Here is a 115,343-nt window from a genome sequence, read left to right as displayed (position 1 = left end):
TTGGGATCCTACGTCCTTGATGCGGTGAATAGTCGCGACATGATTACCGTCCAAAGCTGCGTCATGATGCTGGTCACCATCACGCTCACCGTCACGCTGGCTGCCGACGCCGTAGCGGCGCTGATTGACCCCAGAATGTCGAGGTCACGCCTTGTCTAACGCACGCACACAAGTACCACGTTCCGAGAGACCGAATCCAGTGATGGCAGGGAAGAATCGACGGTTAACGGCGGTGACCCGCGCCAACCACCGCGTCATGTTCATGGTTGGGGCAGCCGTGGTGAGCCTGGTCGTCCTTGTCGCGCTGATATCGCTGGTCTGGACACCGTATGGGCCGCAAGAGGCTAACCCGGCGTCGGCACTGCAGCCACCGAGTTGGGACCACTGGATGGGAACCGACCGATACGGCCGGGATACGTTATCGCGGATCATGGTCGGATCCCAGATCTCACTCGAAGTGAGCGTTCTTGCGGTTGCGATTGGTGCCGGCGTCGGAGTTACGCTCGGGATACTTTCCGCAGTCCGCGGAGGGTGGCTCGATTCCTTCATCATGCGGCTGTCGGATTTAGCGCTGGCATTCCCGGCACTCCTGTTGGCGATCATCGCCGGATCGGTCGTCGGTGTCGGCACGTCGTCAGAGATGATGGCCATTGGGATTGCGTTTATCCCCAGCTTTGCTCGCGTATCCCGCGCGGGCACCCGCCAAGTCCTCAGCCAGGACTACATTTTGGCCGCGCGAAGTGCGGGAATGAGGTGGTTTTCCATTGCAACGAGGCATATCGTTCGTGGAATTATTGGTCTCATCATTGTCCAGGCGACGGTCTCGGTGGCGCTCGCCATTCTGGCTGAGGCAGGGTTGTCATTCCTAGGCCTGGGGACAACGCCGCCGCAGGCCTCCTGGGGGCGGATGCTCCAGGACTCTCAGGTTTTCCTCGATTCACACGCGGAGCTGGCTCTATGGCCGGGGCTCGCTATCGCCCTCACGGTGCTGGGGTTCAATCTTCTTGGCGACGGGCTCCGCGACATCCTCGATCCGTTCTCCCACCGGGCAATGTACGACGCTCCAACCACGATCACGGCTCATGGGGAGCCTGAGCAGGGGCCGAAATCAGAGGAGTCGCCGCGAGAAACAGCGCTGGAGTCGCCGCTAAATTCGTCGGCTGATCCAGCGGTGGACGAATCGTCGTCGGCAATTTTGCAGGTGAGAGACCTGTCATTGACCACCCCGCGTTCTGCAGATACTGCCACGAACGGGCGTCGATTAGTTGATTCCCTGAGCTTCAGTCTCGAGCCCGGTGACCGACTCGGGCTCATCGGCGAATCCGGATCGGGGAAGTCACTAACGGCACTGGCGATCATGGGACTTTTGCCCGACGATGTGCGCCCGTCCGGATCGATCATGTTTGCCGGCAACGAAATTGTGGGCGCTGCTGATAGCATCCTCAGCCAGTTCCGGAGCGTGCGCATGTCGATGGTTTTCCAGGAGCCAATGACCGCTCTGAATCCGCTCATGACCGTGGGCAAACAAATCGAACGCGCATGTCGGGCCGGCGCACGAGAGGACAAGCGTGCTGGCCGGAACCGACGTTCGTCTGGTTACAGCCGACGAGAGCGTGACGCTAAAGTCCGTGAGCTTCTTGAGTCAGTCGGGCTCCCCGAGCGCGCTTACTATTCGTATCCGTTTGAGCTCTCCGGGGGCCAACGCCAGCGAGTTCTCATCGCGATGGCGTTTGCGAATGACCCTGAGCTTCTCATTTGCGACGAGCCAACAACGGCCTTGGATGTCACAGTTCAGCGGTCTATTTTGATGCTGATCAACCGGCTTGTTCGCGAAAACAACACCGCGCTGCTGTTCATCACGCATGATCTGTCGGTCGTTGCTAACATGTGTGACAACATTCTGGTCTTGAAGGATGGGGTTCCGCGCGAATACGGGCCGACAGAGCGCATCTTGCGGCATCCCCAAGATCCATACACGACGATGCTGGTTCAGAATGCACACGTTCATGACATTTGCGACGAACACGATGCACAGGGTCACGATACGTCCGCCGAACATGATGCACGCGACGAGATTTCGTCGACGCCGTCGTCAACCGATCCTCTCATCCAGATCCGCCATGTGAGCCAGGTGTTCGACCAACGTCAGAACCGCTTCGGGCTGTCGTCGGCAATCACTGCTGTTGACGATGTGACATTAGACATCCGCCGGGGCGAACGCCTTGGCATCGTCGGCGAATCTGGATCGGGCAAAACTACCCTGTTGAAGATTATGGCGGGACTCAGCCGGCCGACATCCGGCGATGTCCGTGTCGACGGGCACGCCATTACCAATCCGCACGATATGAGCCCCTACGGCCAGGTTGTTTTCCAGGATCCACGTGGTTCTTTGGATCCCACAATGACTATTGGCGATTCGCTCGCCGAACCACTCCGCGTGCAACCACAACCCCTCCCCCGAGACGAGCAGCGCGAACGCATAGCCACCGTGCTCAAGCAAGTGGGGCTGGATCCGTCGGCAATAGATCGGTTCCCTCACCATTTCAGCGGTGGCCAACGGCAGCGGATTTCACTTGCCCGTACGCTGACTACCCACCCTCAGATTCTTCTTGCCGACGAGCCCGTCTCGGCGTTGGACGTCACCGTGCGGAACCGCGTCATTGCGCTTCTCGACGAACTTGCCGAAGACTATGACCTGACAATGGTGTTCTTATCGCACGATCTTGACGTTGTGCGGCACATTTGCGACACGGTTGCTGTGATGAAGAACGGGCGGATCGTCGAAAAGGGAACAAGCGATCAGATTTATCGCAATCCTCAGCATGAGTACACGAAGGAACTGATTAGCGCTGCCCGCCAACCGGTCCCGCCGACATAAGATTCAACATAAATCTCAACCGGCCGTGACAGAGCGGCTGGTAAGCTCGCCGGCATGAAAGCTAAGTACCATTTTGATCCTGAGGGGGACGATTCCATCACGAATACCAATGAGCATTACAACTTTTATGAGCAGCTCAACCTGGATCCGTCGTTAGCGCCGGAAGAGCTTGTTGATATCTGCACGTCCCGGCTGCGTGAGCTGGAGGATAACGGTGTTCCTGAAACCGACGCGCGCGTGCAAGAGCTTTTAGCTGCGCGGACGATTTTCCACAATGACCGGGCGAAGACCACCTACGACGATGCGCTGCAGCGGACTGATATCCCGGCTATGACTGTTCCTGCCCTGCGTCATCTTGCCCGTACAGGCACATTGCCGGATGAGTATGCCAGTGCCTCAGCTTCCGGCACACATGGTGATGAGGTGGCCGCACACTGGGGTGAGGAGAACGCGGTTGCTGGTCAATCCTCGGAAGAGGACTTGGGCCCATCTGCTGACTCTGAGGACGATGCCCGGTCCTCCGCCAAGGCCCTTTCGCCGTTTAGCGCTGCTCCCACACCAATCAAGATCAGCGTGACGTTGATCGGTCTCATGGGAATCATTGCGGCGATTGCCGTCATATGGTCCCGGTTCTCCGACGATGTTCAAGTTATTCGGTACAACCCCATGACTGGCGCTGTGATGTATAACCACCCGACGTTCACAGTCAACGAATCGTGGGCAATGCTCACGATGGGGGCCGGCATCCTTATTCCTGCCCTCCTGATGCCCCAGCTTCGACGCTTTATGCGCGTACCCGTGCTTGCCTACGCGTTAACGGGTCTGATGCTGTCAGCGTTTCCGTATAAGTCCGTGATCGTTGGTGAAGGCGACAAAATCGTGACCATCATCACCGCACTAGCATCGGCTGCGCTGATCGCCCTCGCCATGATGATGACCACTCGTACCCGCACAACCAACGCATCTGCGCAGGATGGTTTCACTACCCCGGATTCTGATGCCTCTTCCTTTGGCGCACAGAACCCGGATGCTGAGACCACGATGAGCACACAGAACGCAGCAGATGCTGAGACGGCCGCGGCTTCGCAGGCCGCAACCAGTGCAGAGGCTGCCAACCAGCCCACTGCCCCGGCCGGCAAGCAGACTAACGAATAGGTTTGCCTTTCTCGTCGTACGTGTAAAAGCCTCGGCCGGTCTTCTTTCCTAGCCGACCGGCTTGCACCATACGACGCAGCAGGGGCGGGCAGGCGTATGTCGGGTCGCCGTATTCGTCGACCATGACATCGGCAATCGAGGCCACAGTGTCCAGCCCCACCATGTCAGAGAGTGCAATAGGCCCCATGGGATGTGCTGCACCATTGCGCATACCAGCGTCGATGTCTTCCTTCGTTGCCACGCCATTTTCGAGCATTCGGATCGCAGAGAGCAGGTAGGGCACTAACAAGAAGTTGACGATAAACCCGGAGCGATCCTTCGCCTTGATCACCGTTTTCTTCAACACTTCACTGGCCCACTCTTCGGCCCGATCCGCGACGGCGTCCGTCGTATCCAAGGTTCGGACGTGCTCAACTAGGGGAAGAACCGGGACAGGATTGAAGAAGTGCAGCCCCATCACGCGACCTGGGTTCGACGTTGCCGACGCAATCTGCTGAATCGGCAACGACGATGTGTTAGAACACAAAGGCGTATCGGGATCCGAGACAATCTTGTCGAGCTTCCCGAAAATATCGGCTTTGACCTCGGGGTTTTCAACAATCGCTTCGCAGACCAGTTGACGGTCTGCAAATTCCTCCAAGTCAGTGGTGATGCGGATACGCCCGAGCGCAGCGTCTTTGTCTTCCTCAGACAGCTTGCCTCGTGATACACCGCGCTCCAATGACTTGGTGATCCTCTCGAGGCCTTTGTCGGCGAACTCCGGGGTAGCTTCCCACGCTACGACGTCGGAACCATGACGAGCAGCAACCTCGATAATGCCTGACCCCATCTGACCAGCACCGACGACACCTACGCGCAACGCTGAGATGTCAACCGAGTCCGATGACTTGTCGTTGTTTTTCTGATCTACCATGAGTATGTTGTCCCCTCTGTTGCTTTTCGTCGCTGCGATCAGCGCTTCATTGGCGATTTCCCTTATCGGTGGTTTCCCTCATCGTAAAAACATCACTGACTTTTCGTCGGAAAATACGAAAGAAAGTGACAGTAGCACTCGCCCGGTGCCCATCCTCGTACTAGTCCCCCGTGCCAGTGTGAGGGCTTTTACCAGGTCTTATATTGCTTATCGTTGACGAAAAAGCCGTGTCCTTCAGCGCTGGTACACGTCATTCCGCTTGCCTTCGATGTGCATGTGTAGGTGGTTGTGTAGTTCCCCTGGACTTGGATAGTTTTCGATTGACCATAAGGCAGCACAGGTCCTGTCCGTGGGAATTCTCCCTGCAAGAGCCAGTGGCACGGTTCCGCGTCGGGACCTCGGCGGAAACCAATCATGGTGTCATTTCTCGCTTCGACGCCCAGATATGGGCACCGGTTTTCGTCGCCCCACCGGGGGTGCTGATGGACATCGCAGCCATCGTCATCCATCCCGCGGAACTGGCACACGATGTTGCCGCTGGGGCTCTGAAATACCGTCCGGCCTGGTGGGGTCGTGGTTGTGGCCCCACTTGCTGCGCCACTGCCGGTCCTGGGAGTTGCCGTCCCATTCTTAGCGGTTCGTGGCGTTGCTGCGCGGTTCCCCTGAGCACCGCCCTGTTGTTGCTGGGCAGTTCTATTCGTCGCACCGCGCTGCGTGCCAGTATGACGGCTCGTCGTCGTCGAATTGAGGCTGGGATGTGGGTTGTCTTGCGGGGCCTCTGTCGCCGGCTGCGGTGCACGCGCGTTCGAGGTGGAATGAGTCTGCGACTGAGTTGCCGACGCTACCGACGTGTGATCATGGGCAGAATTCGCAACATCATCGCTGCTGCTACACCCAGCTAAGCCACCGCCGACGACAATCCCGACGGCCACCGCGATGCTCGCGCCGCGTCGTGTGGTCTGCATGATCCGTCGACAACCGGCACGCCCAAAAAGGCCACGAGACTGGGACACCTCGTGGGGTCCCGTTAACTCGGGTTGGCGACGTCGACCATGGGGAGCATTCATATCACCGACAATACGTGACAACGCCGGGATAGGACACCCCCATTTCGCGCCACGAGATAGGTATGAGGTACGAAGGAAAACTCACTACAGAGGCCATCGGGGCAAGGGTGCTCACTGTGAATAACGGCCACACCCGACGTGTTATCCGTAGTTTCCCCACGTCACCCCTATCCGAACTCGAGTTCGAATTTTGTGTGTATGATGTCCCTCATGCGAACGACGCGAGCACATTGTTCCAGCCATCATGGACCACTGTTTTCCCACTATTCACTCTCAGCACTGGTGGGCATTGTTCTCAGCCTCGGCCTTGTGATGCCCCTTGCAGGCTGCGGCGATATCGCTACACAGGGCAACAATGGTTCATCTTCGGCAAGCTCGCCGGCTAACAATGATGCCGCTCCCGCAAACGACGGCACTGCACCAAAGGACAATGGCTCAGCCGACGATGGCTCGTCACCCGCAGATTCTCCTGATCAAGGCGCTAATGAACCACCCGCAACGGATGCTGCTTTCCCCGGTTCCCCACGTGCTGAGCACATCGGCCAGCTGAGCAAACAAGAAAGCGCCGACGCACTCACAGCCCTGAATGTCCCCTTCCCCACCGGCGACATTCACGCACTTCTGGCCGCACTACCTGAATCCCCACGTCGTGGTGGCGCGGAGAGGTACCAGCGCAAGAATTTCGGCCCGTCATGGGCGGATGTGGACCGCAACGGCTGCGACACCCGCAATGACATCCTCCACCGAGACCTCACGGACATCACGACGAAGCCGCCACAGGGATGCGTCGTTCTCACAGGGGAATTACATGACCCCTACACAGGCAACACCATCGATTTCCACCGAGGGAAGAAAACCTCGCAGGCGGTACAAATCGACCACGTCGTCGCGCTATCCAATGCCTGGGCCAGTGGCGCCTATGCCCTGCCGTATGCCGCGCGCACTGCACTCGCCAACGATCCGCTCAACTTGCTCGCCGTGGACGGCCCCACCAACAACGCCAAATCTGACAAGGACGCTGCCGAGTGGATGCCGCCGAACACCGCCTACCAGTGCGGATACGCCGACCGCCAAGTCCGCGTGAAGTCGAAATACCATCTACGGGTTACACGACAGGAAAAGGAGGCGCTCACCGCCGTGCTTAATCAGTGCGCGGCGTAGCGCCCCCCACAGCCCGGCGCGGCCTACTTCTTTCCCTCGTCCGTCGACAAGGCCGCAACGAAGGCTTCCTGAGGAACCGACACAGAACCGATACTCTTCATGCGCTTCTTACCGGCCTTCTGCTTCTCCAAGAGCTTGCGCTTACGTGAAATATCGCCGCCGTAGCACTTAGCCAACACGTCCTTGCGGACAGCGCGGACATTCTCGCGAGCAATGATTTTCGACCCGATCGCAGCCTGAATCGGTACCTCAAACTGCTGACGTGGAATAAGCTCCTTGAGTTTCGTCGTCATCTTATTGCCGTACCACTGCGCATTGTCCCGGTGCACGATGGCAGAGAACGCATCCACCGGATCGCCCTGCAAAAGAATGTCGACTTTCACGAGGTCAGCGATCTGCTCGCCAGCGTCCTCATAGTTCAAGGATGCGTAGCCCTTGGTGCGGGACTTCAACATGTCAAAGAAGTCGAAGATGATCTCTCCCAGCGGCATGGTGTACCGCAGCTCGACGCGGTCCTCTGACAGATAATCCATGCCACCCATCTGGCCGCGCTTGGACTGGCATAGTTCCATCGTCGGACCCAAAAACTCCGCCGGAACGATCACCGTCATCTTCACGATGGGTTCGTAGATCTCCCGCGGTTTTCCATCCGGCCAATCCGAGGGATTACGCACCTTGATCTCTTCGCCCGCCTCCGTCACCACGCGATAGACCACCGAGGGAGCCGTCGAAATCAAATCCAAGTTGAACTCGCGCTCCAGCCGAGCACGGGTAATTTCCATATGGAGCAAGCCCAAGAACCCGCACCGAAAACCGAAGCCCAGCGCCACGGACGACTCCGGCTCATAGGTCAACGCGGCGTCGTTGAGCTGCAGTTTCTCCAAGGCGTCGCGCAAATCCGGGTACTGATCCGCCGAAATCGGGAACAACCCCGAATACACCATCGGCTTCGGCTCTTCATAACCCTTCAACGGTTCGGTGGCGGGGTCATTCACCACGGTCACGGTGTCGCCTACCTTCGACTGGCGCACATCCTTCACACCCGTGATGAGGTACCCCACTTCGCCGACACCCAAACCGTCGGTCTTCTTCGGCTGTGGCGAAACAACACCGATCTCCAGCGTCTCGTGCGTGGCCCCCGTCGACATCATCTGAATCTTCTCGCGGGCCTTCAGCCGACCATCCATCACGCGCACATAAGTCACGACACCGCGATAGGTGTCATACACCGAATCGAAAATCAGCGCGCGGGCGGGCGCATCCGCGTCGCCGGTCGGCGCAGGAACAACATCACACAACTTGTCTAACAGTTCGGGGACGCCGTCGCCCGTCTTCGCCGAGACCCGCAACACTTCTTCCGGTTCACACCCGATGATCAGCGCCAGCTCGTCGGCAAACTTGTCGGGATCCGCCGCGGGAAGATCAATTTTGTTCAAGACCGGAATAATTTCCAGGTCATTCTCCATCGCGAGATATAAATTCGCGAGTGTCTGCGCCTCAATACCCTGAGCTGCGTCGACAAGAAGGATGGCACCCTCACACGCCTCGAGCGCACGCGAGACTTCATAAGTGAAGTCGACGTGACCGGGGGTGTCGATGAGATGGAGCACAATCTGCTCACCCGCATGATCCCCAGTCTTGGGGACCCACGGCAGGCGCACGTTCTGGGCCTTAATCGTGATGCCCCGTTCGCGCTCAATATCCATGTTGTCCAGATACTGGTCGCGCATGTCACGATCACCGACCACCCCGGTGAGCTGCAGAATTCGATCCGCCAAGGTCGATTTCCCGTGGTCGATGTGTGCGATGATGCAGAAGTTCCGGATACGCTCCGGGTCGGTGAACGTTGTTTCCGCGTAGTTGGTGGCCATAAAAGAGCTGTGATCCTCTCCGTCAGTACTCGGTGATCACAGTACTAGACGTTGGATTGCACCACTTTTCACACCGAATTATTGTGGGGACATGTTCGTACCGCGAGGAAATTCGGGCCCATTTTCATACGACTCTGAGCCCGAACGCCACACGCAGCGGTCTTCCCTGATCCGTCACATCACCGGCTTTCTTTCCCACAAGCGGGCAACCACGAGTGACGACGACTTCGAACTCCCTGACGCAGCCGCGAGGTCGCATTCACCACGCCGATCTCGTCGCGTGCCGACGTCATTCTCGCGGCCATTCCACCACGAGGGTGCTCTGGATCAAGGCCTTGCTTCACTACAGCAGGGGCTAGGCATGACGGACTCCAACGTATCGACGTTTAACAACGAAGATGAGCCGGTTCTCGCCCGGCCCACTGGTGCCTGCGCCTCTACCCTCATTTATGCGCCCGATATGGATGGACAAGCCGATCCTGGCGAGGTGGTGTGGGTTCATTCCCCGAACAAGCAATCGGATGGCCGGGAACGAGCAATCGTTATTCTTGGCCACCACGAGCGATACATCCGCGGGCTTCTTATTTCGACGAATGACGAGCACTCGACGGATAACAACTGGCTTGAAATCGGCGCCGGGGGCTGGGACATGCAAGGCCGGCCCGCATGGGTTCGGTTGGACAAGATCATTGAGGTTCCTGACCACATGATTCGTCGGAAAGGGACGGTGTTGCCGCGGCGGCGGTTTGAACGCATCGCCAGCCGGCTGCGGACGGATTACAACTGGCGTTAATAGTAGGCTGCGTAGGCGCCAGTCACCGTTAACCGAGTTTAGCTTGGGTTGGTAGCGCTGATATTGGACGCAATTCTTGAAGCACTGTAAAGTGTCCTGGAGTTCTACCACACATGTGGACGATGAGCCGGAACAAGCAGGACCTTGGGTTTGTTCTTGAAGGTCGCTCATTCACGGGCTGATTTCACGGGCCGATGCCCTTGTACCGCCCTCCACATGCTCTTCACATGAGAAATGACATGAAGAGTTGTGGTAGATCGCGTCGTGCGCACCCAGTGCATGACAAGCGTAGAGAAAGAGGTAATTCCCGTGGCAAACATTAAGTCCAAGAAGAAGCGCATCAAGACAAACGAAAAGGCCCGTCAGCGCAACAAGGCCATCCGTTCTCGCTTGCACACCGAGAACCGCAAGTTCCGTGAGCTCGTCGCTGCTGGTGACAAGGCTGGTGCCGAGGCTCAGCTTCGCCTGGCATCCCGCGAGTACGACAAAGCCGTTACTAAGGGCACTCTTCACCGCAACAACGCTGCGAACAAGAAGTCTGCGATGGCTAAGTTGTTCAACTCGATGGACTAATTTTCCTACGAGCCCGCTGGTTCGTGTGGGCCACACGACCGCGTGATCTCCCGGTCACCCGTCTTTAAGCCCACTGACCAGGGTGTTCCCCGCTCCGCCCGGAGCGGGGTTTTTCATTGCGTCCGCGATGATTGGATTCGCGGCTATTTCATTCGGGCAAGCTCCGCCAAGCGCCGCACACCTAGCTCAACAGCACTGTCTTGATCACCCGCGGCACCTTTAATCCCCGCTTCCATCTGCGCGGCAACCTGCACAGCCTCGGCTATCGCAGCTTGCGACCATCTCTGAGCTATCGGCGCTGTCCGTTTCAGTTTCCACGGTGGCATTCCCAACCGCGACGCATCACGATAGGGATCAATACGCCTACTCCCACTAAGCCGAGCGACCTCGCTGATCCCACGACACACCGCCGTTGATATCGCCATATGAGCCACTCCCAACTGGAGAGCCCGACGCACTTTTGCCACCGACTGGTCCACATTGCCCGCGATAACGTCGTCGGCAATGGAAAAACTGCTGACCTCCGCGGTGCCGGTGTAGTACCGTCTCACGGCTTCGAGGTCGACTTTTCCATCATTATCGGCGACCAGCTGGCTCACTGCCGACGCTAATTCGCGCACATTGGAACCGACGCTCTCGATGAGGGCAGAGACAACGTCCGGGCTCACCCGCACGCGGAATCGGTGGAACTCTGACTGCACAAAAGTGGGCAATTCACGGACCGGAATGGCGTCAGCTCGGTGTTCTTCCCCCAGCTTGAGAAGCTTGGACACCATGGCTTTCGTCCGCCCCTCACCCGAATGTTGAATGATCAGGGTGATGCCCGGCGCGGGGTCTTTCGCAGCGGCAAGAACGAGCGACGCTGGCTCTTTACCTGCATCATTCATGTTGGTAATGACGACGATGCGATCTTCGCCAAAGAGGCTGGGGCTCAGTAGCTCGGTGAGCTCAGGGGCCGTGATATCTCCCGCGCGGACTGTGGTGACGGTGAGTTCATCGCCGGTGGGCGAGTTCTCACGAACACGTTTGACGATGGCATGGCGGTGGCGATCGGCGAGGAAATCTTCTGTTCCGACGATGATATGGACGGGTGCGGGCGCGCCGGATCCCTCCGCAGGGTCGAATGTGGTGCGTGACCTCCGTGATGGTGCCATGCCCGTCAGTCTACTGACCGCTGGGGACATAACGCGGCTCATGGGCAGAACCTCCATGAACAGGTTTTTCCGTTGCTGAGTAGGACAACAATGCCTTCGTCGACAAGCGTGGTGACCGGTGTTCCATTGGCCAGTTGTGTCAGGCGAAAAGATTGATTGCCCGTGCCCGAATGTGACGAGGGCGATGGTGACGTCGGCTTGGTGATGATGAACCACCGTACAGACGAGGACTCTGGATCGATCTGTTTTTTATCGCCGACGAATGCGACGGATTCCCCGTGCTCGCGGTGTGAACCGTCGTCGGCAACAAGGTTCCGAGACGATATCTTCAACTCGCGGGCGCAATCTTTAATACGTCGCTCCAGCTGCAAAGCCACTTCAGGGGCCACATCATCCGCGGGTACAAGTGGCTGCTTGTCGACGGTGACCAAGGCGTAGTGACTGTCTGGCCACATCACCACCGAGATCGACGACGAAAACGGACATACTGCAGCGGCCCACTGAGCCGGAGGGAACGATGGGGACCTCACGAGGTGGGTGATGGTCCACAGGTGGTCGAAGGCGTCGCGTGGTGGACGCAACGCGTACTCCGATGCTTGATTGCTCGATCCACCGCCCGTCGCTCCCACTCCCGCGGAGAACTCTCCTGAGCGATCGCGCTCGCCGGCAGTCGCACCGTCAGTTGCTGCTAGACACGTCGACACGGCGACCACAACGACTCCGACGCTCCCTAGTGCTTTACTCCACCAGCTCGTCGCCCACGTGCTCGTCATCCACCGTCGGAGCCGACGTTGCGTGGAACCGGCTCTCGAGCTAGGAGGCTTGGACACCAGCCGTGAGAGAAAACCACCTGTCCACAACGTCGACAAGAGAATGTATGATCCGACCACGACTGCGATAACGATGATTGCTGAACCTGGTGATCCGACAACCAATTGGGCGGCCTCGCACTTGGCTATCGCGTGCCCGACCCAGCGAATCCACCACAAAACCGGTGTGCATGCAGCCATGCCTACCGACGCCAGCCAAGTGGCTCCACGACACAACGAATCGCTGAGCCATTGAACAGTGTCACAGACCAGCCCGGCACGTGCCCCCAAGGGATGAACCACAGCGCTCAGTGCGCACAGAACCAGCGCGATGGTCCCGATGACGGTGACGGGTGCGACGACGAATCCGACTAAGGAATTGGCCACGATCGAGAGAGCAGAAGTCCGGCCAACAACGAGCAAAATAATCGGTTGAGTTACCACATCTGCAGCTACGCATACGGCGCACCCGGTGATAACTGCCCGCGTGCGCCGCGATACCTCACCGGACTTCCCGCACGCAGTCAATACACGCACCACCACCTTCTCGATGGCATCGGACAAAGGTGGCGCAAGACAAATAATGCCGGCCGTCGCAGCGCACGATAAGGCAAAACCCAAGGACACGGCCATATCCGGGTTCCACACCACGAGCCCGATGATCCCAGCACACAAGGCGGGCAACGCTTGCCGTCGCCTCCCCGCCATCGTGGCAAGAAGCCCCACCGTCCCCGCGACAGCCGCCCGCAACACGGACGCGTCCAATCCGATGAGAAGAACAAACCCCACCAATGAGCATCCCGCGCAAAGATAACGAACACGCGGACGCTCGGTGGAGACAATCGCGGCCACCACTCCGAGGACGATCGCAACATTCGCCCCGGAGACCGCAGACAGGTGGCTGAGGCCGGAGGTGACAAAAGCTGCTTTATCGTCGTCAGATTGTAACGAGGTATCACCGATCACCATCCCCTGAGCCAAACCCTGCAGATCCTCGGGCACATAGCGGCGCGAGGCCTCAAGGAACTCCCGATGGACAGCAGACATCGCATGGCACACGACATTCCAAAACCGGGTGACACTCCACCCCATCGGCCACAATGGAGGCTCCTGCACGACATGTAAGCCCTGGCCTGATCCACTGTGTCCCGCTGACGACAATGCGACTGGTGCGGTTCCCGGCTGGAATGCCTCTTTGACCGACACGAGCCCTTCAAGCCGCTGACCAGGATTAACAGCGCGAAGTTCGGGGCCGCCTGAGACGAAAATATCCGACGGCATTCCCTTGAGCGACACCGAAACGCCATACCGCTCCTGCCCCGGCGCGAAGGGAGATTCGGGAAGCCGACGTGGGTAGGACGTCGCGGTGCAGTCCATCGAGTGGTCGATAAGCAGATGGCTGCCCTGCTTGTGGGCTAACCAATGGCTCGACGAGCGACGGATGGCATAGAGCGACCTGATACCTCCGATGATGGCGCCGACAGCCACCATGAGAAGCTGCAACACCCATGAGCGGCACAAGCCGACCGCGATTCTCTCGCCGTAACTACGTCGACGGCGATTCATATAGCAGCGTGCAGCGATCACCGTCGCTGCTGCTAGTGCAGTACATACCGCCACGGCGGATACGGGGTGGTCGAGCCACCAGGCAATAAAGCCACCATCAGGGTGAAAACTATCCGTTTCTGGTGTTCCCCATCGGAACCACACCACGAGTCCGCTCGCTGCCCATACACCGGCGGCGCAGGGCAGTAACCGGCCATCCAGCGGAACCCGTTCTTTTATTCCTTCACGCTTCGGGCGTCCGGACTGGCTGTCCCCCACAGCAGGCGGGTTGTCAGATCGTGACGGCATCGCGCATCGCGGCCAGTTTTGCGGGGCCTATCCCCTTAACTTCCGCCAATTGGTCGATACTTCGGAACGGCCCGTTCTGCTCGCGGTAGGCAATAATTGCCGACGCCGTTTTGGGCCCGACTCCAGGTATGGCGGTCAGCTCTGCCTCGCCTGCCGTATTGATATTCGTCCCGCCACCCGACTTCGCTGGCGGTCCCTGGCCCGGCGCGGATCCACCGCCCGGGCCTCCCGGCGGCGCCCCCGGTGGGGAACCCGCGTTCCCGGATGGTTCACCGCCGATAATGGTGCCCTCTTTCCCTTCTTCTCCGACGCATATTTGTTGCCCATCAACTAGCTTTTGCGCACGATTAAGGCCGTCCCACCTGCCACGATCAGTCAACCCGCCGGCCGCATTGACGGCGTCATCAACCCGGGCTTGGGCATCCAAGGAGACTAATCCAGGATGAACGACATTGCAGACAACCGCGACCGTAATCGGCTGCGACGCCGCCTCGTGACCACCATGCGATCCCTCCTGGGCCCCGGCCTCTTTTTTATTCGGTGACGCACCTGTTGAACCATGGTCCGACGATTCTGCGTCGGATTTCTCCCTGGCCTCCCCGCGGTGGGTCTCTGCGTCGGCTGACACCACCTGCGCCGCTTTAGACACTGGGCGCTGACTATTGTCGTCCCCCATCAACGCGAAGCCGATCACAGTGGACACCGCGAGTACAGCAAGGACAACTATTCCGACGCACGCCCGCGGTGACATCCCCTGGAGAAACCGGATACCGCGCCGGGCATGTCCATCACGAGAGAAGTCATAAAGGGCAACGTTGCTATCCCCCTCGGCGCGTTCGGCGTCGAACATCCTGATTCGATCGCGAACCGCGCTGTTCACCGGTCTATTCGAAGTATGGACAGGTGAGGACAAGGTGGTGTCCTGTGGTCTCGACCGTGGCACAAAGTCACTTGGGATATAGCCGTCCGGGCCACGCTCAAGTACATCGGTCTCATTGGCGACGTCCGCCCGCATCATCCCCACACTGCCGCTGCTACTCATGAGCCGGAGAGTAGAGAACTCGGCCCATCATCGTTGGGTACATCAGCCATCAGGACGGCCATGTTGTGGATAAACAAAGTTATCCACAGATATGGACAGTGCCCGCTATTGCCCCGCTAGCCCAGATTGCAGCAGTGCCCACTACGACTCAGCAGCGTCGCGCGTATTGATCACCGAGACCGCAATCGCGCCGGCACCGGTATGCACCGCCAAAGCCGGGGAGAGTTCAGTCTGCGTCAGCACCACGTCCGCAGGCGGGGGCTCTTCTATCCCCCATCGTTTACCCAGGTCAAGGAACACATTATCCGCTTCCAACGCCTTCTTCAGCCCCGCGCCAACAAGGCGTGCACGGTCATCGGCACCCGAGTGATGAATGCAGATACGCACCGGTTCCAGATCAGCATCCGAACTGCGGGAAACAGTCGAGCCAGCGTCCGCACCGGAATCCCCACTGGAGTCATCCTCATCGTCGGCACTGGTGGTCACGGTTGCAGCATCAACCACCATGTTGACAAGTCGCGTAAAGGCTTTCGCTTGCGTCCGCGTCCGGGCAACAACACCAAAACTGCCATCGTGCAGGGAAAACAACGACTTCACGGGCAGCGCAGATGACATCAACGATGACATCGTGCTCATCCGCCCCGAACGTCGCAAACCGTCGGTACGCTCAAGGTAGAGGAACAATTGCGAATGGCCAGTGATCATCGACGCACGTCTCGCGCATTCCTCCAGGTCCCCACCATCCTTCGCCGCACGAGCAGCGGCCATGGCAGCTTCCCCCACCGGCATCCCGATCGAATCGGTTTCAATAACGCGGACTTTTCCTTCAAACACCGCGGAGGCTGCCACCGCCGCTGACCAGGTACTACTGAGCTTTTGTCCAAGATGAACAGCGACAACACCGTCGTCATCAGACCGTTCCATCTCCCGGCCATAAGCTGCGGCTAGTTCCAACGCCGTCAGTCCCGACGTCGAACTCGCGTCGTCGGAAGACACGACGTGCAGCGGGAGGACGGTAATCCCCCATTCCCGCGCGCTCTCGACGGGCAAGCACGATGAGGAATCAGTGACGACGCGGACAGTCACTGCAGCCCCTCGATCGACGTCCTGGTATAGGTCACGCCGACGCCCTCACTACCTGGTTGAGCAGGCGCAAAGGGAATACCCAGCGCGGACGCATTCCAGGCGTCCAGATGCCACTGCGCATCGTCGATAGTCGATTCAGAGAACGTCGCCACCGGGGTCGTATCCAACGCTGGATCCGCCGGTCGGTCACCGGAATTGTCGACGGTCGAGTGGTCGTAGTGGAAACGTGGGCGCGCCGTCAGCTGAGCCCAACTCGTATTCCCCAACCCCGAAAATGACGAGTAGTTGTCCGTCGGCAATCCCAACAATGAGCAGGTCAAGCCGGCGATCGTTCCTCCGTGGGCCACGCACACGACCGTGCCGCCTTCCCACTCGGGGAACGAGTGCATGAGCTCATCAACAAGGCTGCGGGCACGGGCAGCGACCTCAAGACGGGTCTCACCACCCGGCGGGGCCCAATGAGGGTTATGCCGCCACATCGCGCGCTGACCAGGGTGAGCAGCATCAATCTCCTCATGCGAACGGGCCTGCCACGCCCCCAAATGGGTCTCACGCAAGCGCTCATCGAGCACGGGGGTGAGCCCATGAGGGGCCGCAATCAGCCCTGCAGTTTCCGCTGCTCGCGACAGGTCAGAGGTCACCACTCGTCGGATATCCCACCGACTGAGTTCGTCAGCCGTCCGCTGGGCTTGCTGTCGCCCCAGATCGCTGAGGTGCGTATCCATCTGGCCCTGCATGCGGCCAGTGGCGTTGTAATCCGTCTGGCCGTGTCGAAGAAGAATAAGGCGGCGAGCCATCGGTACTACCTAGATTTCGTCCGCGTCGGGTTCACGGCCGGCCAGTGGTATGTCATCAATCACATCGGCCCGGTGCGCCGCGTCGCTGGTATCAGAGAACCCACCGCGCTGGGATGGTTCGATGCCTTCGATCTCGATCACGGGGCAGTCTTTCCACAGGCTATCGAGCCCATAAAAATCGCGCTCCGGCTCGCGCTGGACATGTACCACAATGTCGTTGTAATCCAACAGCACCCAGCGCGCTTCACGGCTGCCCTCGCGTCGGACCGGCTTGTGGCCCGCTTCGGCGAGTTTGTCTTCGATTTCATCGGCAATAGACATGACATGGCGTTCGTTATCGCCACTACATACGACGAAACAGTCGGTGATCACCAGCTGGCCTGACACGTCCAAGACAACGATGTCCGACGCTATTTTGTCCGATGCGGCACGCGCGGCAATCTGCGCCATGCTCACTGATTCTTCTGATGCAGCCATAAAATCCTTCGTTGTTGTTTTCGTTATTGTTGTTCAGTCTTGTCGGCGGGGAAGCAAAGTCTCATTGTGACACGGGACCCCGCTTACCGCATAAGGCCTACCACATACTCGACGCCCCGACTTGTCCTGAGGGCAGGTACAGCTTTTCCTTCGCAATGTATTGCACCACACCATCGGGCACGAGATACCAAATAGGCCGATTCGCCCTTGCACGCGCGCGAATATTCGTCGACGAAATCGCCATAGCCGGCACCTCAACCATCGTGACACTATCCCCCAACGGGCCTAGCTCGGTTTTCTCCAACGAATACCCGGGCCGCGTGACGGCGACGAACGTCGCCAATGACATCATCTCGGTGCAATCGCGCCACGTTGCCATCCTCGCCACAGCGTCGGCACCGGTGATGAAGAACAATTCGGCGTGTGGGTATCGCTGGTGCAAATCATGGAGCGTATCGACGGTATATGTGGGGCCGCCGCGGTCGATATCCACCCTCGACACACTAAACCGAGGATTCGACGCCGTCGCAATCGTGGTCATGAGATAGCGGTCTTCGGCCGGCGTCACGGTGCGGTTCTTCTTCTGCCACGGCTGCCCCGTCGGAACGAACAGTACGCGATCCAAAGAAAAAAGATCCGCGACCTCGGAGGCGGCCACCAAGTGCCCATGATGAATGGGATCAAAGGTGCCGCCCATAATTCCAAGGCGCGGATAGTTCGTTGACGTCTGCATCACAGAATAAACTCTACGGGCGAGTGTGTCCCTCTCCGTAAATGACCCACTTCGTGGAGGTCAATTCCGGCAACCCCATAGGGCCACGCGCGTGCAGTTTTTGCGTCGAAATGCCGATTTCTGCACCGAAGCCGAACTGCTCACCATCGGTGTACGCCGTCGATGCGTTGACGTACACAGCCGCGGCGTCCACAGCAGCTTCAAATTCCTTCGCCGCCGACCAGTCCTGTGTGGCAATGGCCTCCGAGTGGCCCGTCGAATAGGTGCGGATCCAGTCAACGGCGCCCTGTTCGTCGGGAACAATCGCTGCGGCGATATCCATGGACAAGTACTCCGACGTCCAGTCCTTTTCCTCGGCTTCCACCACATTGTCGACGCCCAGGTCACGCAGTTCCTGGCGTCCGTGGATGGTCACGCCCGCGTCCTGGAGGGCCTTGAGCACAGCGACTTTGTCCTCATCGGGCAGGCGCCCGTCGAGAAGAACCGTTTCGGTCGCGTTGCACACAGAGCAGCGTCGGGTCTTGCCATTGATCACCATCGCGATGGCGTCGGCAAGGTCGGCGTCTTTGTGCACGTAGAAGTGGCAATTTCCGGTGCCCGTTTCGATTGTTGGCACCGTTGCGCCGGTGACGACGGCGTTGATCAGGCCGGCACCGCCGCGGGGGATCACGATGTCCACCAGGCCACGAGCCGTAATCAGATCCTGGACGCTGTCGTGCGTGGTGCAGGGCAAAAGCTGCACGGCGTCCTCGGGCACGTCCTGGTCCGCGCAGGCCTGCCGGAGTACATCGACCAGCGCGCTATTGGAATGAACGGCGGACTTTGATCCGCGAAGCAGCGCAACATTCCCCGACTTCAGCGCCAAGCCGAAGGCATCAACTGTCACGTTCGGACGGGCCTCATAAACCATGCCCATCACGCCGAGCGGGACGCGCACCTGCTTGAGCTCCAAACCATTCGGCAAGGTCGAGCCGCGAACGATATCGCCCACGGGGTCGGGCAGCGCAGCCACCTGGCGCAGGCCATCGGCGATTCCCTCGATGCGATCCTCGTCGAGAACCAGACGGTCGATGAGGGCCTCGGACATCCCCCGCTCACGGCCAGCTGCAACATCTTTGTCATTCGCCTCAATAATTGCCGACGCTGACTTCACTAATGCATCAGCGGCGTGATGGAGCAGCTCATTCTTTTGAACAGTTGTTAAACGAAGCGTGTGGGCAACGTCATGCGCACGCTGAGCCTTATCGAGGACCTCAGCGCGCTCCTGTGCACGCTCGTCTTCGAGCTTTGTGTTCTGGTCGGTCGTCTTGGGGTCGGTCTGGGGATTCTGGCTAGGTGTTGTCATGAAGCCTTTCTTCATTGTGGTTGTCAATCACGGCGCAGTAATCAACGTGTATCAATCGCCGCCGTGATGTCCTCACGATGCTTTTAACCTACTGCCCCACCTAGGCGCGGGAAGCGAAATTCGACAAATAATCGCGGTGTACCACGGGACGGTGGAGGTATTCGGGCAGCTCCTCCGAGGAACGCCCAATCATGTCTGCCAATGTCGAGGAGTCGTAATTAACCTCGCCACGGCCAATGACCTGCCCCTTCGGGCCCACAATATCGACGATGTCACCCGCGGTGAAGTCCCCATCGGCACGACGAATACCAACAGCAAGAAGCGACGAGTGCTTTTCCGTCACGGCTTTCATCGCGCCGGCATCAAGGCGCAACGTGCCGCTGGCGTCGGCGGCATACAGCGCCCAGAATTTCCATGCTGACAAGCGCTCTTCGCGTGGCCAGAACGCCGTTCCGACGTCCGCATCATTCAGCGCCGGGCCGATGTTAGCCGTGGAGGTTAACAGCACCGGAACGCCAGCGCGCGAGGCCAACCGAGCAGCCGAAAGCTTTGAGGCCATGCCACCTGTCCCCAGTTTGCCGCCATCACCGGCGGCGACTTCCTTCAAATCGTTGCCGCTCTTGACCTCAGGGACAAAGCGCGCCCCCGGCGAGGACGGGTTGCGGTCGTACAAACCATCCACATCGGACAGCAACACCAACGCATCCGCAGAGACCAGGTGTGCGACCAGCGCGGCCAGGCGGTCGTTGTCGCCGAAGCGCATTTCCGAGGTCGCCACTGCATCGTTCTCGTTAACAATGGGAACGACGTGCATTCGGCGAAGGCGATCAATCGTGCGCTGTGCGTTGCGAGCACGGTCACGACGCCCCGCGTCGGACTGTGTTAACAAAACCTGAGCGATGGGCCTGCCGTAGCGGGCGAACGTCCGCCCCCACTCTTGCGCCAACAGCACCTGGCCGACGGCGGCAGCTGCCTGTTTCGTCGCTAAGTCGGTGGGTTTCGTCGGCAAGTTCAGTGGTTTCATGCCGCAGGCCACCGCGCCCGATGACACAACAATCACGTCACTGCCACGGGCCATGCGAGCCTCGAGCGCATCGCAAATGCGGTCCATGGCCTCCGGGTACACGGCCCCGTTGTCATCCGTCAACGAGGAGGACCCAATCTTGACGACGATTTTCTTAGCGTCGGCGATACGCTCACGAACGGTGGATTCGTGGCCAGCGGCACGATCATCTATGCCCTGGTCGGGGTCCGGGAATTGGAATTCTTTGGCCGGAACAACCGGGCCTGGCATATGTACGTGCACATCGTCACGCATGGGTACTCCCTCAGGGGCAGGTGCGTCTGACTGGAAGTTCGAAGGGAGTTCGGCGCCGGGCTGGTGACCCGACGCTTCCTGGTCAGACGGTTGTGGATGGTCGGGTGCGACGTCGCTATCGGCGTTCGTGTGATCTGTCGGGTTATTAGTCGTTTGTTCAGGGGTCAGTGTCTGGGTAGAAGAAGGCATCGATCCTGATACATCAGATTGAGAACAGAAAAGTGATGAAGAGATGAGGGCATACGTCCTCTGCCGCTCATCAAGCACGCTATCCAGTATTAGCAAGAAAAGGAGGAACTGTCATATTCCATCCGACCGTTTTCGACGGTCTGCAGTGTCTTTTTCCTTGCATTTTGGCGGAAGATGTTGAGCGCGTCACAGCGCGCGGATCGGCCAATTCCCTTCCTCTACTCTTCGGTGTTTAGCCTTCCCACCGCTCGCGTGACGCTTCTTGTCCCAGGTCGTATTCATCAATAAGTCCACGACGAACCTGCGACGCCCGCTTACGATCTTCCGCGGTAGCACGATGGTTCTGTGACAAGCGCGCATCCGAACCACGACTATCCGGTGTGCGGTCGATACCCGCCGAGGTTGTCGGCTCCCACTCAAACGTGATGTCGCCAATAGTCACATCGCAGCCTGGCTCGGCGCCAGCATCAAAGAGAGCATCCTCCACACCGATTCGGGCCAGGCGATCAGCCAAGTACCCCACCGCTTCATCGTTCTCGAAGTCGGTCTGACGAATCCAGCGGTCGAGTTTCTTACCTTCGACGATAAAGCCGCCGAGCTCATTGTCCGTGCCATTATCCGTGTGAACGACGAAATCCTCACCGGCGTTTTTCGCTCCGCTCTTGCGGCCCAGTTTTCCTCGACGCTTGTCAACAGGCTCGGGCCGAAGAACCGCCACGGGCTCCTCGTCGACCGGATGCTCAGACCGATACTTCTTCACGATCTCCCATAAACCGAAACGAAGCTCGTCCAAGCCCTCGTGGGCGACCGACGAAATCGTGAAAATGGGCCACCCGAACTGTTCGAGAGACTCCTTCTCCAGCTCAGCCATATCACGTGCGTCAGGAACATCCATCTTCGTCAGAACAATGACACGCGGACGCTCACGCAAATCCCCCAGCCCCGTGTCGTGATCCAACGCTGTTTGATACGCAGCTAACTCTTCTTCCAGCGCACGAATGTCATCGACCGGGTTGCGGTCAGCTTCCAGAGCCGCCGGATCAACCACATGGGCGATCACCGCACATCGTTCAATATGGCGCAGGAAATCCAACCCCAGGCCACGCCCTTCAGAAGCACCGGGGATCAAACCGGGGACATCCGCGATCGTGAAAGCGTCATTATCCACCATGACGACCCCGAGATTCGGCGTCAGCGTCGTGAAGGGATAATCCGCAATCTTCGGCTTCGCAGCCGAGAGCACGCTGATCAGTGACGACTTCCCCGCCGAGGGGTAGCCCACCAGTCCAACGTCGGCAATGGACTTGAGTTCAAGGACGACGTCTTTTTCTTCACCTGGCTCGCCGAGGAGGGCAAAACCCGGCGCCCGGCGCGCCTTTGAAACAAGGGCAGCGTTCCCCAGTCCCCCGTAGCCGCCCTCTGCGATGGTGAACCGCGTGCCGACGCCCATCAAATCCGCGACCACGGTGCCGTCGGGTTCCGTAACGACGGTGCCATCGGGAACGGGGAGGACCAGGTCTTCGCCCCGAGCTCCATTGCGGTTGTCACCAGCCCCATTGCCGCCACGGGTTGCCTTGATATGCGGGTGGAAGTGGAAGTCGACGAGCGTGTGAACCTGGTTGCTGACCTCCAGAATAACGTCACCGCCGTGGCCGCCATTGCCCCCATCGGGGCCGCCCAGGGGGACGAATTTCTCGCGGTGAATGGATGCGCACCCATGGCCGCCATCGCCAGCGCGGACATGCAGCACAACGCGGTCAACAAACTGAGGCATGAATTCCAATCCTTCCGTGAAACGGCTCGGGTGAGCCGGATCAAGCGCTGCCGATCTTACATCTGATGATGCCGGCTAATGTCGACATCGTCGAGGGGAACCATATGGGAGCGGGTGGAGAGCTTGTGCCCCACCCACAACGCAATGAACAGCGGTAGGCCGATATATGAGGACAGAATGGTAGAGAAACTAGACCAATCAAAGAGGGCTTGGTAATTCTGCCCGATAATCACCACTGCGCACATCACCAGCGCAACAATCGGCCCAGCGGGGAACCAGCGAGCACGATAGGGCAGATCAGCGGGGTCATTCCCTTGAGCGATATAGGCGCGTCGGAAACGATAATGGCTCCACGCAATCGACATCCACGCTAAGAAACCGGCTAGACCCGACGCGTTAACCAGCCACTCGTATGCTGCGCCTTCCCCAATCAACGAGGTGAGGAAACACAGCAATCCCACCGCCGTGGTGGCAAAGAGTGCCGGCCGGGGCACACCGCGTTTCGATGTTTTTGCGAAGATGCGCGGTGCGACCCCATCCTTCGCCATCGCATACAGCATTCGTGTCGACGCGTACAGGCCGGAGTTTCCCGCCGACAAAATCGAGGTCAAGATGACCGCGTTCATGATGGTCGCAGCGGCAAGAACACCCGCATTTTGGAACACCAAGGTGAAGGGTGAAACCGAAATATTGTCGACGTCGGACCGAAGGAGGTTGGGGTTGGTGTACGGGATGAGGAACCCAATGACCGCAATCGCGCCGATGTAGAAAAGCATGATTCGGATGAACACGCTGCGGATAGCGCGGGGAATGTCTTTATCCGGGTTTCGTGATTCACCGGCCGCGACCCCGACGAGCTCCGTGCCTTGGAATGAGAATCCGGCGATCATGAAGACGTTGAGGATGCCTAGGAATCCGGCTTTGAATGGTGCTTCGCCGTGGGTCCAGTTGGAGAATCCTGGGGATTTTCCACCCAAGATCCCGGCGATCATGAGCACGCCTATGCCCAGGAATACGATCACCGCAACAACTTTGATGAGCGCGAACCAGAATTCGCCTTCCCCATATCCCTTGACGGAGGCGATATTCAGCGAAAAGAGGAGCGCGAGGAATATCGCGGACCACACCCAACCCGGCGTCGAGGGAAACCAAAATTTCATGACCAGGGCTGCCGCTACTAGCTCTGCCGCTACAGTGATCGCCCAGTTGAACCAGTAGTTCCAGCCTGTGGCGAAACCGAAGGACGGAGACACGTAGGTGCGGGCATAGTGCGCGAAGGCCCCCGACACCGGTGAATATGTCGCCATTTCCCCCAGTGACTGCATCAGCAGGAACACCATGAGGCCGATAGCACCGTAGGCGACGAGGGCACCGCCGGGGCCGGCGTCGGCAATGGTGGCACCCGAAGCGACGAAGAGCCCGGTACCGATGGCGCCGCCGATGGCGATCATGTTCATGTGCCGCGATTCCAACCCGCGATCCAGAGATTCGCTGTGAGGGGTTGTGGTGCTAGTCCGGCTGTGGTGGCTCACGAGTTCTCCCTCAACATCGTTGGGGTTGGGGTGGGGTGGGAATGCTTGGCATACCTGCCAGGTCATTATTCCACATATAAAAAGAACTCCCCCGGGCGATAAGACGCCGGAGGAGCTGCGGAGACGGCGAACTAGGCCTTGGCGGGCTCAGCTTCGACGTTCTCGACGATATTGACGGTGCGACGGTTACGCTTGCGAGCGAACTGAACTGCACCTGCTTTCAGGGCGAAGAGCGTGTCGTCGCCACCACGGCCGACGTTTTCGCCGGGGTGGAATGAGGTACCACGCTGGCGAACAAGAATCTCGCCCGCCTTGACCTGCTGGCCACCGAAGCGCTTCACGCCGAGGCGCTTTGACTCTGAATCGCGACCGTTGTTTGAGCTGGCCGCACCTTTCTTGTGTGCCATTGGTTGATTTCCCTCCTTGGAAAAACTCGGGCACGTGGCAGCTGTGGGTGATGAACCCGCAGCGGCCGCGAGACTTACTTGATGCCGGTGATCTTCACAACGGTCAACGGCTGGCGATGCCCGTGGCGACGCTTGTATCCGGTCTTGTTCCTGTAATGCATGTTGCGGATCTTCGGGCCCTTGGTGTGCTCGACGATCTCGGCGTTCACTGCCACTGAGGACAGATCATCACCTGAGGTGATTGAGGCACCGTCGACGAGCAAAACCGGGGAGAGAGCCACGGACGAACCCGGCTCACCCTCGATCTTCTCGACCTTGACGAGGTCACCTTCAGCAACCTTGTACTGCTTTCCGCCGGTCTTGACGATCGCGTACATAAGAGGGCTACCCCTTTTTATTTTTCGCTCGGCTCAGGGCTAATCACCCTGACTGGACTATTAACGTGTTCGCGGCATGAGACATGAACGGTTGCCCGGGCGCATTCATGAGCACACACGGGCCTAGACAGTCGGCCTGCGAACAGCGACTGCTCAAGACTACCCGGTCACCGATGGATAACAAAACCGTCTATATCATTGTTACCAGTGTGAAACGAATCGACGTTTCCTCCCGGGCGCCTGAAACTACCGATCACTTCTTCGTGGAGGCTCTCCGCCGCGCACGACGTCGGCCATTCTTGCGGGCGGATGACCCACTGTGAGAGTCGTTTTCCCGCTTGTCGGCGTGCTCTGACCGGTTTTCGGCCGATGACTTATCCGACTGTTTCTGGTCTGACGCGTTGGACGAACCACGTCCCGTTTTACCGGTTTTACCGTCTGAATAGTTTTCCTTCTCCGGCGGTACATCGGACCGGGAGTTTCCACGAGTAGCTCGCCGACGCCGTGGCGACCGGTCGAACTGTCGTTGTGCCTCCTCATACGTCTCCTCGTGCTGGGACGAGGTGTCTGCTGAGGAGGATTTCTTCCCTCGGGACCGTGACGATGAGTCTCCTGAATCCTTCGAGCGAGATTTGGTTCGGGACGCATCCTTAGTCTGGTGCTCGTCCTTGGCGTGAGAGTCGTCCTCATTGCGGGACTTCGATTGCGACGACGATGCTGCCTTCTTCGCCTGCGACGCACTCCGGCGGGTCGCGTGACGACGACCACGCTGCTTCTTACCGCGTGTGGTCTTGTCGCCGCTCCCCTTGTCCGCGTCAGCGTCAGGATGGTGAGCAGTTTCCTCGTCACGCTTCGTCGCGTTTTCCGGCTGGTTTGTCTTCGCACCATCGGACTCTGTGTGGTCCGCCTTTACCTGCTCCTCATGCTGAGAACGCGATGAGCGTGTTGCTTTACGACGCCGCCGGCGACGAGGACGCCCATCCTTGTCACCAGAAGATCCATTATCGCCAGCCGAAGCATCATCTGCGTCGTCGCCACCACTCCGAGAGTCTTGCGCAGCCGGGAGATAATCAGCGCCACTGGGCTCATCGGGATCTTCATCGTCGGCAAGAATTACTGCAGCTGCAGCGATTTCCTCGATGGAGCGCCGACGCGTGGTCGCCTCCTCAGAGTCGCCCTGTTTTTCAGAATGACCCTGCTTCCCAGAACCGCCCTTCCCAGCATGGTCCTTCTTAGAACGGCCGCCTCCAGAGCGACCACCCTTAGAGCGGTCGTTCTTGGAATCGCCTGACGTGGAATCACTCGACGTATCGTCCGCGTGATCGTCGGTGTCGTCGTCAAACGAGTACTCGGGCAGGTCATTGTCGACATTGTCCTGAAGTGCCGCGCTATCGTCGTCCGATTCATCATCATCCGTGCTGCTCAACAGGATGGGATCGTCGTGGACAATGAACCCACGGCCATGACACTCACTACATGGCGTCGAGAAGGTTTCAACCAAGCCTTTGCCCAGCCGCTTGCGGGTGATCTGCACGAGACCCAGGGACGTCACTTCACCCAGCTGATGGCGGGTTCGGTCCTTGGCCAGGGCTTCACTGAGCCGGCGGAGCACCAGTTCCTGGTTTTCTTCCAGCACCATATCGATGAAGTCAACGACGATCATGCCGCCGATATCACGCAACCGCATCTGACGGACGATCTCGTCGGCGGCTTCGAGGTTGTTGCGGGTCACGGTTTCTTCGAGGCTGCCACTCGAGCCGGTGAAACGGCCGGTGTTGACGTCAATGACCGTCATGGCCTCGGTCTTCTCAATGACAAGCGTGCCTCCGGACGGAAGGAACACCACGCGGTCCAGCGCTTGTTTCAGTTGCTTATCAATCCCCCAGTGGCCGAACGCGTCCTGCCCATCATGGTCCTGACGCTCGTACTTCGACAATTTCTCTTCCAGGTCCGGCGCAATCCGGTGGATGTACGACGACACCATCGACCACGAGCGGTCCCCGTCGACAATAAGCTCATCGAAGTCCTCATTGAAGAGGTCACGCACAACCTTGACCAGCAGGTTTGGCTCTTCATGCAGTGTTTGTGGGCCGTCAAAGTGCGGCTTCGATCCCTTCTTGCCGCCCTTCGAATTCTTCTTCCCGGAACCTTTCCCAGAGGAAGCCTGCGAGCCCGGCAAAGTACGGAGCTCGTCAGCCTTCTCAAGGATCGTGTCCCACACATTCTGCTGCCGACGAACATCACGAGCGATGTCCTCGGTATCGACGCCCTCCGCGGCCGTGCGGATAATCGCACCACCCTCATCAGGCAAAATGCCGGAAACCGCTTTCTTCAAACGCTTCCGCTCAGGCTCCGGCAGCTTACGCGATACCCCGTGCGCACGCCCCTCGGGCACGTACACCAGGTACCGACCGGCCAGAGAAATGTGGCTGGTGAGCCGCGGCCCCTTGTGTCCGACGGAATCCTTCGTGACCTGAACCAAAATCGGATCGCCCGGCTTGAGCGCTTTTTCAATCTTCCGCTGGCGACCAGTGTGCCGAGTGTGCCGCCAATCAATGTCTCCGGAGTAGATCACACTGTTGCGGTCGGTTCCGATATCGACAAACGCAGCTTCCATGCTGGCCAAGACGTTTTGGACACGCCCCAAGTAAATATTGCCGACGAGGGTACGCGTGCGTTCCGACGTCACGAAGTGTTCGACCAGCTGATCGTCTTCCATGATGGCGACTTGCGTGACTTTTCCGGAGCCGTCGGATCGCACTGAATCGCGAACGATCATCCGGCGGTGAACGGCATCCCGGCGCGCCTGGAACTCAGCCGTGCTGATGGTCTGGTGTTTGTCGCGCTTGTTTTCTTCGCGACGCTTCCGCGCAGCCGCAGCACGTGTAGAGCCCTTGATCTTGGTGGGCTCATCGGACTTCGGCGACTCCTGTTTCCCCTCGCCGGAGCCATCACCGTTGCCCGAGGAGTTGTTGCCCGAGGAACGCCCCTTCTTGTTCTTGTCCTTACGTTTGTTGGAGTCGTGCTTGTTTGAGTCGTGCTTGGTGTCTTTCTTGTCCCCCGATTTGCCCCTATCGCTGCTCTTCTTCGACCGCTTCGACGACGAACCACGCTCATCGTCCGAGGTGTCGTCCTCATTGTGATCTTTGGAGTGTCGAGATTTCGGCGACTCGTCGACGTTCTTCTTGCCCCGGCCACGGCGACCCCGGCGGCGTCGATATGACGGTGAGTCGTCATTATCCTCATTGTCGACGTCCGATGTCTCCTCTGTGTCCTCTGACGATTCACCATCGGACGTGGAAGAATCACCTGAATTGTCGCGGGATTCCGTCGACTCCGTGGCGACCGGCGTGGGCGCCATGAAAATCGGAGTCGGAATGGAAATATGATTCGTTTCCTGGTCCTCAGCGGTGTCGGAGCTCTCAGTTTCTAGCTCTTCGGCGTCTCGCGTCTCAGTCTCAGTCTTTTCCGCTTCGGACTTATCGACGTTGGCTTCCCCAGCATCAGCGTCCTCTGCCTCGGACTTATCTTCCTCAGGTGTCTCCGCTTCAGGGGTAGCCTTCTCAACCTCAGCCTTGCCGACGTCGGCACGCTCAGCCTTATCCGACTCAGTCTTATCCGCCTGCCCCTTATCGGTATCAGCGTTCTGAGAGTCGGCATCACGCGCGTGATCGGAGCCGTCTTTGTCTGCAGCTTGTACTCGGTCGCGGAATTCGGCCACTTGTTCACGAGTGACGGTCGATTGCGCACTGCGGACGGTGATTCCGACGGCACCGAGGAGTGCGATAACTTCTTTGCTCGTGTGCCCGATGAGTTTCGCTAACTGATGAACGCGTGTTTTCGCGGCGAGGTCACGCTCGTCGAGGGAAGAGATAACTGCTTTTGTCCCAGCAGATAGGGCACTTAATTCGGTCACCATCTCGGCGTGGGCCGCTCGGGACGCCCGAGCATTCCTCGACTTCGATTGTGATGATGTGTTTGTCGTTCGTTTTGCCGAACGTCGACGGGGTGTACGGCTTGTGTCAGCCACAATTCTCCTTTAGCAGCACCGCAGTGGTCGCGCCCCAGATAGTGGCAAGGGCCGGTGGTCCAGTCCGTCATGCGCACGATGGCTTACTCATTCCGAGCGACGTCTGCTCGGCACCACCGAACACTGACTAGCACAGTGCGTGTATAAATCTGGCTGGACAGCGTGTGCAGTGCGGTTCTTTTGTCATGGTAAAGCTTGCTGGCGGAACAGAAACGGGGGCGCAGCTTGCAGCTATCTTCTAAAAACTCGCGGTTATGAACACCGGGGTAATAGAGCAATCCCGGACAGCCCCTCGCTGTTAAACGACACACATGGGGCACACAATGTGCGGTCATGCGCTGCAGCGCAGCTTCGCCCGTCTGCATTCCGAATATTATTTTGTCATAGGCGGACCGGAGGGCGGCGGATCAGCAGCCCTCGCCCACTACAATTCCCCGCACAACCAGGCCATATACCTGGGCTAACGGAGTGTCGTTATCGTTCCCGCACCGTCAACATGCGATCATTCGCCATGTGGTCATCGTGCGGGTTCGATAAGAATTTAAAGGTTCGGGAACCAGATGCCGATTTCGCGTTCTGCCGATTCCGGCGAGTCCGAACCATGAACGACATTGGCATCAACGTCGAGCGCGAAATCCCCACGGATGCTCCCCGGCGTCGCTTTCTTCACAGGGTCGGTACCCCCAGCGAGCTGCCGCCAAGCCTCGATAGCGTGTGGGCCTTCGACAACTCCAGCAACGAGCGGCCCCGATGTGATGAATTCAATAAGGTCTTTGAAGAACGGCTTGTCTTTGTGCTCTTCGTAGTGCTTTTCCGCGGTTTCCCGGTCTGCCACGCGCAGATCCAGGGCGGAAAATGTGAGCCCCTTACGCTCGATACGGGCGAGAATCTCTCCTACGAGGCCTCGTTTGACTGCGTCGGGCTTAATCAGAATGAGGGTACGTTCAGACATACCATCATTGTAAGTCATGAATCGCCTACGCTTGAAAGGCTTAGCAAAGCGTCTTGCACAGAGAGAGCCACTTGCCCACGGAATAGCCGAACAGCATTGGGGCGGTCGAACGGCATTAGGTTGCTCGGCCTATAACACCGACTGGAGGAAAGCTTGGAGTCGATCTGACTTCGGGTTGTTGATCACGTCCTGCGGAGCGCCTTGCTCCACAATCTGCCCTTCATCCATAAACACGACGTTATCGGCCATTTCGCGGGCGAATCCCATTTCGTGAGTCACCACGATCATGGTCATTCCACTCTCGGCAAGCTCTTGGAGAACCGTGAGAACTTCAGAGACCAACTCAGGGTCCAGTGCCGACGTCGGTTCGTCGAACAACATAATCTCTGGGTCCATAGCCAACGCACGCGCGATAGCAACACGCTGTTGCTGTCCACCGGACAATTCACCCGGATAGTGCGTCGCGCGATCCCCTAGTCCAACTCGTTCCAGGAGCTCAAGTGCCCGTTTCTTGGCCTTCTCTTTGGGCACACCTTTAACCCGGCGCGGCGCTTCCATGACATTTTCCAAGGCAGTCATGTGAGGGAAAAGGTTGAAACGCTGGAACACCATCCCGATGCGGGAGCGCTGCCGGGAGATATCTTTCGCTTTCAAACGCTGGAGTCGCCCGTCGGAAAGGGGTTCTTGCTCATACCCCTGCAGCTCTCCATCGATCCGAATCAAACCTGCCTGGATTCGCTCCAGTTGGTTAACGCATCGCAGCAGAGTCGATTTTCCCGATCCTGATGGGCCGATGAGCACGGTGACGTCGCCGCGATTCACCGACAATGACACGTCTTTGAGGATTACCAGCTCACCGAAGGCTTTCCACAGACCGTCGATGACAACCAATGGCTCACCTGAACCGGCCGTAGCCGTGGACGCCGACGTCGTACTCGTCGATGTATTCTGATCCGGGTTTACGGGCTTACTCACTGTTCAACCTCCGGGATTTTGCTCAGTTTCGACGGGTCAGACGCCACTTTTTGGATTCGTTTGGAGCTACGGTTTTTATCAAAACCGCGGCCGAAGTATCGCTCGAGGAAGTACTGCCCAACCATAAGCACGCTGGTCACGACGAGGTACCACAGCGCCGCGACAATCAGCAGCGGGATCGGTGCATAGAGACGGTTGGCAATGGCATTTGTTGCGTACTGTAGATCCAGAGTAAACGGAACGGCCAGAACCAGGGAGGTCGTCTTCAGCATGCCGATCGTTTCATTTCCGAGCGGCGGGATAATCACTCGCATCGCCTGCGGGATAATAATTCGACGAAGGACGGTGCTGTGCTTCATTCCCAAGGCTCGGGCGGCCTCATGCTGGCCTTCGTCCACGCTCTCTAAACCGGATCGGACGATTTCGGCAAGGTAGGCACCCTCGTTAAAACCAAGCCCCAGTGTTGCAGCCCAAAACGCCGTGATGATATCGGATGTATCGAATTTGAAGAACTCGGGGCCAAAGGGAACCCCCATGGACAGCTTCGGATACAGAACAGCCAGCAAACCCCAGAAAACTAACTGGGTGTAAACCGGGATTCCACGGAAAACGAAAATATAGGCCCAGGCAACGGAACGAAGAACAGGATTCTCACTCTGCCGCATAATGGCCGCGGTCACAGCCAGCACAATACCGATCGCCATGGCCAGAACGGTCAGCAACAGGGTCCAGCCAACACCTTTCACGACGTTCACGTCGCGGATGTAGTCGTTGACCACGTCCCACTGATAGTTGGTGTTTGTGATCAGGCCGTGGATGAACATCGCGACTAAGACTGCAACGATGACAGCTGCAATCCATGTACCCGGATGGAAGACCCCACGTTCCCGGATTCGACCGGGAATAGGATCGGTGTGATGTGAAGCCATGTTGGTGTCTCTCGTTACGTGATCAGTGCGGGTACCTATCGAGGGGTCAGCCCACAGGTCGCAATATTATTGATGTTTGAACATATTATTACATCACCATCCCGAAGACGAGGTCGGGCTCTGGTGCGGATGCTTAACGAGCTTGCCGACGACGGCCACGACGATGTTCCGTACGATGGCCCAACCGACTCCCCCGATTCACCGATTACCGCTTGTCCCCCGACAAAAGGTCCCCCGAATCCCCCGATTCCAAGCACGTCCCGCGGACTTATGTGTGCTGGGTAGTTAGTAACCCGCGCTTCATCCGCTCAATCAAGTTCTTGCGCAGGTACACGATATACGCCCAAACGAGTGCGAAAACGATCCCCATCACACCCATTGCGGGATGAACAATGAACCCCACGATGGCAACAGCCTGCAAAAGCAAGTCGACCCCCAGAGCCCACGACTTACCCTGCAGGAACGACATAACCAATAAGGCAACGCAAAATACGATCACCGACACGATGTTGAAAGGCGTGTTATACGCGCCTTCGTCAACTCGGGCTACCACGGGGAGAACCAGTAAGAAGGTGATGAACTCCATGATCAAGGTTCCGGCCATCACTCCCCGCAAACTTTTCAACGGGTCCTTCACCGGATCATGGCCGGGTCCTAGGGGGCCATACTCGATCGCGTCGTCGCCCTTGGCACTCGGAAGCTGGTTGCCGTGCCGCTGGTTGCCGTCGCAACCCGAACCTGTTTCTCGTCGATCCACCACTACTCCGGTTCCTTTTCTAGCAGCGCACGCGCGCGACCTGCTGAATACACACTGCCCGTTATGACGACCGCTGTTCCAGCCAAGCCATAGCCTTCTTCCTCGCCTTCCTCTTCGGCCAGGGCAACAGCGTCTTCAATGGCGTCGGCCATGGAGGCTGAAACGTGGACACGTTCATCGCCGAAAAGGGTGCGCGCGAGCTCAGCTAACTCGTCGACGGGCATAGCTCGTGGCGAATCAACCTCCGTGACAACGATTTCATCGAATGTGTCGCGCAAGGTTTCCAACACACCGACGACATCTTTGTCTTGGAAGATGCTGACGATGCCGATGAGACGTCGGAAAGAAAAGTCGTCGTGAAGGGTTTCTGCTAAAGCCCGGGCACCTTGGGGGTTATGGGTGGCGTCAACAAATACCGATGGCGAGGTTCGGATGCGCTCTAAACGGGCTGGTGAGCTGACGTTACCGAAGCCCTCGCGGACAGTGTTGATGTCCAATTGCCGTCCGCCTCCCGCGCCAAAGAAAGCCTCGACGGCGGCAAGCGCTGTTGCGGCATTCCGGGCCTGGTAGGCACCAGACAGCGGGAGGAAGATGTTTTCATATGTTCCACCGAGACCGCGGATAGTTAAGGTCTGGCCGCCAACAGCCACGGATCGTTCAACGACGCCATATTCACTCCCGGCGCGGGCCACCGATGCATCGACGGACACCGCTTGTTCCAGGATCACATTCATCGCGGCGGGGTCCTGCTCGGCGATAATGGCGACATTATCGGGTGGGGTCAGAAGGTCATCCTTGTCCCACCGAGACTTAATAATTCCCGCTTTTTCACCGGCGATTTCTTCAATGGTGTCGCCGAGGTATTCGGAGTGGTCCATTCCCACCGGGGTTATCACGGTCACGTCCCCGTGCACGACGTTGGTTGCATCCCAACGGCCACCCATGCCGACCTCGACGACGGCCACGTCGACGGGAGCATCGGCGAATGCAGCGAATGCCATCGTCGTGAGCACCTCAAAGGTGCTCATACGCGGTCCCCCCTCGTCCTCAGATCGGCGATCGACCATTTCGACGAAGGGCTTAATGGATTTCCAGGTCTGCACGAAGTCTGCAGGATGGATTGGTTCCCCATCGATGGCAATTCGTTCCGTCACTGACTGCAGGTGAGGGCTGGTGGTACGGCCGGTCCGCCGATGGAACGCACGAAGGAGGGATTCAATCATCCGAGTCACGGACGTTTTCCCATTCGTCCCCGCAACATGAATAGATGGGTATGCGTGCTGAGGATCCCCCAAAAGATCGAGGACCTGATGCATGCGATCCAGGGTGGGATCAATTTTCGTCTCTGGCCAGCGCGAATTGAGCTGGTCTTCGACGTCCGCCAGTGCCTCGAGATCGTCCGGTGTGATGGTGCGGTGCACAACCTCTGGCTTTGTTTCGTCACTCAAGGGCAACGTCAGCCCGGCATCATCGACTTTGAGGTCATCGGAGATCGCGGCGTTAATGTCCTCCGGACTCAGTGATGCCGGATCGACTGAATTGCCCTCGATCTTGTCGTGATGGGAATGGGGGATGCCCCCGTCGTTATCGAGGTCATCCTCGTCACGACCTGCCACCATTCATACCTTCTTCCTTGTATCCCGCTTCGTTCTATGCCGTTCGTCCGCATTCACCAGGGTTTATCCCCGGGAACTTACCCGAGGTCCGCCAACCGCGCTGAAATCCTAGCAACCTCTTCCTCGGCAATAGCTCGACGCTCACGGATCTTGTTCACCACGGCATCCGGCGCTTTCGTGAGGAAATTCTCGTTGGCCAGCTTCTTACCGGTGGTTTCCAGTTCCTTGTTCGCCGCTTTGAGGTCTTTCTCCATCCGCTTCCGCTCAGCGTCCTTATCGACGGTGTCGGAGGTGTCCAGTTCGACAGTAATCGTGGTTTGCGATAAGCGCAGTTCAATGGACGCCGTCGCAGAGAATCCGTCTGAGGGTTCATCGATACGAGCCAAATTACGGATGGCAGGTTCTTGTTCCTGAAGATCCGCAGCGGCGCAATCAACCCGCGCTGGTACCCGCTGTGACGGTTTCACACCCTGATCGGAACGGAAACGGCGGATTTCCGTCACCAATTTGATGAGGTCCTCCACACGACGTTGAGCAACGGGGTCGGCGTCGGCACCGTCTGTCGTCATCGACACATCAGGCCAGGAAGAAACAACTAGAGATTCTTTCTGCCCTTCCACACCATTGGTGAGCGCGGTCCACAATGTTTCTGTCACGTAAGGCATCGTCGGGTGGAGCAGCCGCAGAATGGTGTCCAGTACTCGGCCGATCACGCACTGAGTGGCCTGCCCGGTTGCATCATTGTCCTCGGGGTCGCGCGGAATCTGCGTCTTCGCGATTTCCAGGTACCAGTCACAGAACTCGTCCCACGTGAAGTGGTAGAGCGCCTCACTCGCCTTCGCGAATTCGTACTTGGCCAGGGACTTATCGACGTACTGACGGGTGGCCTCCAGGCGGTCCAGGATCCACCGGTCAGCGTCCGTGAGCGAGGAGCGCTCTGGCAACGGGCCAACCTGCGCGCCATTCATCAGCGCGAACCGGGTTGCGTTAAAGAGCTTCGTCGCAAAATTGCGCGAGGACTGCGCGGCGTCGCTACCGAGTGGCAAATCTGTTCCCGGGTTTGCACCGCGAGCCAGCGTGAAGCGCAAAGCGTCGGCGCCATAATCGCGCACCCAATCCATGGGATCAATGCCATTGCCCAAGGACTTCGACATCTTCCGGCCCTGTTCATCGCGCACAAGACCGTGCAAGAAAATGTCCGTAAACGGTACCTGAGGACGGCCGTCCTTCGCCGTCGCACCCTGGCCATCATGAAGGGTTGAGTCCTCGAGGGTATCGGCATAGGTGGCGAACATCATCATTCTGGCCACCCAGAAAAACAGAATGTCATAGCCGGTGACCAGCACGGACGTCGGATAGAACTTGTCCAGATCCTTAGTGTGTTCCGGCCACCCCATCGTCGAGAACGGCCACAGGCCCGAGGAAAACCAGGTATCTAACACATCGGGATCCTGATGCCAGCCCTCATCTGTTGGTGGTTCATCATCGGGGCCACAACAGACGACCTCACCGTCGGGGCCATACCAAATCGGAATCCGGTGGCCCCACCACAGCTGTCGAGAAATACACCAATCGTGCATGTTGTCGACCCAATCGAACCAGCGGGGTGTCTGGCTTTCCGGATGGATGACGGTATCACCGCTGCTTACCGCTTCAGATGCCATCTTGGCAAGGCCATCGACTTTAACCCACCACTGCTCGGACAAGCGTGGCTCGATGGCCTCCTTCGTGCGCTCGGAGTGGCCCACCGCGTGGACGTAGGGGCGGATCTCCTTCACAATCCGGCCCTGTTCCCGCAGCGCCTCCGTGATAGCCTTCCGCGCCTCATACCGATCCATGCCATCGAACTGGGTTCCTGTGTCCGCAATATGCGCGGACTTATCCAAGACCACGGGCATATCGAGGTGATGGCGCTGCCCCATCGCGAAGTCATTGGGGTCATGAGCAGGCGTGATCTTCACAGCACCCGTACCGAATTCAGGATCGACATAATCGTCGGCAATGACCTTCATCATGCGGCCTTCGATAAAGGGATGCGGCAACTCTTTACCGACGAGATCTTTGTATCGATCATCGTCCGGGTGGACGGCAACCGCGACGTCGCCCAGCATCGTCTCAACACGCGTCGTCGCGACAATGACGTGCGGCTCGTCGTCGTTGAGAGAACCGTAGCGGATGGAAACGAGCTCACCTTCATCGTCGGAGTACACGACCTCAATATCGGAGATCGCGGTCTCTAACTTCGGCGACCAATTCACCATTCGGTTCGCACGGTAAATTAATCCCTGATCATAAAGCTTCTTGAACATGGTCTGAACCGCACGTGAGAGTCCCTCGTCGAGGGTAAACCTCTCACGCGACCAGTCCAGAGAATCCCCCAAGGCGCGCATCTGGTTGCCGATTCTCTCGGCATAGTCTTTCTTCCACGACCACACCTTGTCGACGAATTCCTCGCGGCCGTAATCGAAGCGATCCTTCCCCTCTGTCTCCTTGAGAAGCGCTTCAACCTTGGTTTGAGTGGCGATACCCGCGTGGTCCATGCCCGGGAGCCACAGAACCTCATAGCCTTGCATCCGCTTCTGGCGGGCGAGGGCATCCATAATCGTGTGGTCCAAAGCGTGCCCCATGTGCAACTGTCCGGTCACATTCGGCGGTGGCAGAACAATGGAATAGGACGGCTTCGATGACGACGCATCCGCCGTGAAGTAGCCCTGGTTTACCCAGCTCTCATAGAGTTTCTTCTCAACATCCGCGGGATTCCACTGCTTAGGTAAGAGGTCTGCGCGGTTCGTCGTAGAGGATTTCGATGATGACGAGGAGCCTTGCGGCGTGTGACGGGCTGAATTCATGAGGTTCATTCTAAAACGGACCGAGGACATATGCGGTTTCGGGGCAACGACGGCACAAGGCCCGACTCTTCCACCAGGGAGAGCCGGGCCTTGAACAACCGGTTTTACAACGCGTAACGGGCGCCTATCAACCGTCTATCAGTCGTCGAGGACTGCCAGGGCTAGATCAAGCCGCTATCCTCCACGATCTTCTTTTCGTTACGGAGCTCCTCCACATTCGCGTCGATCAGCTTGCGCTGAGCGTCGGAAATCTCCAGGTCCTTAACAACTTCCCACTCGCCGTTCACCGAGCGGCACGGCACAGAGGCAACCAGGCCCTCGTCGATACCGTAGGAACCATCCGACGGAAGCGACACGGATACCCAGTCGCCCTCCGGGGTGCCGGCGAACCAGTCGCGCATGTGATCGATGGCCGCCGAGGCTGCGGAGGCTGCGGAGGACTTACCGCGAACCTCGATAATTTCAGCCCCACGCTTGGCAACACGCGGACGGAACTCGTCGGCAAGCCACTTCTCATCGACCTTGTCGGCAACAGACTCGCCATTGACCGTGGCATAGGTGACGTCGGGGAACTGCGTAGCAGAGTGGTTACCCCACACCGTCATCTTCGCGAAGTCTTTCACCGGGGCACCCAGCTTGTCAGAGAGCTGAGCCAGCGACCGGTTGTGATCCAGACGGGTCATGGCGGTGAAGTGGTTGCCCGGGATGTCGGGGGCGCTGGCCTTCGCGATCAGGCAGTTGGTGTTGGCAGGGTTGCCCACGACGAGTACGCGCACATCTTTGGCAGCGTGGTCGTTGATTGCTTTACCTTGGGGCCCGAAAATCTTGCCATTTGCTGCGAGGAGATCGGAACGTTCCTCTCCTTTACCGCGGGGCTTGGAACCAACCAAGAAAACCGCCTGAGCATCCTCGAATGCTTCCTCTGCCTTATCGGTGACCGTGATACCGGTGACCAGCGGGAATGCAGCGTCAAAGAGCTCCATCGCGACACCCTGAGCAGCGGAAACAGCCTGCGGAATATCGAGCAGCCGGAGGTGAACCGGGGTGTCCTTACCAAAGACGTCACCTGAAGCAATGCGGAAGAGCAAAGAGTACGAAATCTGTCCGGATGCTCCGGAAACAGCAACGTTGACGGGATTCTTTCCTTCAGCAGTCATTAAAACCTTCCCTACATATCGGTGTACCGCGTACCACCCGTTCACAGTCGGGCCATCCACCTACTACTCGAGGGGTCAGTTGCCCGGAAAAGAGCTACGGAACGGTAGGTCCGCACGCCTCCAACGATACTCCTTGACGCGACCGCCCTGCATATACAGACCTGCGTAGACAGAGTTGTGTTGCGGTCGGGACCGTCCAGACCGCGCCTTCCCCACGGCAACAGTCGTGGCACCTACCATTCCGTAGGTTCTTTCTTGGCAAGGGGGTAGTTGCACGCGTCGATCGTATAAAGGTGGGCATTGATCGGGACGCTATGTACTTAACTACCCCCGAATAAGGTCAAAAACGCTCGACGAACTGGGATAAACCAAGAGATAATGCAGAAAGTAAAAACTAATGTCTACGATTGTGTTGGTAATTATGGCACCAGGTCGAGACCGTAACTGTTCCTCTACCACCGTTAGTCGATCAGCATCACTAGCACGTGGAGGTTGGTGGCGGACTGGATCATAAGCTCGTCGATAATGTGGATCATTCGATGAGGGATCAAGGAGCATGAGGCAACAGACTCAGCACGCCGCGAACTGAAGCCATAGATGTCAACCCCGTTCGAAGTAATGAGTATGTCAACATCGCCTTTACACAACGACTCCCCCTCAGCACCCGACCTCATTTCCATCGATACCGGCCCTATCTCGAAGAACGCTGAGACCTCAGCCCCCGAGCATGAGGAAATTCTCGACGCCGCGCTGACCGTTTTTTCTAACGTCGGCTATAACGAGGCTCGCCTGGAAAATATCGCGAGCGCATCCGGTGTCTCTAAACGGATGATCCATTACTATTACGGCGACAAAAAAGGCCTTTACATGGAGTGCCTGCGCTATGCGGAAACGCTCCTCCACCCGAAGGCAGAGGATCTTATTCCTGACAGTGACGTGCCGGTTGAGGCGATCCGGCAGCTCATTGACATCCTTGTGAAGAAGTTCTTTGCTGAGCCGCGGTCGGCCAGGATGTTAGCGATGGAAAACCTGCTCGGGATCCTCCCCCAAGATGCCGATGTCCACATCTTTTCCGGTTCACCCGCCGTTCTGCAGATCGGGCGACTGCTGATGAATGGCCAGGATCACGGCGCATTTCGGCCAGGGGTGTCCGCGATCGATATCTACTTCATCATTTGCGCGTTAGCGACGTTTCCTGCGTATAACCAGTCGACCTTCCGGTCTATGTACGACGTAGCTACCGGCGACGAAAGCAACCGCGATGGCATTAACGCGCTGATTCAAGATACTGTGATCAGCCTCTTGACGACGACGATGGCCACACGCGAGGGAGATTCCTACACCGTCACCACCGAGCAGCTTCGCGCCAGCGAGCGGGAGAATACGCCACTATATGGCGATGGTGATCTGTTGGACGGCAGTGACGCGCCGGCGTCCAATGAGACCAATCGGTTCGACGAACAATTTGGTCCGTTCTCGGAGTTTTACCGCGACTGATTGAACGTGATACGTCGGCAACCATTTACGGGTTGAGGTGGCCGCCCTTTGAGAGCAACCGGCTTTACGCGGATTCCCTTTCCGCCTCCGTGGACGAAATCAGCCTCGGTTCAGCATCTTCTGTGACGCATTCTTCTGAAATAACCACTTCGGTAACGTCCTCTGAGTCGGGGACCTCGAACATGACCGGTCCTAAGATCTCCTCCAAGATCGCCCTCAGGCCACGAGCCCCCGTACCGCGTTCGATGGCCTTGTCGGCAATGGCATTAAGCGCACCCTCCTCCATGGTCAGGGTTACGCCATCCATGTCGAGCAGCCTGCTGTACTGCTTGACCAGCGAGTTCTTTGGTTCGGTCAACACGCGAACCAGCGCTTCGCGGTCAAGATCATTGACGGTAGCGACGACCGGGAGACGCCCAATGAACTCAGGAATTAACCCGAACTTCACCAGGTCTTCTGGCTGAACATAGGAGAACGCATCGAGTTCGTTTTCCTCTTTAGAGGACACATTCGCGCCGAATCCGAGCCCCTGCTTTCCGCGTCGCTCGCCAATGACTTTCTCCAAGCCCGCGAACGCACCGGCAACGATGAACAGGACATTCTTCGTATCGAGCTGGATAAATTCTTGGTTCGGATGCTTCCGGCCACCCTGCGGCGGGACCGAGGCCACCGTTCCTTCGAGAATTTTCAGCAGTGCCTGCTGAACACCCTCGCCTGAAACGTCCCTGGTAATCGAGGGGTTTTCCGATTTGCGTGAAATCTTATCGACCTCGTCGATGTAAATGATTCCGCGCTGGGCACGATCGACGTCAAAGTCCGCAGCCTGGAGGAGCTTCAGAAGAATGTTCTCCACGTCTTCACCGACATAGCCGGCCTCCGTCAGGCTGGTTGCGTCGGTCATGGCGAAGGGAACGTCGAGCATGCGGGCCAGTGTTTGCGCCAGGTAGGTCTTCCCAGAACCGGTCGGGCCGAGCATGAGGATGTTGGACTTCGCGATCTCTATATCGTCGTCAGACTTATGGTGGTCATTCTCATCGGCTTGGATGCGCTTGTAGTGGTTGTAGACCGCCACGGCTAAAGTCCGCTTTGCGGCGTCCTGGCCGATGACGTAATCACCGAGAAAGTCGACGATTTGCGATGGCTTGGGTAGCGCCTTGTCCGTCTTCTGCGCGGGTGAGTTATCGAATTCTTCTTCGATAATTTCATTGCACAGGTCGATGCATTCGTCGCAGATGTACACACCCGGGCCCGCGATAAGTTTGCGGACCTGTTTTTGGCTCTTTCCGCAAAAAGAGCACTTCAGGACATCGGCGCTTTCCTGCATACGTGCCATAAATTCCCTTGACCCCTAACGACTTCGTAGGCGTACAACCGTTCATGGTTGTCTATCCGAGACCAAAGCCCAGAATAGCAGCGGAACTCGTCGATTCCGCGCTCATTCTGGGCTCGTTGTCATCTCATTATAAATCTGGGCAGCAAACCGGCGCTTCCGGTTCATAAACCCTGTTCGCGTCGGTGCTCCGCCCTATTTCTGCGCAGAGGCCTTACGGTAATCAAAGACTTGGTCGATGATTCCGTATTCTTTCGCACCTTCTGCGGTGAGGATCTTGTCACGGTCGGTATCGATGCGAATCTGTTCCGCTGATACGCCGGTATGACGTGCCAAGGTGGTCTCCATCAAGGTCCGCATACGCTCGATCTCTGCGGCCTGGATTTCGAGGTCGGAAACCTGCCCCTGCGTGCCCTGCGTCGCTGGCTGGTGAATAAGAACACGCGCATTCGGCAACGCAGCACGCTTACCCGGCGTACCGGCTGCCAACAGCACTGCAGCAGCCGACGCAGCTTGCCCCAAGCAGACAGTGACGACGTCGGGACGGACATACTGCATGGTGTCGTAAATCGCCATGAGCGACGTGAAGGATCCGCCGGGCGAGTTGATGTACATGGTGATGTCGCGGTCCGGGTCCAGCCCCTCGAGGACCAGCAGCTGAGCCATGATGTCGTTGGCGGAGGCGTCATCGACCTGGGTACCGAGGAAGATGATGCGCTCTTCAAAAAGCTTGTTATACGGGTTGGATTCTTTGGCCCCAAACGAGCTGTGCTCGACAAATGATGGGAGGATGTAGCGGCTTTCTGGCATCTGCATGTGGGAAACCCCGTTCAGTTGAGAAGAAGAATACTGGTTGAGTTCATCGCTAGGGTTCATGGCCACTACTCTGTCTCCTCCTTCGCCGATGTAATCACGTGATCAACAAAGCCGTACTCTAAGGCCTCCTGGGCATCGAACCAGCGGTCACGGTCGGAGTCTTTCTGAATCCGCTCCAGCGACTGGCCGGTGTGCTGCGCGTTGAGCTCGGCCAAATCGCGCTTGGTGCGGGCGAACTGCTCGGCCTGAATAGCAATATCAGCTGCCGTTCCGCCTACACCTGCCGACGGCTGGTGCATCAAAATGCGAGCGTGTGGCAAAGCGTAGCGCTTGCCTTTTGTTCCCGCAGTGAGGAGGAACTGGCCCATGGAGGCAGCCAGGCCCATCCCGTACGTGGCGATGTCACACGGTGCGTACGTCATGGTGTCATAAATGGCCATCCCTGCGGTCACAGAACCACCGGGCGAGTTGATATACAACGAAATGTCCCGCGTCGGGTCCTCCGCCGAGAGCAAAAGGATCTGTGCGCAAAGCCGGTTGGCGATGTCGTCATTAACCTCGGTGCCGAGGAAGATAATGCGTTCCCGCAGCAGTCGCTCGAAGACGGAATCGTTAAGGTTCAATCCTGCTGTCCCATTTTCCATGGTGGGGGCAGAATATCCCTTCTGAGCACTAACTCCAGTGTCGTTTGAGGAAAAGTTCATTATGTACGCTCACTTTCCAATGTTTTTGGGTGCACCCCAGACTAGCTAATTCGATGAAGTGTGGCTCGCCTTTTGCGCTCTGTTCGCTGTTAGCGTGCGTCGGTATGAGATGCCGATGCCCCCACACCTTTCAGGGCGTGGGGGCAGTGTCGGAATTATCCGCAAGTCAACGGTTTATTTTTCAGCGTTCTCTGAATCGTCATCGGTGGGGGTTGCCACGGGAGCTTCCGCCGCTTGATCGAATTCAGCCGATTCTTCGGTCTCGGTGCCAGAGGGCGTTGCTTCACTGTTTTCCGATGCCTCGGCATCTGCGGACCCGGTAGAAGTCTCGTCGGTGTTTTCTTCTTCACCGAAGTATTCTTTCGGATCGATCTCGTTGCCATCGGTGTCCTTGACCGACACCGTGCAAATGGATTCAGCCAAAGCCTTGCCACGACGAACATCGGCGTAGAGGGCACCGATCTGGTCCGACGCCTGAATGGCCTGCATGAACTGCTGAGGCTCCATGCCGTACCGCTGGGCGGTGAACATGATGTGCTCGGTGAATTCCTGCTGGCTGACCTCTGGCTGGAGCTCATCAGCGAGAGTGTCGAGGAACAGCTGAGTCCGCACGGCCTCTTCTGCACTGGACCGGGTGTCGCGATCGAACTCTTCGCGGCTGCTGCCCTGGGCGGCGAGAAGCTGGTCAAAGGCTTTCTCATCACCATTGAACTGCTGGAGAAGCTGGTTCAACTGGCCCTTAACTTGCTCTTCGACAACGGCTTCTGGCAGCTCGAAGTCGGTCTTTTCCAGAGCCTTTTCGAGGACCTTGTCCCGGATCGACGACGCCTGCTCAGCCTTCTTGTTTTCCTCAACCTGCTTGGCCAAGGATTCACGAAGCTCGCCGATGGTGTCGAACTCCGATGCGAGCTGAGCGAAGTCATCGTCAGCTTCAGGAAGTTCACGTTCTTTGAGCGACTTCACAGTGACAGTGACCTCGGCCTCTTCGCCTTCGTGGTCACCGGCGACAAGGTTCGACTTAAAGGTCTTTGATTCATCAACCTTCATGCCCTCGAGCGCGTCGTCCAAGCCCTCGATGAGCTCGCCGTTGCCGACCTGGTGGGAAAGGCCTTCGGTCGTGGCCTCGTCAACAGGTTCGCCACCCACGGTTGCGGACAGGTCAATGGAGACGAAGTCGTCTTTCTGAACTGGGCGCTCGACTGCCTTCAAGGTGCCGAAACGTGCGCGGAGGTTGTCCAGCTCAGCGTCGACAGCGGCGTCGTCGGCAACGAGCGGATCGACTTCGACTTCGATGGTGGAGAAATCAGGAAGATCAATCTCCGGACGGACATCAGCCTCTGCGGTGAACTCAACGAGCTCGTTATCTTCCAGCCGGGTGATGTCGATGGTCGGTTGCGTGAGAACCTTGAGGTCATGCTCTTCAACAGCCTGGCTGTAGCGGCTGGGCAGCATGTTGTTGATGACCTGGTCGAGGATAGCCCCCCGGCCGAGTCGCGCCTCAAGAACGCGCGGAGGAACCTTGCCTTTACGGAAGCCAGGGAGTGTGACCTGCTGCGCCAGCGAGCGGTAGGCTTGGTCGATCTCCGGCTGAAGCTCGTCAAAAGGAACTTCGACAGTAAGCTTTACGCGAGTCGCGCTCTGTTGCTCAACGGAGCTCTTCACGGATGCACACTCCTGTGGTGTCGTTGGTTATTTGGAATACAATTTCTCTCTATTTGTGGAGACCCGGCCTGCCAAACGTCGTGTCTGACCGGCCGGGCCACTCCTGGTCGGGGTAGCGGGATTCGAACCCACGACCCCTCGCTCCCAAAGCGAGTGCGCTACCAAGCTGCGCCATACCCCGGTATGAAAGAAAGTCCACCGGCCACGAGTGCCGAAGACAACTAGAGTCTACGGGCACCGTTTTTGCCACTTTCATTGACCCCCACTATTCAGCGTTATCCACCGCAAAATACGTGGTGAAAGAGCTTTTTGTGATGTTACACGGTCAGCTTAGGGGTTAGCAATGGAGCGAGGCTGCGTCATTTTCTACTCTCCGCTGTGACAGCAGCTCTATGCCTTAATCCCTATGCCTTACGTTCCCTGTCTCACGACGGGCACTGCCGCATGATGACGGCATAACCTGTCCAAAAAGTGTCCACACCGCGTTTTGTCGTACACCCCCGGGAAGAACCCAATTCCTGGGCTCGAAACGCCGACGCACCGAAGAAGGAACCGGTACACGGAAAACTGAGGGAAAGCTACACCTAGAGCCTAAAAGTGCGTGGGGGATACGCGTCCCAAAACAAAAGTGCGGGGCTATATGATCAATTTTCGGCCATTTTTCGCCCATATCCCTCCGCAGTTTTCACAACCGACCCCGATATACCCCCACAGTTGTCCCGCACGCGGACACACTATTGGCGTATAACACTGAAGAACCCGTGTGGTCATATGCATGGTCATACGACGAAACCCGGCTAGTTCTCCGCAAGCGTGGAAAACCAACCGGGTGATATTGTCGTCGGGACTCTCTATGTCTCCGACATAATGGAGGGAATGACGGGAATCGAACCCGCGTCTTCAGCTTGGAAGGCTGAGGTATTAGCCACTATACGACATTCCCATTGCGAAAAACGGTACCTGAGCACGTGAAACACGGCTGACGCGTACTTCAACGCCCACGAACCTTCTTTCCGCGGTGTGTTGCCATAGTACATTTCGTTCGCGGTTTCGCAAAACCCGAACTCCCCACAAATTACGCATTCCCGATCCCGCTACAACGCTGCCTTTTAAACGCCGCTTTAAACGTCGCACGAACAAAACGCTCACTAGCGCAGAAGCATCAGCTTCATACGAGCAGCCGCGTCGCCAATTAGGCAAGCACCACCAGCAGCAATAACGCCCAGAATGTCGGTCACCTCAAGGCCCGTCGCGTAAAATAATGGTGACGACACTACCCCTGGAGGAACCATGCCTACCGATACTCCTGCTGCCCCACTATCAGGCGATTCTTCCGCATCACTGACGGCAACAACTCTCTCCACTGATTTATCCCAGACGCAACTTATCGCCAACGGCGTCAGTTTTGATTATTCGGGAGTACCGGTTCTCCGCAACATCGACCTCACCTTGTCAGCGGGCGACGTTCTCGGGCTGGTCGGCGATAACGGCGCTGGTAAATCGACGTTAATGTGGGTTCTCTCTGGCCGACGCAAGCCCACGAGTGGCGTCGTCACCCACGTCGGGCAACGTGTTCTTGGCTCCCAGGAATTAGAGGCCCCCTTCGATTCAACCGGTGAGATGCTCATTAAAGAGGCTCTGGGGCCGTCGCTTCGTCGCCTACAAGCATTCGAGGAGGCCACGGAAGCACTTGCCGACGCGGAGACAGACGAGGAAGTTGCCCGAGCAAATGAGCGGTATTCCACCATTTTCTCCGATGTCACGGCCCACGATGATTGGAATGCCGAACATAACGCGGACATCATTCTCGACAGCCTCGGCCTCACCAATGATGACTCAACGACTGTTAATGGTGAACCGCTGCTCTCACGCAGGACAGCCGATCTATCCGGTGGCCAGCGGGCGCGCCTTGGGTTAGCGCTCACCCTCATTCGCAATCCCGAGATTCTCCTCCTCGACGAGCCCACGAACCACCTCGACGACCGTGGCAGAGAACTTGTTATCGATCACATTCATAACCACGCTGGCGTGGTTGTCGTCGCTACGCATGATCGAGATTTTCTCGACGCGGTGTGTACGCAGATCGGCGATATCGTGCCCCGGCGCGAGGGAATTCACATTTTTAGGGGCAATTACACCGCTTATGACAAGCACCGTCGGCATGAGCGCGCGCTGTGGGAGCATCAATGGAAGACGGAGCAGAGGGAGAAAAACCAGCTAGAGCAGGATATTGAGGCACATCATGAGTCGGCCGGTCCGAAGAAGGCGAAGCGGGACAACGAAAAGGTCATGTATGGGATGGCCGGTAACCGGGCCGACCGTCAATTGTCCCGACGAATCCGTGCGACGCGGCAACGTCTCACCGAGCTCGAGGAGAACGGTGTGGAACAGCCCCCCGCAGTTCTCGGTCTCGATGCACCCTTGACGGCGCCCGTACCGCGTCGTCGGGTCGCGGCAGGATCCGAGGAGGACTTCGCCATTAAATTACAAGGACTCGTCGTCCCTGATCGTGTCCGCGTAGGGTCTTTGACTATTCGCCCGGGTGAAAAAGTAGTGATCACGGGGCCGAATGGAGCAGGCAAGTCGTCATTGCTCGGGGCTATCTCCGGCGCGGTGCCGACAGAGAGCGGGCAAGTTCGCATTGGGGAGGGCCAAAGTGTGGGTGTTCTCCGCCAAGAGCAGCGATGGGATGATCCCAGACAATCAGCAGAGGATCTGTATGCGTTGGCTCCCCACCCCACTGTGAGCTTCGACGAGCTCGGACTGCTGGCTCCTGAGGACGCCATTCGGCCCGTCGGGGACCTCTCTATAGGCCAGCAGCGACGAGTAGCGCTTGCGCTGATTGCAGCCGGCCCGCCTCATATTCTCCTTCTCGACGAGCCGACGAACCACCTCTCCGTCGACTTGATTGAAGAGGTACAGGATGCCATCGCGAGTGCTGAGGGAACAGTGCTTGTTGTCACTCACGACCGTCGGATGATTGAGCGGTTGGAGTCTCGGCACCTGATTGTTGACCACCACGAGGTGGTGGAAGGGCAACGAGGGCACCGTTCAGTCGAGTTCCAATAATTAACTTTGGCAACCATACCATTATCAGTACCCCTACTATGGGGTAACTTTTTTACCGGCTCGATAACGAATAGTTAACGATTCTTTATCGGGCGGAAATCTGCAGATTCTTTGGTAAGCAGCGCCTTTAAACGTGGGTTGAACACATACGGGGGTGTAATAAGTAGTTTAACGGACTTCATGCCAGTTTAGCTGGAGTTTTGCTACATAGCGCTCCCCTATTTTTCGGGCGTACACTCCTGACTCATGACACCGATCCTTCTTGACAAAGACTCAGGACACGAGCTGTGGACCGCAGCGCAATGCGCTGAGTTTTCTGGTACAGCGCGGGGTACATTCACCAGCTATGCGGGTCGTGGTCGCGCACCAAAGCCTGTAGCAAAGTTTCAAGGATTGACTCTCTGGGATGCTGAAGACGTAAAGCATTGGCACGAGAATCGAGTCGACCGTAGGAGAAAAAACGACTCCGACACCGACGGTTAAGCGCCACCCTGACCAGGCCATAACCACGCTGTCCGATGATGAATGCTCCTCTTCGGTGGAGGGCGAGCTGAAAGAAGATAACACCGGAAAAGGAAAAGCATCTCTTGCACATTGTTGCGCAAGAGATGCTTTCTTTTATGGCACGTTCGTGCCCGAGCCCCGACGGCAGCCCGGGCGGCCTACTGGTCTTCGGGCAACGCGGGTGCCATCCCCGTACGTTCATACTCCGCGAGAATGTCAAGCCGCCGCTGGTGGCGTTCCTCATTCGACCACGGCGCTTCGATGAAAGCGTCGACAATCTCGAGGGCTTCCTCCTCGGAGTGCTGGCGAGCCCCTAAACCGATGAGCTGTGCATTGTTGTGCTCCCGGGCAAGCTTGGCCGTCTCCACGGACCAGGCCAAAGCACAGCGGGCTCCCTTGACCTTGTTGGCAGCGATCTGCTCACCGTTTCCGGAACCGCCGATCACGATGCCCAATGATCCGGGATCGTTCACGACCCGGGCAGAGGCTTCGATGCAGTAAGCAGGGTAATCATCCTTGGGATCAAAGGAATGAGCCCCGCAATCGACGATCTCGTGGCCGTTCTTTTCCAAATGAGCAGCAATAGTATTTTTCAACTCGAACCCAGCGTGGTCCGCACCAAGATAAACGCGCATAGTTCTAGGGTAGCTCAGCAGTCTTGTTTTCTGGCATCTCTGTGCGAGATCGTTTCAATTCGAAGAAATGCGGGAACGCTGCCAAGGCCACTGCCCCATCGAAGATTCGTCCCGCATCTTCCCCGCGCGGTACACGGGTGATCACTGGCCCGAAGAACGCGTTATCGCCCAACTTCAGCACCGGCGTCCCCACGTCATCGCCGACCGCGTCCATCGCGCCCTGGTGGTGACGGCGTAGCGAATCATCCTGCTCAGTGGAGTGTGCCACCTCGAGATACGACGCCGGAAGGCCAATCTCTTCCAAGGCATCGCGGAGCACGTCGTCGAATCCCTCGCCGGCGTGAGCGTCCACTTCTTTCTTATCGTGAATCCGGGTGCCCATTGCGGTGTAGTAGGCGTCTAATTTCTCCGGATTTTCGTCGGCAATGAGGGCGGCAACGCGAGCTGGGCCCCACGTCTGTTTCATCATCTTCTTGTAATCGTCGGGAAGATCATCATTGTTCTCATTGAGAACCGACAAGCTCATAGGATGCCAAACCACAGTGATATCCCGGACTTTTTCTACCTCTTTAATCCACCGGGATGTTACCCAGCAAAACGGGCAGGAGACATCAAACCAAAAATCGATTCGCTGTTTGTCGGCCATGTCATTACCTCCATGATCTGTACGTTGGCGCTGTGCCCACCGAGGGCTCATTGCTCCCGCGATTTTTCATCACCTAGTAGTCTCAATATCTGGGAACTTTATGCTCTCGCATATTCCAAAGCCCTCCAGCGAAAGGACACAACGCAGGAATGTCATCAACTAATCTCACCTGGCAAGAGGCCAAGGACCGGGCCGCACTCATTGGAGTGGACCGGTACTCCATAATTTTAGACCTTACTGACGGACATGGGCTTCCTGGAGAAAAAACCTTTACGTCAAAGACCACAGTGTGGTTCCACACACGCGACGGTGTGTCGGAGGGCGATCTGGAGCAAGGAACCTTCCTGGATCTCCGCGCCTCGCGGGTAACATCTGTGCAGCTCAACGGGACCGATGTCACGACCGATGCGATCCGTTATTCGGATAACCAGTATGACGAGGAAGCCGGTATTCAGCTTCGCAATCTGGAACCTGGCGGCAACCGCGTCACGGTGTGCGCCGAATGCCGCTACTCGACCTCAGGTGAGGGACTTCACCGTTTCGTCGATCCCTCGGACAATGCGGTCTACCTGTACACACAATTCGAAACTGCCGACGCCAAACGCGTCTTCGCGTGCTTCGACCAGCCGGATCTCAAAGCCACGTACCGTGTGCAGGTCATCACGCCTGATTCGTGGCGGCTCATTACTAATGGCCCTGTCAGCACCACGGTGACCTCTCCCCGCGCGGGTATTCTCACGACCGACGGCGACAACCCACAAACAACGGTCGCGATTCACGAAGCTGAGGTTGATTACCCTCTCTCTACCTATTTAATTGCTTTCATGGCGGGGCCGTACACCGAAGCCACCGATGTGTGGCGCGGAACCATTACTCCGCATCCCGAAACATCGGACAAATCAACCGAAACGTCGGACGAATCGTCCAGCCAGGAAGTCGAAATTCCCCTCGGTCTTTATTGCCGACGGGCGCTGGCCGAGCACCTCGATTCCGAAGAACTGTTTAAGGAAACAAAACAGGGATTCGATTTCTACGCTAAGCACTTTGGCATCCCGTATCCATTTAAGAAATACGACCAAGTGTTCTGCCCTGAATACAACATGGGGGCAATGGAAAATGCCGGGGCCGTCACGATCCGTGAAGACTATGTGTTCCGGTCGGCCACCACTCGGTACCTCTACGAGCGTCGCAATGACACGATCCTCCACGAGATGGCGCACATGTGGTTCGGCGATCTCGTCACCATGAAGTGGTGGAATGACCTGTGGCTTAACGAATCATTCGCCACCTGGTCCTCGGCGCAGGCTCAAACTGAGGTCAGCGAATTTACCACCGCGTGGGTCACATTCGCCCACGTCGAAAAGGCTTGGGCATACGCGCAAGACCAGATGTCGTCCACGCACCCGATTTCGACGGACGCGTCGGATATCGAAACCGTCGACCAGAACTTCGACGGGATCACCTATGCCAAGGGCGCGTCGGTTCTCAAGCAGCTAGCCGCTTATGTCGGGCTCGACGAATTCTTCGCCGGTGTACGTCTGCATTTCCAGCGCCATCAGTACGACAACGCGACCTTCGATGATCTCCTTAACGCGCTCGAGGAATCGTCGGGACGCGATCTGTCCCAGTGGGCTGATCAATGGCTCAAGACCACCGGCGTCAATACCTTGTCCGTCGATGCGCAGGCTAAAGACGGGGCCTACACCTCAGTTGCTGTCAAGCAGAGTGGTGCGCAACCGGGTGAAGGCGAACACCGCGATCACCGCATCGGCGTCGGCGTCTATTCCCTCCAGGATGGTGACGTCGTTCGCACAGCTAACACCGAGCTGGATATCCACGGTGAGAGCACCGACGTTCCTGAACTCGTCGGCACTCCCGTCGGCGATCTCGTTCTGCCCAATGATGGCGACCTGACATATGCGCTCATCGATCTCGATGATGCTTCCAACGAGTTCGTGCTGAATCACCTGCCGGCAATTAAGGATCCCATGGCTCGCGCTCTGTGCTGGTCGGCGGAGTGGGAGCGTCTGCGCGCTGGTCGTTTGCGCGCTCGTGATTTCATCGCGCTTGTTGAGCGTGGTCTGCCTCATGAGACGGAAACCGCCGTCGTTCAGCAATTAGTTCGACAGGTTGTGTCCGCAGCGAGGAACTATGCCGACCCGACGTGGCTTGCCGACGAAGGCTGGGATGCGGTTGCTCATGCTTTGGTATCGACGGCACGCGCGGCTGCTCCGGGTAGCGATACCCAGCTCGCGGCGGTCAAGGAGCTGCCCAATGTGGAGCCCACTGCCGAGACTGTTGCTATCGCGCGCGCGATTGTCGATGGCACCCCGGAGAGTGTCGAACTGGACGGTCTCTCCATCGATACCGATATGACGTGGCTTGCGATCAAAATGCTTGCCGCGTCCAGCGGTTCCCACGGGGTGTCAGAGGATGAGGTCACAAAGCTTATCGACGAAACCTCCGCGAACGACCGTTCGTCATTGGGTGAACAAGCGGCGATTGCGGCGCGGGCGCTCCTGCCAACACCGGACAACAAGTCTCGCGTGTGGGATGACATCATGGGCGAGGATGCGTCGACGCTGTCGAACCGCCAGTTGTTGTCGAATGTCGCAGGATTTAGGACTGCCGGCAGTGACGAGCTCTTGGCCGGTTACCGCGATCGTTATTTCGATGAGGCCCTCAGTGTGTGGGAGAACCTCAATGGCGAGATGGCTCTGCGCGTGCTCGCGGGAATGTATCCATCATGGGATACATCGGACGAGGCTATCGCTCGAGCCGAGAAACTGGTTGCCGACGAAGAATTGCCCGCTGGTTTCCGCCGACTGATCGCGGAGGGTAAGGATAATCAGCGCCGCTTCGCTGCAGCACGTGAACACGACCGGAGCTAAAAGCCATAGCCTCGATGTCTCCTGAACTGGGGACGCCGAGGCCTCCCCGGCCATACGGTCCGGGCCTACATATTAAGTAGGTTCAGCCGATTCCTGCGTTGTGCAAGGACCGTTCCCAGCCTGGTATCCGTCCTGACCCAGAGAGGCGAAACGGAGACCCGCATAATATCGCCTCCGATAAAACCGAGGCTTCCCAAGGCGATAATGGCTCGCGACGTGAGCTGCGCCGTCTCTTCCGTCGTCGGCGATTCGACGGTCATAATCTTCTGGTCCAACAGCGATTGAGCTATCCCCGCTGGCCCCGATTCTGCCGTGGCTGTGTCACGGACGTCGTTATATAACGCCGCAACGGTGTCTATCGCTACGTCATCAATATAGGTGAATGTCTCTGTCAGAGGCACAGGTCCGGGCCACATTCCCGGCGTACCGGGGTGCTCCAGCGAAAGAGTTATCGGACCACCCTCCCGAGAGTGGAAAGAGGTCGACGCATCGATGGCTCGCCGCACGTTCGAACAATGCGTGATGACGTCACGAGCCGAGTCATTCCCCCACACACCACGGACCCGTCGCAGCCCAAAGGGACCAAGTGGCGTGGTGACATAAACATCGAACCACTGATGACGCTGGTCACGAGCCTCGATGGCAGCACCCGCAGCATTAGGTTGGCGAGATCTGGTATTCGCAAGATGAATCCGAACCAACGCCGTCGAATCGAGGCGTTCTGCTCGAGACATGTATGTGAAGAGGTCTCGAGCAACGCCGTGCTCAATAGTTATCGGCATGGTGTCCCCTGGATGAGGCCGGTGGATTACTCCGTAGAATCCGGAGGCACGAGTTGATCAATATCGGGTTCATTATCTTGGCCTCGTTCGATTTCTCTCACGGGGCGAGTGATCATGGACTCGAGGAGCTGCCGTTCACTGTCCGTAATTTCGCGCGGAGAGCTCGACCGCATATCGATAGCAACCTGCGTAATCTTCACTTCGCAACACACGATCCCGTCGCGATCGAGGATCAGTTGGCGGACACCAAAAGATGTTCGGCCGACCCGGGTCACTTCTGAATTCACGGTCACGGTGTGGCTGGATGGGGAAATTCCGCGTCGGTAATCCAATTCGGCGTGGCGCACAAATACCTTTGGTACTGACCCGTTACCAGCTATGGACTCCATTTCGTTCAGAAGTGCGACGCGTGAATCTTGTGAGAACTCGAGATACGCCGAGTTATTGACGTGACCATACATGTCGAAGTCGGACCACCGAAGTGGCAATGACACTGTATGGACCCTGCCAGTACGTCCGAGTACTTCACGAAAAGGCATAATTCACCATGACCTAACGAATTAGCGAGTTAACTTCCGGTGAGTCACACGGTGGGGACGCGCAGCTTCTTCACCGAGCCTATCGACCTTGTTCTTCTCATAGTCCTCGAAGTTACCTTCAAACCAGTACCACTGGCCTTCGGCAACATTGCCTTCCCAGGCGAGAATGTGTGTACACGTGCGATCCAAGAACCACCTATCGTGGGAGATCACAACAGCACACCCCGGGAATTGTTCAAGCGCATTCTCCAAGCTGGAGAGAGTTTCGACATCCAGATCGTTGGTGGGCTCATCCAATAGGATCAGGTTACCACCCTGCTTCAAGGTCAGCGCCAGGTTCAAACGGTTACGCTCACCGCCGGAGAGCACCTTGGCTGGCTTTTGCTGATCAGCACCTTTGAAACCGAAAGCCGAAATATAAGCGCGCGATGGCATTTCGTTCTGGCCGACGATGATGTAGTCCAGCCCGTCAGAGACGACTTCCCACACGGTCTTTTCGGGGTCAATGTTCTCACGGTTCTGGTCCACGTAGCTGATGTCGACAGTTTTACCGACTTTCACCTCGCCGGAATCCGGCTCTTCAAGCCCCACAATCGTCTTGAACAAGGTGGACTTACCCACACCGTTCGGGCCGATAACACCGACGATGCCGTTACGAGGCAACGTGAAGGACAGGTCTTTGATCAGGGTACGGCCATCGAAGCCCTTGTTGAGGTGGCTGACCTCCACAACCTGGTTGCCCAGGCGCTGCGGGGTCGGAATTTGGATTTCCTCAAAGTCGAGCTTCTTATATTTCTCGGCCTCCGCAGCCATTTCCTCGTAACGCTGCAAGCGAGCCTTATTCTTCGCCTGACGTGCCTTAGCGCCCGAGCGCACCCACTGCAGTTCCTGCTTCAACCGCTTCTGCAGCTTGGCGTCTTTCTTACCCGCAACTTGCAGACGCTCAGATTTCTTCTCCAAGTACGTGGAGTAGTTACCTTCGTAGGGGTACAGCTTCCCGCGATCGACCTCACAAATCCACTGGGCAACGTGGTCGAGGAAGTAACGGTCGTGGGTAACAGCCAACACCGCGCCCGGATAATTACGCAGATGCTGCTCCAGCCAGAGCACAGACTCAGCGTCCAAGTGGTTGGTGGGCTCATCGAGCAGCAATAGATCTGGCTCAGCCAACAGAAGCTTGGCTAGTGCTACACGACGACGCTCACCACCGGATAGCGTCGTCACTGGCGAGTCTGACGGCGGACACCGCAGCGCATCCATAGCCTGGTCGATCTTCGAATCCAATTCCCAGGCGTCGGCAGTGTCGATTTTCTCCTGCAGGACGGTCATGCGTTCCATGAGCTCATCGGAATAATCCGTCGCCATCTTTTCGGCGATTTCTTCATATTCACGCTTGACTTCCCAGATCTCTCCGAGGCCTTCTTCCACGTTGCCGCGGACGGTCTTTTCCTCGTTGAGTGGAGGCTCCTGGAGCAAGATCCCCACAGAAGCGCCGGGATCGAGGAACGCCTCACCATTGGAGGGCTGATCAATTCCCGCCATAATTTTCAAGATCGACGATTTTCCGGCGCCGTTTGGCCCCACCACGCCGATCTTGGCCCCCGGATAAAAAGCCATGGTGACGTCGTCAAGAATGACTTTTTCTCCATGCGCCTTGCGCACGTTTTTCATTGTGTAAATGAATTCACCCATACAGTCCTCAACTCATTTTTCTATGCCGCACGAACCTAGCATTCTCTGCTCACCTACTATGGCCGATGACCATAGGGTTCACCACCTCGAAAGCTAATCTCAAGGATCAACCTCGAGAGTTAAGAGGTGCGATGGTCCCCGCGCAAGTTCCTCAGCAAAGTCTAACCGTTGAGGGTACGCAAGCACGGTGCTAACAACAACCAGTTACGACGACTCCTTCACGGAGGCACGCCCTCATGCGCTAGCCAGGGCGACATCCCGTGTGTATGAATCCTCCTGTTCGCTCAAATGCGTGGAGTCCCTCAGGGCTGTGGAGTCGGTGGAAGTGCTCGAATCACTCGACGAGCCCTCGGGGAATGGATTTCCATCCGACGTGACCGTTCCGTCCCAATCGGTGGAGAGACTCGTCACCTCCCCTGATCCCTTGGCTGCTCCAGCAGAGGAGCCGATTTCCAACGGAACCAAACGTCCTAGGCGACTAGTCATCGCGGACGTAATAACGATCCTGTTGAGGTCAACTCCAACGTGAGAGGCCTTGATTCTCACGGAGCTCCGCGTGATCTTCTCCCCCGAGTCCAACGTCGCCTCCCACGAATGAGTGATCAGCCGACCGTATATAACAACTGGCATCCCCTTCGTTACCGATTTCAAACAGTGTGTGGCTAGTGGACCGGACATCTGGACGTCGATAAATAATGAGTCAGATGACTGCCATACACCATCGTCGTCACGCCAACGACGATCCGACGCAACGCGCATAGTTGCGAAAGGGGTTCGACCCGATGGTGTTCGATCAACTGGGTCACTGACGACGTTTCCCACGACGGTGACCATTGCGGAATTTTGTGCCATGACGTACCTACTCTCCCTCCTACGAAGGGCGCTCCCGGTAACGGCTGAGTAGCTGAGTAGCTGATTAGCGCAGTACCGTGAAGTCCTCATCGATAGAGACGATCTGAAAATGACAAACTCAGAGTGGCACACGGTGGTCCGGAAATTAGGCCTGTGAGGAGCTCATCGGGGCGTCCGCTGTGGATAACCAAAGTTATCCACAGATTTTTATTCACCCGACTTTCTTATCCGCGCAGTGAATCCACACGGTGAAAAAGATCCGTGAAACAAAAAATAACGCCCCGTGCCGACAGAAGGGGTGAGTGCCGAAAGTAGGTGTCGCCGATACAACGGATAATCGCATAGCGATAAAGAAAAACCGGACCGCGCTATCGCACAGTCCGGCGCATGTCATCGGAAGGCCTCGTCATGACCTCCGATGACGAACAGGGAAACACGCTGCTGAAGCCCCGTTTAAGGGTTCAACTAGGCGCACAGTGAAGATCGATATGTACTACTTTCCAGATGGAGTACGGGTCTCGGCGCTGATGAACCAAGCCTGCTGCTCCAGCTGCTTGATGTATTCGTGCAGCAGATCAGCACTCGTCGGGTCAGCCTCGTCAACGCGGTCGTGAACCTCACGCATGGTGTTGGTTGTCGCGTTAATAGCCTCGACGACGTGGGAAATAGCGTCGTGAGTAAGGATCTCTCCTGCCGGGAACTCCGGAAGGGACGAACCTGCGGCTACAACGGCCGTGCGACCATCGGGAATGCCATTCAAAGCACGCATACGCTCAGCGATTTCGTCGGTGCCTTCACGAGCAACCGAAACAAGCTCGTCTAAGTTCAGGTGCAGATCGCGGAAGTTCGGTCCGAGAATGTTCCAGTGAGCTTCCTTGGCAACCAGGCTCAAATCGATGAAATCAACGAGAACCTTCTGCAAATCAGAAACAACGTCGCTAGGAGCACTAAAGGCTGGAGTTGTTTGAACGGAGCTTTCAGCGGAAGCCGAACGCCCAACAGATGCTTGCGCGGAAGTCATATCTTTTTCCTTCTCTCGATAAGTTGGTTTGTCGTCTCAGAGCTACGTGGACTGTGCCCGATACCGGGCTTTTCCTTCGCTCTGCCCCTAGTTATACACCCTTCTTATACGCGTGGCAACTATTAATAAGCTGGCTTTAGATAGGGCTTAGCTATTGCCGACTTTGGGCCCCGGCGAGGCTAATCCGACCGGTTATCAGCTCAGTCCCCTTCACTGGACCTACCGTTCCCTGAACCTTTTCCACTGACATCCTGCTGCTCAGCGTCAACACTGCCGGTTGGCTTATCGGCAGGCGTTTTTGCTGATGAGCGGCGTGCCTTCGGTACGTTATGGTGCTCAAACTTCTTCTGGTGGAAGTAACTCCGCACCTCGTCAGACGAATAATCTGAGCTGTAGTAGTCCTGCAGTTCCCGATCCCCTGCGCCAGAGTTCAGCGCCGCGAGCATCTCGTTGTAGGCATTGAGTTCGGCCTCGTGGGTGCGGTCAGCCCGACGCTCATAGCGTGCTGTTTCTTTACTATCTTCCCGACGCCACTGCAGGAAGTGAGCCGCTGTCACGATTAACAGCGGGATCTCGCCGGTTGCCCACGCGATCTTACCGCCCAGGTTCTGATCAGCCATGTAGTCGACGTGCCACGGGATACCGAAGGTTTCATACATCGGTTGCCCGAGCGGGTAATTCAACTGCATGAGGGCAATCGCAAACCAAGCGTGGAACGGCATTGTTCCTAAGATGGTCACCATTTTGATGAACGGAGACGTATGGCGAGGTGCCGCGTCGATACCAATTGATATCCAGTAGAAAATGTACCCGGAGACCAAGAAGTGAGCGATCATGAATAGGTGACCGAAGTGATACTTCATGAGAGCCTCAAATAGAGGCGTGAAGTACATAATGTAGAACCCAATGACGAACTGTGCAGCAGCCACAACGGGGTTCGTTAAAAACCGCGAAACCGGGTTATTGATAAAAGCAACAATCCACTCACGTGGCCCAGGGACACCGTCGCGGCCCGCAACAGGCAAGGCGCGGAGGAATAAGGTCACCGGACCAGCCAAAACCCAGGCGATCGGGATCGCCATCGACAAAATCATGTGCTGGATCATGTGCATCGAGAACGACACCATCGCGTACATCCCGAGGCCAGAAGACGTCGCGAAAAGTAGAAGAATGTTCCCTAGTGTCCACCACAACACTCGGCTAAAAGGCCACTCCCCGCCCTTTTTCCGGAGATGGACGTAGGCCCACACATATAAAACTTCCGCAATTATTGCGACGGTTCCGTAAATCATGTCGAACCGCACCATGCCGAACAGACCACCCCACGACGGTGGCTTCGTCAGGCTGAAGCCCAGCTCAAGCTCCATGACGTTAAGGTTCAGCTCTTTCGGCAAGGGTGGCGGAATGCGAGACAAAGATACAGCGACGCCGATTGTCGCCGCCATCACGACCAGTTCCACGATCGCAATTTGAGAAAAGGCGAGTCGGTCCGACGGATTCTTTTCCAGCTTGGGAATCGTCATTCGTCGGTGGAGGAATCCAAAAATGCCCAGGACGATGAGCAAAACCGCTTTGGCTGTAATTACTCGGCCATAATTACTGGTCAGAAGTTCATCGACGCGGATGCGAAGCAACGCATTAACTACTCCTGAGATTGCCAAAACAATAATCGACACCAATGCTAAGAAGCTGTATCGCTTGACGATAACGTCCATGTGGGGCCCTTTGCGCAGGGCGTGCTGGATCATTGCTGCCAAGCCGCCGACCCACAATGCACAAAACACAAAGTGCCACAGGTACGAATTAACGCCATAGTCATGATTACCACCGGCCGCTGAGTGTCCTTCAAGGCTAATAGGTATCAACGTCACCAGGGAGAAAGCGAAAAATAGCATCTGGAAAATCCAGCGTCGCGTCCCTAACGACCACACGACAGTGATCAACGCGAAGATAGCGACCCACATCCAGGAACGCGCCACAGATACTTGGTCAATCGCTTCCCCCCAGTGCGCCGGGCTGAGCGTCGTCGACAATGGTGCCCCCGAAACGTCCGACAAACTCATCGGGATAAGCAGCAGTGCGAGAACAGCCCATATAAATAGGCACCACGTGCCTGTTCTGCTTGCTTTATACCCGTCGACGTCGAGGTAACCATCTTTCCGTGGTGGTGTGCCAAATGCCGACATCAAGAATGATCCGACACCAATGAAGCCGAACATCGTGGCCAGACCACGGACAAAGGGAAGACCGAAGGATACCGAGAAACCAGGGTCGGGAATTCCTAGCGCAGACAGTGATTCGCTATACAAGGAATAGCCGATGGCCGCCCCCACTATTCCCGCCACGAGCCCGGCGAGCACAAAGTAACCGGTAGCTGACCGCACAGGCACCGAAGAACCAGCTTTCGTCTTTACCTCCGTCATACTCCCAACCCTACCCAGCGCGGAGACGATCTAATCAACCCGAAGGACCAGTTATCAGCAAAGAGTTCAGTACTGTTATATTCGTCTAGTGGGTTGCGACGAAAGCGCAACCCACGATCGATAAAATGCCCCTGTAGCTCAGTGGATTAGAGCATCCGGCTTCTACCCGGAGTGGCGCGGGTTCGAATCCTGCCAGGGGCACCACACGACCGATCAGCTGTCGGATGCCCCAACATAAGTGTCTGTTCAGTGGTGCGGACAGAATCCCGGAGGATTGTGTCCGCACCACCCTTTGACACTTATTCACCAACAGGCACCACTACAAAAGCCCACGACAATCCATGAGCACATGTGAACCTTTATCTCCGAGTGCCGAGTATCTTTACTGTGTAGCGCTATTTCCTAGGCCTACTATAAATCAAATATATGACCCCGACAAGAGTTCCGAACACGACCGTTTTTCCCCAATCCTCCCGCGAAAAGGGGTCATCTTTGAAAACCAAAGACCACAAGTAGAAGAAAACGAGAAATCCCCCGGCCATTCCAATCCACCACCGAATAGCTTTCAGGACGTTTGTGGTTCGCTTCTGCATCAGATCCTCCTTCCGATCAATCTCCTATTTACAAAAGGCACACCTAGCTCCATAAAAAGCTAGCACGGAGGCAATAGCTGCAGCATTCCGCTTAACACCCTGTTTTGCTAGGTATGCAACCGCTTCTTCCGCAGCTTCGAAGTACTTTTCCTGTCCTATCAAAACAGCAATGGCATTGACATGAAATATTTCTTTAACATCGTCCTCGACCTTCCCTTCCATGCAAGAAAGGAATTTTTCAGTTCCACCGAGGCCAAAGGCGTATTCATTTGCTACTGTTTCGTCAGAAAAGAGTTCATCAGGAGTCAAGCCGACAACCGCTGCAGCTTCAGCCGTCTCCTCTTCGCCCACATTATCAACTAGGACTTCTTCCTTTTCTTTACCACTTTCCACTCGGGATAGTTCCTTAAACAACTTCGCAGCAAGTTCCACTTCGTGCGCCTGTTCAGAGGTAAAGTTCTCCAATTGTTTCTGATCAGTCGAATCCGTTACGGGCGTAGCGACTGCCATACCCGCTCCAGCCAAGGAAACTGATAAAGCAAGGAGTACTGAGGAGATAATCCGTCCGTGGCTCATCCATATTACAAGCCATTCCTTTCAGTGAATTTTTCAACCTACAACCTGTAGGCATCCTTACTTTTCATACCGAGACGTAAGCTGTCTATAGGTTTTATAAATTAGGTTGACCTACACCCCGAGACGGGGGATATGTTAGCCTTGCGCCAAATTTTTCAGATCATCCATTCACATACATCAACTGGACACTAATGACCGCCACGCCACTGTTATGTAGCACAAACCAGACGCGCCCCGCCACATCACGCAACGCAGGATACCTCCTGCTTGGGAAGTATGTTTCAATCGTCTAACAGCATCAGTAGGTGCCCGGCATCGTTGATAGCCTCCACTCTCATGACACCCATCCGTATAGTACTCGGAGGCAGATCTGCACTAAGCTGCCCTAACGATTGGGTTGGATGAGTAAGCCACGCCCGGAAGGCTGTTCACTGCGAATACCCGGCGATCACCGCAAACCGGGCTGTATCAGGCAAAATGGCTGTATCAGGCAAAATAAAGTCAAGTTAAATAAAGCATGCGTACAAGCACTCAGCATTAACTGATTGAGGTTCAACTGTGGACAGTCGTGATGAGCAATCCCTACGCGCGGCAAAAATGTACTACCGCGACAACCTTAGCCAAGCAGAAGTTGCCCTGGCTTTAGGTATTTCGCGACCAACAACATCCAAGCTCATTCAGCATGCCCACGACCGCGGCTTCGTAACCATCACTATTCGCGATCCCCGGGAAGCGTCGTCCACCACCGCAACGGCACTAGCGACAAAATATGGCTTAACATCTGTGCGGCTCGCACAACCGGTATCGCAGACCACCGACGATATCGTCGATGCCCTCGGTCATGTCGGTGCGCAAGCCCTCCGTTCTCTTGTCGTCGATGGGTCCAGTGTCGGTGTGTCGTGGGGGCGAACAATGTATTCCATCGCCCAGCATCTCACTGAAAAAAACGTTCACGACGTGACGATCGTTCAGCTGAAAGGCGGAATGTCATATACAGACCGGAAAACGAACGATATCGAAACGATCACGTTGTTTTGTAAAGCCTTTCACGCATATGCCCACACTCTTCCCCTGCCCGTCATTTTTGATAACGCCGAAACAAAAGAACTTGTAGAAAAAGACCGGTTTATCGCCAATGTTCTCGAGCAAGGGAGAAAAACTGACATCGCCGTTTTTACAGTGGGGTCAGCGGGAGAAAACAGTCTGGCCCTTAACCTTGGCAGCGTTACTCCCTCCGAGCGCACACAGCTTCGTCAACGGGCGGTGGGTGATATTTGCTCACGGTTTTTCGACGCGAATGCATCCGTCGCCGTGCAATCAGTGGACGAACGCACTGTCGGAATAACCATGGAAGATTTAGCGCAGCGCCCGGTCCGACTTCTCGTCGCGGGCGGATTACACAAAGTGCGCGCCTTGAAAGTTGCGCTGAAAGCGGGGATGGCAACGCACTTAGTCACTGATCAAGCGTGCGCAGAACGCTTACTTGAGGAATGATTGCCGACCCTAACTTGCGACGACTCCCACAATTGCAGCGTTAATCATATTGACGCAGAAACCTGCAAGAAGAGCAAACATTCCGAATTTGGCTATCTCACCACGACGCTCTGGCGCTAATCCACCCATCGATCCCATTTGGATTGCAATCGAAGAGAAGTTGGCAAACCCAGCCAACGCGAAGGTTGAGATCATGACAGCTTTGTCGGAGAGTTCATCAACGTGCTTACCGAACGAGGTGTAGCCCACGAACTCATTGAGCACCGTCTTTTGCCCGATAAAGTTACCGACGTCAACGGCATCGTGCCATGGAACGCCGATAGCCCAAGCAAATGGGGCAAGCGCCCAACCGAATATTCCTTCCAGGCTCCATTCGGAATGGCCGAACCAGCTACCGATTCCTCCGATAATCGCTGACAAGAAAGCGATGACCGCGATAAAGGCGATCAGGAGGCATCCGACGGTGACAGCAATGCGCCCACCATTCATAGCGCCGCGGCCAAGAGCATCAATGACGTTCTTTGATTCTTCATCGCGGACATCACGGACGGTCGCGTCCAATTGGCTCTCTTCCGTTTCCGGGAAGAATGCCTTAGCCATGAGTAGCGAGCCGGGAGCATTCATAACGCTTGCCGCCAAGAGGTATGGAAGTGGAGCCCCCAAAAGGGAGTAGCCAATCAAGGTGGACCCTGCGACGGAGGCAAAACCGCCGGTCATACAGGTGAATAATTCGGATTTCGTCAGCTTTTTGATATACGGCTGAATGAGGAGGGGCGCTTCACTCTGCCCCAAGAAAATAACGGTTGCAGCAAAGACCGATTCAACCTTGGACGTCCCCATGAGTTTTCCGAGGGCACCGCCGACGTATTCAACAACAATTTGAATGACACGGAGATAGTACAGAACACCGATGATCGCACCGAGGAAGATAATGACTGGGAGAACATTGAGTGCAAAGACGAAGCCGATTTTGTCCCCAAACAAGGGACCAAAAACGAATTCTGTTCCTTTGTCGGTATAACCGATGAGCTGGTCGATGCCCTCAGCCAACCACTTGAGAGCGTGATATCCGGGCCCCCACTTCAGGACCAACAGAGCCAGGATGACTTGGAGGGCAAGGCCGGTGCCCAGGGTCCGCCAGTTAATTTTGGATCGGTGTTTAGATAACGCAACGCCGAGAGCAAGGATAACGGCAATACCAATTAGCCCTTGGAATCTTTCCATGATTACCCCTCCAGGTCTTCAGGGCCGAAGGAAAATGGGAGAATTGATTCAAAGGGTAATACAAATGGGCGCGATTCCTTCTCCACAATGACACGAGAACAACCGAATTCCCTCAAAACCTGCCGGCACGCACCACAGGGCCAACACGGTTCGGCTTTGAGACCAACAATGGCAACTGTGTCGATACGGGGAACATCTCCACTTTCCGCAATCATGCGAAACGATGCTGTTCGTTCCGCGCAGTTCGTTAAACCATAGCTGGCGTTTTCTATGTTGCACCCAGTGATGGTCTTCCCCTCCGTGGTGCGAATAGCAGCACCGACGGGGAACTCACTGTATGGCACGTATGCACCTTTGGCAGCGTCACGCGCCTGTTCTAGCAGTGTGATATCCGCTGCAGCATCAGAAAATTCACCCCGAGAACTGCCGACGTCGGAAGCGTTCTTTTCAATCATGATGTGTCCTCACGATCAAGGAGCCACGAAGGGTGGCGTCGTCAAGTAAGCCTGCGAACATATATGAAAAAAGATATTGACATACGTTCCGACTGTTATGATAATTGAGATCACAACGTGGAAACAAGAGTTGGTTACGTCACACTTTAAGCCTTATGGCGCATCCCCACTCCCGCCTCAAAGGTGACCTCACGGTACACCGGAACACTGATTGGAGTACTACATGGCTGAGCATTTCGATGCCGTCGACGTTATCCGCACCAAAAGAGATAAGGGGGAGCTTTCCCAAGGTCAGATAGATTGGGTTATCGACGCGTACACCCGCGGAGTCGTCGCTGATGAACAAATGTCTGCTCTCGCAATGGCTATCTTCCTCAATGGGATGAACCGGCGAGAGATCGCGCAATGGACTCAGGCGATGATTAATTCCGGTGAAACGATGTCCTTTAGCTCACTGTCGCGTCCAACAGCGGATAAGCACTCGACAGGCGGCGTGGGTGACAAAATCACCCTCCCCCTCGCTCCACTGGTGGCATCGTTTGGAGTATCGGTTCCGCAGCTCTCCGGCCGAGGGCTCGGCCACACTGGCGGCACGCTGGACAAATTGGAATCAATCCCGGGCTGGCAGGCGAATCTGTCTAACGATCGCATGATGCAGATGCTCGAAGACCCCGGATGCGTCATCTGTGCCGCCGGCTCAGGGCTCGCACCAGCGGATAAAAAGCTCTATGCACTGCGCGACATCACCAGCACTGTGGACTGCATCCCCCTGATCGCAAGTTCAATCATGAGCAAAAAGATCGCGGAGGGCACGGGCGCGCTCGTCCTCGATGTAAAAGTTGGTTCAGGAGCTTTCATGAAAACTCTTGACGACGCGCGCGAACTGGCTCAAACAATGGTGAACCTGGGAACCGACGCCGGAGTCAAAACCGTCGCACTGCTCACAGATATGTCCACGCCACTGGGGAAGACTGTCGGAAATGCCCTCGAGGTCAGGGAATCGCTGGACGTTCTCGCTGGTGGAGGGCCCGCCGACGTTGTCGAGCTAACCTGCGAATTAGCCCGTGAAATGCTCAATTTGGCCGGAGTTCACGACGCTGACGTTGAAGAAGCTTTGAAGAATGGCCGTGCAATGGACACCTGGAAGTCCATGATCCGCGCCCAGGGCGGCGATCCCGATGCCCCACTGCCCACCGCGAAACACACAGAAACTGTGTACGCGGATGCAGATGGCGTGATCACCGAACTCGACGCCCTTGCCATCGGTGTGGCTAGCTGGCGATTGGGCGCCGGGCGTGCACGCAAAGAAGATCCAGTTCAGGCTGGCGCTGGGATTGAAATCTTGGTGGACCGCGGCCAAAAGGTCACGAAAGGCACCCCCTTGTTCACGCTTCATTCTGACGACACGGACCGATTCGAACGCGCTCTGGAATCACTCAACCAAGGCTGGAGTATTGCTCCTATCGACGAGAGCGTTCCTACACCACGTCAGTCCGTCGTTATCGAAAAAATCAACTAGCCCCGGCCGTTGTTCAGTGCCCGCAAACGGCATTGAACAACTTTTGTTCAATTCTTAGGAGAAACTGTGCCTACTACGCCAGACAGTCTTTCATCTGGTACGAACACACCCTCGCGCGACGAGGTCGCCTCCATCGTCGACCACACTCTTCTCAAACCTGAATCAACGCATCACGACGTCGACGAGCTTATCCACGAGGCTATTGAACTCGGGACGTATTCCATCTGTGTCTCCCCGTCGATGCTTCCCATCACCGTTCCCGACGAACTCCATGTGGCAGCGGTTTGTGGCTTTCCTTCCGGAGCCCACGCCAGTGAGATCAAAGCCGAAGAAGCCCGCCTGGCAGTTAACAATGGCGCAGATGAAATCGACATGGTCATCAACCTGGCGGCAGCAGCCGAAGGCGACTGGGCCACCGTCGAAAAGGACATTCGTGCGGTCCGGGATGCCGTTCCCTCGCCCACTGTTCTTAAAGTCATCCTAGAAACTGCTCTTCTTTCCGACGACGCTATTGTTGCCGCATGTAACGCTGCGAAAAATGCAGGCGCGGATTTCGTCAAGACGTCGACGGGTTTCCACCCGAGTGGCGGTGCGAGCGTTCACGCCATTCGCCTCATGCGCGAGACCGTCGGGCCTGACATGGGAGTTAAGGCGTCTGGCGGAATTCGAACAGCAGAAAAAGCACTGGAGATGATTGCTGCGGGGGCAAACCGCCTAGGGCTTTCTGGAACACGAGCCGTTCTGGATGGCCTCGCAGACTCCTCTGAAAGTGACGACTCTACACGTGACGATATCCTCGCCCGCGCGGAAAAATGGGCTGACAACGATGTTGATTCCACAGACGCTGAAACGATCCGTGAACTCATCAAAACACGGAACATCGACGAATTAGCCGCACGCTTCTCTGGACCACTGCAATTCGGAACTGCTGGTTTACGTGGAGAAATCGGCGCCGGAGAATCACGGATGAACCGGTCCGTCGTCATCAAAGCCACTGCAGGACTCGTATCGTATTTAACCGAATCCATCGGATCCGCGCCCGTCGTCGTTATTGGCCATGATGCTCGCCACGGCTCGGCAGAATTCGCTACCGATGCGGCTGAGGTTATTAATGCTGCCGGGGGCCATGCGCTACGTTTACCGAGCCATTTTCCTACCCCGTTACTCGCGTTCGCGGTTCGGCATTTGAAGGCTGATGCCGGCATTATGGTCACCGCTTCTCACAATCCACCGCGGGATAATGGGTACAAGGTCTATCTAGGTGGACGCATGACCGATCAGTGGGGCAACGGTGTACAAATCGTTCCGCCAGACGACAGCAATATTGCTAACGCAATCGCACAAACGGGCCCGGCGAAGGATATCCCGCGTTCGTCAGAAGGCATTACCTTCCTTGGCGAGGAAGTACGAGAAGCCTACCTCGAAGCTCTCGAGACAGAAACCGAACCATTCCGCACGGCGGAAACCGCCAGCAAGGGCGATGACTCCCCCACATCCAACGAATCCCACAGTTCGTTCCACAGTGATATTTCCATCACCCTCACTGCAATGCATGGCGTTGGGGCCGAAACCGCCACAAAAGCGCTCAACAAAGCAGGGTTCACCAATATCACCCTCGTCAAGGAACAAGCTGAACCAGATCCGGACTTCCCCACCGTCTCATTCCCCAACCCGGAAGAGAAGGGAGCCCTGGATCTCGCTCTCAGCAACGCTCAACGTAGCCATGCTGACGTCGTGATAGCTCTGGACCCCGACGCTGATCGGTGCTCCGTCGCCATTCCTACAAAGACCCGCGACGCCACTGGGAGCGATGGACCATCGACGGAACCGACATATCGCCAACTGACTGGTGACCAAATCGGTGGTCTGCTCGGTGATTTCGTCGCACGTACAAAGTTGCGTCCGGTTCACCAGAGTTCAGGCTCGGATGCAGACGCAGCCTCAGGGGATACTACCGCTGAGACGTCGGATTCAGTCTTTGCCAACTCCATCGTCTCGTCTCGCTTACTGGGAGCTATTGCAAGAAAATACGGCCTCAATTACGGCCCTACCTTGACGGGCTTCAAATGGATCGGGCGTACCCCGGACTTGGCGTTCGGTTACGAAGAAGCGATTGGCTACTGCACCTATCCGAATATTGTCAGGGACAAAGATGGGGTGTCGGCAGCCGTTACCGTCGCTTACCTCGTCGATTCTCTCCATCGAGAAGGCAAAACGGTAGACGATCGTCTCACAGAGATTGCTCGCGACAACGGCGTCTACGCCACAACTCAGGCCGCGTTCCGGGTTGAGAACCGCCAACGAATCGTCGATGGCATGTCCAAGCTAAGGACAACCCCGCCGGCTGAATTTGCGGGATCGCCCATCACGGAATCCGCGGACCTCGCGAACGGTTACCACGGTTTACCGGGAACAGATGGTGTCCTGTTCCTCACGGAGGACAACACACGCGTCATCTGTCGGCCTTCCGGGACTGAGCCCAAGCTCAAGTGTTATCTCGAGGTAGTCTTACCCGTCGATGCGGACGCGACCGCAACTGAAATCATGGCACTACAGACTAAAGCTCAGGCAAAGCTCGAGCAGGTCCGGGCAGAAATAACCGTAGCGACCGGGTTCTAAGCACCCGCCTGAATGAAGGCCTTTGTGGGTTTCCGGTACCCACTGACAATAGGTTTCGCACCGATTGTTTAATCAATCGGTGCAATCCTGTGCATGTCGTATAACTCTATAACCCGGATACTTTTTGGAGACTTTTGGCTATAAAGAATCCCCAGCTAGAGGCTTAAACGCTGTTCTAGCTGGGGCTTTAGTGCGCCATCAGGGACTCGAACCCCGAACCCGCTGATTAAGAGTCAGCTGCTCTGCCAGTTGAGCTAATGGCGCAGAAAACAACGATCACCTTGGTGATAAACGTCGCATTGTTGCAATACAAGAACCGGGTAAATCCGCGGTGTTGCAACGAGAAAAAACTATAGCAATCTCTCTCGAAACCAACAAATGTCCAGCTCACTAGGATATAAAACGACACCGAACAATCGTCGGCAACAAAATTCATACCGGCTATGTAGCCCGTCTCGCTCGTGGGAAACTCAACAGACCGATCAATTACAATTATGAGCCCCACCCAGAGTGTTTGAGCAACCACATTGAATTCCACACAAAGCGTTATGGAGTCGTTCAAGGATTGTTCCCAAGTTGTTACCGCGCAAACACCCCGATTCTTCACAACGTCGCTTAAAGTTCTCTAGTACGATAAGAATCAACTTTATGGACACATCACTGAAGGCGAGTGATCCAGAAGGTGTAACGCGAGGACCCCTCGCTGATATATCGTGTATGAACGGCTGCACACACGCAGCGAATGACGAATGTGTAAGGGTGGAAAATGCCACAACGTAGGTTCATGCGTAGCAAGCACGCACGCATGATCATTTCCGCTTTGGTGGTCACCGGAGTGATCGGAGTATCGGGCTGCACACTCCAAAAGGTTGAAAGCGGAAGTACGTCCAACAGAGCGAAAACCTCTGAGATGAAAGAGGACGCCAAGCCTGTTGCCAGTGTCTCCGACGGCGATACCGATGTTTCGGTCATTGATCCCGTCACCGTTAAGGCTGGCAGTAAGCTATCTGACGTCTCACTCACCTCTTCGGATGGGACAGAAGTTAAAGGTCAATCAGAAAACGACGGAAAGTCGTGGAAAACTGACGAGGACCTCGGCTACGGCAAGACCTATACCTTGACCGCCACGGCCAAAGACAAGAAGCTTAATTCGACGTTCACGACGGTGTCTCCAACCTATCCAATGTCGCCAACCGTCACCCCTGGTGATGGCATGAAGGTCGGCGTTGGACAGCCCTTGAGTATCGACTTCGGCGACTACGTCACCAACAAGAAGAAGATCGAAGACAACGTTGAAGTCACCACAGAACCCCACGTCGACGGGTCCTTCTATTGGGTGAACGAACGTCTCCTGCGTTGGCGCCCCAAGGATTACTGGCAGCCGGGCACAAAGGTCACCGTCAAAACCAAGCTCTACGGAAAAGACCTCGGCGAAGGCTCCTATGTCAACGACGATGTCAGCTCCAGCTTCACGATCGGTGATCAGATTATTGCCACTGCCGACGACAACACCAAAGAAATGGTTGTCAAGAAGAACGGCGAAGTCGTGAAGACGATGCCCATCTCCATGGGGTCGGCTTCCTACCCCACTCCGAACGGCGTGTACTTCTTGGGAGACCACAACCCCTCCATGATCATGGACTCCTCGACGTTCGGTCTGCCGACCACCGCGGCCGGCGGATACCGCAGCACGGTGAACTACGCGACCCAGATGTCGTTCTCCGGCATCTACGTCCACTCGGCACCGTGGTCGATCGCGCAACAGGGAAATACGAATGTTTCCCACGGTTGCTTGAACGTCAGCCCCGAGAACGCGAAGTGGTTCCTCGAGAACACCACCATTGGTGACATCGTCGAGGTAAAGAACACGCAAGGTGGACAGCTTTCTGGCACCGATGGACTCGGCGACTGGAACATTCCTTACGACAAGATCGTGGAAAGCGGTAAGAACGGGACAGTAGTCCAGTAATTACCCAGTGCCCTTCACCCTAAAGATGGCCGACAGCTACGCCCCCTAGCTGCCGGCCATCATTGCATTCGTAGGCCGTTCGGACAGCGCCGTGCACAGACACAGCCCTCACGGGGAGGGCATGCCCACCCACGAGACGCATTCACCCACGAGCGAACTAGTGCGCCCCAGAGGTGCCGTCGAAAAGATGACGAAGGACCTGAACAACCCCCGCCTCCGTATTAGCCGGAGCCCAATAATTAGCTTCCTCCATGATCGTGGGATGCGCATTCTCCATTGCGAACGAGTACTGCCCCTCGGCAATCATTTCGCGATCATTGAGATAATCACCAAACACTGCAGTCTGCTCGCGAGTAACCCCCAGAGCCTCTTGTAACCGACGCAGCGCCACTCCCTTATTCACGCTGCTATCCATAACATCGATCCAATGTTGGCCGGACACTACCGGCCGATAACGTTCATCGAGCGACCCAAAGATGCTTCCAACCGCGGCCTCGGCATCGTCGAAATCGTAAATAGCGAATTTGAGGAAATCATCCTCAACATCGGCGACATCGGGGACGACGTCTAACGATGCGTAGTATTTACGCGCTTCGGCCAGAAAAGCATCGTCGTCCCTGTCGACATACGCACCGTCTGCAGCGCACATGACCAGACCCAGGTTTCGCCCGTCATTTACTCCCCGGCGGACAGCATGGATAACTTCGTGGGCAATCGCTTCTGGAATAACGCTCTGCCACACTCTCTCACCCGAATGGATGACAAGGTTCCCGTTTTCAGCGATGAAGTCGTTCGTCCGTGGCAGAGACACCTCTTCGTGGGACCCTTCGACGTCTTCCACGTCGTCCACGCCTGTCACACCACTATCGGCCGGCTGAAACATCGTGGTCAACGTCGCTAATTGACGCCCACTAGCTGGCACAAACGTGACATTGTGCTCGGTTAACAGCCTATAAACCTCCCAAAATTCCTCGGGAAGGTGCGAATCGCCATCCAACAAGGTGCCATCCATATCGCACACAATGAGGCGAATATCGAGCTCACGGGGATCTATATCCCTCCACATAATTCCGCGATGCTGCATAATCCACAGCTTACGGAAAGGCTATGTCGCCGTGTCACCGCGGCCCACATCATCGGGCGGACTTTGTCACTGAGGCGAACTACACTGACAGCCGGGAAGAAACCACATCAACTAACGACGAGCAGTACACGTAGGAGAGCAGCAATAATGACAGAATCCAACAAATCAAACACCACCAAACCAGCAGCACACAAACCTGAGGACTCGAAGCTGGACCGCATTGTATGGATCGACTGCGAGATGACCGGCCTTGATCCGAGCACACACGTCCTTGTAGAAATCGCCGCCATCGTTACCGACGCAAACCTCAATATCCTTGACGAGGGCCTCGATATTGTCATTCACGCCACTGATGACGAGCTGGCGAAGATGGACGATTTTGTTACCCAGATGCACACCAAGAACGGCCTCACTGATGAAATCCGCAAGTCCACTGTGTCCGTGGGTGAGGCAGAAAACGAGGTTCTCGATTACGTCAAGAAGTGGGTCAACGCGCCACGGACAGCGCCGCTAGCCGGTAACTCCATCGCTAGTGACCGGAAGTTCATTGCGGCTTACATGCCGAAGCTGGACGAGTTTTTGCACTACCGCATGATTGACGTCAGCTCCATTAAAGAACTCGCCCACCGCTGGTACCCCAAGGTGTATCAGAACCAGCCCAAGAAGGGACTGGCCCACAGAGCATTAGTCGACATAAAAGAGTCGATCAGAGAACTGGACTACTACCGCCGGGCAGTCTTCATCACAGATGATCAGGGGACCGACGAACGAATCACATCAGCCGCAGATGAGGCCTCTCGACGGTACCCGATTTAGCAGTTCAGGGCGTGATTTGGGAACTGCCCACCATCTGTTCTAGTATTTACAGCGCTGCGCAGCGTTCTTGCAAGAACAGCGTCGCAGCAATGGTGACTGTAGTTCAGCTGGTAGAGCACCAGGTTGTGATCCTGGGTGTCGCGGGTTCGAGCCCCGTCAGTCACCCCAACTAGTCCCTCCAGTACTTCGGTGTTGGGGGGACTTCCGCCATTCCGGCGCCACTCTTAAATAAGAATCTCGCTGCTCTTCATAACAAAACCGCACTCCATGAAGAAGTGCGGTTAGTGCGAATCTGCTAAAAGGGCTAATTGCTCCGGTGAGCCGACAGGAGCTTCTGGATTTCCTTAATCTCCTTGGACTGCTTCCTCTTGCTCCGCATTGTCAGCAGAACCACACCAGCCACGGCGACGCCGATACCGATGAGAACCTTTTGAACCTTCGGGTCCTGAATAAGCGACGTTGCCTTCTCTTTGGCGTCGTCGGCAATCGCATTCGGGTTGGCCCGATCTGCGAGCTCATCGAGGGTGCTGGCTAATTGGTTACGAGTACGTTCAAGATCACTCTGGATTGCATCAATGCTGCGAGCCACAGGGTCTCCTTAATCCGGTCACGGATGCTAGTCCCACGGGCATTACATAGCCCACGAAATAGCACTTTTCTGCTCTTACTCTACGGTAATGGACAACCACAATGCACGACTAACCAGGGTGAGCCGACACCGAAATTTCGCAAAACAGAAAACTGCTCGTTCGCCCGTCGAGACCAAGACGAAGCCTCCGAGAAAAGCCCCCATGCTGCATCCAGTCGGGGTGCACGCCCTCCCCCATGAGATGGATCGGCCCCGCGCATTCACTTCCGGGTACCCTCAAAAGCTATGAGTGGTTCAAAGTCACATACACAGCCATCGGCCGAGCAGAACTCGTCGGCACCCCGTCGGCTAGAGAAAGGCGATCCTGCCCCGCAGTTTTCGTTGACCTCAGACGCGCAAACGCAGGTGTCGCTGTCGGATTATTCGGGCAAGAAAGTGCTGGTCTACTTCTATCCCCGCGCGAACACACCCGGGTGCACTAAGGAAGCATGCGATTTCCGCGACAATCTGTCTGTGCTTGCCGACGCGGGAATTGACGTCGTCGGTATTTCCCCCGATTCTCCAGAGAAGCTCACGAAATTCAAAGAGAAGTACGAGCTTCCCTTCCCCTTGCTCTCGGATCCCGACAAAGAAGTTATGAAAGCATGGGGCGCGTTCGGGGAGAAGAAGAATTACGGCAAACTTATCCACGGTGTCATCCGCTCCACCTTCGTCGTCGGTGAGGATCAGACCATTGAATTGGCCAAGTACAACGTCCGAGCTACCGGCCATGTTGTGCGCATCCTCAAAGATCTCGGCCTGAGCGGTAAATAGTTTGTGACGGTATCCGACCCAAGTGCCTTATCCTACGAGTATCGTTATCTCCCGAGCCCCACTACTCCACGAGCCCGGCGCGGCGAAGCCATTTAGTCATCATTACCGTCGAAGCGCTCCTCAGGGCTGGTCCTTTGTTAGCCGCGTCGCTCCGTAGAGACACAATGTCAACACCATGAGCGCGCAGGTCGCTCGTGTGCCCGATCAACCACTTTTCGACGGAAGACGAGTCGAATTCCGGGTGGAATTGGAGCCCCAGGGCCCAGGTGCCAATGGCGAAGGCCTGATTGGGATATCCAGGCGTATTGGCGAGGTTTACTGCGCCCGGAGGCGTCGAAAAGCAATCGCCGTGCCAGTGGAGGACGTCGACGCCCGCAAGCGTTTTCATGGGCGACTGAGCGCCATCCTCGGTGACGTTGAGGGGCGAAAACCCGATCTCCATGGCGCCGGGTGAACCGCCTAATCCACTCCCCGCGGGCTTAACCGCGCCTCCCGCAGCTAGCGCCATTAGTTGAGCGCCCAGGCAGATTCCGATGATCGGCGACTCCTGCGACATCCGTCGCTTGATCGTGCTTTCTTCGTCGGCAAGAAATGGGTACAGCTCTTTATCGTGAACACCGATGGGGCCACCGAGAACAATCAGTAAAGCTGCATTCATGACCCGGTTTTCATCAAGAGGATCGGCGCCCATGTCGACATAAGCAACGCAAAAGCCCAGTTGAGAGAAGGTTTCTTCCCAAGTTCCCAGGTCCTCAAACGCTAAATGTCGAAAAACGAGAACCTCGCGTCGTGATGCACCCTGACTGGGGTTATCGTGACCTGACTGTAATTGTTCCGAACCTTTATGTATTTTATGACCCTGTAACGGATCTTTCTGAGGATCGGCGCTGGTACATTTGCCGGGCTGTGGATGAGAGTTCTGGGCGGAGGCCGTATTCATGTGCTTATTCTAACCGCGAAACGCTCTACTCTGGAGTGCTTAGCGTGGCTGGAACGCTTAGCGTGACATATGCACACGTGACGGATCCACTTAATAGATGAAGAACGCGAATCGGAGATTATGATAATGGAAATTAATGCCTACTCCACTCTCACGGAATACAGTGAGCCACGGGTGGCATCTAGCCCTGTACAAAGCCAGGGTTTGCCCCATATCAATCCCACTAATTCTTCATCTGATTATCCGGCTAGCTTCGAAAGCTCGGAGACCACCGAATCCCCCTCGGCCACATCAGAGGGGCAGGATTCGAGCGATGCCACAGAAAATCCAAAGCAGTCGAGCACTCTCGATTATGAAGCGCTAAATACTTTTAGCGCTCACATTCACGAACTCTATGAATACATTTTTTCTCGTTTTAATGTCAGTGCGGGAAGTGGACAATTCCCTCAGGAAGCTTTAGATCTTCTGGAACACTTACGGTCGACGCAATGGCATTACAGTTTCGAAGCCAATGCATCTGATCCGTCTACTTATCGTCAGCTTTTGCAGTGGTCGGCTCAAAACAACGCCGTGCTCCTCATGGAAGACGGGATGTTTATTGACCCCGCCGGACAACCGTTGCTTCCCACGCCCAGTGTCACGACTTTAGGCCACCCGCCCATCATTGATTCTGCGCAGAAGCGGTTTACAACGATCCAGCACCAGATTCGCGACAATATCGGCGTCGATATTCCCGACACGTTCACGCCTGTGCGCGCTCCGGAAGAACTCGCGATTAAACCTGCGGAAGATATTCAGCTACGCGCTATTGCCCTGTGCATGGTTGCGGATTACGCGGATTCCGTTCTACGCGGCGATCCGATTGATCCCGCACTTATGGAGGAAACGTCCCCGGAAGGCTTTGCCGCACGAACTAAAGAAGAGAAGAAGCTTTTCGAGACCGCGGATCCGGGGCTTGCAGAAAAGCTGTCCTGGCGAAGTGAAGCCGTCGGGGCACTGACCTGGGCACTCGGTAGGTATGAACTGCCCTCGGCTTTCACCGGGGAACCAACCGACGGTGCAGAAGCATTCCCCACTGCCTTGGACATGGATGAGACCCCGACTGTCCGCGATATCGACGAACTGCTCGACGCACAACAGACGTACCGGAGCCTCATGGCGGCCGCCCGGCGCGGAATGGTCAGGGGCACGAACTTTGACCCCAACAGCGGCATTGAGCGTCTATGGGCCCTCAACTGGCTGCTCGACGGACACACCTTGGAGTGGGACACCACCGACGTATCGGTGTAGCGGTTGCGGTCGAGCGTGCGTCGGCCGTCGTGAGATTCACGACCTGGAACACCCCGTTCTGAAAACTAAAATACCCCTCACCTGCGCAAACAGGGAGGGGTTTCGTGCACTTGGGGGGACTTGAACCCCCACGTCAAAAGACACTGGAACCTAAATCCAGCGCGTCTGCCAATTCCGCCACAAGCGCAAAACACATGAACATCCGAACCAATCAACCACAGCACCACACGGCGCACCAGCTGTTTGAGAATTCGGAGATACGGGCCGACTAAATGACCCGAACATGCGCGACGTAATACTAGCTGACAGCACCAGCCAATGGAAACCTCCAGTACAAACACCACTCACACCCTGGCACAGCAACGGGTAGACTGTGGCACGTGAGTACAGAGGACAAAGCCGACCGCGTGCACGGGGACGATGCCCTGACCAGTGCAGACGGAGGACAGCAAGAGGTGCAGCCTCAGCACACGATGCCGTCCGTTCGGGTTCGCATTGTTCAAATCATTTTTCTCATCGCAGCAGTGGCCGCAACTTTATTCCTAGCCCACTGGCAATGGGACCGGTACACGTCGGACTCGGGTACCGCGCAGAATCTTGGCTATGTTTTGCAATGGCCGGCAATTGGAGCCTTTTTCATTATCGCGTATCGTAAGTATCTTCAGTACGAACGTGAACTCGCGGGAGGTAATGCCGAACCCGGCGCGAGGCGTGAAACCTCACGTTCTCGCCGTAAAGAGTCATCGCGCAAAGGAGCGACGGACACAGCCTCCCGCGAGAACGATGTTCCTATGCGGGAGATACCTGAGGATTTCTTGCCTCAGCGATCCCGCCCCCAGCCTGAGCAAACCCCGGAGAACCCCAGAAAAACTCATTAAACGTAGGCATGCAGGAATTCCACTATGACTAACAACACCCCTGTGAATGACGCACAGTCGACTGGTGCGCCCAATAACGATGCACGCCAAGCCGATACACATCCATCCGACGCGAATCGCGCACCCAATCAACGGCGACGCGACACACCGCGAATCAATCCCGCTCGGCAGGCGCGAGTCGCTTCCGCACTTAAACGCTACTCAGTGGCCGCCTACGTCACAGGTGTGTGGCTACTTCTCCTCTGCGTGGAGATGGTTTTCGACCACCTGATTCTTGATAATCCCCCCGACTGGTTCATGTATATCGGCATGGCCCACGGTTTTTTCTTCATGGTATACCTCATCATGACGCTGGACCTCGGAACGAAAGCGCGGTGGAAGCCCATCAAATGGCTCACCACATGCTTAGCGGGAACCATCCCCTTCCTCTCCTTCGTGGTGGAGGCACGTCGTCGGCACGAAGTCCAGAAGGCATTCAACCTCTCGTAGCACCGCCAGCGCCTACATATCCCCTATTGATCGCAAAATCGGCACCAGCTGGGCCAAGGCGCGCCCTCGGTGTGATTGGGCATCCTTCTCTTCAGCAGATAGTTCGGCAGAGGTTCGCGGCGCAACACGCGGGCGTCGGTTCTTCCCCGAGTGATCTGACTGATTAACACCTTCGCCATCCTCATCACCCGCATCCCTCGGGGAATGTTGAATCTGGGCGCGGGTGTCTTCCTCCTCGGGAACAAAAATCGGATCGTAACCGAAGCCATTAGTGCCCCGAGGCTCGCGAATAATACGGCCCCGCCACTGGCCGCGAACAACGAATTCGCCAGATTCAGCAGGAGCCGAGAGAGAAACACCCTCACTGAACTTTTGTAGCGAAGGAACCGTCAGGCCTGCCGCCTTCGCCCGAGGCATTCGGCTCTCCGGAATAACTAAGGCGCATACCGAAACGAACGCAGCCCCACGTCGTTCATCGGGGACATCATTCATCTGTCCCAAAACCAGGTTCGTGTTGGCATCATCATCGCCATGCTTACCTGACCACCGAGCCGAGAGCACCCCGGGCATGCCATTGAGCTCGTCGATAGCCAAGCCGGAATCGTCGGCAATCGATACCAAATTAGTGTGCTTGGCAGCTTCTCTAGCCTTCAACAGGGCATTATCACCGAACGTCCGGCCGGTCTCTGGGGCCTCAGGATACTCAACGACATCTTTCAAGCTGAGCAACTCAATCCCAGCAACATGCCGCATATCCAGAACCCTTTGGAGCTCCCTCAGTTTCTTAGCATTCCGACTGGCAACAAGGACCTGCACATTTCCTCCTCGTCCTGGGTTAAGCACTCGTCCTTTAGCAAGCACCCATCCTCTGTTACGCGTTCTTCGTTAAGCGTTCTTCCGGTTCGGCAAAGGTTTCGGATACGGCTTCGACAGAGCTTCCTTCTGAGCACGAATCAGCTCTGAACATCCCTTTTCCGCCGCATCCATAAACTGCATCAAATGCTCACGAGAAAATGTGCTGTGTTCACCCGTACCCTGGATCTCCACGAACTCGCCCGATTCCGTCATCACGACGTTCATATCGACCTCCGCGCGCGAGTCCTCCTCATACGGCAGATCCAGGCACACATGCCCGTCGATAAGACCGACGGACACTGCAGCAACAGGAGGAAGCAAGGCATTCTGAGACACCAGGCCCTCCGCTTCCAGGTATGTCAACGCATCGGCGAGAGCAACATATGCGCCGGTAATAGAGGCAGTACGCGTACCACCATCCGCCTGAAGGACATCGCAATCCAACGCAATGGTGTTCTCCCCCAGCGCTTTCAAATCGATTGCAGCTCGAAGCGAACGCCCCACCAGACGGGAAATCTCATGCGTCCGCCCCTTGACCTTTCCCCGCATTGACTCGCGCGGCATCCGCTCCGCCGTCGCCGAGGGAAGCATCGAATACTCGGCCGTTAACCACCCTTCACCGCTGTCCTTTTTAAAACGAGGCACGCGGTCCTCCACCGAGGCAGTACACATCACCCGCGTGTTTCCGAATTCCACTAAGACAGAACCAGCGGGATTCGTCGTAAAGCCACGAACAATACGGACAGGACGCATTTCATCAAGGGCACGGCCATCAGCGCGTACAAAATCACTCATGGTCCCCACCCTACCGGTCCCCCCGGACACGACTGCTAAAACTCGTAGGTCTTCTTCGGGGTGGCTACATCGATCTCGCCCGAAAAATGATCGTGAGCAGCACCAACAGTGGCCAGCGCATCAATCCATGGCGGGATGTGAGTCAAAATCAACCGCTTCACACCAGCCCGCGTCGCAGTCATCGCTGCCTCCGGGCCACTCATATGCATGTCAGGTGCAGCATCCTCCGACGACACTCCCCATGACGCCTCACACAAGAGCGTGTGCGCACCCTTGGCCAAGTCGACCAGCTGATCGCAGTAGACGGTGTCCGCAGAAAACACCAAGGTGTGGCCGGTTCCCCGCTCAACCGCCCGCAGCGCGTACGTCTCCGTCGGGTGAATGACGCGCACCGGCGTGAAATCAAAAGCCCCCACCGACTGAACAACACCCTCGCGCCAACTATGGATGACGAAGCTATCGGAGAAATCGTCCACGTCACCTGGTGCGTCGGCACTGGCTAAGCCCAAATGCTTAGCAGAGAAATCCGGACCGACGAAGGTATGTTTGGACTTCGCTGCTAATTGGGGATGGAACCGACGCCACACCAGCAGCGACGGAAAGTCTAGGCAGTGGTCAGCATGCAGGTGGGTAAAGACGATATGCGCTCGACCAGGGTCGGTGACCTGCGGGAGAACCCCCATCGCCCCGGGCCCCAGATCCATGATGACAGGATCCGACCCATCGTCCGGCGTCAACAAATAACTCGATGCCGGAGACTGCGGACCAGCGAGGCTTCCTGAAGAACCGATAATCGTCAACCGCATGTGTTTATAGTGCCAGACCAGCACACATCATGGCGATTAAAGCTGCAATTTTGCGCGCTTTTGTCTCGATCATCACTCCATCATCTGGCTGAGATGAAGATCACGGATCTACATATCCGTAAGGCCCTCAACGTGGCTCACTTGGGTAATCGACGGGCCCAAGAAACGCCTGGCCAGCCTGGCAAACCGATGGGGATCACCGGTAGACTCAAAGGTCCGAACAGGTTCAGGACCCGCATAGTCATTCACGACGTTGGCATCCACCACATCCAACGACTCCGCCTCAGGGTTAGCGTCGTTAAACAAATCCTCCTGATAAAGGACCCGCGGAACCTCCTTGCCCTCCTCCTCGGAGCTGCTCACCAGGGTCACGTTATCCCCCATCACCAGCTGAATCACCCCTGTGAGTAGCGGATAATGAGTACACCCCAGCACCACAGTGTCGACGCCGACATCCTGCAACGGCTCCAAATACGCCTCCGCTAAGCCCATAATCTGCCGGCCCGTCGTGATGCCACGCTCGACGAAGGGCACGAATTGCGGGCAATCGACGGCATGGACCTCGATGTTCGGATCCAGATTCGCGATGCATCGCTGGTACGCTCCCGACGCGATCGTTCCCGTCGTTCCGATCACTCCGACGCGGCCATTGCGCGTTGCCGCGACCGCGCGTCGCGACGCCGGCTCGATCACCCCCACGACGGGGACGTCGTAGAGCTCCCGCGCTTTATCCAAGAACACCGACGCGGCCGTATTGCACGCGATCACGATCATTTTGGCGCCGCGGGCGACGAGGTCGTCGGCAATCGCCGTCGAATACCGGATGATATCTTCGCGGGGCTTGGGTCCATACGGGGCGTGCACGGTATCTCCGACATACATGATCGACTCAGTCGGGGCTTGGTCCACAATGGTCCGCGCAACAGTTAACCCGCCTACCCCGGAATCAAAAACTCCAATGGGGCTATTTTTCATGAGCGCCACGCTTCAAGTAAGGACTCCTGGCACACCGCCAGCCATTCGACGAAATTCCGATCAAAGCCTGCGTCGGGGCCAGCTTCAGGCAAATGCCCCTCGTCGTCAATAAAGGCTGCAGCCTTATAGATGCGGATGTCGTTCAGCCCAGCTAACCAGCGTGGAACGTCGTCATAGATCAACGACACATTGACCGACCCATCGGGGCCTAAAGCGTCGACAATATAACGAAGATTCGTGAGCTTCTGGGAAATAATATCCGGTTCGTGAAGCTGACGGAGCATCCCATTGTCGCCCTCAAACTCTTCGGCCTCCGACGTTTCAAAGTCGGGAAGCAAGCGCGCCAACCCCGGATCCTCCGGTTTTTCGGAGTGGCCCGAACTGATCCCCGTCATCTCCTCGAGCACATCCTTGGGAGCGCTCCGCTGGCGTTCAATTAATGCATTGCACAAGTCTGCCGCCGCGTCACCCAGAAGTTCCCGCTCCATGGGCTCAAAGGTCGTGTTTATTGTCCTCTTCTTCAGCAACCCTTTACGGGGTTTCCACGGCTCCACAGCTTATCCCTCACGTGATTCGTCGGTACGTCATACGAAGCGAGTACAACTACAAGCAGCTTACCGCCCTAGCTTTAGCCCTCAGAACGCTGCATGGTGGCCCATAAACCCGCAGTCTGCAGCTTCTTGACATCGACTTCTACCTTATCGCGCTCCCCCGACGACACGACCGCCTTGCCCTCCGTATGCACTTTCATCATCAGCTCCGTCGCTCTAGCACGCCCATAGCCCAGCACAGTTTCAAACACATAGGTGACATAACTCATCAGATTGACGGGGTCATCCCACACGATGCACAGCCATGGGAGATCAGGTTCTGTCATCGTCTGTGTGTCTGTTTCGGGGGTAGCTAAGGGAGCTGCGGCAGGACTCATGGTGTCCACTTTAGCCAGAAACCATGCCGACTCACAGGAACCCAGCGAACCGTGCCGACGCCTCGCACGGCGACCGAGGAGGCGGGTTATCCACTCATATACGTTTGTCCCCGGCACCCACTATCATGATCGCCATGAACGCTTCCCACCCCCAGGACACCACTCGACGTTCCAGCGCACTGCTCACCGACAAGTATGAACTCACGATGCTCGACGCAGCCATTAAAGATGGCACAGCGGATCGACAAGTGAGTTTCGAAGTTTTCGCGCGACGGCTCCCCGGACAACGTCGGTACGGGGTTGTTGCAGGTACCGACCGAGTTTTACGCACTGTTCGCGATTTTGTCTTTACCGACGAACAACTCGAATATCTCGACTTCCTTAGCGACGAAACAATTGAGTACCTACGCAATTACCGTTTCTCAGGCCATATCGACGGATACTCCGAAGGCGAACTCTACTTCCCGTACTCCCCCATTTTGACGGTCCGCGGGACATTCGCTGAGTGCGTGGTGCTGGAAACAGTCATTCTGTCCATCATGAACGCCGATTCGGCCGTCGCAACGGCAGCAGCGCGAATGGTCACCGCCGCGGAGGGACGGCCCATCATGGAGATGGGATCCCGACGCACCCACGAATATGCCGCGGTCACCGCCACCCGCGCCGCCTACCTCGCAGGCTTCTCCTCCACCAGTAACTTGGAGGCCGCGTACCGCTACAACATCCCCTCAGCGGGAACGGCAGCGCACGCATGGACTTTGGCACACACCACCAGCGAGGGCGCCCATGAGGACGAGGCGTTCCGCACGCAGATCGACACCCTCGGCATCGGAACGACGCTTCTTGTTGACACCTACGACATCGCCGCCGGAGTGCGCACCGCCATCGATGTCGCCGGCACTGACCTAGGCGGCATCAGGATTGACTCTGGCGAACTAGGCGTTTTAGCCCGTCAGGTTCGCGACCAGCTGGATTCCTTAGGAGCGACGAACACGAAGATTGTCGTGTCCTCCGACCTCGACGAATTCGCAATTGCTGCGCTGCGTTCCGAGCCCGTCGACGCGTACGGCGTCGGTACGTCTGTGGTGACCGGTTCTGGGCACCCCACCGCCGAAATGGTGTACAAGCTCGTTGAGGTCGACGGGCTGCCCGTGGCGAAACGCTCAAGCCACAAGATCTCGCATGGTGGTACCAAGCGTGCCTACCGCGCCGTCCGAGAATCTGGAACCGCAGTTGAGGAAGTTATCACGCACTTCGACGACGACGCACCGAAGCTTTACAACGGCCTGCATGCGCGCCCGTTGACTGTGGCCCTGATGCGCGGTGGAGAAATAACAGGCAATCTCCCCTCGCTCGAGGCGTGCCGCGAGTACCTCTCTCAAGCGCTCATCACGTTGCCATGGGAAGGCCTCGCCCTGTCCGCCGATGAGCCGGCTATTTCCACCCGGTTCGTCGGGTTCTAGGCGGCTCACCGGAAACATATGGGTTCGAAGACTCGTCAAACCGATGCTCAACCGAGCAATGATAATGAAAAGTACGACGCTGAGCGCTTGCTCGACACCGTCGTTGCCGCGATGGGAGGTGCCCGGCGCGATGGCCAATCGCGGATGACCTCATCCATCCAAAAAGCGATCAGGATGGAGAAGCATCTGGCGGTTCAGGCTGGTACCGGAACCGGGAAGTCGATGGCTTACCTTATTCCGGCGATCGCGCACGCCGTCGAAACGGATACCACGATCGTCGTGTCGACAGCGACGATTGCGCTGCAACGTCAGCTGATTTCCCGGGATCTTCCCCGTATCGCAGCAGCGTTGAAACCCACGCTGGGCACGATCAATTTCGCGATCCTCAAGGGACGGTCTAATTATCTGTGCCTGAACAAGCTCGGTGTTGAGGACAACAGTGAGAGCCCGCTGATCGACCCCAGCCAGATTTCGCGCGTCGGACGGCAGGTCAAGGAATTACACGAGTGGGCATCCGACACTGACGACGGCGACCGCGACAGTTTGGAGAGCAGCGTTTCCGACCTGGCGTGGAAGCAAGTCAGTGTGACCGCGAATGAGTGCATCGGCGCGTCGCGGTGCCCGCATGGCGAGGATTGTTTCGCGGAGCGTGCGCGCGATAAAACGCGTGATGCGCACGTTATCGTCACGAACCACGCTTTGCTGGCCATCGATGCATTGTCTGAGGGAAGCATCCTGCCTGAGCATGACATCGTTATTGTCGACGAGGCGCATGAGCTGGACGGGCGTATCACGTCGGTCGCAACGCAGGAGCTGGCAGCACCGGGTATGAGGGCGACGGCACGTCGCGTCGCCAAGTTTGATGACGAGGCATCATCGTCGCTGATGAACAGCATTGATGATTGGCAGTCGTACATCGACGCTGTGGTGGATGATGGGCGGTGGAAGCCATTTCCGGATGGCGCTGCCGGCAACGTGGAGGATTTGCGCAAACATATCAATACTGCGTTTACGGCGGTGCATAGTGTGTCCGCTGATTCTTTGTCGAATGATCCGGAGAAGGCGGCGGAGCGGCAGGCGGTGCTTTCGGCTCTGGATGAGCTGCTGCACACCTGCGCGCGAATTCTTTCGTATGGCAATCAGCTCGAGCAACAAGGTCGCAGTACCTCCCTGGAACCGGACGATGTGGTGTGGAAAGAGAATGGTGAGAACGGCAGAGTAATGGTGGCACCGCTCTCGGTCGCACCGCTGCTGAGCAAGAATCTTTTCGACGCCAATACGGTCATCTTGACCTCGGCCACGCTGGCCCTGGGTGGGAAGTTCGATGCCATGGCGGCGCAGTGGGGTTTGCGTAAAAACACCTACACCACGCTCGACGTGGGGACGCCTTTTGATGCACGGCGCTCGGGAATCCTTTACGTCGCGGACCACTTACCACCTCCCGGCCGGGACGGTATGTCGCAGCAGGCCGTTGAGGAAATGCGCACTCTCATTACCGCTGCTGGCGGTAGAACGCTGGGCTTGTTTTCGTCCCGCCGTGCCGCCGACGCTGCCGCACACGCGATGCGGGAAGTTCTGCCTTTCGACATTTATTGCCAAGGCGAGGACTCGATAGGCGCCTTGGTCACGTCATTTTCCAACAATGAGAACTCGGTGTTGTTCGGCACGTTGTCGTTATGGCAGGGCGTCGATGTCCCCGGGCCATCGTTATCTTTGGTTATTATCGACCGGCTTCCGTTTCCCCGTCCCGACGATCCCCTCTTAAAAGCTCGTTCCGACGCGGCCAACGCGGCGGGGCGCAATGGGTTCATGGAGGTATCGGCAGCGCACGCGGCACTTCTGATGGCGCAGGGATCCGGACGGCTGTTGCGATCCGTGAATGATCGTGGTGTCGTCGCTGTTCTCGATCCCAGGCTGGCTACGAAACGATATGGTTCGTTTATCGCAGCGTCCATGCCGGACTTGTGGCGCACGACCTCACTCGAACAAACGCGGGATGCGCTCAAGCGGCTAGTCAAGAAATAGCCACGTCAGGATCAAACGCGACCGCGGTTCTACTACCTGGGGCTACCTCGGTGAAACCAGCGTCAACAACCTCGACGTAATGACCAACCCCATAGCGACGGGCAGCGGCCTCCAGCTCGCTACTCGGTACCTCGACGATGGTGAACCGCGGTTCATGGAGCCACCGTTCAACGGTCGGAAATGAGGCATGAGCAGCCCATAACATCGCTGCGTGCCCCACCTGAGCTGCAGCTTTGCCCACCGACATCTCCAAGTCCTCGTTTAATGCAAGGGTTGGGCGCACGGGATCGCTTCCACCTATGCGTTTCTTCTGCGAAGCGTCCTCGCGCGGGAGATCAGTACCGGAAATCTGCAGTTTTCCAATTCTCGGATCAACATCGCGGACCGGCCCTGGAAGAAAAGCACGCGCCGACGACTCCCCAATCGTGACCGTCACTCCCGGAATGCTCTGCACTTTCGACCACTGCCCCGACGTCCGAGCACGTCGCGCAATTTTCCGGATTCGTGCTCCGTACCACCGAGATAGCGATTCTCGCCATGCTCCGTCGCTTCCGGCACGAGGGTCGAGACACACGAGTGCCGACGCTAACGCCGCGGCTTCCAACAGTTCCCGACGACGGGGCGGCGACGATTTCGGCATGTTCAGCACGATCGGCATCGCTTGAACGGTGTGTGGATCACTGGGATCTTCCCCATCGGGCTGGTTGACACCATCGCCGAGAACCGACGCTAACAGCGAATGTGCGTTTCTGATGCCAGATATCGCGCTGCCTTCCGTGCGTCCATCGTCATCAATCATGAATTAACTCCTGTGACGTCGCGTGTTCGTCGGCGGTTGCCTCGTCGGTCATTCCTTCGTCGGTAGCTTCTTTGGCATCAGAAGCAGCATCAACATCGTCGCGGTCAATACCCAAAATGCTCAACACTTCGTCGAGGAAGGGGAAATTCACAGACGCGTCCGCTACTTCTTGCAGCGCTTTCTTGGCGTTAAAGGCGATGCCGAGCCCCGCCGCGGACAACATGTCGATATCATTCGCGCCGTCCCCCACAGCAACGGTCTGATACATCGCCAGTCCCGAGGTCGCGGCGAATTCCTTGAGGTATCGCGCTTTAGCTTCCCGGCCCACAATATCGCCGACAACTCTGCCGGTCAGCCTGCCGTCGACAATTTCCAATGTGTTGGCCCGGACGAAATCGATATCGAGGTCATCAATCAGTGGTTGAATAACCTGGATAAACCCTCCTGAGACGACCGCGGTGCGGTACCCCATTCGCTTGAGGGTCCGGATCGTCGTCCGCGCCCCGGGTGTGAGGACGATATTGTTCGCTACCTCGTCGATGACCGAGCTATCCAAACCGCGCAGAGTGGCGACGCGCTCCCGTAACGATTCTTCGAAATCGATTTCTCCCCGCATTGCCCGCGCTGTCACTTCTGCTACTTCTTGTTCTCGGCCGGCGTGGGCTGCCAGCATCTCGATGACCTCACCTCGGATCAACGTCGAGTCACAATCGAAGCAGATAAGACGCTTGGACCGCCGAGCCAAGCCTGCGCGCTCAATAGCAATGTCGACACCGATCCGGGTGCTGAGCTCCGCGAGAGCTTTGCGGAGCGCAATACCGCCGCCGGGCCGGGGATCCCGTACCGACACTTTGAGCTCCACACCGGTGACTGGATAATCGGAGATGCCCCGGTAGGTATCAATATTTGTCCCGTAATCAGCCAGAACTTGCCCAATCTGGGAAATATGTTCCGCAGTAACTGGATTACCTAACACGACGACGGCGTGGCTGGAATATGGGCGTGACGGTACAGCCTGGTCATCAAATTCAATTTCGACGGTGCAGTCGTAGGTCGCTAGCGTTTCGACGAGATCGTCACGAAGGCGACCAATTTTGTGAGGCGGACATCCGACGAGTGCAGCCAGGGACAAGTGCCCACGGAAGATGGACTGCTCGATGTCGAGAAGTTGACTGCCATGTGCGGCAAGGACACGGAACAGCGCCGCACTAACACCCGGTCGGTCGGGGCCAGAGGCGATGACGACGGCGGGGCGAAAACCGTCAATGAGATTAATAGAGAGCTTGGAGGCCATGGTGTACTTCAGTTGCTCCTAGGAGTGGATGGGGCGAGGCGGGCGGTTTAAACAGGTCTTGTAATCGTGCCTGAGTGGCGCGCGGATTTTAGTGGTGATAGCAGAAACGGCCCCCAACCGTGTGGATGGGGGCCGTCTCATTTATTCAGGAGGTCTGAATACTTTGTTTCTCTCGCATTGAGCGAGCAAACACACAACCACTCTCACTAAATCTGCCGACCGATGTGAGCTTCAGCTCGCATCTTTTCAACCATCTGCGGATGGTGAAGCTCGAAGGCTGGGCGCTCGGAACGGATACGAGGCAGCGAGGTGAAGTTGTGGGTCGGGGGCGGGCAGGATGTTGCCCACTCGAGGGAGTTTCCGTAACCCCACGGATCGTCAACGGTCACGATCTCGCCGTAGCGGAACGACTTGAACACGTTCCAGATGAACGGCAGGAATCCGATACCAAGAATGAAGGAGAAGATCGTGGAGAACTGGTTCAAACCGGTGAATCCGTCGGTCGGAAGGTAGTCAGCGTAACGACGTGGCATACCTTCGTCACCGAGCCAGTGCTGGACCAAGAACGTTCCGTTGAATCCGATGACCGTCATCCAGAAGTGGATCTTGCCCAGACGCTCGTCCAGCATACGTCCGGTCATCTTGGGGAACCAGTAGTAGACGCCTGCACAGGAGGCGAACACGATGGTACCGAACAGGGTGTAGTGGAAGTGAGCGACCACGAAGTAGGTATCCGACACGTGGAAGTCCAGCGGCGGTGAAGCCAGCATAATACCGGTCAGACCACCGAAGAGGAATGTCACCAGGAAGCCCATGGTCCAGAGCATCGGGGTCTCAAAGGTGATGTGACCGCGCCACATCGTTCCCACCCAGTTGAAGAACTTCACACCGGTCGGCACCGAGATCAGGTACGTCATGAATGAGAAGAACGGGAGCAGGATAGCGCCGGTGACGAACATGTGGTGAGCCCACACAGCAACCGACAGAGCAGCGATCGACAGCGTCGCGAACACCAGCCCGGCGTAACCGAACATTGGCTTACGGGAGAAGACCGGAACGATCTCGGACACGATACCGAAGAACGGAAGGGCCAAGACATAAACCTCAGGGTGACCGAAGAACCAGAACAGGTGCTGCCACAGAATTGCGCCACCGTTAGCGGGGTCATAAATGTGTGCACCGAGTTTGCGGTCGTACAGCACGCCAAGGGCAGCTGCGGTCAGCATCGGGAAGATCAACAGAACGATGATCGACGTAACCAGAATGTTCCAGGTGAAGATCGGCAGGCGGAACATCGTCATACCAGGGGCACGCAGGCACACGATCGTCGTGATCATGTTGATAGCCGACGCGATGGTTCCGACACCACCAGCACCAACGCCGACGATCCACATGTCGGAACCGATACCCGGCGAGTGAAGAGCGTCGGACAGCGGCGAGTAAATGGTCCAGCCGAAGTCAGCGGCTCCACCAGGGGTAAAGAAGCCCGACAGCATTAGAATGCCGCCACCGAGTGTCAGCCAGAAGCCCAGGGCGTTCAACCTAGGGAATGCCACATCGGGTGCGCCGATTTGCAACGGCATGATGTAGTTCGCGAAGCCCCACACCACAGGCGTGCCGTATAGCAGCAGCATGATGGTGCCGTGCATGGTGAACAGCTGGTTGAACTGTTCGTTGGACAAGAACTGAAGACCCGGGCTGAAGAGCTCAGCACGAATCAATAGGGCCATGAGACCACCGAGGAAGAAGAAACAGAACGACGTGATGATGTACATCATGCCGAGCTGCTTATGGTCCGTCGTGGTCAGCATGCGCCAGGCAAATCCCCCCTTCGGGGTGGTTCCTGACGGCTTTGGCCTAGCAGGGGCGACCGGTTGGTCAACCTTAGGCGCTACAGCAGTCATACTTTCCTCCTGAATTCGGAAGCTGCTCCTTGCCTTCACGTGAAGCAGATTCCTCGTCATTGTCATTGCCGGCGTGCGTCGACCACGCCCCACCCTAACCACTCAGAACGCTGTCACCAGCGCAAACAACGTCGAAAAGGTTGTTGCGATGTCCAACAACTCAACGAGGGCGCCTGAGAGTTTTCTGAAGATCGGCGGACAATAGCCTGAAGTACACCAACGATGTTCAATATAGTAACGCTGTGTACCACATAAAGGCCAGCCCTTTCGGCCATCTTCCACACAGTAGGGGGAAGAGACGTGTCGGCCTCGGGAACTAAAACCCGGTTTCGGGCGTTATCTCCGACGCTGGCTTTAGAGCTGCCTTAGAAATCCCAGTCTTCGTCGGTCGTGGATTCCGCCTTACCTATTACATAGGAGGATCCCGATCCCGAGAAGAAGTCGTGGTTTTCGTCGGCTCCGGGGTTCAGGGACGAGATGATCGCCGGGCTGACGCGGGTTTCGTCGGCAGGGAACAACGCTTCGTACCCCAGATTGTTTAAGGCCTTATTGGCGTTGTAGCGCAAGAAACGCTTGACGTCCTCCGTCCACCCCAGCTCGTCGTAGAGGTCTTCGGTGTACTGCGTTTCGTTGTCATACAGCTCGTAGAGAAGGTCGAAGGTGTATTCCTTCAGCCCGTCCCGCTCGGACTGCGTCAGGGCCTCCTGGCCGCGCTGGTACTTATAACCGATGTAGTAGCCGTGGACTGCTTCGTCGCGAATAATCAGGCGAATGACGTCGGCAGTGTTGGTGAGCTTGCCATGGCTGGACCAGTACATCGGCAAGTAAAAGCCCGAGTAGAAGAGGAAGGACTCAAGAAGTGTCGACGCAACCTTCCGCTTGAAGGGGTTATCGCCCTCGTAATAGTCGAGAACGATCCGGGCTTTGTCCTGGAGGTTCTCGTTCTCCTCGGACCACCGGAACGCGTCGTTGATTTCCGGTGTCGACGACAACGTCATGAAGATCGACGAGTAGGAGCGGGCATGGACCGACTCCATGAACGCAATATTGGTGTAGACGGCTTCTTCGTGGGGCGTGAGGGCGTCGGGAATGAGAGAAACCGCGCCGACGGTGCCCTGGATGGTGTCCAGCATGGTGAGACCGGTGAATACGCGCATCGTGGTGCGCTGTTCCAGCTCGTTGAGGGTGCCCCAGCTCTTGATGTCGTTAGAGAGCGGAACTTTCTCTGGTAGCCAGAAGTTCCCTGTCAGCCTGTCCCACACCTCTTGGTCTTTGTCATCGGGAATGGTGTTCCAATCGATGGCAGCGATGGGGCGATCATGGTTGTTTGTGTTTGTCCCCCATCGGACCGGTGTGATTGCGTTGGTCTTCTTCATAAAAGTGCCCCTTTCAACACTGTAAATATCAACTGCCAGTATCCGTCAGTCCCGTACCGGCCAAGTCTAGCCCTTACCCGACGACATAGGCTCCCCTGTCACCATACGAATCAAATCTTTAGCGTAAGTGGCGGTTTTGTGTGTGAAAAGTGTTCGACCTCCTTTGGCCAAAGCCGCGAATTTTAGATTCATAGGACAACGCCAACTTCCTTAAAAACTAGACGTAGGTTTAATTCTAAAATTGTAAATCTGGAGAGAGGGTAGTGAAATATTGTGTAGAATAAATCGGACGGTAGCGAACCCTAAAACCCGCATTCCGGTTGTTTTTTGCTTAAACTAAAAAATTCAGCCCTAAAGTTTTTTCAAAAATAATTGGCCAAAACAAAAAAGTTTTATATAATCGGGGCATGGCTATCAGTGACACAATGCAGAAAGCATTCAATGACCAATTCAACGCCGAACTCCAGGCGGCACTCGTTTACAAGCAACTAGGGCTGGAGCTTGATCGCCTTAGCTTGGTAGGCATGCGGGACTGGATGCGCGAACAAGTCGATGAGGAATTCGGACATGCTCACGCTTTCAGCGACCACATCTTGGCTCGCGGTGGTCAGGTGACTATCTCGACCCTTTCCGTTCCTGAGCTCAACATTCAGTCGGCAAAGGATGCATTCCAGGCTGCTCTTGAGCATGAGAAGAAGGTATCGGGCCTGATTCGCGATCTAGCTAAGACTGCAGATGCTGAAGGTGACCTTGATTCCCGCCAGTTAATCGACCGCTTCTTGACCGAACAGATCGAAGAAGAGGACACGGTTAACGAGATTCTCGATCGCCTTGAGCTTGTTGGCGACGACGGTGCGGGCATTCTCCGCCTCGATGCTGAGCTTGGTCAGCGCTAAAACTAAGTAGGAAAAACTAGTTGGCATGTGCCGGCTAGTTAGGTAACCAACGGCCTCATATCATCGCGATATGGGGCCTAATTTTTATGCCCGTTTCGGCCCCACTTGTTACGGCCCGGCTGTGACGGCGCGCATCGCGCACCGTCACTGTCACTGCCAAACCATGACAGCCCAACCGTTACAGCATGCAGGAGACGCAACCTTCGACCTCTGTACCTTCCAATGCCGCCTGCCGCAGACGAATGTAATACAGGGTCTTAATCCCATTCTTCCACGCATAAATCTGTGCGCGGTTAATATCGCGCGTCGTTGCGGTGTCTTTAAAGAACAAGGTAAGCGACAACCCTTGGTCGACGTATTTCGTCGCTACCGCATACGTATCGATAACCTTTTCATATCCTATTTCATAAGCATCTTTGAAATAGTCAAGATTGTCGTTGTTCATATGCGGTGCGGGATAGTACACGCGCCCAATCTTGCCCTCTTTACGGATTTCAATTCTCGACGCGATCGGGTGAATCGACGATGTCGAGTTGTTGATATACGAAATAGAACCCGTCGGAGGAATAGCCTGAAGGTTTCGGTTGTAGAGGCCGTATTGCTGGATATCCTCCCGCAACTGGGCCCACTCCTCAGGCGTCGTTACCGAAATCGACGATTCCTCGAAGATGCGCTTGACCTTCTCTGTTTTCGGCGCGAAATCCTTCGGATCGTACCGATCAAAGAAGGCACCCGATGCGTAATCGGAGTCCTCGAAGCCGGTGAACGTCACTCCCCGTTCCTTAGCGAGGCGATTGGATGCCTTGAGGCAGGCCACCATGACAGCGGCAAAATACGCGTTGGTGAAATCGAGCGCTTCTTCGCTGCCATAGTAAATATGCTCGCGACCCAAGTAGCCGTGCAGGTTCATCTGGCCCAAGCCGATTGCGTGGGAATGCTCGTTGCCCTGCCGGACGGATGGCACCGAATCGATCGACGTCTGATCCGAGACCGCAGTCAACCCACGGATAGCGGTGTCGATGGTTCCATCGAAGTCATCGCTATCCATGACCATCGCAATGTTCAGCGAACCGAGGTTGCACGAGATATCGTCACCGATATGTTCATACGTCAGGTCCGCGTTAAATTCCGACGGGCTATTGACCTGGAGGATCTCTGAGCAGAGGTTAGACATATTAATGCGCCCAGCAATGGGATTCGCGCGATTAACTGTATCCTCAAACATAATGTACGGATAGCCGGACTCAAATTGAATCTCGGCCAATGTCTGGAAGAACTGCCGCGCATTAATTTTCGATTTCTTAATGCGAGGATCTTCCACCATCTCGTCATAGTGCTCAGAGATGCCGATGTCCGAGAATGGCTTCCCATAGACTCGTTCAACGTCATACGGCGAGAACAAGTACATATCATCATTACGCTTGGCCAATTCAAACGTAATATCAGGGATAACTACACCCAGTGACAAGGTTTTAATACGGATCTTTTCGTCCGCATTTTCACGCTTGGTGTCCAAGAATCGCAAAATATCCGGATGGTGTGCGTGTAAGTACACCGCACCGGCTCCCTGACGCGCACCCAACTGGTTGGCGTAAGAGAAGGAATCTTCCAGGAGCTTCATTACTGGAATGACGCCGGACGATTGGTTCTCGATCTTCTTGATCGGAGCGCCCTGTTCACGCAGGTTAGACAGGAGGAGCGCTACTCCCCCGCCACGCTTAGATAGCTGTAGAGCAGAGTTGATAGAGCGACCAATCGACTCCATATTGTCTTCGATACGAAGAAGGAAGCATGAAACCGGCTCACCACGCTGAGCTTTCCCGATGTTGAGGAACGTCGGGGTTGCGGGCTGAAAACGGCCCTGAATAATTTCGTCGACGAGCCGGCGTGCTAGCGAAATATCACCGTCAGCAAGCCCCAAGGCCACCATGCATACTCGGTCCTCATACCGCTCTAAGTAACGGTTTCCATCAAAAGTGCGCAACGTGTATGAGGTGTAATACTTGTATGCGCCTAAGAACGTCTTGAAACGAAACTTATAGCTATAGGCTTGCTTGAACAGATCTTTGATGTCGGAAAATTCATATTTCTCGACAACGTCACCGTTGTAATAGTTGTTCTTGATCAAGTAATCAAATTTTTCTTCCAGATCATGGAAGAACACCGTGTTCTGATTAACATGCTGAAGGAAAAATTGATTAGCCGCTTCGCGGTCTTTGTCGAACTGAATCTTGCCATTCTCGTCATAGAGGTTAAGCATGGCATTCAGAGCATGGAAATCTAACTGCTCTGTAGACCGAACAGGTTCTGCTACTGTTTTGCCGAGATCTGACACCTAGAATCTCCTAATAGTTGAGGGGGAACTTCTGTACTGACGTTTCGTAATTGATGTTCGGTCTGTGATGAGAGTCCATACAGGCGATTTGCATTACTTATGCTGCGTGCCGCCTCATCCCATTGGCCTCAAATGCAGCGAGGCCCTGTTTCACGACGGCCACGTCCTCCTGGGTTCCCATTAATTCGAACCGATAGAGATAAGGAACGTGACACTTTTCTGCGATGATATCGCCCGCGACCCCATAATCTGGACCAAAATTGGTGTTACCCGATGCGATAACACCCCGAATTAAACCGCGGTTTTGCTCGTTGTTCAGGAAATGAATCACCTGGGTGGGCACAGGCCTCGTTTCCTGCCGGCTTATCGACGCCCCACCGCCATATGTTGGGCAAATCAGCACATATGGCTCGTCGACGATCAGGTCAGGTTCGGTACGTCGAAGCGGTATCCGGTCTGCACGCATACCCAACTTATCGACGAACCGCTGCGTGTTATTCGTCGCCGAAGAAAAATAGACGAGGTACATGATTATTTTTCATCTTTTCTGGTGACTGAAACTGTTAAAACGAACTGTTAAAACGGAAAGAAAAATGAAAATGAGGCGGGGCCACGCATTGCAGGGAACCGCCTATTAACTCTGCAGAACAACCAAAAGATAAGATTTCGCGCCACGCGAGTCCTCGTCGAACGGCGACGACGTGTGCTGCGACGCCTTATGCAGCGGAGGTGACCAGGCTCTTAATGCGATCCGGACGGAACCCCGACCAGTGCTCATCCTGAGCGACAACGACAGGGGCCTGCAGGTAGCCCAGAGCCATCACGTAGTCGCGAGCATCGCTGTCCATGGTGATATCGACAGTTTCGTAGTCCACGCCCGCACGATCGAGAGCCTTCTTTGTAGCAGTGCACTGAACACAGGCGGGCTTGGTGTAGACGGTGACGGCCATAGAAAATTCTCCCTCTGTTGATGCACTACTTTTGCTGCGGCAATTGTTTATCGACGGGCACTTTTACCGCGAGAACGAGGCGACTATCCGGCGGATCCTCACCCTTTGTTCGGCCCGTGCAACGGGAATTAACTCTATCCCACCGACGGTAAAAACACAATAGATAGAATTTGAATCGGCCCACGACCACTACATGTAGTAATTACAAAGACGAAATTCCAAGGTCGTCACTATTACGAATCACTACATGTATGCCGGCTCGATTTAAGCATCAGTTTTGCTACATAGATGTGCATCATCCACGAACCGGAACGCCTCATCCCTGAAGCACGATGCCCCGCCCATGGACCAGAGCGTCCACCGGGTGATACGACAGAAGGCGGTGCGCTCTGCCCCGAGCAGATCACATCCACCACCAACAGTCCTCTCGGATAACTCCCTGGAAGAACCCAATTCCTGGGGCGCGACGCACCGACGCACGGAAAAACGAGCCGGTAGACGGAAAACTGCGGGGAAAGCTACACCTGGAGCCCGAAAAGTGCGGGGGAATATGCGCCCAAAAATAAAAGTGCGGGGGCATATGGCCAATTTTCGGCCATATTTCGCCCATATCCCCACGCAGTTTTCACAACCGACCCCTATATACCCACGCAGTTTCCCGCACGCGGACACATTTCTGTAAAACCAGAGCGTCCACCCACCACCCTGCCAACGGAACGCAAAAACCGGCAACCTTCCTAATGGAAAGCTGCCGGTTCGGCGCTTCTTCAGCGCTCAGCTCAATGTCGACCGTCGGCTTCTATACAGCTCTTGCTGGCTGTCAGCTACGGCCGCTGAGTCAATTAACCCTGGCGGGCCTTGAAACGAGGATCCTTCTTGTTGATCACAAAAACTTTGCCGTGACGGCGCACAACCTGAGCGCCCGGCTTGTTCTTCAGCGACCGAAGGGACTTACGGACCTTCATCGGGCGCTCCTTTCTTCGTCGGCTGGGCTAGTAAAAGCCAACCACCTGTGGTGATTGGCCACTACACAACACAGTCTTGCGCGGATAATCCCCGCGAAATCATCGCAGTTCACCCACATGACTATGACACGAACCGCTATGGTACCGCGACCAGGCTGAAATCCAAAACTTTATGCCCAATCCCTCACCTACCCCACACCGGTGTATGTCAATTACCGACACCGGTGTACATCAGCAGCCCAACCGTTTTACCATGGTGGAATGACAAGCGATCTTCGCGACGACATACGACGCTCCCTTGGCGTCCAGTCCACCATTGATCCACAGGAAGAAATCGAACGACGAGTTTCATTCCTGGCTGAGTACCTGATCTCCACGCAGGCTAAGGGCTTTATCCTGGGCATTTCGGGAGGCCAGGATTCGACGCTAGCTGGCCGCCTGGCCCAGCTCGCCGTCGAGCGTGTCCGCGAGCAAGAAGGAACCAAGGTACGTTTCCACGCGGTACGGCTCCCCTACGGTGAGCAAGCAGATGAGGACGACGCCCAGCGCGCACTGAACTTCATCGAGCCGGATCGAACCGTCGCCATCAATATCAAAGATGCGACCCAAGCGTTAACAAAGACGGTATCGGCGTCGCTAGGAATTCACTGTCTCACCGATTTCAACCGGGGAAATGTCAAAGCACGCATTCGCATGGTTGCCCAATATGCGGCGGCCGGGCAGCTTGGCCTCCTCGTCGTCGGCACTGACCATGCTGCAGAAGCCGTAACCGGTTTTTACACCAAGTACGGCGACGGCGGCGCGGATATTCTCCCCCTCTCAGGTCTGACAAAACGGCAGGGTGCAGCGCTGCTTCAGGAACTCGGCGCGCCCCCCAGCACGTGGAGCAAGGTTCCCACCGCGGACTTGGAAGACAACCGCCCTGCGCTCCCCGATGAAGACGCACTCGGCGTGACCTACTCACAGATCGATGATTACCTCGAAGGCGTCGACGGGCTGCCGCAGGAAGCCATCGATCGCATCGAGCATCTCTACACGGTGAGCCGCCATAAGCGCAGCATGCCGGTCGCTCCTACCGACACGTGGTGGAAGCAATAATCTGTGCTAGTACTTAGTGCTCATATACCGGTCAGGTTCGTCGCCAAGTTTGAAGTGACGGCCTGACACGGAGTCTGGGACGACCCGCACATAGTTGTATTTCAGCGTGGGAAGCCACGGCTTGAGCTCAAGTTTGTCTGCTTCGTTGATCTCTGCGGTGCTGGTCAAGCGATGTGCGCGACCGCGAATGACGACCGATGTGGCGTCGGATTCGTCGAAAGAGTCAACCTCGAAAAGGACCTTATCGTTGACGGTCAGGGAGACCAGCTTCGAGCCCTCTGACGTGCGGAAAAGGATGGACTTCGGACGGTCACCGTCGCCGGGATCAACAACGTAATTGACCGGGTAAATGTCAATGTCCTCACCGGACCTGACAACCAGACGCCCTAGCTTTACAGAAGAGAGGAAGTCGAAGACTTCCTCGTCGGACAGTTCAGTGATGATGTTCTCGTCGCTCATGTGTCTATTCTGCTCTAAAAACACGTTCATCACAGCGAAATCCCCCTTTCGGGTGCCAATGCGACACGGCGAACCCCCTAGTCATGGTGCATGTTAGGCGCCTGCTAGCGGGGCCGACGCGACCGTCTAACCGCTGAGCAGGTACCCAAAAGCATAATCACTGCAGCCCATCCCATGACGTAGAGCAACGAGCCGTTACTGCTCCACGGCGGCTCAAGAGCTATCTCTTGACCTGTGCCATAAATTCCGTTCAGAAACGGCATCCACCCCACAAGTTCACCCCCGTGAGGGACGAACACGACGGCGTTCTCGATCAAGAGCGACCAGACCGTGATAACGGTAATCGCGGCCGCCGGGATGGCGACGAGCGCACCAATCCCCACGCCGATTCCGCACGCTGCGACCGCATAGAGCGGCGTCGCCCACAAGAACCGCACGCCCTCGACGCTTGAGGCGGACACAGTCCCGTACACCTGCGGGTATAACGCCGGCAAGGCAACCATCACCATGAGGACGGAGAAAAACGACCCGATGGCCGAAGCAGCCGACACGACTAGCCAGCGAGCGATGATCGACGGGATTGGTCGTGGGTGCAGCACGGAGTCCAGCTCGCCAACGGGTCCTCGCATCGAGGAGGCCTGTGCGTAGGTCGCGACGACGGCATACATGGTGATTCCCAGGTAGATCACCCAATAGTTCGCGTTCGTCGTCGATACTTCACGAACCTGAATCAAGCCACCGTTACCGTGCAGCGACTCCGCTACACCGCCGATGAACAGCGTCACCACCAAGGGCAGAACGATGCCCAATGGCACGAGGACACGTATGAAAGGGCCTCTCCAACCGCTTAGCCGCACCCACTCCGAGGTCCATGCGGAATAGAACGCGCGCCAGGGAAACGGTCCCGACTTACGCGCGGCACTGTTCATCTGGGCGCTGTCAGAACTGCCGGGCATGGCCACTCCTCCCGACATGATGGTGACCAACAGCGACCGCGTGATTGAGCGCGCGGGGAATCGCGTCGATAAAAGCTTCTTCCAACGAAGCATGAGTCCCGACAACATCGCGTACCGAACCTTGCGACACGATAGTCCCGCCCTCGAGCAAAACAACCCGATCCGCAGTCCGCTCCACATCTGCGAAATGGTGCGACGCCACCACAACGCAATGACCGCGGTCGGCCAGATCCCGCATCAAGGACCGCAACCACAACATGCCCGCGAGGTCCAAACCATTCATCGGCTCGTCCATAATGATGTTCCGTGGCCACCCGAGCAGCGCAGTCGCAACGCCCAACCGCTGACGCATACCGAGCGAATAACTGCGCACTGGCCGATCCGCTACGGCCCCGAGCCCAACCCGCACAATCATGTCGTCGGCTTCATCCCAAGACAGCCTTTTTGCCGACGCTACCCAATGCAAATGATGGCGTCCCGACTGCTTCATTTCGCTCGCCGTTGTATCCAGGAACACTCCCAATGAGCGGCCGGGGCCGTCCCATTTCCGCGGATCGACGCCATCCACGCTGACTACTCCCGACGCGACAGGCACAATTCCTGCCATGATCTTCAGCAGCGTCGACTTGCCCACACCATTGAGACCGACGAGATACGTAATCGTGGAATTATCGAAACGCAGTGACACATCCGACAATGCGAAGTCGGGCCGCCTGCCCCGTGTAGCTTCGTTCCGGCCCTGACTCGACCCGCGATGTGCGCCTGATTCACGGTGTTTACTACTCGTCGTCCTGGACCATAGCCGACGGCTACCTGGGCCGACTTCATAACGAATGTTATCCAGCAGAATCACGACGCTGACCTTTTCTGAACACTTATCACGCCGATTACCTCAGCGTTTTCCCTAAGCGTTGCAATAAATGGGGAGACCAACGGTTTTTACACCCTGACACATTGATGAGCTAGCCAACCGCCAATTCCCGTCTTTGTAGACAAAGTTGATAGGCATTGAAATGTCGGGAATCCCTGCAGAGAAAGAGTGAAGCCGAACAGTAATGGTGTCGCCGTTTCGCTCCATGGGTCCGGTTAGCCGGCTCCCGCCACGTGGCGCGCGGAATAGACCAATCCTCGAGACAGTCTTTGGAACGACCACAGCATCGGGTGCCTCAATATTCGCTTTCTTAGCTTCATCCGAGGCATCCGTCGCAGTCAGGAAGTACACAATCCCGTTGAGCTCGTCGAGCGAAGGATTGGGATCCGTCACCGTGTAGTTAGCTGGCAAGGGTGACGACGGCGTCCACCTGCGGTTTCCGGAATCCGAGTCCGATACGCTGCTATCGTCGGCATCATTATCTCCGGCATCAGACTCATCCTGCCCATTCTGAGATGAATCGGAGTCCGACCCACTGTCATTGCCATTCTCTCCAGACCCCGAACTCGAATCCGAGTTTCCGCCCGACGACGACGCTTTCTTCCCCTCGGTGGGAGCACCCAGTGCCCCACCCGTGGAACCCTTGTCATTCTTATTCTTATCGTGCGAATTTTTCCCGGAAGCATCTTTCGACTTCTTCGCACTCGACGGGACCGGCGACTTCTTGATGACCTTATGCCCCTGCGCATCGGTGGTCTCTTCCGCGACGTAGGCGGCTGAATCGTCGTCTCCGTGGCGAGACAAACCGACGACGCCAATCGCCAAGATGACCGCCGCAACGATAGCCGCCACACCGCCGGCCATCATGACGGTCGGCCAGTTCACGCGACGGTTTGCACCGCTCTGCTGAGCACTCTCCTCCAGGCTGAAGTTATCCGTAGGGGGATTATCCGACTGGCCGCTGTAATCCGACTGGCTGTCGGAGCCCGACTGGGGTGGATCGAATTCTGACGGGCTGGACTGATCTGGGCCCAGGGGTTTGGAGGACATGAGGGGCGCCACCTATGTGCAGTTTAACCTTGAACAAAAAGGGAGATGTGTGTAGATTAGCCTAATTTTTTAAATACGCATAATAATTTCTCATTTAATATCGCGGACTTCACACCTGCCACGAACTCACACTCGACGCGATCGAGGCTTCAGACCTACCCTGGCGTCTATGTCGGATAACACGTTGGAAAACACATCATCGAACAAACCAGGATCACCCGACCGCCCCTACCGCTTCGCCGTCGTCGGGCTCGGGCAGATCGCTCAGCAAGCTTTCCTTCCGGGACTCGCGCAGTTACCGGAAGCGCAGCTAGCCGCCGTCGTCACGTCGGATCCCGGAAAGGCCGAGCGTTATGACTTCCCTGGCTATTCCTATGACCACTACCAGGAACTCCTCGACTCCGGCGATATCGACGCTGTTTACGTTGCGACGCCGGTTGATCGCCATCGCGAATTCACCATTCCTGCACTTCACGCCGGGATTCCCGTGTTGTGCGAAAAGCCCATGGCCCCGTCGGTCGACGATTGCCAGGCTATGATCGACGCGGCTAACGAGACGGGCACGACGCTCATGCTCGCCTATCGGATGCATACCGATCCGTTCATGATTGACCTGGTCGAGCTTGTCCGCTCTGGCAAACTCGGCGATGCGCGTTATTTCACATCGCAGTTCAGCCACACGATTAACCCGGAGAATCACCGCGCGAACCACGGATTCTGGGGTGGCCCGGTTCCCGATCTCGGGGTTTACGCGCTCAATATGGTGCGGAATCTGTATGAAGAAGAACCGACGACTGTATTCGCGATCGGCGGACACCACGAGGGCACCGGCCTGGACACCACCCCCACAGTCAGTGTTTCTCTTAGATTCGACAGCGGACGGACTGCCCAATTCACAGCAAGCTACTCGACGTCCTCAACCGAGGGCTTCACACTGGCAGCCTCTAAGGGGAAGGTGGTGTCCCCATCGTCGTACATGTGGGGTGAAGGCTCTGATCTTCACGCGACTGTGTCGATCGCCGACGAAGAAGGCAGCCGTACCGATACCACCGAGGAATGGCACTACGACGCCAAGGATCAATTCGCTGGTGAGACGCGATATTTCCTGACGTGCGTCCGGGAAAATAAACAGCCTGAGCCCGACGGTGAGGAGGGGCTGCTCGATATACGCGTCTGTGAGGCAGTGAAGGAGTCACTGGAAACTGGGCGGCCAGTCTCGTTGGAACCTCGGACACGTGAACGCCGAATTAGCGCTGACGAAGGACAAGAAATCCCCGCCCCGTCAAAGCCGGGCGAGGATGACATCGCTGTGAAAGCACCTGAGGAACTCTAGCTCGCTGGGGTCTAGCTCACCGGGGGTTTATTCTCCCGGCGCCCTCTCACCAGCGGTTACCCCTCGTGACCGCGCAAAAGATCCTCAAAGTCGCGGGAGTGGGAAACATTGACACCGTCCTTGCGCTCGGGGGCCGACTCCGTCAGGTCGGGGCCGAATCCTTCCACGGCTCCCGTCGTTGCCAAGAGATAACCAGCAAGCTCCGACGCTGCACGATTGGCCCGGCGCGTGAGGTCAGTCTCTTGGCCGAAGTCCTCGGTAGCTGCGAAGACACCCGTAGGCATGACCGTAGCGCGCAAGTACGTAAACAGCGGACGCATCGCGTAATCGAGCATGAGGGCATGGCGAGGAGTGCCCGCTGTCGCCGCGATCAGCACCGGCATGCCGTTAAGAGCATTGGTATCCAGAGAATCCATGAACATCTTGAATAGCCCGGTGTAGCTCGAGGTAAATACCGGGGAGGCGGCGATGACGCCGTCGGCAGCGGAGAGAGTTTTCTTCGCTTGTGTGAGCTTCTCACCGGCCATACCGGTCGTCATCACTGTGGCTAGTTCGTTAGCAAGGTTCCGCAAGTTAATGGTCTCAATTTCGACTGCGTCGCCACGCTTGGACACCTGAGACTCTAAAGCCCCAGTGATGGAATCAATGAGCATCTTGGTGCTCGAGGGCGTTCCCAGCCCTGCGTTGATGACCACAACTTTCTTCATTTTCCGTTACGCCTTTCTGGTTCGCCGATGTATTAATAGCTAGCTAAGAATGCACGGTAGCTTAACTATTTTCTTCACGTGTCTTAACCGGCTGAACCAGGTGGAACGGGGAATCCGGACCTTCAGCAACCAGCGATGCGTGCGTCGGCGGATCTGACGGGACGTGCGCCGGGCGTCGTGCCTCAAACTCGCGACGCAACACCGGGACAACTTCCTTACCCAGGATTTCGATCTGCTCCAGCACGTTCTCCAGTGGAACACCGGCGTGATCCACCAGGAATAGCTGACGCTGATAGTCCCCGACGGCATCCGCGTACCCGAGGTATTTCTCGATAACCTGCTCCGGCGTGCCCACCGTCAACGGGGTCATGGCTTCGAACTCTTCGAGCGACGGACCATGGCCATAGACAGGTGCGTTATCAAAGTAGGGGCGGAAGAACTTCTTTGCTTCCGCTTCCGTATCCGCCATAAAGACGTGACCACCAAGGCCGACGATGGCCTGATCGGCAGACCCGTGCCCGTAGTGCTCATAGCGCTGGCGGTAGAGCTTCACCATCTGCTGGGTGTGCTCGATATTCCAGAAAATGTTGTTGTGGAAGAAGCCGTCGCCATAATAGGCAGCCTGTTCTGCGATTTCCGGCGAGCGGATGGAACCATGCCACACAAATGGTGGCGTATCGTCCAACGGCCGCGGGGTGCTGGTGAAGCTTTGTAGCGAGGTACGGAACTCGCCCTTCCAGTTCACCACCTCTTCACGCCACAACCGACGCAGCAGGTGATAGTTCTCGATGGCCAGCGGAATTCCCTTGCGGATATCTTTTCCGAACCACGGGTACACCGCACCGGTGTTACCGCGGCCCATCATGAGATCGATGTTGCCGTCGGTGAGATGCTGCAGCATGGCGTAATCTTCAGCGATCTTCACCGGATCGTTCGTGGTGATCAACGTCGTCGACGTCGAGTACAGGAGTTTCGGGTATTTCGCCGCGAGGTGCGCCAGTGCCGTCGTAGGGCTCGAGGAGAAGAACGGAGGATTGTGATGCTCGCCGATAGCGAAAACATCTAAGCCAACTTCTTCCGCTTTCTTGGCCATCGCGTCCCACGCCAGGATGCGCTCATGCTCGGTGCGCGCCTTTCCGGTGGTGGGATCCGTAGTGATGTCGCTAACAGTGAATAGTCCGAACTGCATCGTTCAATCCTTCCCTCGATAATGGGTAAAACCGTTTACATGACATATCAACAAAACATCATGAAAAGTATTCCCACACCCCGCTGACTGGTAAAACTGCAGCTAGCAAGCCTAGTTGAAGACCATGCCACCATCAATCAGGAGCGCTTGCCCGGTCATGTAATCCGAATCCGGGCCGGCAAGATAGGACACACACGCGGCCACATCCTCAGGCTTCGACAAACGACCCAGCGTGATGTTCTGCGCGAACTGTTCCATGCCCCATTCGAATGGCTTGCCCGCATTATCAGCAACTTCCTGAGCAATGCCACGCATCATCGGCGTATCCACAATGCCCGGGCAGTACGCGTTCACCGTGATCCCATACTTCGCGAGATCACGAGCAGCGGTCTGCGTAATACCCCGAATAGCGAACTTCGTCGCACCATAAACAGCCAATTCCGGGTTGCCTACCTGGCCTGCCTGCGACGACGCGTTGATGATCTTCCCGCCGGTCTCTTTCATGTACTTCATCGCGGCCTGGATTCCCCACAGGGTTCCGCCGACGTTGACGTCGAAAACCTTGTGGTACAGCTCGGGGGTGATGTCTTCCAGCGGGGTCGTCGGCCCAAGACCAGCATTATTAACGACGACGTCCAGACGCCCCAGTTTCTCGACGGTCTCGTCGACAGCGGAAAAGACGGAATCGCGATCCGACGCATCGACGTGCACAGCGACGGCCTTGCCACCATCCTGGGCCGAAATGTCTTTGGCGACTTTTTCCGCCGTGTCATTGTTAAAGTCCACGACTGCGATGGCGAAACCATCGTTGGCCAAGCGCTTTGCGATAGCCTCACCAATGCCCTGACCAGCGCCGGTGATGAATGCGACCTTCTGCATTATGAATCCTTCCGTAACGCTGCTTCCCCACTCATTCGAAGCAGCATGACATCGATATCGGGGGGGTAAGTGACCAGAGCGACACACCAAGTGAGTGGACACTTACTTACACACTCAGTGTACGCGGAAAAGAGGCCCAGACCGATGAAAACTTGCGCACTTACGCCGACGTTGTACCGGCTCGTTGGTGACTCATTGGCAACACGCTACCGGCGAAATCAACGTACCCACCTGGTGATTTGTCTAATATCTTCCCGATGAGTAAATTAATCGTGGTCTAAGGGGCTATGGCGCAGCTGGTAGCGCACCACACTGGCAGTGTGGGGGTCACGGGTTCGAGTCCCGTTAGCTCCACAAAAAATTCCCTGGTCAGCGATGACCAGGGAATTTGTCGTATGTGCCCAGGCCTTTACTTTCCTAGCACGTCCTCAACGAGCTGCTGCGCCTCGCGCTGAACTTCAGCCAAGTGGTCGTCGCCCTTGAAGGACTCCGCATAAATCTTGTATTTATCCTCGGTGCCCGACGGCCGAGCAGCGAACCATGCGTTCTCGGTCACGACTTTCAGACCACCAATCGCCGCATTGTTACCAGGCGCTTCGGTCAACTTGTTCGTGATCTCCTCCCCCGCCAGGGTCGTCGCAGTGACGTCCGACGGAGAAAGCTTCTTCAGCCGATCCTTTTGCTCACGGTTGGCCTCAGCGTCGGTACGCGCATAGGCCGGAGCGCCGAACTCCTCCGCCAATTCCGCATACCGCTCGGACGGCGTCTTCCCCGTGACCGCTTTAATCTCGCTGGCCAGGAGGTTAAGAATCAGCCCGTCCTTATCCGTCGACCACACGGTTCCGTCGAAACGGAGGAAGGAAGCCCCCGCCGACTCTTCCCCACCAAAGCCGATCTCGCCTGAAATCAGCCCCGGGACAAACCACTTAAACCCAACAGGAACTTCAACAAGCTTACGGCCCAATTTCTCGACAACACGATCAATCATCGACGACGACACCACCGTCTTCCCGACGGCCGTCGAGTCCGCCCACTCCGGGCGATGCGCAAAGAGGTAATCAATGACGACGGCCAGATAGTGGTTCGGATTCATGAGGCCAGCGTCGGGAGTGACGATGCCGTGGCGGTCAGAATCGGCGTCGTTACCCGTCGCGATGTCGTACTTATCACGATTATGCACCAAGGACGCCATGGAGTTCGGACTAGAGCAATCCATGCGGATCTTACCGTCGGTATCCAAGGTCATGAAACGCCATGTCGCGTCGACCAGCGGATTAACCACGGTGAGATCCAGCCGATGCTTATCCGCAATCGCACCCCAGTAATCCACCGATGCCCCACCCATCGGGTCAGCACCAATGCGAACCCCTGCGTCGCGAATCGCATCAAGGTTCACGATCGACGGAAGGTCATCAATGTAATCCGACATGAAATCGAAGGGCTTGAGGTAGTCTCCCCAATCCGTCACACCGCTGACAGGGGTGCGCGTGACCCCCTTGAGCCCCTGCGCAATGTACTCATTGGCACGATCCGCGATCCACCCCGTCGCATCCGTCCCGGCAGGACCACCCGTCGGCGGATTGTATTTAAAGCCCCCATCCCGCGGCGGATTGTGGGACGGCGTGATCACAATGCCATCGGCCTTCGGATGCTCATGCGTCAAAATCGCGTGGGACACAGCAGGCGTCGGCGTGTACTTCCCCGCCGAATCCGCAAGCGTCGTCACTTTGTTGCCGACGAGGACCTCCAGGGCGGAAATCATCGCCGGCTCTGACAAGCCATGCGTATCGCGCCCGACGAAAAGCGGGCCGTCGATGCCTTCCTTGTTGCGGTAATCGACGATGGCCTGCGTCGTCGCGAGAATGTGATCCTCGTTAAAGGCGGTGTCCAGCGATGACCCCCTGTGCCCCGACGTGCCAAAAACGACCTGCTGATCGATGTTTTCCGGATCCGGATGTTTCGTGTAATACGCAGTGACGAGTTCGGCGAGGTCAATAAGATCCTCGGGCTGAGCTAGCTGGCCGGCGCGGGGGTGTGCCATGATGGGCCTCCTCAGAGATCAGACAACGCTGATAATTGGCGACAATACAAACTTTCAACCCCTAGTTTCCCCCTTTTCGACGAAAGCTGCACCCTCGTATCCCCACGTGGGGGCTTTCGCGATCGTGTTGTGTATTGAGCCAAAGGCGTAAATGTATCCGCCACAGCGGACGCCAACGAGAACAAGGCGGGCATAGAAAAAGGGAACCAGTCTCTTTTTTGACTGGCTCCCTTAATGGTGCGTCTGAAACGGGGGCTCGGAAATTAACCGAAAGTCCCCTACAAACTCAGCGAATACCGGTTATTCGACGCTTATTCGACCTTGCCTGTTTCAGCCTGAGGCACCCAATCCTCGAAGGCGTGCTGGTCAGAGGACTGCAACTTGAGTTCTTTACCATTGACGAAGACGCGCGGGCTAGAAACCTGCCCATCGCCTTCCTTGGTTAGCTTCTTTTCATTGTCCTCGGCCATTTTCAGGGCGTCCTTGTGATACTTCGCGTCCTTGATGTCTTTCACGACACCCTTGGATGCGCCCATATCCTTGGCAAGGTCTGCAAAGTTGTCATAGCCCCACGAGCCGTAAACTTTCTGCTGGTTTTCAAACAGGCTGGCTCGATAGTTCCAATACAGCTTTCCGTCACCCGACTTGGCCACCGCATACAGCGCTGTCAAAGCCTTGGTTGCTGGGCCCTGCTCATCAAGCTTCCCGTTCTGTCCTTTATCCAGGAAGTTCATCGTGCGGATGTTCAGGTTCAGTTTCCCCTGGTTAACAGCGTCGAGAAGAGACTGTCCCGTGCTCGACTCCAGGTCAGCACAGTGTGGGCACGTTAAGTCGTCATACAGGTCGACGGTGGGAACGTCTGATTTAGCGTCGCTGCTCTTGAAGTTTGCTGTTGAGCCGTCGAGATTGAACTCTGCGGTGACGTCAGCTTGGTCTTTGGCGGCGTCACTTGAGGACGAGCTGTTGTTCTTGTCATTAATAATGACAAAGCCAATCACCACGGCGATAATAATAACGATGACGGCGATCGCCCAGATAAAACCGTTATTCTTCTCATTTGGCGCTTTAATCTTGTTACTACTCAATGAAGTCCTCGCAGTTTACTTTTCACATGGTGACGCGAACCAGCATCGCGCCCATAGCTTTACCTAGTTTACGGATTCCTTTTATGGATGGAACCCACCGGTGCCATCTTTTGGAACTCCGCAGTAAAAACTACGGATGCAATGCGAACCTCTTAAACGGCCGCCACACGGTCCATACCGAAAGTACTATAAACCCAAGGTCGCGTCCTATCTCAGTCAGATAGGTGGAGGGTCCCGCGTTGGGATTCGCTCCACCACCGCCGAAACATCCGCAATCAATGCTGAGGCCCCGGGCCCAGGCGGAAATAATCGCGATAATAAATACGGTCAACAGACCGATGGAGATCACCGCAGCTGGGCGCAGGAAAATCCCGAGAAGCAACAGCACACCCAGCGCGATTTCGAACACCGGCAACCCTGCCGCGAGTGGTTCAATGACATCTCTCGGAAGAATTTCATAAGCATTGATTGCTTGCTGAGTTTGCAGTGAATCACGCAGTTTCGAAATTCCGCTGATAATCCAGACTGCGGCCATAGCCAGCCGAGTAATCAAGCTGATGATATCGAGAATGAGAGATTTATGACCGCCTTGTGAGCCCGCGTTTCCGCTCTGCACCACCGTATCCATGCACTTCCATCTTTCCTGTGAACGGCACAACCGTTTCCGGGCACCTCGCAATGGAGCTCCAGCATAGCCTCACGCGCATCACCACGGTAACCCGCTCCTGGCTGTTGTTTCCCGACGTTGTTCTCGTCGGCACTCTCCTTTTTTGATTGAGCCTGGTAACAACCATGTCGCTGACGTGTCGTGATGCTACAACTATGTTAATTCTTCACATTTTCCGAGGATTTAATAAGTTTTCTCACAGCCAATCTGTATCTTTTTATCCATGGATTCCTTCTCCTCCTGGCTTTCCGACGTTGACTCCGTCGTATGGGGCCCATTCGTCCTCATCCCCCTACTGCTGGGGACCGGCCTATGGCTCACCTACCGCCTACGAGCCGTGCAGTTCCGCAAAATTTTCTCGGCCTTGCGGCTCGGGCTGCTCGACCGCGAAGACGATGGCGGAGAAGGCGACATCACGCAATACCAAGCATTGACGACGGCCCTCGCGGCGACGGTCGGCGTCGGCAATATTGTTGGTGTTGCGACGGCTATTTCTGTGGGTGGTCCCGGCGCGTTGGTGTGGATGTGGATCACCGGCCTCGTGGGGATGGCCTCGAAGTATTCCGAAGCCTTCCTCGGTGTGCGGTTCCGCGAAACCGACAGCCAGGGCACGATGTCCGGTGGCCCGATGCGATACCTCACCAAAGGAATCCCCAACGGTTTCGGCGCATTTTTAGGATGGTTTTTCACCATTGCCGCGATTATCGCCAGCTTTGGTATCGGCAACTTGACCCAAGCCAACGCTATTGCGACAGGACTTGAGGACTCCTTCCAGATTGACCCGTGGGTGTCGGGAATCTTCATGTTTATCCTGGTCGGCGCGGTATTGCTCGGCGGGATCCAGGCGATCGGGAAGATCACGTCCGGCTTCGTCCCACTGATGATCCTGGTGTACATCGTCGGCGGCACCGTGGTCCTAGCTATGAAAGCTGACCAGATTCCTCACGCGCTCAGCCTCATTTTTACCGACGCATTCACGGGTACCGCTGCGGTCGGTGGATTCGCTGGATCGTCGATCATCATCGCGATTCAGATGGGTGTTGCACGAGGTATCTTCTCTAACGAATCTGGTATGGGTTCTGCAGCGATCGCCGCTGGAGCTGCGAAAACCACTCACCCGGTGCGGCAGGGCCTCGTGTCTATGACTCAGACCTTTATCGACACAATCATCGTGGTGACGTTCACCGGACTCGTCGTCATTACCACGGGGGTGTGGGACCACGGTAAAGACGCTGCTGGCACCATGACAGCCGACGCGTTCTCGACCGCGCTGCCCGGCCAATGGGGTGGGACAATCGTGTCGTTGTCCATCGTGTTCTTCGCCTTTTCCACGATCTTGGGATGGTCCTACTACGGCGAACGGTGCGCGCAGCGGGCATTCGGGCGCTGGGGATCCCTCCCCTACCGGATGGTGTTCACCGCGGTTGTATTCGTCGGTGCGCCGACAGAGCTGAGCACCGTGTGGACCTTCGCCGACCTCGCGAACGGTCTGATGGCCATTCCTAACTTGATCGGTCTCCTCGTGCTGTCCGGGCTCATCGCCCGCGAGACCAAGGCTTACCTCGACTGGGATCCACGCTTGAAAGCAAATGCGGAGCAATGTGCGGCATTCCTTAAGGAACAGGGAACCGACTGGCGGTGATCCCTTCTCTGAGGAGGACGCCCGTCACGGGACGGAGCCGCTACTAAAGCACAACGACCCCAAGATATGCCACACTCGAAGTATGTCTAGTCAACACGATGGGGATGCCGCGCAGGATAGTCTCTCTTCTGACCTCGTGATGGGCGAGGACGGGCGGGCACGTCCTCCATGGGCAGCGTCGGACCCGCTGCTGATGGAGTATTACGACACCGAATGGGGCGTACCGGTGAAGACAGAATCGGGCGTGTTCGAGCGCCTTAGCTTGGAGGCGTTTCAATCCGGATTATCGTGGTCCACCATCTTGCGAAAGCGACCGGCTTTTCGGGAAGCGTTCGCCGACTTTGATCCAGATATCGTCGCTACTTTCGACGACGATGCGGTGGCGTCGCTGATGGCAAACCCGGCAATCATTCGTAATGAGCGAAAGATTCGGGCAACAATTAGGAACGCACAGGCAACTCTTAAACTCCACGAAGAAAATTCTTACCTTTCCGACGTGGTCTGGTCTTATGCTTCCACGTCACTGCCCAGGCCTTTTCGGTTATCCGACATCCCTTCACGTACGCCGGAATCAACGGCACTAGCGAAGACGTTGAAGAAGAAGGGTTTTTCTTTCGTCGGACCGACCACCATGTTTGCACTTATGGAAGCATTGGGAATCGTCGATACCCATCTCGTCGGTGCTTATCACCCGATGGAGTCCGCCGATTAATTACCTTCCTTACAGGAATTCGCGGACACGGGAATAATAAAAATAGGAACAACAGTAATACGGAAATGGAGAATCATGACTAATAATTCATCAACACCCGGCGATGACAACAAGAAAGGAAAGGGAACTCCCGACGATCCTTTCGAGCCCGACGCTGTTTACGGTGCCGATGGCCGACGAGCCGACGGCGGTACGTCGGGTAGTAACGACGACCGTTCTTCTGCTGGTTATGACCGCGCCGGGGGATTTTCCTCAGGGTATGACTCCACGTTTGGCAATAATCCCGACTTTGGTGGGCTCGGGTCATTAATGGGCGAAAGCCCTATCGCTGGCGTCGCCTCCAAAGGATCAGGATGGCTAGCAGCGTTAGGGGGACTAGCCACCGTCGTCGGCCTCGTCGTAGCGATATGGCCTCACGCTGGAATTAGCGTCTTTGCATGGGCCGCGGGGATCTTCTCCATTTTGGCCGGAGGAGCACTTGTCTGGTTTGGCCTCACCACCAAATCCATCCCCGTCCTCCCCGGGATTGGGGCTTTCTTCGGCATCCTCTTAGTGCTCGCCGGCATCGGCGCCCTGATCTCACCGCAGAGTTTCGGCGCGGTCATCGTAATCGCCATCGGTTTCATGGCGTTAGCTCAAGGACTCACGACGTTTAGCACCGGCCGAGTGATCTCCCGGATGTCCGGGTCCTCCAGCTACCTGACGTGGAGCGGAATCCTTTCCATCGTCTTGGGCGTCATCTTTATCATCGCTCCCCTGACGAGCCTCTACAGCCTGACCATCCTGATGGGCATCATGCTCGCCGCGTTCGGGATCATGATGATCATCGCTGGCGTCCGCGGTCGCAGGTTCTTTTCATCGTCTCGCCGCTAGCGCGCGGACGTAAACATCGCTTATATCCGTGAGCATCACTTGATATCCGGGCCGTAATAGGCCCAGGCTTCATGCTCTCTGAAGTCACTTTGCCCCTGGGACACCATAACCAGGGGCTCCTTGTCGTTCACACCCGATCCGTCGCCGAACCACGTATTTTCTGGCGACGCCGCCTGCTCATCGCGGCCACGGATCGCGTCGATAACCAAAACCACCGAGTACCACAACGCAACGACAACGAGAATTGCGATACCGGTGTAGACAAAACTTCCACGGACAATCGCTGGGTCCGAGGACTCATTCTGCTGAAGGTGCTTAAAAGCCGGCACACTGTACTGGCTGACAAACGGGATGTACATCACGCTGACCAGAGCCACCGCACACAACCCCGCCACCTGGTCCAATGACCACCGCACACGCTTGTTCTGAATCAACCCGATCGGCGCCGCGAGACCGCGCGTAATAGCGTCGATAAGCAAGACTGCTAGGGGGACGAGGAAAACCCAATGGTGGAACCATGAAAATGGGGCAATAATTGGTGCGGTTATCCCCGAGAGGCACAGAGCCATCGCGACATTACCGCGTTTGATCGCGCCGAAGGCTGCAATGCAGAACACCAGGACGATCGCGATGGATAGCTCGATCCAGACCGTCATTTGGTTGTCGATATGCAGGCGATACAGCACTCCCCGGAGCGACTGGGCCCCTGGATTACTTTGGGGCCCGATCCGGTCTGTATTGAACATGTAGTGGGTCCAATACTTCGATCCGTCCGGAATGATGATGCACCCGACAACGATTGTTGCAGCAAAAACGACGACAGCGGTGATCAATGCTTTCCATTGTCGCTCGAAGATAAAAATCAGTACCGAGAACGCGGGGGTAAGTTTTATACCTGCTGCAAGGCCCGTTCCTATTCCGCGTCCGAAATTCGTTTTGCGACGAAGAAAGTCCAGGGACACGAGGCCCATCAAATAAATGTTGACCTGGCCGAAAAAGAATGTGCCATGAATTGCCGAGAGATTAAATGAAGCAAATACCGTGGCAAGGGAAATGATAATCAGTGAAAAAGACCATTTATAGCCACGTTGTCTCAAAATCCCGATGATCACCGCGAAAAGGACAATGAGCGAGCCTATCTGCCAATACACAGCAAGTGTTTTGCGATCAACCAGCGTCATCGGGGTGAAGGCGACGGCCGCGAAGGGCGGGTAGGTAAAGGGCAAGTTGAAAATATAGTCCTTGCCATACAAATTGTGCCCCTCGGAAACGTGCTGGACAGCCTTGTAATAAACGGAAAAGTCCAAGGGCCACACAAACAAATTGCCGAGATCTTTATTCCGCACACTCGACGAGGTGTAACGAATAATCGCCCATGCCGCTAAAAAGATCAATCCGAGAGATATGCCAAGCCCACCTCGGATGGGCTTTCTCTCTGGAGCCGGTTCTTGAGTCGGCTCATATTTTTGCGGACGACGAATTTGCACAGCGTCGATAATATATTGTGACCTCGTCACGTCGTAACCCAGCCCGACCTCACTCATAAACACTCTTGAAGCAGGTTCGATACAACGTTGATGACTGGGGATTATGGCTTGTACGACGAAACCCCGGTCTGTTACGACCGGGGTGTGTCTGGTGGAGCCGCCGAGGATCGAACAAGCGCTAATAAAATACCTGTTCAGACGGCTTTTCTATTCGAACAGTAAAAAATGTTGCCTTATAGTTACCAATTACCCCTATAAGCGGGCTGTGGACCACCCTCAAGGAACAGGGAAACCAGCCCTGCTCTAGACCTCAGGGTAGTCGTGTACACGCAGTGGCAGTGTAGGTGAGCAACTAAATCTCTGATTTAGGCGCTAGCTGTTTGGGAGGGTGTGCGGTTGCCGCATCCCCTTGAGAGGAACAGTTAGCGTGCCCCCCCCCTATGACGGTTGTTCCTGTAGGTCGTGTTTGATACGCGGGTTAATCATTGACGCGCATTGAACATTTAGCGGTTTGAGACCGCGAAACCCGATTAATCCAAGGGTCGGATTTAAAATCCGAAAGGGTAAATCCCTTAGTTCTGACAATTGCCCGAATTCGAGCGCTGCAGTTAAAGCCACAGCCCGGCGCGGAAACTAGTCTTGTGTCCAATAATCAGCATGAACGTTCACGTGGAATAAATGTTCCACCTGAGAGAGCTTTCTACTGATCCAAATGGAACAACCGTATGGTCATGACAACCATCCAGCGTGAGCTTTCTACTGCGAGAAATCTGGTACTTGAGCGGTCAGTGGTGAAAGGCATTGACAGTAAGACGGCCACCAGACTTTTACCGGTGTCAGTAAAAAAGGGAGCCCACGTCTGCACCCTGGACAACACACTGAGCTGGCAGGTGTGCCCCACTTAGACGGGCACGAACTGGGGTCATTAAAAGCTCCGTCGCGAACTAAAGTTCACGACGGTTTGTAAAAAGTAGGGGGCAAGCAGGTTGCGCCACAGGCACAGATTCAACAACCACACAAACACAAAAAGGGAAGACACTAAAGCCGCGCGAAAACGGGCTCAGAAACACAACACCGTCGGGCCGACGTTCGCCCCTCGTGGCAACAGTTCAGCAGCCGCTGTATAGTCCAGTGCATGCTGACTATTTCTTCGCGCTTGGACGTGATGAACCGATTGGGCCGGGCGATGGCCGATCCCACCCGATCCCGTATTCTCCTGACCCTGCTGGGCGGCCCGGCCTACCCGGCCGCTCTCGCCCGGGAGCTGGAACTGACGCGGTCAAATGTGTCGAACCACCTCACTTGCCTACGGGACTGCGGAATTGTGGTCGCCGAACCGCAGGGGCGGAAGACCCGCTACGAGATCGTCGACGCCCATCTTGTCCAGGCGTTGAACTCACTGCTCGATACCACTCTGGCTGCCGACGAGAATGCCCCGTGTATTGACTCGGCATGTGACGTGCCCGGGTGCGCCACCGGAGAGGGGAGCAGGTAAGTGGTAACTGGTCTCCTGGGGGCGGTTGGTCTGTTTACCGCAACCAATATCGACGACATCATCGTGCTCTCGCTGTTCTTCGCCCGTGGGGCCAGCCAAGCAGGGACCACACTTCGGATCCTGGCCGGGCAGTACCTTGGTTTCGCGGGCATCCTCGCAGCCACGATCCTGGTCACCCTAGGGGCGGATGCCTTCCTGCCCACCGAGGCGATCCCCTACTTCGGGCTGATCCCCCTGACCCTGGGACTGTGGGCGGCCTGGCAAGCCTGGCAGGGAGACGATGACGCGAAAGTCAGCGGAAAGAACGTAAGCGCCTTGATCGTCGCCGGGGTGACCTTTGCCAACGGTGGCGACAATATCGGCGTCTATGTCCCGGTTTTTCTCAACGTGGATACCGCCACCGTTATCATTTACTGCGTCGTCTTTCTAATCCTGGTGGCGGGCCTGGTCCTGTTGGCGAAGTTCGTGGCCACCCGTCCACCCATCGCGGAGGTTCTCGAACGCTGGGAGCATGTGCTGTTCCCGATCGTTTTAATCGGCCTGGGTATCTTCATCCTCATCAGCGGCGGCGCCTTCGGCCTTTAATAAACTCATCCCCCGTGCTCCTAGGGCCTCTCTAGGTTTCCTCACCGGCATCAACTGAACCGCCCATGAAGTTGTGAAAAGCCGCTGCCGCAGGGACTCGACCACGCTAGCGCGACAGAAATTCTAAAACTGCCCTATTGGGGTGTACCAAATGGGACAGCTCAAACGGCTAGCAGTAAACCCCTCTAGTGCGACAAATGGTGCATTAACCACCTCTAGTTCGGCAAATGGTGCAGTAGCCACTCTTCACGTACGAGAAATCTCGCACCTGAACGGCCATGACGACAGTCCAGACTAAACCCCTACTGCGACAAATGACGCAGTAGAACAACCCACCAATAGCCCCACCGAAATAGCACCAGGGGGGATATTAACCGCAAAAGTGGTGCATGGGAGGGCTGTGACCTGGGGGTTTGCCCCCCTGGGTGTGGTGGTGGCTGCATGTCGGGTGTGCGGGTGGTGGTGTGTCCTGTTGGTGTTGTGTGGTGGGGTGTTTTAGGCGTTTTCCCCGTATTCGGGCCTGTGAGGCCTGTAGGCGGGTTTAGCCCCTGTTTGTAGCTTGTCGTTGTGTTAGGCCGTGAGAGGGCGAATGGTGGGGCCGATTTTTTAGTGTTAGTGGGAAATGTTGGTCTTTGAAGTGCCCCGGGTTTTGTTCCTAGGCGTTTGCCTTGATTTCTATTATTGCTTGCGGCGGGTGCTGGTCCCAAAATTCGGTTTCCACTTCAGCTGGCGTGCGGTAGCCCAAGCTTTGGTGAAGCCTCGTCTCGTTCCACCATGACACCCACTCAAACGTCGCGATTTCCACCTCGACAACCTCATCCCACCTGCGAGTATGGATCAGCTCGTTTTTGTAGGAACCATTAACGT

Annotated in this window: 98 protein-coding genes and 7 tRNA genes (1 of these 105 running past the window's edge); 32 read left to right on the top strand and 73 right to left on the bottom strand. The window is 56.4% G+C overall.

Features of this window, described 5'->3' with window-relative positions; all coding sequences use genetic code 11:
• The 3 genes in view from JMN36_RS00520 to JMN36_RS00510 are tightly spaced (at most 54 nt apart) and all read left to right on the top strand, a layout consistent with a single transcriptional unit that may run on beyond the window.
• Window positions 1–159, top strand: partial view of an ABC transporter permease gene (locus JMN36_RS00520; protein WP_204087227.1) — the end only. Its footprint begins 804 nt before the window's first position; 159 of the gene's 963 nt are visible here — the last part of the coding sequence; its start codon lies off the left edge, out of view; the stop codon is at window positions 157–159.
• Window positions 160–202: 43 nt separating this feature from the next.
• Window positions 203–2,878, top strand: coding sequence for an ABC transporter ATP-binding protein/permease (locus JMN36_RS00515; RefSeq protein WP_221923633.1), 2,676 nt, complete (start codon window positions 203–205; stop codon window positions 2,876–2,878).
• A gap of 54 nt (window positions 2,879–2,932) precedes the next feature.
• Window positions 2,933–4,033, top strand: a complete 1,101-nt coding sequence (locus JMN36_RS00510) for a hypothetical protein (protein WP_221923632.1) — start codon at window positions 2,933–2,935, stop codon at window positions 4,031–4,033.
• Here the strand turns inward: JMN36_RS00510 and JMN36_RS00505 are convergent.
• Window positions 4,023–4,946 carry a 3-hydroxybutyryl-CoA dehydrogenase gene (locus tag JMN36_RS00505; protein WP_204087230.1) on the bottom strand — a complete coding sequence of 308 codons (924 nt, stop codon included), beginning with the start codon at window positions 4,944–4,946 and terminating at the stop codon, window positions 4,023–4,025. The genes JMN36_RS00510 and JMN36_RS00505 overlap by 11 nt on opposite strands.
• 188 nt (window positions 4,947–5,134) lie before the next feature.
• Window positions 5,135–6,013 carry a hypothetical protein gene (locus tag JMN36_RS00500; protein ID WP_204087231.1) on the bottom strand — a complete coding sequence of 293 codons (879 nt, stop codon included), beginning with the start codon at window positions 6,011–6,013 and terminating at the stop codon, window positions 5,135–5,137.
• A 210-nt stretch (window positions 6,014–6,223) separates the two neighbouring features.
• On the opposite strand from JMN36_RS00500, the gene JMN36_RS00495 reads away from it, so the two are divergent.
• Window positions 6,224–7,174 carry an HNH endonuclease family protein gene (locus JMN36_RS00495; protein ID WP_236881824.1) on the top strand — a complete coding sequence of 317 codons (951 nt, stop codon included), beginning with the start codon at window positions 6,224–6,226 and terminating at the stop codon, window positions 7,172–7,174.
• Window positions 7,175–7,197: 23 nt separating this feature from the next.
• On the opposite strand, the gene lepA is transcribed toward JMN36_RS00495, so the two are convergent.
• Window positions 7,198–9,045, bottom strand: coding sequence for a translation elongation factor 4 (lepA, locus tag JMN36_RS00490; RefSeq protein WP_204087232.1), 1,848 nt, complete (start codon window positions 9,043–9,045; stop codon window positions 7,198–7,200).
• 91 nt (window positions 9,046–9,136) lie between these two features.
• On the opposite strand from lepA, the gene JMN36_RS00485 reads away from it, so the two are divergent.
• Together JMN36_RS00485 and rpsT are read left to right on the top strand one after the other, a co-directional pair.
• Entirely contained in the window at window positions 9,137–9,838 is a 702-nt protein-coding gene (locus tag JMN36_RS00485; protein ID WP_236881825.1) for a type II toxin-antitoxin system PemK/MazF family toxin, read from the top strand.
• A gap of 309 nt (window positions 9,839–10,147) precedes the next feature.
• Window positions 10,148–10,411, top strand: coding sequence for a 30S ribosomal protein S20 (rpsT, locus tag JMN36_RS00480; RefSeq protein WP_012731973.1), 264 nt, complete (start codon window positions 10,148–10,150; stop codon window positions 10,409–10,411).
• Window positions 10,412–10,554: 143 nt separating this feature from the next.
• Here the strand turns inward: rpsT and holA are convergent, their stop codons facing one another.
• The 21 genes from holA to JMN36_RS00375 all read right to left on the bottom strand — a co-directional run bounded on the left by holA (window position 10,555) and on the right by JMN36_RS00375 (window position 38,570).
• Entirely contained in the window at window positions 10,555–11,565 is a 1,011-nt protein-coding gene (holA, locus tag JMN36_RS00475; RefSeq protein ID WP_236881826.1) for a DNA polymerase III subunit delta, read from the bottom strand.
• Window positions 11,566–11,603: 38 nt separating this feature from the next.
• Window positions 11,604–14,228 (bottom strand): ComEC/Rec2 family competence protein, encoded by a 2,625-nt coding sequence (locus JMN36_RS00470; RefSeq protein WP_204087234.1) that lies wholly within the window; start codon window positions 14,226–14,228, stop codon window positions 11,604–11,606.
• Complete coding sequence (locus JMN36_RS00465) at window positions 14,212–15,270, bottom strand: helix-hairpin-helix domain-containing protein (protein ID WP_204087235.1); 1,059 nt, start codon at window positions 15,268–15,270, stop codon at window positions 14,212–14,214. Before JMN36_RS00465 ends, JMN36_RS00470 begins: the two co-directional genes overlap by 17 nt.
• 141 nt (window positions 15,271–15,411) lie before the next feature.
• The gene (locus JMN36_RS00460) at window positions 15,412–16,356 is read right to left on the bottom strand and encodes a DegV family protein (RefSeq protein WP_204088751.1); all 945 of its coding nucleotides are present in this window, start codon (window positions 16,354–16,356) and stop codon (window positions 15,412–15,414) included.
• Window positions 16,353–17,153 (bottom strand): histidine phosphatase family protein, encoded by an 801-nt coding sequence (locus JMN36_RS00455; protein ID WP_204087236.1) that lies wholly within the window; start codon window positions 17,151–17,153, stop codon window positions 16,353–16,355. Before JMN36_RS00455 ends, JMN36_RS00460 begins: the two co-directional genes overlap by 4 nt.
• 9 nt (window positions 17,154–17,162) lie before the next feature.
• Window positions 17,163–17,630 (bottom strand): ribosome silencing factor, encoded by a 468-nt coding sequence (gene rsfS, locus JMN36_RS00450; protein WP_012731981.1) that lies wholly within the window; start codon window positions 17,628–17,630, stop codon window positions 17,163–17,165.
• A gap of 97 nt (window positions 17,631–17,727) precedes the next feature.
• The gene (gene nadD / locus JMN36_RS00445) at window positions 17,728–18,363 is read right to left on the bottom strand and encodes a nicotinate-nucleotide adenylyltransferase (RefSeq protein WP_204088752.1); all 636 of its coding nucleotides are present in this window, start codon (window positions 18,361–18,363) and stop codon (window positions 17,728–17,730) included.
• A 13-nt stretch (window positions 18,364–18,376) separates the two neighbouring features.
• On the bottom strand, window positions 18,377–19,708 hold the full coding sequence (locus JMN36_RS00440) for a glutamate-5-semialdehyde dehydrogenase (RefSeq protein ID WP_236881827.1): 1,332 nt from the start codon (window positions 19,706–19,708) through the stop codon (window positions 18,377–18,379).
• Between the two features lie 100 nt (window positions 19,709–19,808).
• The gene (proB, locus tag JMN36_RS00435; RefSeq protein ID WP_204087238.1) at window positions 19,809–21,215 is read right to left on the bottom strand and encodes a glutamate 5-kinase; all 1,407 of its coding nucleotides are present in this window, start codon (window positions 21,213–21,215) and stop codon (window positions 19,809–19,811) included.
• Window positions 21,216–21,447: 232 nt separating this feature from the next.
• Window positions 21,448–22,989, bottom strand: a complete 1,542-nt coding sequence (gene obgE / locus JMN36_RS00430; protein ID WP_221923630.1) for a GTPase ObgE — start codon at window positions 22,987–22,989, stop codon at window positions 21,448–21,450.
• Between the two features lie 56 nt (window positions 22,990–23,045).
• Complete coding sequence (locus tag JMN36_RS00425) at window positions 23,046–24,440, bottom strand: amino acid permease (RefSeq protein ID WP_412728578.1); 1,395 nt, start codon at window positions 24,438–24,440, stop codon at window positions 23,046–23,048.
• Window positions 24,441–24,652: 212 nt separating this feature from the next.
• The gene (rpmA, locus tag JMN36_RS00420; RefSeq protein WP_012731987.1) at window positions 24,653–24,928 is read right to left on the bottom strand and encodes a 50S ribosomal protein L27; all 276 of its coding nucleotides are present in this window, start codon (window positions 24,926–24,928) and stop codon (window positions 24,653–24,655) included.
• Window positions 24,929–25,002: 74 nt separating this feature from the next.
• A complete protein-coding gene (gene rplU, locus JMN36_RS00415; protein ID WP_012731988.1) occupies window positions 25,003–25,305 on the bottom strand; it encodes a 50S ribosomal protein L21 in 303 nt (100 codons plus the stop codon).
• Window positions 25,306–25,558: 253 nt separating this feature from the next.
• Window positions 25,559–29,335, bottom strand: a complete 3,777-nt coding sequence (locus JMN36_RS00410; RefSeq protein WP_221923629.1) for a translation initiation factor IF-2 N-terminal domain-containing protein — start codon at window positions 29,333–29,335, stop codon at window positions 25,559–25,561.
• Between the two features lie 541 nt (window positions 29,336–29,876).
• Window positions 29,877–30,287, bottom strand: a complete 411-nt coding sequence (ndk, locus tag JMN36_RS00405; RefSeq protein WP_041628861.1) for a nucleoside-diphosphate kinase — start codon at window positions 30,285–30,287, stop codon at window positions 29,877–29,879.
• A gap of 129 nt (window positions 30,288–30,416) precedes the next feature.
• Entirely contained in the window at window positions 30,417–31,262 is an 846-nt protein-coding gene (locus tag JMN36_RS00400) for an amino acid ABC transporter ATP-binding protein (protein WP_431732709.1), read from the bottom strand.
• Complete coding sequence (locus JMN36_RS00395) at window positions 31,259–32,191, bottom strand: amino acid ABC transporter permease (protein WP_012731992.1); 933 nt, start codon at window positions 32,189–32,191, stop codon at window positions 31,259–31,261. The genes JMN36_RS00400 and JMN36_RS00395 overlap by 4 nt, the downstream gene beginning before the upstream one ends.
• Before the next feature lie 268 nt (window positions 32,192–32,459).
• The gene (locus tag JMN36_RS00390; RefSeq protein WP_204088755.1) at window positions 32,460–32,864 is read right to left on the bottom strand and encodes a DUF4233 domain-containing protein; all 405 of its coding nucleotides are present in this window, start codon (window positions 32,862–32,864) and stop codon (window positions 32,460–32,462) included.
• A gap of 86 nt (window positions 32,865–32,950) precedes the next feature.
• Window positions 32,951–34,468, bottom strand: coding sequence for a bifunctional tetrahydrofolate synthase/dihydrofolate synthase (gene folC, locus JMN36_RS00385; RefSeq protein WP_412728579.1), 1,518 nt, complete (start codon window positions 34,466–34,468; stop codon window positions 32,951–32,953).
• A 173-nt stretch (window positions 34,469–34,641) separates the two neighbouring features.
• Entirely contained in the window at window positions 34,642–37,413 is a 2,772-nt protein-coding gene (locus JMN36_RS00380) for a valine--tRNA ligase (RefSeq protein WP_221923628.1), read from the bottom strand.
• A 161-nt stretch (window positions 37,414–37,574) separates the two neighbouring features.
• Window positions 37,575–38,570, bottom strand: a complete 996-nt coding sequence (locus tag JMN36_RS00375) for a malate dehydrogenase (protein ID WP_204087242.1) — start codon at window positions 38,568–38,570, stop codon at window positions 37,575–37,577.
• A 624-nt stretch (window positions 38,571–39,194) separates the two neighbouring features.
• Between JMN36_RS00375 and JMN36_RS00370 the strand changes: the two genes are divergently transcribed.
• On the top strand, window positions 39,195–40,067 hold the full coding sequence (locus JMN36_RS00370; RefSeq protein WP_052292383.1) for a TetR/AcrR family transcriptional regulator: 873 nt from the start codon (window positions 39,195–39,197) through the stop codon (window positions 40,065–40,067).
• Window positions 40,068–40,131: 64 nt separating this feature from the next.
• Here JMN36_RS00370 and clpX read toward each other — a convergent pair whose 3' ends face one another.
• The 7 genes from clpX to JMN36_RS10845 all read right to left on the bottom strand — a co-directional run bounded on the left by clpX (window position 40,132) and on the right by JMN36_RS10845 (window position 45,853).
• Window positions 40,132–41,400 carry an ATP-dependent Clp protease ATP-binding subunit ClpX gene (gene clpX / locus JMN36_RS00365; protein ID WP_204087243.1) on the bottom strand — a complete coding sequence of 423 codons (1,269 nt, stop codon included), beginning with the start codon at window positions 41,398–41,400 and terminating at the stop codon, window positions 40,132–40,134.
• 192 nt (window positions 41,401–41,592) lie between these two features.
• Window positions 41,593–42,213 carry an ATP-dependent Clp protease proteolytic subunit gene (locus tag JMN36_RS00360; RefSeq protein WP_041629449.1) on the bottom strand — a complete coding sequence of 207 codons (621 nt, stop codon included), beginning with the start codon at window positions 42,211–42,213 and terminating at the stop codon, window positions 41,593–41,595.
• Window positions 42,214–42,278: 65 nt separating this feature from the next.
• Window positions 42,279–42,917, bottom strand: coding sequence for an ATP-dependent Clp protease proteolytic subunit (locus tag JMN36_RS00355; protein ID WP_204087244.1), 639 nt, complete (start codon window positions 42,915–42,917; stop codon window positions 42,279–42,281).
• Window positions 42,918–43,091: 174 nt separating this feature from the next.
• Complete coding sequence (tig, locus tag JMN36_RS00350; protein WP_204087245.1) at window positions 43,092–44,579, bottom strand: trigger factor; 1,488 nt, start codon at window positions 44,577–44,579, stop codon at window positions 43,092–43,094.
• A 104-nt stretch (window positions 44,580–44,683) separates the two neighbouring features.
• Window positions 44,684–44,760 (bottom strand) — tRNA-Pro (locus JMN36_RS00345).
• 687 nt (window positions 44,761–45,447) lie between these two features.
• Window positions 45,448–45,522: transfer RNA gene (locus tag JMN36_RS00340), tRNA-Gly, on the bottom strand.
• 205 nt (window positions 45,523–45,727) lie between these two features.
• Window positions 45,728–45,853, bottom strand: coding sequence for a hypothetical protein (locus tag JMN36_RS10845; protein ID WP_269091326.1), 126 nt, complete (start codon window positions 45,851–45,853; stop codon window positions 45,728–45,730).
• 16 nt (window positions 45,854–45,869) lie between these two features.
• On the opposite strand from JMN36_RS10845, the gene JMN36_RS00335 reads away from it, so the two are divergent.
• Window positions 45,870–47,648, top strand: coding sequence for an ABC-F family ATP-binding cassette domain-containing protein (locus JMN36_RS00335; RefSeq protein WP_204087246.1), 1,779 nt, complete (start codon window positions 45,870–45,872; stop codon window positions 47,646–47,648).
• Between the two features lie 246 nt (window positions 47,649–47,894).
• Window positions 47,895–48,131, top strand: coding sequence for a helix-turn-helix transcriptional regulator (locus JMN36_RS00330; RefSeq protein WP_081429426.1), 237 nt, complete (start codon window positions 47,895–47,897; stop codon window positions 48,129–48,131).
• 179 nt (window positions 48,132–48,310) lie between these two features.
• Here the strand turns inward: JMN36_RS00330 and JMN36_RS00325 are convergent, their stop codons facing one another.
• Window positions 48,311–48,787 (bottom strand): ribose-5-phosphate isomerase, encoded by a 477-nt coding sequence (locus JMN36_RS00325; RefSeq protein ID WP_204087247.1) that lies wholly within the window; start codon window positions 48,785–48,787, stop codon window positions 48,311–48,313.
• 4 nt (window positions 48,788–48,791) lie between these two features.
• The gene (locus JMN36_RS00320) at window positions 48,792–49,433 is read right to left on the bottom strand and encodes a mycothiol-dependent nitroreductase Rv2466c family protein (protein WP_204087248.1); all 642 of its coding nucleotides are present in this window, start codon (window positions 49,431–49,433) and stop codon (window positions 48,792–48,794) included.
• A 149-nt stretch (window positions 49,434–49,582) separates the two neighbouring features.
• Here JMN36_RS00320 and pepN point away from each other — a divergent pair, with 149 nt between their 5' ends.
• The gene (gene pepN, locus JMN36_RS00315) at window positions 49,583–52,324 is read left to right on the top strand and encodes an aminopeptidase N (protein ID WP_204087249.1); all 2,742 of its coding nucleotides are present in this window, start codon (window positions 49,583–49,585) and stop codon (window positions 52,322–52,324) included.
• A 65-nt stretch (window positions 52,325–52,389) separates the two neighbouring features.
• Here the strand turns inward: pepN and JMN36_RS00310 are convergent, their stop codons facing one another.
• The 6 genes from JMN36_RS00310 to JMN36_RS00285 all read right to left on the bottom strand — a co-directional run bounded on the left by JMN36_RS00310 (window position 52,390) and on the right by JMN36_RS00285 (window position 59,633).
• Complete coding sequence (locus JMN36_RS00310; RefSeq protein WP_204087250.1) at window positions 52,390–53,106, bottom strand: DUF8185 domain-containing protein; 717 nt, start codon at window positions 53,104–53,106, stop codon at window positions 52,390–52,392.
• A 26-nt stretch (window positions 53,107–53,132) separates the two neighbouring features.
• On the bottom strand, window positions 53,133–53,600 hold the full coding sequence (locus JMN36_RS00305; protein ID WP_236881831.1) for an acyl-CoA thioesterase: 468 nt from the start codon (window positions 53,598–53,600) through the stop codon (window positions 53,133–53,135).
• A 66-nt stretch (window positions 53,601–53,666) separates the two neighbouring features.
• A complete protein-coding gene (gene ettA, locus JMN36_RS00300) occupies window positions 53,667–55,337 on the bottom strand; it encodes an energy-dependent translational throttle protein EttA (RefSeq protein WP_012732008.1) in 1,671 nt (556 codons plus the stop codon).
• Between the two features lie 234 nt (window positions 55,338–55,571).
• On the bottom strand, window positions 55,572–56,189 hold the full coding sequence (locus JMN36_RS00295) for a single-stranded DNA-binding protein (RefSeq protein WP_204087252.1): 618 nt from the start codon (window positions 56,187–56,189) through the stop codon (window positions 55,572–55,574).
• 493 nt (window positions 56,190–56,682) lie between these two features.
• Window positions 56,683–57,210 carry a Dps family protein gene (locus tag JMN36_RS00290; RefSeq protein ID WP_012732009.1) on the bottom strand — a complete coding sequence of 176 codons (528 nt, stop codon included), beginning with the start codon at window positions 57,208–57,210 and terminating at the stop codon, window positions 56,683–56,685.
• A gap of 200 nt (window positions 57,211–57,410) precedes the next feature.
• Window positions 57,411–59,633 (bottom strand): bifunctional copper resistance protein CopD/cytochrome c oxidase assembly protein, encoded by a 2,223-nt coding sequence (locus tag JMN36_RS00285; RefSeq protein WP_204087253.1) that lies wholly within the window; start codon window positions 59,631–59,633, stop codon window positions 57,411–57,413.
• A gap of 127 nt (window positions 59,634–59,760) precedes the next feature.
• Here JMN36_RS00285 and JMN36_RS00280 point away from each other — a divergent pair.
• Window positions 59,761–59,837: transfer RNA gene (locus JMN36_RS00280), tRNA-Arg, on the top strand.
• Window positions 59,838–60,250: 413 nt separating this feature from the next.
• On the opposite strand, the gene JMN36_RS00275 is transcribed toward JMN36_RS00280, so the two are convergent.
• Window positions 60,251–60,736, bottom strand: a complete 486-nt coding sequence (locus JMN36_RS00275) for a hypothetical protein (RefSeq protein WP_204087254.1) — start codon at window positions 60,734–60,736, stop codon at window positions 60,251–60,253.
• Between the two features lie 624 nt (window positions 60,737–61,360).
• On the opposite strand from JMN36_RS00275, the gene JMN36_RS00270 reads away from it, so the two are divergent.
• Window positions 61,361–62,296: a sugar-binding transcriptional regulator gene (locus tag JMN36_RS00270; RefSeq protein WP_204087255.1), complete on the top strand. Its 936-nt coding sequence runs from the start codon at window positions 61,361–61,363 to the stop codon at window positions 62,294–62,296.
• A 9-nt stretch (window positions 62,297–62,305) separates the two neighbouring features.
• On the opposite strand, the gene JMN36_RS00265 is transcribed toward JMN36_RS00270, so the two are convergent.
• Together JMN36_RS00265 and JMN36_RS00260 are read right to left on the bottom strand one after the other, a co-directional pair.
• On the bottom strand, window positions 62,306–63,520 hold the full coding sequence (locus JMN36_RS00265; protein WP_204087256.1) for a NupC/NupG family nucleoside CNT transporter: 1,215 nt from the start codon (window positions 63,518–63,520) through the stop codon (window positions 62,306–62,308).
• 2 nt (window positions 63,521–63,522) lie between these two features.
• On the bottom strand, window positions 63,523–63,975 hold the full coding sequence (locus JMN36_RS00260; RefSeq protein ID WP_204087257.1) for a cytidine deaminase: 453 nt from the start codon (window positions 63,973–63,975) through the stop codon (window positions 63,523–63,525).
• Window positions 63,976–64,198: 223 nt separating this feature from the next.
• Between JMN36_RS00260 and JMN36_RS00255 the strand changes: the two genes are divergently transcribed.
• Both JMN36_RS00255 and deoC read left to right on the top strand, forming a co-directional pair.
• Entirely contained in the window at window positions 64,199–65,494 is a 1,296-nt protein-coding gene (locus tag JMN36_RS00255) for a thymidine phosphorylase (protein ID WP_204087258.1), read from the top strand.
• Window positions 65,495–65,560: 66 nt separating this feature from the next.
• Window positions 65,561–68,113, top strand: a complete 2,553-nt coding sequence (gene deoC, locus JMN36_RS10840; protein WP_221923626.1) for a deoxyribose-phosphate aldolase — start codon at window positions 65,561–65,563, stop codon at window positions 68,111–68,113.
• Window positions 68,114–68,304: 191 nt separating this feature from the next.
• On the opposite strand, the gene JMN36_RS00245 is transcribed toward deoC, so the two are convergent.
• A tRNA-Lys gene (locus tag JMN36_RS00245) sits at window positions 68,305–68,377 on the bottom strand.
• A 502-nt stretch (window positions 68,378–68,879) separates the two neighbouring features.
• Here JMN36_RS00245 and JMN36_RS00240 point away from each other — a divergent pair.
• Window positions 68,880–70,082, top strand: a complete 1,203-nt coding sequence (locus JMN36_RS00240; protein WP_046202588.1) for a L,D-transpeptidase — start codon at window positions 68,880–68,882, stop codon at window positions 70,080–70,082.
• Between the two features lie 157 nt (window positions 70,083–70,239).
• Here JMN36_RS00240 and JMN36_RS00235 read toward each other — a convergent pair whose 3' ends face one another.
• Entirely contained in the window at window positions 70,240–71,166 is a 927-nt protein-coding gene (locus JMN36_RS00235; RefSeq protein WP_204087259.1) for a Cof-type HAD-IIB family hydrolase, read from the bottom strand.
• A 147-nt stretch (window positions 71,167–71,313) separates the two neighbouring features.
• Here JMN36_RS00235 and orn point away from each other — a divergent pair, with 147 nt between their 5' ends.
• Both orn and JMN36_RS00225 read left to right on the top strand, forming a co-directional pair.
• Complete coding sequence (gene orn, locus JMN36_RS00230; RefSeq protein WP_204087260.1) at window positions 71,314–71,982, top strand: oligoribonuclease; 669 nt, start codon at window positions 71,314–71,316, stop codon at window positions 71,980–71,982.
• 92 nt (window positions 71,983–72,074) lie between these two features.
• A tRNA-His gene (locus tag JMN36_RS00225) sits at window positions 72,075–72,150 on the top strand.
• A 136-nt stretch (window positions 72,151–72,286) separates the two neighbouring features.
• On the opposite strand, the gene JMN36_RS00220 is transcribed toward JMN36_RS00225, so the two are convergent.
• On the bottom strand, window positions 72,287–72,571 hold the full coding sequence (locus tag JMN36_RS00220; protein ID WP_012732020.1) for a DUF3618 domain-containing protein: 285 nt from the start codon (window positions 72,569–72,571) through the stop codon (window positions 72,287–72,289).
• A gap of 285 nt (window positions 72,572–72,856) precedes the next feature.
• Here JMN36_RS00220 and bcp point away from each other — a divergent pair, with 285 nt between their 5' ends.
• Window positions 72,857–73,384 carry a thioredoxin-dependent thiol peroxidase gene (gene bcp / locus JMN36_RS00215; protein WP_012732021.1) on the top strand — a complete coding sequence of 176 codons (528 nt, stop codon included), beginning with the start codon at window positions 72,857–72,859 and terminating at the stop codon, window positions 73,382–73,384.
• Window positions 73,385–73,445: 61 nt separating this feature from the next.
• Here the strand turns inward: bcp and JMN36_RS00210 are convergent, their stop codons facing one another.
• On the bottom strand, window positions 73,446–74,324 hold the full coding sequence (locus tag JMN36_RS00210; RefSeq protein WP_204087261.1) for a glutamine amidotransferase: 879 nt from the start codon (window positions 74,322–74,324) through the stop codon (window positions 73,446–73,448).
• 126 nt (window positions 74,325–74,450) lie between these two features.
• On the opposite strand from JMN36_RS00210, the gene JMN36_RS00205 reads away from it, so the two are divergent.
• Entirely contained in the window at window positions 74,451–75,614 is a 1,164-nt protein-coding gene (locus tag JMN36_RS00205; protein ID WP_221923625.1) for a DUF4272 domain-containing protein, read from the top strand.
• A 105-nt stretch (window positions 75,615–75,719) separates the two neighbouring features.
• Here JMN36_RS00205 and JMN36_RS00200 read toward each other — a convergent pair.
• Window positions 75,720–75,801: transfer RNA gene (locus JMN36_RS00200), tRNA-Leu, on the bottom strand.
• 193 nt (window positions 75,802–75,994) lie between these two features.
• Here JMN36_RS00200 and JMN36_RS00195 point away from each other — a divergent pair.
• Together JMN36_RS00195 and JMN36_RS00190 are read left to right on the top strand one after the other, a co-directional pair.
• The gene (locus JMN36_RS00195) at window positions 75,995–76,492 is read left to right on the top strand and encodes a hypothetical protein (RefSeq protein WP_422387124.1); all 498 of its coding nucleotides are present in this window, start codon (window positions 75,995–75,997) and stop codon (window positions 76,490–76,492) included.
• Window positions 76,493–76,645: 153 nt separating this feature from the next.
• A complete protein-coding gene (locus JMN36_RS00190) occupies window positions 76,646–76,981 on the top strand; it encodes a DUF3817 domain-containing protein (protein ID WP_041629460.1) in 336 nt (111 codons plus the stop codon).
• A gap of 12 nt (window positions 76,982–76,993) precedes the next feature.
• On the opposite strand, the gene JMN36_RS00185 is transcribed toward JMN36_RS00190, so the two are convergent.
• The 6 genes from JMN36_RS00185 to clpS form a co-directional block, all read right to left on the bottom strand.
• Entirely contained in the window at window positions 76,994–77,824 is an 831-nt protein-coding gene (locus tag JMN36_RS00185; RefSeq protein WP_328145536.1) for a non-canonical purine NTP pyrophosphatase, read from the bottom strand.
• A gap of 42 nt (window positions 77,825–77,866) precedes the next feature.
• Complete coding sequence (gene rph / locus JMN36_RS00180) at window positions 77,867–78,631, bottom strand: ribonuclease PH (RefSeq protein WP_204087313.1); 765 nt, start codon at window positions 78,629–78,631, stop codon at window positions 77,867–77,869.
• Between the two features lie 35 nt (window positions 78,632–78,666).
• Entirely contained in the window at window positions 78,667–79,437 is a 771-nt protein-coding gene (locus tag JMN36_RS00175) for an MBL fold metallo-hydrolase (RefSeq protein ID WP_221923624.1), read from the bottom strand.
• Between the two features lie 108 nt (window positions 79,438–79,545).
• Window positions 79,546–80,412: a glutamate racemase gene (gene murI, locus JMN36_RS00170; RefSeq protein ID WP_204087315.1), complete on the bottom strand. Its 867-nt coding sequence runs from the start codon at window positions 80,410–80,412 to the stop codon at window positions 79,546–79,548.
• Window positions 80,409–80,966, bottom strand: coding sequence for a DUF2017 domain-containing protein (locus JMN36_RS00165; RefSeq protein WP_204087316.1), 558 nt, complete (start codon window positions 80,964–80,966; stop codon window positions 80,409–80,411). The genes murI and JMN36_RS00165 overlap by 4 nt, the downstream gene beginning before the upstream one ends.
• A 74-nt stretch (window positions 80,967–81,040) precedes the next feature.
• Window positions 81,041–81,340, bottom strand: coding sequence for an ATP-dependent Clp protease adapter ClpS (gene clpS, locus JMN36_RS00160; protein WP_041629461.1), 300 nt, complete (start codon window positions 81,338–81,340; stop codon window positions 81,041–81,043).
• Between the two features lie 134 nt (window positions 81,341–81,474).
• On the opposite strand from clpS, the gene JMN36_RS00155 reads away from it, so the two are divergent.
• Both JMN36_RS00155 and JMN36_RS00150 read left to right on the top strand, forming a co-directional pair.
• A complete protein-coding gene (locus tag JMN36_RS00155) occupies window positions 81,475–82,803 on the top strand; it encodes a nicotinate phosphoribosyltransferase (RefSeq protein WP_204087317.1) in 1,329 nt (442 codons plus the stop codon).
• 18 nt (window positions 82,804–82,821) lie between these two features.
• Complete coding sequence (locus JMN36_RS00150; protein ID WP_412728549.1) at window positions 82,822–84,828, top strand: ATP-dependent DNA helicase; 2,007 nt, start codon at window positions 82,822–82,824, stop codon at window positions 84,826–84,828.
• Here the strand turns inward: JMN36_RS00150 and JMN36_RS00145 are convergent.
• From JMN36_RS00145 to nrdF, 4 genes are all read right to left on the bottom strand, one after another.
• Complete coding sequence (locus JMN36_RS00145; protein ID WP_204087318.1) at window positions 84,818–85,627, bottom strand: aminoacyl-tRNA hydrolase; 810 nt, start codon at window positions 85,625–85,627, stop codon at window positions 84,818–84,820. The two genes, JMN36_RS00150 and JMN36_RS00145, sit on opposite strands and share 11 nt — an antisense overlap.
• Window positions 85,620–86,921: a phosphoserine phosphatase SerB gene (gene serB, locus JMN36_RS00140; RefSeq protein ID WP_236881836.1), complete on the bottom strand. Its 1,302-nt coding sequence runs from the start codon at window positions 86,919–86,921 to the stop codon at window positions 85,620–85,622. Before serB ends, JMN36_RS00145 begins: the two co-directional genes overlap by 8 nt.
• 206 nt (window positions 86,922–87,127) lie before the next feature.
• The gene (gene ctaD, locus JMN36_RS00135; RefSeq protein WP_204087319.1) at window positions 87,128–88,825 is read right to left on the bottom strand and encodes an aa3-type cytochrome oxidase subunit I; all 1,698 of its coding nucleotides are present in this window, start codon (window positions 88,823–88,825) and stop codon (window positions 87,128–87,130) included.
• A gap of 365 nt (window positions 88,826–89,190) precedes the next feature.
• Complete coding sequence (nrdF, locus tag JMN36_RS00130; RefSeq protein WP_204087320.1) at window positions 89,191–90,201, bottom strand: class 1b ribonucleoside-diphosphate reductase subunit beta; 1,011 nt, start codon at window positions 90,199–90,201, stop codon at window positions 89,191–89,193.
• Window positions 90,202–90,608: 407 nt separating this feature from the next.
• On the opposite strand from nrdF, the gene JMN36_RS00125 reads away from it, so the two are divergent.
• Window positions 90,609–91,097, top strand: coding sequence for a ferritin (locus tag JMN36_RS00125; protein WP_041628867.1), 489 nt, complete (start codon window positions 90,609–90,611; stop codon window positions 91,095–91,097).
• Window positions 91,098–91,275: 178 nt separating this feature from the next.
• Here JMN36_RS00125 and nrdE read toward each other — a convergent pair whose 3' ends face one another.
• The 4 genes from nrdE to ykgO all read right to left on the bottom strand — a co-directional run bounded on the left by nrdE (window position 91,276) and on the right by ykgO (window position 95,347).
• Window positions 91,276–93,432: a class 1b ribonucleoside-diphosphate reductase subunit alpha gene (gene nrdE, locus JMN36_RS00120; protein ID WP_046202602.1), complete on the bottom strand. Its 2,157-nt coding sequence runs from the start codon at window positions 93,430–93,432 to the stop codon at window positions 91,276–91,278.
• 97 nt (window positions 93,433–93,529) lie between these two features.
• Window positions 93,530–93,961: a class Ib ribonucleoside-diphosphate reductase assembly flavoprotein NrdI gene (gene nrdI, locus JMN36_RS00115; RefSeq protein ID WP_221923623.1), complete on the bottom strand. Its 432-nt coding sequence runs from the start codon at window positions 93,959–93,961 to the stop codon at window positions 93,530–93,532.
• 187 nt (window positions 93,962–94,148) lie between these two features.
• Window positions 94,149–94,382 carry a glutaredoxin-like protein NrdH gene (nrdH, locus tag JMN36_RS00110; protein ID WP_012732040.1) on the bottom strand — a complete coding sequence of 78 codons (234 nt, stop codon included), beginning with the start codon at window positions 94,380–94,382 and terminating at the stop codon, window positions 94,149–94,151.
• Between the two features lie 842 nt (window positions 94,383–95,224).
• A complete protein-coding gene (ykgO, locus tag JMN36_RS00105; protein WP_012732041.1) occupies window positions 95,225–95,347 on the bottom strand; it encodes a type B 50S ribosomal protein L36 in 123 nt (40 codons plus the stop codon).
• Between the two features lie 261 nt (window positions 95,348–95,608).
• On the opposite strand from ykgO, the gene nadE reads away from it, so the two are divergent.
• Complete coding sequence (gene nadE / locus JMN36_RS00100; RefSeq protein ID WP_204087322.1) at window positions 95,609–96,445, top strand: ammonia-dependent NAD(+) synthetase; 837 nt, start codon at window positions 95,609–95,611, stop codon at window positions 96,443–96,445.
• A 6-nt stretch (window positions 96,446–96,451) separates the two neighbouring features.
• On the opposite strand, the gene JMN36_RS00095 is transcribed toward nadE, so the two are convergent.
• From JMN36_RS00095 to JMN36_RS00080, 4 genes are all read right to left on the bottom strand, one after another.
• Window positions 96,452–96,904, bottom strand: coding sequence for a pyridoxamine 5'-phosphate oxidase family protein (locus JMN36_RS00095; protein ID WP_046202606.1), 453 nt, complete (start codon window positions 96,902–96,904; stop codon window positions 96,452–96,454).
• Between the two features lie 104 nt (window positions 96,905–97,008).
• Window positions 97,009–97,860 (bottom strand): hypothetical protein, encoded by an 852-nt coding sequence (locus JMN36_RS00090; RefSeq protein WP_204087323.1) that lies wholly within the window; start codon window positions 97,858–97,860, stop codon window positions 97,009–97,011.
• Window positions 97,844–98,713 (bottom strand): ABC transporter ATP-binding protein, encoded by an 870-nt coding sequence (locus tag JMN36_RS00085; RefSeq protein ID WP_204087324.1) that lies wholly within the window; start codon window positions 98,711–98,713, stop codon window positions 97,844–97,846. Before JMN36_RS00085 ends, JMN36_RS00090 begins: the two co-directional genes overlap by 17 nt.
• Before the next feature lie 51 nt (window positions 98,714–98,764).
• Window positions 98,765–99,781, bottom strand: a complete 1,017-nt coding sequence (locus tag JMN36_RS00080; RefSeq protein ID WP_204087325.1) for an MTB12 C-terminal domain-containing protein — start codon at window positions 99,779–99,781, stop codon at window positions 98,765–98,767.
• Between the two features lie 169 nt (window positions 99,782–99,950).
• Here JMN36_RS00080 and JMN36_RS00075 point away from each other — a divergent pair, with 169 nt between their 5' ends.
• Window positions 99,951–101,114 carry a Gfo/Idh/MocA family protein gene (locus JMN36_RS00075; RefSeq protein ID WP_204087326.1) on the top strand — a complete coding sequence of 388 codons (1,164 nt, stop codon included), beginning with the start codon at window positions 99,951–99,953 and terminating at the stop codon, window positions 101,112–101,114.
• Window positions 101,115–101,170: 56 nt separating this feature from the next.
• Here JMN36_RS00075 and JMN36_RS00070 read toward each other — a convergent pair whose 3' ends face one another.
• From JMN36_RS00070 to JMN36_RS00060, 3 genes are all read right to left on the bottom strand, one after another.
• The gene (locus tag JMN36_RS00070) at window positions 101,171–101,821 is read right to left on the bottom strand and encodes an FMN reductase (RefSeq protein WP_204087327.1); all 651 of its coding nucleotides are present in this window, start codon (window positions 101,819–101,821) and stop codon (window positions 101,171–101,173) included.
• 61 nt (window positions 101,822–101,882) lie between these two features.
• Window positions 101,883–103,010, bottom strand: coding sequence for an LLM class flavin-dependent oxidoreductase (locus JMN36_RS00065; RefSeq protein ID WP_204087328.1), 1,128 nt, complete (start codon window positions 103,008–103,010; stop codon window positions 101,883–101,885).
• Between the two features lie 111 nt (window positions 103,011–103,121).
• Window positions 103,122–103,889, bottom strand: a complete 768-nt coding sequence (locus JMN36_RS00060; protein ID WP_221923622.1) for a (S)-acetoin forming diacetyl reductase — start codon at window positions 103,887–103,889, stop codon at window positions 103,122–103,124.
• A gap of 281 nt (window positions 103,890–104,170) precedes the next feature.
• Between JMN36_RS00060 and JMN36_RS00055 the strand changes: the two genes are divergently transcribed.
• A tRNA-Ala gene (locus JMN36_RS00055) sits at window positions 104,171–104,243 on the top strand.
• Between the two features lie 55 nt (window positions 104,244–104,298).
• On the opposite strand, the gene pgm is transcribed toward JMN36_RS00055, so the two are convergent.
• From pgm to JMN36_RS00040, 3 genes are all read right to left on the bottom strand, one after another.
• Window positions 104,299–105,930, bottom strand: a complete 1,632-nt coding sequence (gene pgm / locus JMN36_RS00050) for a phosphoglucomutase (alpha-D-glucose-1,6-bisphosphate-dependent) (RefSeq protein ID WP_204087329.1) — start codon at window positions 105,928–105,930, stop codon at window positions 104,299–104,301.
• A 311-nt stretch (window positions 105,931–106,241) separates the two neighbouring features.
• Window positions 106,242–107,015, bottom strand: coding sequence for a DsbA family protein (locus tag JMN36_RS00045; protein WP_221923621.1), 774 nt, complete (start codon window positions 107,013–107,015; stop codon window positions 106,242–106,244).
• A gap of 130 nt (window positions 107,016–107,145) precedes the next feature.
• A complete protein-coding gene (locus JMN36_RS00040; RefSeq protein ID WP_221923620.1) occupies window positions 107,146–107,643 on the bottom strand; it encodes a MauE/DoxX family redox-associated membrane protein in 498 nt (165 codons plus the stop codon).
• Between the two features lie 262 nt (window positions 107,644–107,905).
• Here JMN36_RS00040 and JMN36_RS00035 point away from each other — a divergent pair, with 262 nt between their 5' ends.
• The 3 genes from JMN36_RS00035 (at window position 107,906) to JMN36_RS00025 (ending at window position 110,909) form a co-directional block, all read left to right on the top strand.
• On the top strand, window positions 107,906–109,324 hold the full coding sequence (locus JMN36_RS00035) for an alanine/glycine:cation symporter family protein (protein ID WP_204087336.1): 1,419 nt from the start codon (window positions 107,906–107,908) through the stop codon (window positions 109,322–109,324).
• A gap of 82 nt (window positions 109,325–109,406) precedes the next feature.
• Window positions 109,407–110,036: a DNA-3-methyladenine glycosylase I gene (locus JMN36_RS00030; protein WP_204087335.1), complete on the top strand. Its 630-nt coding sequence runs from the start codon at window positions 109,407–109,409 to the stop codon at window positions 110,034–110,036.
• Between the two features lie 75 nt (window positions 110,037–110,111).
• Window positions 110,112–110,909, top strand: coding sequence for an HdeD family acid-resistance protein (locus JMN36_RS00025; protein ID WP_204087334.1), 798 nt, complete (start codon window positions 110,112–110,114; stop codon window positions 110,907–110,909).
• A gap of 35 nt (window positions 110,910–110,944) precedes the next feature.
• Here the strand turns inward: JMN36_RS00025 and JMN36_RS00020 are convergent, their stop codons facing one another.
• The gene (locus JMN36_RS00020; RefSeq protein ID WP_204087333.1) at window positions 110,945–112,453 is read right to left on the bottom strand and encodes a glycosyltransferase 87 family protein; all 1,509 of its coding nucleotides are present in this window, start codon (window positions 112,451–112,453) and stop codon (window positions 110,945–110,947) included.
• Window positions 112,454–113,531: 1,078 nt separating this feature from the next.
• Here JMN36_RS00020 and cmtR point away from each other — a divergent pair.
• Together cmtR and JMN36_RS00010 are read left to right on the top strand one after the other, a co-directional pair.
• Window positions 113,532–113,891: a Cd(II)/Pb(II)-sensing metalloregulatory transcriptional regulator CmtR gene (gene cmtR / locus JMN36_RS00015; RefSeq protein ID WP_012732058.1), complete on the top strand. Its 360-nt coding sequence runs from the start codon at window positions 113,532–113,534 to the stop codon at window positions 113,889–113,891.
• The gene (locus tag JMN36_RS00010) at window positions 113,892–114,476 is read left to right on the top strand and encodes a cadmium resistance transporter (protein ID WP_204087332.1); all 585 of its coding nucleotides are present in this window, start codon (window positions 113,892–113,894) and stop codon (window positions 114,474–114,476) included.
• A gap of 655 nt (window positions 114,477–115,131) precedes the next feature.
• Here the strand turns inward: JMN36_RS00010 and JMN36_RS00005 are convergent.
• On the bottom strand, window positions 115,132–115,343 hold a 212-nt coding region (locus JMN36_RS00005), incomplete at its 5' end, for an integrase core domain-containing protein (RefSeq protein WP_221923619.1).

Source organism: Corynebacterium pseudokroppenstedtii (assembly GCF_019754945.1).
Taxonomy (GTDB): domain Bacteria; phylum Actinomycetota; class Actinomycetes; order Mycobacteriales; family Mycobacteriaceae; genus Corynebacterium; species Corynebacterium pseudokroppenstedtii.
This window is presented reverse-complemented; position numbering and strand designations above follow the sequence as displayed.

What these genes read in the sequence shown, in the direction of transcription:
- obgE (WP_221923630.1), bottom strand. Translation starts at nt 22,989, where the DNA reads ATGCCTCAGTTTGTTGACCGCGTTGTGCTGCATGTCCGCGCTGGCGAT.
- serB (WP_236881836.1), bottom strand. Translation starts at nt 86,921, where the DNA reads ATGGCCTCCAAGCTCTCTATTAATCTCATTGACGGTTTTCGCCCCGCC.
- JMN36_RS00030 (WP_204087335.1), top strand. Translation starts at nt 109,407, where the DNA reads ATGTCTAGTCAACACGATGGGGATGCCGCGCAGGATAGTCTCTCTTCT.
- JMN36_RS00355 (WP_204087244.1), bottom strand. Translation starts at nt 42,917, where the DNA reads ATGAACTTTTCCTCAAACGACACTGGAGTTAGTGCTCAGAAGGGATAT.
- ctaD (WP_204087319.1), bottom strand. Translation starts at nt 88,825, where the DNA reads ATGACTGCTGTAGCGCCTAAGGTTGACCAACCGGTCGCCCCTGCTAGG.
- nrdF (WP_204087320.1), bottom strand. Translation starts at nt 90,201, where the DNA reads ATGAAGAAGACCAACGCAATCACACCGGTCCGATGGGGGACAAACACA.
- JMN36_RS00290 (WP_012732009.1), bottom strand. Translation starts at nt 57,210, where the DNA reads ATGACTTCCGCGCAAGCATCTGTTGGGCGTTCGGCTTCCGCTGAAAGC.
- JMN36_RS00040 (WP_221923620.1), bottom strand. Translation starts at nt 107,643, where the DNA reads ATGGATACGGTGGTGCAGAGCGGAAACGCGGGCTCACAAGGCGGTCAT.
- cmtR (WP_012732058.1), top strand. Translation starts at nt 113,532, where the DNA reads ATGCTGACTATTTCTTCGCGCTTGGACGTGATGAACCGATTGGGCCGG.
- JMN36_RS00155 (WP_204087317.1), top strand. Translation starts at nt 81,475, where the DNA reads ATGAACGCTTCCCACCCCCAGGACACCACTCGACGTTCCAGCGCACTG.
- JMN36_RS00485 (WP_236881825.1), top strand. Translation starts at nt 9,137, where the DNA reads ATGTTCGTACCGCGAGGAAATTCGGGCCCATTTTCATACGACTCTGAG.
- bcp (WP_012732021.1), top strand. Translation starts at nt 72,857, where the DNA reads ATGAGTGGTTCAAAGTCACATACACAGCCATCGGCCGAGCAGAACTCG.
- JMN36_RS00325 (WP_204087247.1), bottom strand. Translation starts at nt 48,787, where the DNA reads ATGCGCGTTTATCTTGGTGCGGACCACGCTGGGTTCGAGTTGAAAAAT.
- JMN36_RS00370 (WP_052292383.1), top strand. Translation starts at nt 39,195, where the DNA reads ATGTCAACATCGCCTTTACACAACGACTCCCCCTCAGCACCCGACCTC.
- rph (WP_204087313.1), bottom strand. Translation starts at nt 78,631, where the DNA reads ATGAGTGATTTTGTACGCGCTGATGGCCGTGCCCTTGATGAAATGCGT.
- JMN36_RS00380 (WP_221923628.1), bottom strand. Translation starts at nt 37,413, where the DNA reads ATGAATTCAGCCCGTCACACGCCGCAAGGCTCCTCGTCATCATCGAAA.
- JMN36_RS00070 (WP_204087327.1), bottom strand. Translation starts at nt 101,821, where the DNA reads ATGAAGAAAGTTGTGGTCATCAACGCAGGGCTGGGAACGCCCTCGAGC.
- nadD (WP_204088752.1), bottom strand. Translation starts at nt 18,363, where the DNA reads ATGCAGACGTCAACGAACTATCCGCGCCTTGGAATTATGGGCGGCACC.
- clpX (WP_204087243.1), bottom strand. Translation starts at nt 41,400, where the DNA reads ATGGCACGTATGCAGGAAAGCGCCGATGTCCTGAAGTGCTCTTTTTGC.
- lepA (WP_204087232.1), bottom strand. Translation starts at nt 9,045, where the DNA reads ATGGCCACCAACTACGCGGAAACAACGTTCACCGACCCGGAGCGTATC.
- JMN36_RS00210 (WP_204087261.1), bottom strand. Translation starts at nt 74,324, where the DNA reads ATGAATACGGCCTCCGCCCAGAACTCTCATCCACAGCCCGGCAAATGT.
- JMN36_RS00235 (WP_204087259.1), bottom strand. Translation starts at nt 71,166, where the DNA reads ATGCAGCATCGCGGAATTATGTGGAGGGATATAGATCCCCGTGAGCTC.
- pepN (WP_204087249.1), top strand. Translation starts at nt 49,583, where the DNA reads ATGTCATCAACTAATCTCACCTGGCAAGAGGCCAAGGACCGGGCCGCA.
- JMN36_RS00275 (WP_204087254.1), bottom strand. Translation starts at nt 60,736, where the DNA reads ATGGCAGTCGCTACGCCCGTAACGGATTCGACTGATCAGAAACAATTG.
- JMN36_RS00395 (WP_012731992.1), bottom strand. Translation starts at nt 32,191, where the DNA reads ATGGCTTCACATCACACCGATCCTATTCCCGGTCGAATCCGGGAACGT.
- rsfS (WP_012731981.1), bottom strand. Translation starts at nt 17,630, where the DNA reads ATGGCTGCATCAGAAGAATCAGTGAGCATGGCGCAGATTGCCGCGCGT.
- JMN36_RS00335 (WP_204087246.1), top strand. Translation starts at nt 45,870, where the DNA reads ATGCCTACCGATACTCCTGCTGCCCCACTATCAGGCGATTCTTCCGCA.
- rpmA (WP_012731987.1), bottom strand. Translation starts at nt 24,928, where the DNA reads ATGGCACACAAGAAAGGTGCGGCCAGCTCAAACAACGGTCGCGATTCA.
- JMN36_RS00240 (WP_046202588.1), top strand. Translation starts at nt 68,880, where the DNA reads ATGCCACAACGTAGGTTCATGCGTAGCAAGCACGCACGCATGATCATT.
- nadE (WP_204087322.1), top strand. Translation starts at nt 95,609, where the DNA reads ATGACAAGCGATCTTCGCGACGACATACGACGCTCCCTTGGCGTCCAG.
- JMN36_RS00295 (WP_204087252.1), bottom strand. Translation starts at nt 56,189, where the DNA reads ATGGCACAAAATTCCGCAATGGTCACCGTCGTGGGAAACGTCGTCAGT.
- JMN36_RS00285 (WP_204087253.1), bottom strand. Translation starts at nt 59,633, where the DNA reads ATGACGGAGGTAAAGACGAAAGCTGGTTCTTCGGTGCCTGTGCGGTCA.
- nrdH (WP_012732040.1), bottom strand. Translation starts at nt 94,382, where the DNA reads ATGGCCGTCACCGTCTACACCAAGCCCGCCTGTGTTCAGTGCACTGCT.
- JMN36_RS00125 (WP_041628867.1), top strand. Translation starts at nt 90,609, where the DNA reads ATGGCTATCAGTGACACAATGCAGAAAGCATTCAATGACCAATTCAAC.
- JMN36_RS00505 (WP_204087230.1), bottom strand. Translation starts at nt 4,946, where the DNA reads ATGGTAGATCAGAAAAACAACGACAAGTCATCGGACTCGGTTGACATC.
- JMN36_RS00075 (WP_204087326.1), top strand. Translation starts at nt 99,951, where the DNA reads ATGTCGGATAACACGTTGGAAAACACATCATCGAACAAACCAGGATCA.
- holA (WP_236881826.1), bottom strand. Translation starts at nt 11,565, where the DNA reads ATGGCACCATCACGGAGGTCACGCACCACATTCGACCCTGCGGAGGGA.
- JMN36_RS00360 (WP_041629449.1), bottom strand. Translation starts at nt 42,213, where the DNA reads ATGCAGATGCCAGAAAGCCGCTACATCCTCCCATCATTTGTCGAGCAC.
- JMN36_RS00310 (WP_204087250.1), bottom strand. Translation starts at nt 53,106, where the DNA reads ATGCCGATAACTATTGAGCACGGCGTTGCTCGAGACCTCTTCACATAC.
- JMN36_RS00375 (WP_204087242.1), bottom strand. Translation starts at nt 38,570, where the DNA reads ATGACTGCTGAAGGAAAGAATCCCGTCAACGTTGCTGTTTCCGGAGCA.
- JMN36_RS00080 (WP_204087325.1), bottom strand. Translation starts at nt 99,781, where the DNA reads ATGTCCTCCAAACCCCTGGGCCCAGATCAGTCCAGCCCGTCAGAATTC.
- JMN36_RS00025 (WP_204087334.1), top strand. Translation starts at nt 110,112, where the DNA reads ATGACTAATAATTCATCAACACCCGGCGATGACAACAAGAAAGGAAAG.
- ettA (WP_012732008.1), bottom strand. Translation starts at nt 55,337, where the DNA reads ATGGGTGAATTCATTTACACAATGAAAAACGTGCGCAAGGCGCATGGA.
- murI (WP_204087315.1), bottom strand. Translation starts at nt 80,412, where the DNA reads ATGAAAAATAGCCCCATTGGAGTTTTTGATTCCGGGGTAGGCGGGTTA.
- JMN36_RS00145 (WP_204087318.1), bottom strand. Translation starts at nt 85,627, where the DNA reads ATGATTGATGACGATGGACGCACGGAAGGCAGCGCGATATCTGGCATC.
- JMN36_RS00150 (WP_412728549.1), top strand. Translation starts at nt 82,822, where the DNA reads ATGGGTTCGAAGACTCGTCAAACCGATGCTCAACCGAGCAATGATAAT.
- JMN36_RS00255 (WP_204087258.1), top strand. Translation starts at nt 64,199, where the DNA reads ATGGCTGAGCATTTCGATGCCGTCGACGTTATCCGCACCAAAAGAGAT.
- JMN36_RS00500 (WP_204087231.1), bottom strand. Translation starts at nt 6,013, where the DNA reads ATGAATGCTCCCCATGGTCGACGTCGCCAACCCGAGTTAACGGGACCC.
- orn (WP_204087260.1), top strand. Translation starts at nt 71,314, where the DNA reads ATGACAGAATCCAACAAATCAAACACCACCAAACCAGCAGCACACAAA.
- nrdI (WP_221923623.1), bottom strand. Translation starts at nt 93,961, where the DNA reads ATGTACCTCGTCTATTTTTCTTCGGCGACGAATAACACGCAGCGGTTC.
- rplU (WP_012731988.1), bottom strand. Translation starts at nt 25,305, where the DNA reads ATGTACGCGATCGTCAAGACCGGCGGAAAGCAGTACAAGGTTGCTGAA.
- clpS (WP_041629461.1), bottom strand. Translation starts at nt 81,340, where the DNA reads ATGAGTCCTGCCGCAGCTCCCTTAGCTACCCCCGAAACAGACACACAG.
- JMN36_RS00265 (WP_204087256.1), bottom strand. Translation starts at nt 63,520, where the DNA reads ATGGAAAGATTCCAAGGGCTAATTGGTATTGCCGTTATCCTTGCTCTC.
- JMN36_RS00095 (WP_046202606.1), bottom strand. Translation starts at nt 96,904, where the DNA reads ATGAGCGACGAGAACATCATCACTGAACTGTCCGACGAGGAAGTCTTC.
- JMN36_RS00060 (WP_221923622.1), bottom strand. Translation starts at nt 103,889, where the DNA reads ATGCAGAAGGTCGCATTCATCACCGGCGCTGGTCAGGGCATTGGTGAG.
- JMN36_RS00175 (WP_221923624.1), bottom strand. Translation starts at nt 79,437, where the DNA reads ATGCGGTTGACGATTATCGGTTCTTCAGGAAGCCTCGCTGGTCCGCAG.
- JMN36_RS00510 (WP_221923632.1), top strand. Translation starts at nt 2,933, where the DNA reads ATGAAAGCTAAGTACCATTTTGATCCTGAGGGGGACGATTCCATCACG.
- JMN36_RS00065 (WP_204087328.1), bottom strand. Translation starts at nt 103,010, where the DNA reads ATGCAGTTCGGACTATTCACTGTTAGCGACATCACTACGGATCCCACC.
- JMN36_RS00205 (WP_221923625.1), top strand. Translation starts at nt 74,451, where the DNA reads ATGGAAATTAATGCCTACTCCACTCTCACGGAATACAGTGAGCCACGG.
- JMN36_RS00260 (WP_204087257.1), bottom strand. Translation starts at nt 63,975, where the DNA reads ATGATTGAAAAGAACGCTTCCGACGTCGGCAGTTCTCGGGGTGAATTT.
- JMN36_RS00515 (WP_221923633.1), top strand. Translation starts at nt 203, where the DNA reads ATGGCAGGGAAGAATCGACGGTTAACGGCGGTGACCCGCGCCAACCAC.
- JMN36_RS00320 (WP_204087248.1), bottom strand. Translation starts at nt 49,433, where the DNA reads ATGGCCGACAAACAGCGAATCGATTTTTGGTTTGATGTCTCCTGCCCG.
- JMN36_RS00465 (WP_204087235.1), bottom strand. Translation starts at nt 15,270, where the DNA reads ATGAGTAGCAGCGGCAGTGTGGGGATGATGCGGGCGGACGTCGCCAAT.
- JMN36_RS00330 (WP_081429426.1), top strand. Translation starts at nt 47,895, where the DNA reads ATGACACCGATCCTTCTTGACAAAGACTCAGGACACGAGCTGTGGACC.
- JMN36_RS00455 (WP_204087236.1), bottom strand. Translation starts at nt 17,153, where the DNA reads ATGGCTCGCCGCCTTATTCTTCTTCGACACGGCCAGACGGATTACAAC.
- JMN36_RS00470 (WP_204087234.1), bottom strand. Translation starts at nt 14,228, where the DNA reads ATGCCGTCACGATCTGACAACCCGCCTGCTGTGGGGGACAGCCAGTCC.
- ykgO (WP_012732041.1), bottom strand. Translation starts at nt 95,347, where the DNA reads ATGAAGGTCCGTAAGTCCCTTCGGTCGCTGAAGAACAAGCCGGGCGCT.
- JMN36_RS00035 (WP_204087336.1), top strand. Translation starts at nt 107,906, where the DNA reads ATGGATTCCTTCTCCTCCTGGCTTTCCGACGTTGACTCCGTCGTATGG.
- pgm (WP_204087329.1), bottom strand. Translation starts at nt 105,930, where the DNA reads ATGGCACACCCCCGCGCCGGCCAGCTAGCTCAGCCCGAGGATCTTATT.
- JMN36_RS00495 (WP_236881824.1), top strand. Translation starts at nt 6,224, where the DNA reads ATGCGAACGACGCGAGCACATTGTTCCAGCCATCATGGACCACTGTTT.
- JMN36_RS00440 (WP_236881827.1), bottom strand. Translation starts at nt 19,708, where the DNA reads ATGACAACACCTAGCCAGAATCCCCAGACCGACCCCAAGACGACCGAC.
- JMN36_RS00090 (WP_204087323.1), bottom strand. Translation starts at nt 97,860, where the DNA reads ATGCCCGGCAGTTCTGACAGCGCCCAGATGAACAGTGCCGCGCGTAAG.
- ndk (WP_041628861.1), bottom strand. Translation starts at nt 30,287, where the DNA reads ATGTCTGAACGTACCCTCATTCTGATTAAGCCCGACGCAGTCAAACGA.
- JMN36_RS00425 (WP_412728578.1), bottom strand. Translation starts at nt 24,440, where the DNA reads ATGATCGCCATCGGCGGCGCCATCGGTACCGGGCTCTTCGTCGCTTCG.
- JMN36_RS00020 (WP_204087333.1), bottom strand. Translation starts at nt 112,453, where the DNA reads ATGAGTGAGGTCGGGCTGGGTTACGACGTGACGAGGTCACAATATATT.
- proB (WP_204087238.1), bottom strand. Translation starts at nt 21,215, where the DNA reads ATGCCTTCTTCTACCCAGACACTGACCCCTGAACAAACGACTAATAAC.